Source organism: Amycolatopsis sp. NPDC004772 (genome assembly GCF_053601215.1).
Genome location: NZ_JBSGBK010000005.1, coordinates 1 through 110,849, shown reverse-complemented (window position 1 = coordinate 110,849; position 110,849 = coordinate 1). Strand labels below are relative to the sequence as shown.

Annotated in this window: 110 protein-coding genes, 1 pseudogene and 1 riboswitch (1 of these 112 running past the window's edge); of the genes and pseudogenes, 67 read left to right on the top strand and 44 right to left on the bottom strand. The window is 72.4% G+C overall.

From position 1 onward, the window contains the following. Nucleotides 1–106, bottom strand: the 5' portion of a protein-coding gene (locus ACWEF6_RS05140) for an alpha/beta fold hydrolase (RefSeq protein WP_449681729.1). The gene continues 770 nt to the left of window position 1, outside the view; 106 of the gene's 876 nt are visible here — the first part of the coding sequence; it begins with the start codon at nt 104–106; its stop codon lies off the left edge, out of view. Nucleotides 107–241: 135 nt separating this feature from the next. Here ACWEF6_RS05140 and ACWEF6_RS05135 point away from each other — a divergent pair, with 135 nt between their 5' ends. Next, on the top strand, nt 242–1,084 hold the full coding sequence (locus ACWEF6_RS05135; protein WP_449681728.1) for a crotonase/enoyl-CoA hydratase family protein: 843 nt from the start codon (nt 242–244) through the stop codon (nt 1,082–1,084). Nucleotides 1,085–1,095: 11 nt separating this feature from the next. Next, the gene (locus ACWEF6_RS05130) at nt 1,096–2,790 is read left to right on the top strand and encodes an AMP-binding protein (protein ID WP_449681727.1); all 1,695 of its coding nucleotides are present in this window, start codon (nt 1,096–1,098) and stop codon (nt 2,788–2,790) included. A 4-nt stretch (nt 2,791–2,794) separates the two neighbouring features. On the opposite strand, the gene ACWEF6_RS05125 is transcribed toward ACWEF6_RS05130, so the two are convergent. Both ACWEF6_RS05125 and ACWEF6_RS05120 read right to left on the bottom strand, forming a co-directional pair. Then, the gene (locus ACWEF6_RS05125; RefSeq protein ID WP_449681726.1) at nt 2,795–3,190 is read right to left on the bottom strand and encodes a hypothetical protein; all 396 of its coding nucleotides are present in this window, start codon (nt 3,188–3,190) and stop codon (nt 2,795–2,797) included. A gap of 23 nt (nt 3,191–3,213) precedes the next feature. Continuing rightward, nucleotides 3,214–3,717: a hypothetical protein gene (locus ACWEF6_RS05120; protein WP_449681725.1), complete on the bottom strand. Its 504-nt coding sequence runs from the start codon at nt 3,715–3,717 to the stop codon at nt 3,214–3,216. A gap of 277 nt (nt 3,718–3,994) precedes the next feature. Between ACWEF6_RS05120 and ACWEF6_RS05115 the strand changes: the two genes are divergently transcribed. The 8 genes from ACWEF6_RS05115 (at nt 3,995) to trxA (ending at nt 8,525) form a co-directional block, all read left to right on the top strand. Beyond that, nucleotides 3,995–4,201 carry a hypothetical protein gene (locus ACWEF6_RS05115; RefSeq protein ID WP_310973026.1) on the top strand — a complete coding sequence of 69 codons (207 nt, stop codon included), beginning with the start codon at nt 3,995–3,997 and terminating at the stop codon, nt 4,199–4,201. Nucleotides 4,202–4,637: 436 nt separating this feature from the next. Continuing rightward, the gene (locus ACWEF6_RS05110) at nt 4,638–5,252 is read left to right on the top strand and encodes a CDP-alcohol phosphatidyltransferase family protein (protein ID WP_449681724.1); all 615 of its coding nucleotides are present in this window, start codon (nt 4,638–4,640) and stop codon (nt 5,250–5,252) included. 89 nt (nt 5,253–5,341) lie between these two features. Further along, the gene (gcvH, locus tag ACWEF6_RS05105) at nt 5,342–5,728 is read left to right on the top strand and encodes a glycine cleavage system protein GcvH (protein WP_013226819.1); all 387 of its coding nucleotides are present in this window, start codon (nt 5,342–5,344) and stop codon (nt 5,726–5,728) included. Between the two features lie 114 nt (nt 5,729–5,842). Next, complete coding sequence (gene garA / locus ACWEF6_RS05100) at nt 5,843–6,307, top strand: glycogen accumulation regulator GarA (protein ID WP_004559567.1); 465 nt, start codon at nt 5,843–5,845, stop codon at nt 6,305–6,307. Next, the gene (gene ftsR, locus ACWEF6_RS05095) at nt 6,304–7,050 is read left to right on the top strand and encodes a transcriptional regulator FtsR (protein WP_449681723.1); all 747 of its coding nucleotides are present in this window, start codon (nt 6,304–6,306) and stop codon (nt 7,048–7,050) included. The genes garA and ftsR overlap by 4 nt, the downstream gene beginning before the upstream one ends. Nucleotides 7,051–7,266: 216 nt before the next feature. Next, nucleotides 7,267–7,740: a bifunctional nuclease family protein gene (locus tag ACWEF6_RS05090; protein ID WP_004559569.1), complete on the top strand. Its 474-nt coding sequence runs from the start codon at nt 7,267–7,269 to the stop codon at nt 7,738–7,740. Nucleotides 7,741–7,782: 42 nt separating this feature from the next. Continuing rightward, the gene (locus ACWEF6_RS05085; RefSeq protein ID WP_449681722.1) at nt 7,783–8,178 is read left to right on the top strand and encodes a MerR family transcriptional regulator; all 396 of its coding nucleotides are present in this window, start codon (nt 7,783–7,785) and stop codon (nt 8,176–8,178) included. Nucleotides 8,179–8,189: 11 nt separating this feature from the next. Beyond that, a complete protein-coding gene (gene trxA, locus ACWEF6_RS05080) occupies nt 8,190–8,525 on the top strand; it encodes a thioredoxin (RefSeq protein ID WP_449681721.1) in 336 nt (111 codons plus the stop codon). Here the strand turns inward: trxA and ACWEF6_RS05075 are convergent. Continuing rightward, entirely contained in the window at nt 8,506–9,117 is a 612-nt protein-coding gene (locus tag ACWEF6_RS05075; RefSeq protein WP_449681720.1) for a TetR/AcrR family transcriptional regulator, read from the bottom strand. The two genes, trxA and ACWEF6_RS05075, sit on opposite strands and share 20 nt — an antisense overlap. A gap of 299 nt (nt 9,118–9,416) precedes the next feature. On the opposite strand from ACWEF6_RS05075, the gene ACWEF6_RS05070 reads away from it, so the two are divergent. The 4 genes from ACWEF6_RS05070 to ACWEF6_RS05055 all read left to right on the top strand — a co-directional run bounded on the left by ACWEF6_RS05070 (nt 9,417) and on the right by ACWEF6_RS05055 (nt 16,479). Further along, on the top strand, nt 9,417–9,995 hold the full coding sequence (locus ACWEF6_RS05070; protein ID WP_033260631.1) for a MerR family transcriptional regulator: 579 nt from the start codon (nt 9,417–9,419) through the stop codon (nt 9,993–9,995). 42 nt (nt 9,996–10,037) lie between these two features. After that, nucleotides 10,038–10,136: riboswitch (glycine riboswitch) on the top strand. A gap of 312 nt (nt 10,137–10,448) precedes the next feature. Continuing rightward, the gene (gene gcvP, locus ACWEF6_RS05065; protein ID WP_449681719.1) at nt 10,449–13,325 is read left to right on the top strand and encodes an aminomethyl-transferring glycine dehydrogenase; all 2,877 of its coding nucleotides are present in this window, start codon (nt 10,449–10,451) and stop codon (nt 13,323–13,325) included. Between the two features lie 47 nt (nt 13,326–13,372). Next, nucleotides 13,373–14,308 carry an NAD-dependent epimerase/dehydratase family protein gene (locus ACWEF6_RS05060; protein WP_449681718.1) on the top strand — a complete coding sequence of 312 codons (936 nt, stop codon included), beginning with the start codon at nt 13,373–13,375 and terminating at the stop codon, nt 14,306–14,308. After that, nucleotides 14,305–16,479, top strand: a complete 2,175-nt coding sequence (locus ACWEF6_RS05055; RefSeq protein ID WP_449681717.1) for a glycosyltransferase family 2 protein — start codon at nt 14,305–14,307, stop codon at nt 16,477–16,479. Before ACWEF6_RS05060 ends, ACWEF6_RS05055 begins: the two co-directional genes overlap by 4 nt. Here ACWEF6_RS05055 and ACWEF6_RS05050 read toward each other — a convergent pair. Further along, complete coding sequence (locus tag ACWEF6_RS05050; protein ID WP_310973016.1) at nt 16,409–16,906, bottom strand: GtrA family protein; 498 nt, start codon at nt 16,904–16,906, stop codon at nt 16,409–16,411. The two genes, ACWEF6_RS05055 and ACWEF6_RS05050, sit on opposite strands and share 71 nt — an antisense overlap. Before the next feature lie 139 nt (nt 16,907–17,045). Between ACWEF6_RS05050 and ACWEF6_RS05045 the strand changes: the two genes are divergently transcribed. After that, on the top strand, nt 17,046–18,200 hold the full coding sequence (locus tag ACWEF6_RS05045) for an NAD-dependent epimerase/dehydratase family protein (protein WP_449681716.1): 1,155 nt from the start codon (nt 17,046–17,048) through the stop codon (nt 18,198–18,200). A 40-nt stretch (nt 18,201–18,240) separates the two neighbouring features. On the opposite strand, the gene ACWEF6_RS05040 is transcribed toward ACWEF6_RS05045, so the two are convergent. Further along, complete coding sequence (locus tag ACWEF6_RS05040; protein ID WP_449681715.1) at nt 18,241–18,600, bottom strand: nuclear transport factor 2 family protein; 360 nt, start codon at nt 18,598–18,600, stop codon at nt 18,241–18,243. A 159-nt stretch (nt 18,601–18,759) separates the two neighbouring features. On the opposite strand from ACWEF6_RS05040, the gene ACWEF6_RS05035 reads away from it, so the two are divergent. The 3 genes from ACWEF6_RS05035 to ACWEF6_RS05025 are packed head-to-tail and all read left to right on the top strand — an operon-like array spanning nt 18,760 to nt 20,713. Further along, a complete protein-coding gene (locus tag ACWEF6_RS05035) occupies nt 18,760–19,053 on the top strand; it encodes a hypothetical protein (RefSeq protein WP_449681714.1) in 294 nt (97 codons plus the stop codon). Nucleotides 19,054–19,098: 45 nt separating this feature from the next. Further along, entirely contained in the window at nt 19,099–19,893 is a 795-nt protein-coding gene (locus tag ACWEF6_RS05030) for a helix-turn-helix domain-containing protein (protein WP_449681802.1), read from the top strand. A gap of 40 nt (nt 19,894–19,933) precedes the next feature. After that, nucleotides 19,934–20,713 (top strand): aldo/keto reductase, encoded by a 780-nt coding sequence (locus ACWEF6_RS05025; protein ID WP_449681713.1) that lies wholly within the window; start codon nt 19,934–19,936, stop codon nt 20,711–20,713. A 3-nt stretch (nt 20,714–20,716) separates the two neighbouring features. Here the strand turns inward: ACWEF6_RS05025 and ACWEF6_RS05020 are convergent, their stop codons facing one another. From ACWEF6_RS05020 to ACWEF6_RS05000, 5 genes are all read right to left on the bottom strand, one after another. Next, entirely contained in the window at nt 20,717–22,615 is a 1,899-nt protein-coding gene (locus ACWEF6_RS05020) for a hypothetical protein (RefSeq protein ID WP_449681712.1), read from the bottom strand. A gap of 116 nt (nt 22,616–22,731) precedes the next feature. Further along, nucleotides 22,732–23,607: a 3-methyladenine DNA glycosylase gene (locus ACWEF6_RS05015; protein ID WP_449681711.1), complete on the bottom strand. Its 876-nt coding sequence runs from the start codon at nt 23,605–23,607 to the stop codon at nt 22,732–22,734. Beyond that, nucleotides 23,604–24,647, bottom strand: coding sequence for a hemolysin family protein (locus ACWEF6_RS05010; protein WP_449681710.1), 1,044 nt, complete (start codon nt 24,645–24,647; stop codon nt 23,604–23,606). The genes ACWEF6_RS05015 and ACWEF6_RS05010 overlap by 4 nt, the downstream gene beginning before the upstream one ends. After that, a complete protein-coding gene (locus ACWEF6_RS05005) occupies nt 24,644–25,984 on the bottom strand; it encodes a hemolysin family protein (RefSeq protein WP_449681709.1) in 1,341 nt (446 codons plus the stop codon). Before ACWEF6_RS05005 ends, ACWEF6_RS05010 begins: the two co-directional genes overlap by 4 nt. Nucleotides 25,985–26,183: 199 nt before the next feature. After that, complete coding sequence (locus ACWEF6_RS05000; protein ID WP_043784004.1) at nt 26,184–26,765, bottom strand: TetR/AcrR family transcriptional regulator; 582 nt, start codon at nt 26,763–26,765, stop codon at nt 26,184–26,186. A 183-nt stretch (nt 26,766–26,948) separates the two neighbouring features. Between ACWEF6_RS05000 and ACWEF6_RS04995 the strand changes: the two genes are divergently transcribed. The 5 genes from ACWEF6_RS04995 (at nt 26,949) to pip (ending at nt 31,152) form a co-directional block, all read left to right on the top strand. Continuing rightward, complete coding sequence (locus ACWEF6_RS04995) at nt 26,949–27,344, top strand: hypothetical protein (protein WP_449681708.1); 396 nt, start codon at nt 26,949–26,951, stop codon at nt 27,342–27,344. A gap of 13 nt (nt 27,345–27,357) precedes the next feature. Continuing rightward, a complete protein-coding gene (locus ACWEF6_RS04990; RefSeq protein WP_449681707.1) occupies nt 27,358–27,996 on the top strand; it encodes a DUF3558 domain-containing protein in 639 nt (212 codons plus the stop codon). A gap of 3 nt (nt 27,997–27,999) precedes the next feature. Further along, entirely contained in the window at nt 28,000–29,337 is a 1,338-nt protein-coding gene (locus ACWEF6_RS04985) for a hypothetical protein (RefSeq protein ID WP_449681706.1), read from the top strand. Nucleotides 29,338–29,401: 64 nt separating this feature from the next. Beyond that, nucleotides 29,402–30,130, top strand: coding sequence for an ESX secretion-associated protein EspG (locus ACWEF6_RS04980; RefSeq protein WP_449681801.1), 729 nt, complete (start codon nt 29,402–29,404; stop codon nt 30,128–30,130). 77 nt (nt 30,131–30,207) lie between these two features. Beyond that, entirely contained in the window at nt 30,208–31,152 is a 945-nt protein-coding gene (pip, locus tag ACWEF6_RS04975; RefSeq protein WP_449681705.1) for a prolyl aminopeptidase, read from the top strand. Here pip and ACWEF6_RS04970 read toward each other — a convergent pair. Continuing rightward, nucleotides 31,142–32,335: a Glu/Leu/Phe/Val dehydrogenase dimerization domain-containing protein gene (locus tag ACWEF6_RS04970; protein WP_449681704.1), complete on the bottom strand. Its 1,194-nt coding sequence runs from the start codon at nt 32,333–32,335 to the stop codon at nt 31,142–31,144. The two genes, pip and ACWEF6_RS04970, sit on opposite strands and share 11 nt — an antisense overlap. 119 nt (nt 32,336–32,454) lie before the next feature. Between ACWEF6_RS04970 and ACWEF6_RS04965 the strand changes: the two genes are divergently transcribed. The 8 genes from ACWEF6_RS04965 to ACWEF6_RS04930 all read left to right on the top strand — a co-directional run bounded on the left by ACWEF6_RS04965 (nt 32,455) and on the right by ACWEF6_RS04930 (nt 40,962). Then, a complete protein-coding gene (locus tag ACWEF6_RS04965; protein ID WP_310973003.1) occupies nt 32,455–33,381 on the top strand; it encodes a LysR family transcriptional regulator in 927 nt (308 codons plus the stop codon). Between the two features lie 122 nt (nt 33,382–33,503). Continuing rightward, nucleotides 33,504–34,766, top strand: a complete 1,263-nt coding sequence (locus ACWEF6_RS04960) for a glutamate-cysteine ligase family protein (protein ID WP_449681703.1) — start codon at nt 33,504–33,506, stop codon at nt 34,764–34,766. After that, nucleotides 34,763–36,100, top strand: coding sequence for an ergothioneine biosynthesis protein EgtB (gene egtB, locus ACWEF6_RS04955; RefSeq protein ID WP_449681702.1), 1,338 nt, complete (start codon nt 34,763–34,765; stop codon nt 36,098–36,100). The genes ACWEF6_RS04960 and egtB overlap by 4 nt, the downstream gene beginning before the upstream one ends. Nucleotides 36,101–36,104: 4 nt before the next feature. Further along, nucleotides 36,105–36,860 carry an ergothioneine biosynthesis protein EgtC gene (gene egtC, locus ACWEF6_RS04950; protein WP_449681701.1) on the top strand — a complete coding sequence of 252 codons (756 nt, stop codon included), beginning with the start codon at nt 36,105–36,107 and terminating at the stop codon, nt 36,858–36,860. Further along, nucleotides 36,857–37,834: an L-histidine N(alpha)-methyltransferase gene (gene egtD / locus ACWEF6_RS04945; protein WP_449681700.1), complete on the top strand. Its 978-nt coding sequence runs from the start codon at nt 36,857–36,859 to the stop codon at nt 37,832–37,834. Before egtC ends, egtD begins: the two co-directional genes overlap by 4 nt. A 46-nt stretch (nt 37,835–37,880) precedes the next feature. Continuing rightward, nucleotides 37,881–38,303, top strand: coding sequence for a nitroreductase family deazaflavin-dependent oxidoreductase (locus ACWEF6_RS04940; RefSeq protein ID WP_449681800.1), 423 nt, complete (start codon nt 37,881–37,883; stop codon nt 38,301–38,303). A 142-nt stretch (nt 38,304–38,445) separates the two neighbouring features. Beyond that, nucleotides 38,446–40,050 (top strand): alpha/beta hydrolase, encoded by a 1,605-nt coding sequence (locus ACWEF6_RS04935; RefSeq protein ID WP_449681799.1) that lies wholly within the window; start codon nt 38,446–38,448, stop codon nt 40,048–40,050. 207 nt (nt 40,051–40,257) lie between these two features. Next, complete coding sequence (locus tag ACWEF6_RS04930) at nt 40,258–40,962, top strand: MgtC/SapB family protein (protein WP_449675305.1); 705 nt, start codon at nt 40,258–40,260, stop codon at nt 40,960–40,962. Between the two features lie 51 nt (nt 40,963–41,013). Here the strand turns inward: ACWEF6_RS04930 and ACWEF6_RS04925 are convergent, their stop codons facing one another. Next, nucleotides 41,014–43,827 carry an aconitate hydratase gene (locus tag ACWEF6_RS04925; protein WP_449681699.1) on the bottom strand — a complete coding sequence of 938 codons (2,814 nt, stop codon included), beginning with the start codon at nt 43,825–43,827 and terminating at the stop codon, nt 41,014–41,016. 343 nt (nt 43,828–44,170) lie between these two features. Between ACWEF6_RS04925 and ACWEF6_RS04920 the strand changes: the two genes are divergently transcribed. Further along, nucleotides 44,171–45,484, top strand: coding sequence for an NlpC/P60 family protein (locus ACWEF6_RS04920; protein WP_449681698.1), 1,314 nt, complete (start codon nt 44,171–44,173; stop codon nt 45,482–45,484). A 5-nt stretch (nt 45,485–45,489) separates the two neighbouring features. On the opposite strand, the gene ACWEF6_RS04915 is transcribed toward ACWEF6_RS04920, so the two are convergent. Beyond that, nucleotides 45,490–45,888 (bottom strand): DUF1801 domain-containing protein, encoded by a 399-nt coding sequence (locus tag ACWEF6_RS04915; protein WP_310972995.1) that lies wholly within the window; start codon nt 45,886–45,888, stop codon nt 45,490–45,492. Nucleotides 45,889–45,949: 61 nt separating this feature from the next. Between ACWEF6_RS04915 and ACWEF6_RS04910 the strand changes: the two genes are divergently transcribed. Both ACWEF6_RS04910 and mobA read left to right on the top strand, forming a co-directional pair. After that, entirely contained in the window at nt 45,950–46,663 is a 714-nt protein-coding gene (locus ACWEF6_RS04910; protein WP_449681697.1) for a class I SAM-dependent methyltransferase, read from the top strand. A gap of 9 nt (nt 46,664–46,672) precedes the next feature. Then, nucleotides 46,673–47,224, top strand: a complete 552-nt coding sequence (gene mobA / locus ACWEF6_RS04905; protein WP_449681696.1) for a molybdenum cofactor guanylyltransferase — start codon at nt 46,673–46,675, stop codon at nt 47,222–47,224. Nucleotides 47,225–47,620: 396 nt separating this feature from the next. On the opposite strand, the gene ACWEF6_RS04900 is transcribed toward mobA, so the two are convergent. From ACWEF6_RS04900 to ACWEF6_RS04890, 3 genes are read right to left on the bottom strand one after another with little or no spacing between them, the layout of a single operon-like run. Further along, a complete protein-coding gene (locus ACWEF6_RS04900; protein WP_449681695.1) occupies nt 47,621–47,899 on the bottom strand; it encodes a DUF4242 domain-containing protein in 279 nt (92 codons plus the stop codon). Next, nucleotides 47,851–48,297, bottom strand: coding sequence for a nuclear transport factor 2 family protein (locus tag ACWEF6_RS04895; protein WP_449681694.1), 447 nt, complete (start codon nt 48,295–48,297; stop codon nt 47,851–47,853). The genes ACWEF6_RS04900 and ACWEF6_RS04895 overlap by 49 nt, the downstream gene beginning before the upstream one ends. A 9-nt stretch (nt 48,298–48,306) precedes the next feature. After that, on the bottom strand, nt 48,307–49,875 hold the full coding sequence (locus tag ACWEF6_RS04890) for an HD domain-containing phosphohydrolase (protein ID WP_449681693.1): 1,569 nt from the start codon (nt 49,873–49,875) through the stop codon (nt 48,307–48,309). Between the two features lie 202 nt (nt 49,876–50,077). On the opposite strand from ACWEF6_RS04890, the gene ACWEF6_RS04885 reads away from it, so the two are divergent. From ACWEF6_RS04885 to ACWEF6_RS04875, 3 genes are read left to right on the top strand one after another with little or no spacing between them, the layout of a single operon-like run. Further along, nucleotides 50,078–51,151, top strand: a complete 1,074-nt coding sequence (locus ACWEF6_RS04885; RefSeq protein WP_043784031.1) for an AAA family ATPase — start codon at nt 50,078–50,080, stop codon at nt 51,149–51,151. A gap of 7 nt (nt 51,152–51,158) precedes the next feature. Next, entirely contained in the window at nt 51,159–52,103 is a 945-nt protein-coding gene (locus ACWEF6_RS04880) for a DUF58 domain-containing protein (protein WP_310972988.1), read from the top strand. Then, nucleotides 52,100–53,080, top strand: a complete 981-nt coding sequence (locus tag ACWEF6_RS04875) for a VWA domain-containing protein (RefSeq protein WP_449681692.1) — start codon at nt 52,100–52,102, stop codon at nt 53,078–53,080. The genes ACWEF6_RS04880 and ACWEF6_RS04875 overlap by 4 nt, the downstream gene beginning before the upstream one ends. Nucleotide 53,081: 1 nt before the next feature. On the opposite strand, the gene ACWEF6_RS04870 is transcribed toward ACWEF6_RS04875, so the two are convergent. The 7 genes from ACWEF6_RS04870 to ACWEF6_RS04840 are packed head-to-tail and all read right to left on the bottom strand — an operon-like array spanning nt 53,082 to nt 58,843. Further along, on the bottom strand, nt 53,082–53,591 hold the full coding sequence (locus ACWEF6_RS04870) for a hypothetical protein (protein ID WP_449681691.1): 510 nt from the start codon (nt 53,589–53,591) through the stop codon (nt 53,082–53,084). A 23-nt stretch (nt 53,592–53,614) separates the two neighbouring features. Continuing rightward, a complete protein-coding gene (locus ACWEF6_RS04865) occupies nt 53,615–54,076 on the bottom strand; it encodes a tRNA (cytidine(34)-2'-O)-methyltransferase (protein ID WP_449681690.1) in 462 nt (153 codons plus the stop codon). 3 nt (nt 54,077–54,079) lie between these two features. After that, nucleotides 54,080–54,502, bottom strand: a complete 423-nt coding sequence (locus ACWEF6_RS04860) for an acyl-CoA thioesterase (protein ID WP_449681689.1) — start codon at nt 54,500–54,502, stop codon at nt 54,080–54,082. Between the two features lie 14 nt (nt 54,503–54,516). Further along, nucleotides 54,517–55,461, bottom strand: coding sequence for a TAXI family TRAP transporter solute-binding subunit (locus ACWEF6_RS04855; protein ID WP_449681688.1), 945 nt, complete (start codon nt 55,459–55,461; stop codon nt 54,517–54,519). After that, on the bottom strand, nt 55,458–56,852 hold the full coding sequence (locus ACWEF6_RS04850; protein ID WP_449681687.1) for a sensor histidine kinase: 1,395 nt from the start codon (nt 56,850–56,852) through the stop codon (nt 55,458–55,460). The genes ACWEF6_RS04855 and ACWEF6_RS04850 overlap by 4 nt, the downstream gene beginning before the upstream one ends. A gap of 4 nt (nt 56,853–56,856) precedes the next feature. After that, nucleotides 56,857–57,525, bottom strand: coding sequence for a response regulator transcription factor (locus ACWEF6_RS04845; protein WP_310972981.1), 669 nt, complete (start codon nt 57,523–57,525; stop codon nt 56,857–56,859). A 7-nt stretch (nt 57,526–57,532) separates the two neighbouring features. Further along, nucleotides 57,533–58,843 carry an MFS transporter gene (locus ACWEF6_RS04840; protein ID WP_449681686.1) on the bottom strand — a complete coding sequence of 437 codons (1,311 nt, stop codon included), beginning with the start codon at nt 58,841–58,843 and terminating at the stop codon, nt 57,533–57,535. 182 nt (nt 58,844–59,025) lie between these two features. Here ACWEF6_RS04840 and fabG point away from each other — a divergent pair, with 182 nt between their 5' ends. Together fabG and fabI are read left to right on the top strand one after the other, a co-directional pair. Continuing rightward, nucleotides 59,026–59,730, top strand: a complete 705-nt coding sequence (gene fabG / locus ACWEF6_RS04835) for a 3-oxoacyl-ACP reductase FabG (protein ID WP_449681685.1) — start codon at nt 59,026–59,028, stop codon at nt 59,728–59,730. 34 nt (nt 59,731–59,764) lie between these two features. After that, nucleotides 59,765–60,532, top strand: coding sequence for an enoyl-ACP reductase FabI (gene fabI / locus ACWEF6_RS04830; protein WP_285996419.1), 768 nt, complete (start codon nt 59,765–59,767; stop codon nt 60,530–60,532). A 3-nt stretch (nt 60,533–60,535) separates the two neighbouring features. On the opposite strand, the gene ACWEF6_RS04825 is transcribed toward fabI, so the two are convergent. Continuing rightward, a complete protein-coding gene (locus ACWEF6_RS04825) occupies nt 60,536–61,696 on the bottom strand; it encodes a Cmx/CmrA family chloramphenicol efflux MFS transporter (protein ID WP_449681684.1) in 1,161 nt (386 codons plus the stop codon). 68 nt (nt 61,697–61,764) lie between these two features. Further along, the gene (locus ACWEF6_RS04820) at nt 61,765–62,346 is read right to left on the bottom strand and encodes a TetR/AcrR family transcriptional regulator (protein ID WP_449681683.1); all 582 of its coding nucleotides are present in this window, start codon (nt 62,344–62,346) and stop codon (nt 61,765–61,767) included. 86 nt (nt 62,347–62,432) lie between these two features. Here ACWEF6_RS04820 and ACWEF6_RS04815 point away from each other — a divergent pair, with 86 nt between their 5' ends. Further along, entirely contained in the window at nt 62,433–63,476 is a 1,044-nt protein-coding gene (locus ACWEF6_RS04815; RefSeq protein WP_449681682.1) for a ferrochelatase, read from the top strand. On the opposite strand, the gene ACWEF6_RS04810 is transcribed toward ACWEF6_RS04815, so the two are convergent. Both ACWEF6_RS04810 and ACWEF6_RS04805 read right to left on the bottom strand, forming a co-directional pair. Then, entirely contained in the window at nt 63,473–64,231 is a 759-nt protein-coding gene (locus ACWEF6_RS04810; protein WP_449681681.1) for a methyltransferase domain-containing protein, read from the bottom strand. The two genes, ACWEF6_RS04815 and ACWEF6_RS04810, sit on opposite strands and share 4 nt — an antisense overlap. A gap of 3 nt (nt 64,232–64,234) precedes the next feature. Next, nucleotides 64,235–65,032, bottom strand: a complete 798-nt coding sequence (locus ACWEF6_RS04805) for a hypothetical protein (RefSeq protein WP_310972975.1) — start codon at nt 65,030–65,032, stop codon at nt 64,235–64,237. Nucleotides 65,033–65,145: 113 nt separating this feature from the next. Between ACWEF6_RS04805 and ACWEF6_RS04800 the strand changes: the two genes are divergently transcribed. The 4 genes from ACWEF6_RS04800 to mshC all read left to right on the top strand — a co-directional run bounded on the left by ACWEF6_RS04800 (nt 65,146) and on the right by mshC (nt 71,001). Beyond that, nucleotides 65,146–66,543, top strand: a complete 1,398-nt coding sequence (locus ACWEF6_RS04800) for an ATP-binding protein (RefSeq protein WP_449681680.1) — start codon at nt 65,146–65,148, stop codon at nt 66,541–66,543. After that, nucleotides 66,540–68,501, top strand: a complete 1,962-nt coding sequence (locus tag ACWEF6_RS04795) for a hypothetical protein (protein ID WP_449681679.1) — start codon at nt 66,540–66,542, stop codon at nt 68,499–68,501. The genes ACWEF6_RS04800 and ACWEF6_RS04795 overlap by 4 nt, the downstream gene beginning before the upstream one ends. Nucleotides 68,502–68,962: 461 nt before the next feature. Next, nucleotides 68,963–69,739 (top strand): MerR family transcriptional regulator, encoded by a 777-nt coding sequence (locus ACWEF6_RS04790; protein ID WP_449681678.1) that lies wholly within the window; start codon nt 68,963–68,965, stop codon nt 69,737–69,739. 23 nt (nt 69,740–69,762) lie between these two features. After that, entirely contained in the window at nt 69,763–71,001 is a 1,239-nt protein-coding gene (mshC, locus tag ACWEF6_RS04785; protein WP_449681677.1) for a cysteine--1-D-myo-inosityl 2-amino-2-deoxy-alpha-D-glucopyranoside ligase, read from the top strand. Nucleotides 71,002–71,055: 54 nt separating this feature from the next. Here the strand turns inward: mshC and ACWEF6_RS04780 are convergent, their stop codons facing one another. Continuing rightward, entirely contained in the window at nt 71,056–72,681 is a 1,626-nt protein-coding gene (locus ACWEF6_RS04780; protein WP_449681676.1) for an ABC-F family ATP-binding cassette domain-containing protein, read from the bottom strand. A 156-nt stretch (nt 72,682–72,837) separates the two neighbouring features. Beyond that, on the bottom strand, nt 72,838–73,314 hold the full coding sequence (locus ACWEF6_RS04775) for a MarR family winged helix-turn-helix transcriptional regulator (RefSeq protein ID WP_310972969.1): 477 nt from the start codon (nt 73,312–73,314) through the stop codon (nt 72,838–72,840). Nucleotides 73,315–73,460: 146 nt separating this feature from the next. On the opposite strand from ACWEF6_RS04775, the gene ACWEF6_RS04770 reads away from it, so the two are divergent. From ACWEF6_RS04770 to ACWEF6_RS04760, 3 genes are all read left to right on the top strand, one after another. Continuing rightward, the gene (locus ACWEF6_RS04770) at nt 73,461–74,048 is read left to right on the top strand and encodes an ArsR/SmtB family transcription factor (RefSeq protein WP_449681675.1); all 588 of its coding nucleotides are present in this window, start codon (nt 73,461–73,463) and stop codon (nt 74,046–74,048) included. After that, on the top strand, nt 74,045–75,274 hold the full coding sequence (locus tag ACWEF6_RS04765) for an MFS transporter (protein ID WP_449681674.1): 1,230 nt from the start codon (nt 74,045–74,047) through the stop codon (nt 75,272–75,274). Before ACWEF6_RS04770 ends, ACWEF6_RS04765 begins: the two co-directional genes overlap by 4 nt. Nucleotides 75,275–75,362: 88 nt before the next feature. Next, the gene (locus ACWEF6_RS04760) at nt 75,363–76,196 is read left to right on the top strand and encodes a metallophosphoesterase family protein (protein WP_310972966.1); all 834 of its coding nucleotides are present in this window, start codon (nt 75,363–75,365) and stop codon (nt 76,194–76,196) included. On the opposite strand, the gene ACWEF6_RS04755 is transcribed toward ACWEF6_RS04760, so the two are convergent. Beyond that, the gene (locus ACWEF6_RS04755; RefSeq protein ID WP_449681673.1) at nt 76,191–76,736 is read right to left on the bottom strand and encodes a CGNR zinc finger domain-containing protein; all 546 of its coding nucleotides are present in this window, start codon (nt 76,734–76,736) and stop codon (nt 76,191–76,193) included. The two genes, ACWEF6_RS04760 and ACWEF6_RS04755, sit on opposite strands and share 6 nt — an antisense overlap. A 38-nt stretch (nt 76,737–76,774) precedes the next feature. Between ACWEF6_RS04755 and ACWEF6_RS04750 the strand changes: the two genes are divergently transcribed. Further along, nucleotides 76,775–77,677: a phosphotriesterase family protein gene (locus ACWEF6_RS04750; protein ID WP_449681672.1), complete on the top strand. Its 903-nt coding sequence runs from the start codon at nt 76,775–76,777 to the stop codon at nt 77,675–77,677. 1 nt (nt 77,678) lies between these two features. Here the strand turns inward: ACWEF6_RS04750 and ACWEF6_RS04745 are convergent, their stop codons facing one another. Further along, entirely contained in the window at nt 77,679–78,584 is a 906-nt protein-coding gene (locus tag ACWEF6_RS04745; protein ID WP_086839241.1) for a PAC2 family protein, read from the bottom strand. A 38-nt stretch (nt 78,585–78,622) separates the two neighbouring features. Here ACWEF6_RS04745 and metH point away from each other — a divergent pair, with 38 nt between their 5' ends. The 6 genes from metH (at nt 78,623) to hisG (ending at nt 86,404) form a co-directional block, all read left to right on the top strand. After that, nucleotides 78,623–82,177 (top strand): methionine synthase, encoded by a 3,555-nt coding sequence (gene metH, locus ACWEF6_RS04740; protein WP_449681671.1) that lies wholly within the window; start codon nt 78,623–78,625, stop codon nt 82,175–82,177. Nucleotides 82,178–82,224: 47 nt separating this feature from the next. Next, nucleotides 82,225–82,857, top strand: a complete 633-nt coding sequence (locus ACWEF6_RS04735; protein WP_449681798.1) for an HAD family hydrolase — start codon at nt 82,225–82,227, stop codon at nt 82,855–82,857. 58 nt (nt 82,858–82,915) lie between these two features. Continuing rightward, complete coding sequence (locus ACWEF6_RS04730; RefSeq protein WP_449681670.1) at nt 82,916–84,379, top strand: AlkA N-terminal domain-containing protein; 1,464 nt, start codon at nt 82,916–82,918, stop codon at nt 84,377–84,379. Between the two features lie 17 nt (nt 84,380–84,396). Then, nucleotides 84,397–84,882, top strand: a complete 486-nt coding sequence (locus ACWEF6_RS04725; RefSeq protein ID WP_449681669.1) for a methylated-DNA--[protein]-cysteine S-methyltransferase — start codon at nt 84,397–84,399, stop codon at nt 84,880–84,882. Between the two features lie 369 nt (nt 84,883–85,251). After that, the gene (locus ACWEF6_RS04720) at nt 85,252–85,515 is read left to right on the top strand and encodes a phosphoribosyl-ATP diphosphatase (protein WP_013226745.1); all 264 of its coding nucleotides are present in this window, start codon (nt 85,252–85,254) and stop codon (nt 85,513–85,515) included. A 43-nt stretch (nt 85,516–85,558) separates the two neighbouring features. Then, complete coding sequence (gene hisG, locus ACWEF6_RS04715) at nt 85,559–86,404, top strand: ATP phosphoribosyltransferase (protein ID WP_449681668.1); 846 nt, start codon at nt 85,559–85,561, stop codon at nt 86,402–86,404. A 46-nt stretch (nt 86,405–86,450) separates the two neighbouring features. On the opposite strand, the gene ACWEF6_RS04710 is transcribed toward hisG, so the two are convergent. From ACWEF6_RS04710 to ACWEF6_RS04700, 3 genes are all read right to left on the bottom strand, one after another. Next, nucleotides 86,451–87,389, bottom strand: a complete 939-nt coding sequence (locus ACWEF6_RS04710) for a ParA family protein (protein ID WP_449681667.1) — start codon at nt 87,387–87,389, stop codon at nt 86,451–86,453. Nucleotides 87,390–87,453: 64 nt separating this feature from the next. Beyond that, nucleotides 87,454–88,245 carry a thioesterase family protein gene (locus ACWEF6_RS04705; RefSeq protein ID WP_449681666.1) on the bottom strand — a complete coding sequence of 264 codons (792 nt, stop codon included), beginning with the start codon at nt 88,243–88,245 and terminating at the stop codon, nt 87,454–87,456. After that, entirely contained in the window at nt 88,245–89,144 is a 900-nt protein-coding gene (locus tag ACWEF6_RS04700) for a RecB family exonuclease (RefSeq protein WP_449681665.1), read from the bottom strand. The genes ACWEF6_RS04705 and ACWEF6_RS04700 overlap by 1 nt, the downstream gene beginning before the upstream one ends. 227 nt (nt 89,145–89,371) lie before the next feature. On the opposite strand from ACWEF6_RS04700, the gene ACWEF6_RS04695 reads away from it, so the two are divergent. From ACWEF6_RS04695 to ACWEF6_RS04685, 3 genes are all read left to right on the top strand, one after another. Further along, entirely contained in the window at nt 89,372–90,523 is a 1,152-nt protein-coding gene (locus tag ACWEF6_RS04695; protein WP_449681664.1) for a site-2 protease family protein, read from the top strand. A 62-nt stretch (nt 90,524–90,585) separates the two neighbouring features. After that, nucleotides 90,586–91,416 carry a tRNA (adenine-N1)-methyltransferase gene (locus tag ACWEF6_RS04690; protein WP_449658669.1) on the top strand — a complete coding sequence of 277 codons (831 nt, stop codon included), beginning with the start codon at nt 90,586–90,588 and terminating at the stop codon, nt 91,414–91,416. Nucleotides 91,417–91,420: 4 nt separating this feature from the next. Further along, on the top strand, nt 91,421–92,206 hold the full coding sequence (locus ACWEF6_RS04685; protein WP_449681663.1) for a pentapeptide repeat-containing protein: 786 nt from the start codon (nt 91,421–91,423) through the stop codon (nt 92,204–92,206). Here the strand turns inward: ACWEF6_RS04685 and ACWEF6_RS04680 are convergent. The 3 genes and pseudogenes from ACWEF6_RS04680 to ACWEF6_RS04670 all read right to left on the bottom strand — a co-directional run bounded on the left by ACWEF6_RS04680 (nt 92,203) and on the right by ACWEF6_RS04670 (nt 94,704). Continuing rightward, nucleotides 92,203–93,172 (bottom strand): annotated as a pseudogene (locus tag ACWEF6_RS04680) (IS481 family transposase). The gene ACWEF6_RS04685 and the pseudogene ACWEF6_RS04680 sit on opposite strands and share 4 nt — an antisense overlap. A 115-nt stretch (nt 93,173–93,287) precedes the next feature. After that, nucleotides 93,288–93,743, bottom strand: coding sequence for a hypothetical protein (locus ACWEF6_RS04675; protein WP_449681662.1), 456 nt, complete (start codon nt 93,741–93,743; stop codon nt 93,288–93,290). 13 nt (nt 93,744–93,756) lie between these two features. After that, complete coding sequence (locus tag ACWEF6_RS04670; protein WP_449681661.1) at nt 93,757–94,704, bottom strand: hypothetical protein; 948 nt, start codon at nt 94,702–94,704, stop codon at nt 93,757–93,759. 367 nt (nt 94,705–95,071) lie between these two features. Between ACWEF6_RS04670 and arc the strand changes: the two genes are divergently transcribed. Continuing rightward, nucleotides 95,072–96,874, top strand: coding sequence for a proteasome ATPase (gene arc, locus ACWEF6_RS04665; protein ID WP_176169477.1), 1,803 nt, complete (start codon nt 95,072–95,074; stop codon nt 96,872–96,874). Nucleotides 96,875–96,925: 51 nt separating this feature from the next. Here arc and ACWEF6_RS04660 read toward each other — a convergent pair whose 3' ends face one another. After that, nucleotides 96,926–97,843: a DMT family transporter gene (locus tag ACWEF6_RS04660; protein WP_449681660.1), complete on the bottom strand. Its 918-nt coding sequence runs from the start codon at nt 97,841–97,843 to the stop codon at nt 96,926–96,928. Between the two features lie 76 nt (nt 97,844–97,919). Here ACWEF6_RS04660 and ACWEF6_RS04655 point away from each other — a divergent pair, with 76 nt between their 5' ends. Further along, nucleotides 97,920–98,744 (top strand): DUF3626 domain-containing protein, encoded by an 825-nt coding sequence (locus ACWEF6_RS04655; RefSeq protein ID WP_449681659.1) that lies wholly within the window; start codon nt 97,920–97,922, stop codon nt 98,742–98,744. On the opposite strand, the gene ACWEF6_RS04650 is transcribed toward ACWEF6_RS04655, so the two are convergent. After that, nucleotides 98,733–99,608: a TIGR03620 family F420-dependent LLM class oxidoreductase gene (locus ACWEF6_RS04650; RefSeq protein WP_449681658.1), complete on the bottom strand. Its 876-nt coding sequence runs from the start codon at nt 99,606–99,608 to the stop codon at nt 98,733–98,735. The two genes, ACWEF6_RS04655 and ACWEF6_RS04650, sit on opposite strands and share 12 nt — an antisense overlap. A gap of 67 nt (nt 99,609–99,675) precedes the next feature. Further along, nucleotides 99,676–100,014, bottom strand: a complete 339-nt coding sequence (locus ACWEF6_RS04645; RefSeq protein WP_449681657.1) for an ArsR/SmtB family transcription factor — start codon at nt 100,012–100,014, stop codon at nt 99,676–99,678. Nucleotides 100,015–100,090: 76 nt separating this feature from the next. Here ACWEF6_RS04645 and ACWEF6_RS04640 point away from each other — a divergent pair, with 76 nt between their 5' ends. Genes ACWEF6_RS04640 through ACWEF6_RS04630 form a run of 3 tightly spaced genes read left to right on the top strand, consistent with a single transcriptional unit; the run spans nt 100,091 to nt 102,022 of the window. Next, a complete protein-coding gene (locus ACWEF6_RS04640) occupies nt 100,091–100,426 on the top strand; it encodes a hypothetical protein (RefSeq protein ID WP_449681656.1) in 336 nt (111 codons plus the stop codon). Continuing rightward, complete coding sequence (locus tag ACWEF6_RS04635; RefSeq protein ID WP_449681655.1) at nt 100,423–101,355, top strand: aldo/keto reductase; 933 nt, start codon at nt 100,423–100,425, stop codon at nt 101,353–101,355. Before ACWEF6_RS04640 ends, ACWEF6_RS04635 begins: the two co-directional genes overlap by 4 nt. 52 nt (nt 101,356–101,407) lie before the next feature. Continuing rightward, nucleotides 101,408–102,022 carry a hypothetical protein gene (locus tag ACWEF6_RS04630; RefSeq protein WP_449681654.1) on the top strand — a complete coding sequence of 205 codons (615 nt, stop codon included), beginning with the start codon at nt 101,408–101,410 and terminating at the stop codon, nt 102,020–102,022. Here the strand turns inward: ACWEF6_RS04630 and ACWEF6_RS04625 are convergent. Further along, the gene (locus ACWEF6_RS04625; RefSeq protein WP_449681653.1) at nt 102,013–102,531 is read right to left on the bottom strand and encodes an NUDIX domain-containing protein; all 519 of its coding nucleotides are present in this window, start codon (nt 102,529–102,531) and stop codon (nt 102,013–102,015) included. The two genes, ACWEF6_RS04630 and ACWEF6_RS04625, sit on opposite strands and share 10 nt — an antisense overlap. A gap of 41 nt (nt 102,532–102,572) precedes the next feature. Here ACWEF6_RS04625 and dop point away from each other — a divergent pair, with 41 nt between their 5' ends. The 4 genes from dop (at nt 102,573) to prcA (ending at nt 106,162) form a co-directional block, all read left to right on the top strand. Further along, the gene (gene dop / locus ACWEF6_RS04620; RefSeq protein WP_310972943.1) at nt 102,573–104,075 is read left to right on the top strand and encodes a depupylase/deamidase Dop; all 1,503 of its coding nucleotides are present in this window, start codon (nt 102,573–102,575) and stop codon (nt 104,073–104,075) included. A gap of 86 nt (nt 104,076–104,161) precedes the next feature. After that, entirely contained in the window at nt 104,162–104,356 is a 195-nt protein-coding gene (locus ACWEF6_RS04615) for a ubiquitin-like protein Pup (protein WP_013226725.1), read from the top strand. Between the two features lie 114 nt (nt 104,357–104,470). Next, on the top strand, nt 104,471–105,325 hold the full coding sequence (gene prcB, locus ACWEF6_RS04610; RefSeq protein ID WP_310972942.1) for a proteasome subunit beta: 855 nt from the start codon (nt 104,471–104,473) through the stop codon (nt 105,323–105,325). Between the two features lie 54 nt (nt 105,326–105,379). Next, nucleotides 105,380–106,162: a proteasome subunit alpha gene (gene prcA, locus ACWEF6_RS04605; RefSeq protein WP_449681652.1), complete on the top strand. Its 783-nt coding sequence runs from the start codon at nt 105,380–105,382 to the stop codon at nt 106,160–106,162. A gap of 342 nt (nt 106,163–106,504) precedes the next feature. Here prcA and ACWEF6_RS04600 read toward each other — a convergent pair whose 3' ends face one another. Both ACWEF6_RS04600 and ACWEF6_RS04595 read right to left on the bottom strand, forming a co-directional pair. Beyond that, complete coding sequence (locus ACWEF6_RS04600) at nt 106,505–107,704, bottom strand: alpha/beta hydrolase (RefSeq protein ID WP_449681651.1); 1,200 nt, start codon at nt 107,702–107,704, stop codon at nt 106,505–106,507. A 101-nt stretch (nt 107,705–107,805) separates the two neighbouring features. Then, complete coding sequence (locus tag ACWEF6_RS04595) at nt 107,806–109,230, bottom strand: phosphatase PAP2 family protein (RefSeq protein ID WP_449681797.1); 1,425 nt, start codon at nt 109,228–109,230, stop codon at nt 107,806–107,808. Between the two features lie 201 nt (nt 109,231–109,431). Between ACWEF6_RS04595 and pafA the strand changes: the two genes are divergently transcribed. Then, the gene (pafA, locus tag ACWEF6_RS04590) at nt 109,432–110,790 is read left to right on the top strand and encodes a Pup--protein ligase (protein WP_013226720.1); all 1,359 of its coding nucleotides are present in this window, start codon (nt 109,432–109,434) and stop codon (nt 110,788–110,790) included. Nucleotides 110,791–110,849 lie beyond the last annotated feature (59 nt).

Genomic DNA, 110,849 nt, shown 5'->3' with positions numbered 1-110,849 from the left:
GGCCCTCGTGGTCGAACGAGCCGGTTAGCTCGATCGGGCGGGAGGCCCGCCGGACCGGCGCGGACGGGGGTTCGGACTCGATCGCGGTCGCGCTGGCCGGGCTCATGTCCCACCGTCCTCCCCGTGTCGGTGCCGGTTCTTCCAGGAAAGCATCCCCCGGCCGGGCCGGCACAGTGACCCGGGAGGGCAATTGACAAGGTGCCAATGGCGGGTGCCTGCGGGCATGGGTCAAGATGACCCCATGACCGCTACTGCTGACAGTCTGCCCGACCTGGTGTCCCTCAAGGTCGACGTCGCCGGCCATGTGGCCGAAGTGACGCTTCTCGGCCCCTCCAAGGGCAACGCGATGGGCCCGGACTTCTGGCGCGAGCTGCCCCTGGTCTTCCGCGCGCTGGACGCCGACCCGCAGGTCAGGGCCGTGGTGCTGACCGGCAGCGGCAAGCACTTCTCCTACGGCCTCGACCTGCCCGCGATGATGGGCGACTGGGCGCCGATGCTGGGCGGGGACAACCTGGCCGGCCCGCGGACGGCGTTCCTCGACCAGGTCCGGTCGCTGCAGGCGGCGGTCAGCTCGATCGCGGAATGCCGCAAACCGGTCGTCGCGGCCGTTTCGGGCTGGTGCATCGGCGGCGGGGTCGACGTCGTCGCGGCCGCCGACGTCCGCCTGGCCAGCGCCGACGCCAAGTTCAGCGTCCGCGAGGTGCGCGTCGCCATCGTCGCCGACCTCGGCAGCCTCCAGCGGCTCGCCTCGATCATCGGCGAGGGGCACCTGCGCGAGCTTGCCCTCACCGGCAAGGACATCGACGCCGCCCGCGCCGAGAAGATCGGCCTGGTCAACGACGTCCACCCGGACCAGGAGGCGCTGCTGACGGCCGCCCGCGAACTCGCCGGCGAGATCGCTGCGAACCCGCCGCTGGTGGTGCAGGGTACGAAGCAGGTACTGGCGGCGAATACCGAGCGCCAGGTCGCCGACGGCCTCCGGTACGTCGCGGCGTGGAACTCGGCGTTCCTGCCCAGCAAGGACCTCGGCGAGGCGGTCCAGGCCTTCCTGGAACGCCGCGCGCCGGAGTTCCAGGGCGAGTAGAAGGAGGCAGCGTGAGCGTCCACCACGCGTTCCGCGTCGCGCGGGACTACCTGCAGGCCCACCGCGAGGACTACGACACGGCGTACCGCGACTTCGCGTGGCCGGAGTTCGACGAGTTCAACTGGGCGATCGACTGGTTCGACGTCGTCGCGCACGACCCGGACAACGCCGAGCGGTACGCGCTGTGGATCGTCGAGGAGGACGGCCGCGAGAACCGCTGGACCTACCCCGAGATGTCCGGCCGGTCCAACCAGGTGGCGAACTGGCTGCGCTCGCTCGGCGTCCGCCGCGGCGACCGGCTCATCCTCATGCTGGGCAACCAGGGCGAGCTGTGGGAGACGATCCTCGCCGCGATCAAGCTCGGCGCGGTGATCATCCCGGCCTCGACGCTGCTCGGGCCGGCCGACCTGACCGACCGCGTGGAGCGCGGCGCGGCGAAGCACGTCGTCGTCCGCTCGGTCGACGCGCCGAAGTTCGCCGGCATCGAGGGCGGCTACACGCGGATCGCGGTGGGGGAGCCGGTCGAGGGCTGGCACGCGTACTCGGCCGCGTCCGCCGAGTCCCCGGAGTTCACCCCGGACGGCCCGACCAAGGCCGGCGACCCGCTGCTGCTGTACTTCACCTCCGGCACGACCGCGAAGCCGAAGCTGGTGCAGCACACGCACGTCTCGTACCCGGTGGGCCACCTGTCCACGATGTACTGGATCGGCCTGGAACCCGGCGACGTCCACCTGAACATCTCCTCGCCCGGCTGGGCGAAGCACGCGTGGAGCAACTTCTTCGCGCCCTGGAACGCCGAGGCGACGGTGTTCCTCTACAACTACAGCCGCTTCGACGCGGGCGCGCTGATGGCGCAGATGGACCGCTGCGCCGTCACCAGCTTCTGCGCGCCGCCGACGGTGTGGCGGATGCTCATCCAGGCCGACCTGACCGCGCTGAAGACGCCGCCGCGCAAGGTGGTGGGTGCCGGGGAGCCGCTGAACCCCGAGGTGATCGACCAGGTCGAGAAGGCGTGGGGCGTCACCATCCGCGACGGCTTCGGCCAGACCGAAAGCAGCGTCCAGATCGCGAACACGCCGGGCCAGGACGTCGTGCCCGGCTCGATGGGCCGCCCGCTGCCGGGGTTCGTGGTGGCGCTGGTCGACCCGGTCAGCGGCGAACGCGCCGCCGAGGGCGAGATCTGCCTGGACCTCGCGCACCGGCCGGTGGGCCTGATGACCGGTTACGCCGGCGACGACGAGCGCACGTCGACGGCCTTCGCCGGCGGCTTCTACCACACGGGGGACGTCGGTTCGATCGACGAACGCGGCTACATCACCTACGTCGGGCGCACCGACGACGTGTTCAAGGCGTCGGACTACCGGATCTCGCCGTTCGAGCTGGAGAGCGTCCTGATCGAGCACGAGGCGGTGGCCGAGGCCGCGGTCGTCCCGGCCCCCGACCCGATCCGGCTCGCGGTGCCCAAGGCGTACGTCGTGCTGGCTGCGGGCTTCTCGCCGGACGCCGGGACCGCGCGGTCGATCCTGGCGTACTGCCGCGAGCACCTGGCGCCGTACAAGCGCATCCGGCGGCTGGAGTTCGCGGAGCTGCCGAAGACGATCTCGGGCAAGATCCGCCGGGTCGAGCTGCGGGGCCGCGAGAGCGACCCGGCGCGGGGTGCGGGGACCGAGTTCCGCGAGGAGGACTTCCCGGACCTCAAGTCCTGAGGGCTCAGCCGCGAGTGCCCTCGACCTGGCGGCCGTCCTCGGTCGAGCACGCCGTCACGGGGTCGTTCGCGCCGCTGCCGCACGTCCACTCGTCGAGGACGACCGGGCCCGGGCCGTCGGCGTCGTTCGCCTCGGCCGGGGTCAGCTTCGCGAAGTAGTCCGTGAGCAGCTTCGTCGCCGCAGCGCAGTCGACCTTGCCGTGCGCGACGACGGCCGTCTTCGCGCCACCCGTGCCGGTGACGTCGCCGCAGGGCACGCCGGGGGCCGTCGACCCCGCGGCGGCCGCCGCGGCGGGCACCGGCGCCTCGGAGGAGGGCGCGGCGGGCGCCGGGTCGCTGCCGCAGCCGGCCAGCACGGTGGCCGCGGCGACGAGCAGCAGGGGGTAGGCGAGTGTCTTCATGGCCCCTCGGGATCGGATCGGACTCATTCGGACGGCACGACGGCGGCGAAGACCGTCTGCTCGCCCTTGGTGCAGGTGGTGCCGCCCTGGGCGGCGGGCGGCCCGGAGGTGCACAGCCAGCCGTCCACGGTCTCGTTCACCGCGTCGTTCGAGCCGGCGCCCTGGCGGCCGGCGATCTTGCGGTGGAAGTCGCCGACCAGCTTCGTGGCGGCGACGCAGCTGACCCCGGCGGCGCCGCTGTCGAAGACGTAGAGGGTCAGCCCGCTGGCGGCGGCGACGGTCCCGCACGACCCGGGCACCGACGGAGGCGGCCCGGACGGCCTGGTCACGGCGGGCGGCGCGGACTCGCTGCCGGAGGTACCGGGCGGAGGCGGCGGGGTGCCGGCCGACGTCGTCACGGAGGGTGGCGGCGTCACGGACGGAGGAGCCGGGGGAGCCTGCGCGGCGGGATCCCCGGAGCAGGCGGCGAGGACGGGCAGGGCGAGGCAGGCCGCGAGCCACGTCCTCGTGGTGGTCGGGTGGGGCACCGCGATCCTTCCTCCCCGCTGTGGTCCCGTGGCGTGCCCACGGGTGTGCCGGAGATTACAACAGCGCTCCGGCACCCCGGCCCGGTGGCCACCCAAAGGGTGTCCACAATGGACGATTAACATTCCGTTCACGCTCCGAAACCTCCCACTGCCATCAAGAATCGATCGGTCTAATCCGGGCCGGAACGGTTAACGATCCGGCCTCGCGTGCCGAAGATCTTGGTGGAGGCCGAAGAGCTTCCCCGTCCCGAATCCCCGTCCCGAACCCGTGAGAGCGATGAACGCCGACGCAGTGAGCACCGAAGACCCGTCCAGTCCGCCGACCGTCCCGAGCACCGTGGTCTGGTGCTGCGGCCGCCCGTACGTCCTCGAAGGACGAGCCGGCCGAGCCCGCTGGATGGGCACCGATTTCCGCGGCCGCCCCGAGTCGTTGAGCAGCGCTGAACTGCAGCGGCGCGGGTGGAGCCACCACCGCGCGAGCTGAGCGTGACGCCGGGCCGCGCCGATGGGTGGCCCGGCGGTTCGCTGCCGGGGTGGTCGCCGGATCTGGGTCAGCTGTGCTTCTGCCCGGTAGCTCCGCGCCACAGCGGCCGCATCCCGGCCGAGCTGCGCCGGCGCCCGCTGGTAGGCGCGCTTCGATATTCGCCGGCTCGCCGCCGCGTCGAGCGGCCCGGCCACCGCGCCGGCGAGGCCGCCTTGGTTGCCGTGGCGAGTTCGCAAGCCATCTGCCGCGTCGAGCAGGTCCCTCCGACTGAGCCGCCCGCGCGCCGGCCACGCCAACGAGGCCGCCCCGCATGCCCGCGGCGACCTGCAACCCGGCCGCCGCCCCGCGCAGGCTCCTCCGGTCAACCCCGCAACACACCCCACCCGGCCACCGCACCACCGGGCGCCCCGCCCCGGCCCCGCTGTTTAATGGCCCCGTGAGCACAGCCGCCCCCGAACCCGCCGCTCAGGCTGCCGAACCGTCGTTGCTGCGGCAGGCCCTGAACGTCCCCAACATCCTCTCCCTGCTGCGGCTGGCCGGGGTGCCCGTCTTCCTCTGGCTGCTGCTCGGCCCCCGGGAAGACGGCTGGGCGCTCGCCCTGCTCGTCTTCAGCGCGCTGACCGACTGGCTCGACGGGAAGCTCGCCCGCTGGCTCAACCAGATGTCGCGGCTCGGGCAGCTGCTGGACCCCGCCGCCGACCGGCTCTACATCCTCGCCACCCTGGTCGCCTTCCTCGTGCGCGACATCATCCCGTGGTGGGTCGTCGTTCCGCTCGTCCTGCGGGAGGCCGTGCTCGGCGTCTGCGTCGTCACCCTCCGGCGCCGGGGCTTCGCGCCGCCCGAGGTCACCTACCTCGGGAAGGGGGCCACCTTCGTCCTCATGTACGCCTTCCCCTTCCTGCTGCTCGCTCAGGGTGGCTCGGACGTCGCCGCGATCGCTCGGCCGATCGGGTACGCCTTCACCATCTGGGGCGCCGTCCTCTACGTCTGGTCCGGTGTCCTCTACGTCGTCCAGGCGCGCAACGCCCTGCGCGGCGATGCCGCGGAGTGAGCTTCCGCCGGGCCGTGGCGGGCGGCTGGGCCGTGTGGGTGTAAGACTTCGCCCAACACTTCCAGTGAGGGCATGAAAGGGGACCGGCGGTGTCCGCTCCTGAAGAGCTTCGCTACACCGAGGAACACGAGTGGGTCGCCACCCGCGGCGAGGACACCCTCGTGCGCGTCGGCATCACCGAGTACGCGCAGGACCAGCTCGGCGACGTCGTGTTCGTCGACCTGCCCGACGTCGGCCGGCAGGTGAGCGCGGGCGACGTCTTCGGCGAGGTCGAGTCGACCAAGAGCGTCTCCGAGCTGTTCGCGCCGGTCGACGGGGAGGTCGTCGCGGTCAACGACGCCGTCGCCGACTCGCCGGAACTCATCAACAGCGACCCCTACGGCGAGGGCTGGCTGATCGAGATCCGGCTCGACGACCCGGCAGGCCTGGAAGCCCTGCTCGAAGCCGAGGCGTACGACGCGCTGACCAAGGGCTGAAGCCCGCTCCGCCGGTTCGGGGAGCCGGGGCTCGGAGAATCGATCAGGCACGGTACGTTGGCAGCTACACGTTCTTGAGTACTGGCAACACAGCATGTGTGGAGGAGAGCTCAGGTGAGCACGAACGACGGGCCCGGCGGCGTTCCCCCGGAGCAGTCTCCGGAGCGGACCTCTGTCTTCCGGGCCGATTTCCTGGCCGAAGCCGAAGGTCGCGAGCCCGCCCCGGAAGCCCCGGTCCAGGGTGTCGACGCGCTGCCCCCGGGTTCGGCGCTGCTGGTCGTGAAGCGCGGGCCGAACGCGGGGTCGCGGTTCCTGCTCGACCGCGACACCACCAGCGCCGGGCGGCACCCGGACAGCGACATCTTCCTCGACGACGTCACGGTCTCCCGCCGGCACGCCGAGTTCCGGCGTGAGGGCGGCGAGTTCGTCGTCATCGACGTCGGCAGCCTCAACGGCACCTACGTCAACCGCGAGCCGGTCGACCAGGCCGTGCTCGCCGGCGGCGACGAGGTGCAGATCGGGAAGTTCCGCCTGGTCTTCCTGACCGGCCCGGGGCACGGGGGCCAGGGGGCGCAGTGACGGCGGCCGGACGGCCACAGAACCACGGACTGAGCATCGGGGCGGTCCTCGCGCAGCTGCGCGGGGACTTCCCCGATGTCACCATCTCCAAGATCCGGTTCCTCGAAGCGGAAGGCCTGGTCACGCCGGGCCGGACGCCGTCGGGCTACCGGCAGTTCGCCGCGGCGGACGTGGAGCGACTGAGGTTCGTCCTGGCCGCCCAGCGGGACCACTACCTCCCGTTGAAGGTCATCAAGGAACAGCTGGACGCGGCGGACTCGGGGGCCGGGCCCGCCGCGGCGCTGCCCCGCCCGCCGCGCCGGCTGGTCCCGATCGACGCGCCGGCGGAGAACGTCGGCCTGCCCGTGGCGGCCGACTTCACCCCGGGCAAGGAGCTGCGGCTGACCCAGGAGGAGCTCCTGGACCAGGCGGGCATCGACGCGGCCGCGCTGGCCGAGCTGCAGCAGTACGGCCTGGTCCGGCCCGGTCCCGCCGGGTTCTTCGACCCGGACGCGGTCCTGGTCGCGCGGACGGTGAAGGCGATGACCGAATTCGGCATCGAACCGAGACACCTGCGGGCCTTCCGCGCCGCGGCCGACCGCGAGGTCGGGCTGCTGGAGCAGATCGTGACGCCGGTGTACCGGCACCGCGACCCGGAGGCCAAGTCCCGGGCCGACGAGGTGGTGCGGGAGCTCGCGGCACTGTCGGTGACCCTGCACACGCTGCTCGTGAAGGCGGGAATCCGCGGCGTCGCGGGGTGTTGATCGATAACGGGGGAGTGAGATCCTCTTTGCGGTCCCATGTCAATGACTGAATGTTCGGCACCGCATGCCGTACCGTGAAGGCACGGGTTTGCGGCAGGCGAACCGAGAGAGTCCGGACAGCGAGCACAGCGCACGGATGACGGGTAGCGTCGGGAGTATGGGCGTGAAGCCGGTTCAGCGCTGCAGCCCGTGTGCACGAGAGGGAGGCGAAGCCCGATGAGCGAAATGCGCGTCGTCGGTGTGCGGGTCGAGCTGCCCGCGAATCAGCCGATCTTGTTGCTGCGGGAAACCGAGGGTGAACGGTACCTGCCGATCTGGATCGGCTCGGTCGAGGCCACCGCCATCGCCTTGGAGCAGCAGGGGGTCCGCCCCGCCCGCCCGCTCACGCATGACCTGCTGAAAGAGGTCATCGGAGCGCTCGGCCGGGAGCTCGAGCAGGTCGTCATCACCGACCTGAAGGAGGGCACGTTCTTCGCGGAGCTCGTGTTCGACGGCGACATCCGGGTGTCCGCCCGGCCAAGCGACTCGGTCGCGCTGGCCCTGCGGATCGGCGTCCCCATCCACGCCGTGGATTCGGTGCTGGAGGAAGCCGGCCTGATCATCCCGGACGAGCAGGAAGACGAAGTCGAGAAGTTCCGCGAGTTCCTCGACTCGGTTTCCCCGGAAGACTTCCGCGGAGCAGACACCTGATTCCTTGCCTTGACGCGGACGTCAACGTCTAGCGTCGAGGGCATGCGGATCGGAGAACTGGCGCAGCGCACGGGTGTCACCACCCGTGCGCTGCGGTTTTACGAGAACCAGGGCCTGCTGCGGGCCCGACGCTCGGCCAACGGCTACCGCGACTACGGCGAGGACGACCTCCAGCTGGTCCAGGAGATCCAGACCCTCCGGACGGTCGGCCTGACGCTCGAGGAGACGCGCCCGTTCGTCGAATGCCTGCGCAGCGGCCACGAGACCGGCGACTCCTGCGCGAACTCCATCGAGGTCTACCGGCGCAAGCTCGAAGAAGCCGACGCGCTTCTCGCGCGGCTCGGCGGCATCCGCGGCGAACTGGCCGCGAAACTCGCCGCCGCCCTCGACCGGCAGGCGCCCGATCCGTGTGTCGTGCCCGATTCCCCGCGCCCCTGAAGGAGCCTGCCTTGTCCGAAGTTGCGGTTGTCACCGATGCGACCTTCGCCGAAGTCCTCGGCAGCGACGTCCCCGTGCTCGTCGAGTTCTGGGCCACCTGGTGCGGCCCGTGCCGGATGGTCGGCCCGGTGCTCGCGCAGCTGGCCGCCGAACGGGCCGGGGAGCTCGCCGTCCGGAAGATCAACGCCGACGAGAACCCGGAGACGACCCGCTCCTACCAGGTCATGTCGCTGCCGACGATGATCCTCTTCCGCGGCGGCGAGCCGGTCGAGACGATCGTCGGCGCGTTCCCGAAGGCCCGCATCGAAGAGCGGCTCGACCGGGCCCTCACGGCGCCGTCGCTTTGACGAACGTGTCCGCCAGCTCGCGCCCGTACCGCTCCAGGTCCAGCGCCGGGTCGGCGGCGTAGGCCGCGGCGACGCCGTCGATGGCCTGCGCGATCGACATGGCCATCACCTCGGGCGTGAACTCGCCGAAGGCGCCTTCGGCCTGGCCCTGCTTCAGCTGGCGGGCCAGTCCGTGCACGCGCAGGTCGTCGACCAGCACCTTCGTCATCACCCAGCCGTCGGCGTCGTCGGCGTTGGCCGCCAGCTCCGTCAGCGCCCGGACGCACTCGGGGTAGGCCCGCAGGAACGCCACCGACGTCTCGATGTGCGCCCGCAGGTAGCCAGGGCGGTCGGCCGGGTCGAGGCCCCCGCCGGTGCGCTCGGTCAGGAAGCCGGCCTTCGTCTCGACGACCGTGCTGAGCACGGCCTGCATCAGGCCGGCCTTGTTCGTGAAGTGGTACGAGATCAGCCGGGTGCTGCTGAGCCCGGCCCGCTCCTTGATCTTGGCGAAGGTCGTCCGGCGGTAGCCCAGGTCGGCCAGGACGCCGATGGTGGCGCCGATGATCTGGGCCCGGCGCGCGGCCTCGGTGACGCCGAGGCCCAGTTCGGCCATGAGGTCAGGGTTTACTTGCATGAGTAAAAAGTTACTCGGCTGAGTAAATCCGGTCAAGGGGTTTGGATCACGCCGGAGGGGGTACGGCGAACGGCGCAACGGGTCAGCCGACCGCCTGGGCTTGCCGCGCGTCGCGTTGACCGGCACTGTCCGGGCGCTTACCGTCGAAGAAGAGAAATCGCCACGGTGTGATTCACGGTCTGGGGCCGGACCGTGGTGATTGATCTCCGGCGGGCCCCGCTCCTGGGGCCGTCCGGCTGTCATTCGCCGGCCACCAGGTCGGGCGAGGGGAGGCTTGCGTGGTCGAGGCTGGTTCCGAGAAGCAGCCTGTCGAGGTCGCGACCGGGGAGCAGGGGGAACTGTTCCCCGACAACTCGCTGCCCGACGAGCTGGTGGGGTACCGCGGCCCGGCGGCGTGCCAGATCGCCGGGATCACCTACCGCCAGCTCGACTACTGGGCCCGGACCAAGCTGGTCGCGCCCAGCATCCGCACCGCGCACGGCTCCGGCTCGCAGCGGCTGTACTCGTTCAAGGACATCCTCGTCCTCAAGGTCGTCAAGCGCCTGCTCGACACCGGCGTCTCGCTCCAGAACATCCGCGTCGCCGTCGACCACCTCCGCGTCCGCGGCGTCCGCGACCTCGCCCGGGTGACGCTGTTCTCCGACGGCACCACGGTGTACGAGTGCACCTCACCGGAGGAGATCGTCGACCTGCTCCAGGGCGGTCAAGGCGTCTTCGGCATCGCGGTCAGCGGCGCGATGCAGGAAATCAGCGGCACCATCCACGAGTTCCCGGCCGAACGCGCCGACGGCGGCATCGTCGAGACGCACGAACCGGACGAACTCACCCAGCGCCGCAACGCCCGCAAGACCGGGTGATCACCGCCGCGGCAGACAGAGTAAGGTTCACCGTGCGGTCGACGAATCCGCGCGGGAGAGTCCGAGCCACACCTTGAGCTCGGCGCCGAAGGAGCAAGTCCTCCCCGGAACCTCTCAGGCACCCTGGACCGCGCGGACGAGACGCCTCTGGAAAGCGGGTCGTCAGGACACACCCTGATGGCCCCGCCGACGGTGCAAGCCCGGCTCAACCTGCGGGCGAAACTCTCAGGCGCCCCTCGGGGTCAGACAGAGCGGGGAGGGTTCCTCCGGGTTCGGGAGAGCTGCGCTCGCGGAAAGCGCTCGCCCCGAACCCTCCGGAGTGTTCTGTGGGGGTGCAACCCCCACACCCCGCCCGGCGGGCTCCGCCCCCGGGCCCCCGCCGTGGTCACCTCCCGCTCGTCCGTCCGTTCTAGAGTCGGTCGAGTAATGCTCCGCTGTCCCCAGGAGGCCATCGTGGATCCGTCACTCGCCTCCCTCGAACAGGGCATTCCCTTCGCCGACCGGCACCTCGGGCCCGGGCCGGCCGAGCTGCGCCACATCCTCGACGTCATCGGCGTCGCCTCCCTCGACGAACTCGCCGAACGGGCCGTGCCGGAGTCGCTGCGGGAATCCGCGCAGCCGCTCGAACTGCCGCCGGCCGCCTCCGAAGCCCAAGCCCTCGCCGAACTTCGCGAGCTCGCCGCCCGAAACCGGCCCACCGCCGCGATGATCGGGCTCGGCTACCACGACACCTTCACCCCGCCTGTCATCCGCCGCAACGTCCTCGAAAACCCGGCCTGGTACACCGCCTACACGCCCTACCAGCCCGAAATTTCCCAAGGGCGGCTCGAAGCGCTGCTCAACTTCCAGACGATGGTCGCGGAGCTGACCGCCCTCCCGGTCGCCAACGCCTCCCTGCTCGACGAAGCCACCGCGGCCGCCGAGGCGATGACCCTCGTGCGCCGGGCCGGGAAGACCACGTCGAATCGGTTCGTCGTCGACGAAGACACCCTGCCGCAGACCCTCGCCGTGCTGCGGACGCGGGCCGAACCGCTGGGCATCGAACTCGTCGTCGAGGACCTCTCCCAGGGGCTGACCGGGCTCGGGCTCGGCGGCGACTTCTTCGGCGTCCTCCTGGCCTACCCCGGCGCGTCCGGCGCGGTCCGCGAACCCGACCTCACCATCGCCGAGGCCAAGAAGCACGGCGCGGCCGTGATCGTCGCCGCCGACCCGCTCGCCCTCACCCTGCTGCGGCCCCCGGGCGAGCTCGGCGCCGACGTCGCCGTCGGCTCGACGCAGCGGTTCGGCGTGCCGCTCGGCTTCGGCGGCCCGCACGCCGCCTACCTCGCCGTGCGCAAAGGCCTGGAGCGGCAGCTGCCCGGCCGGCTGGTCGGCGTCGCGAAGGACGCCGACGGCACACCCGCGTACCGGCTCGCCCTGCAGACACGCGAACAGCACATCCGCCGCGAGAAGGCGACGTCGAACATCTGCACCGCGCAGGTCCTCCTCGCCGTGATGGCGTCGATGTATGCGGTCTACCACGGACCCGAGGGCCTGCACGCGATCGCGCTGCGCGCCCACCGGATGGCGACGGTGCTCGCGGCCGGGCTCTGCGAAGGCGGCATCGAGGTCGTCCACGGCGAGTTCTTCGACACCGTCGTCGCGGCGGTGCCGGGCCGGGCGGACGCGGTCGTCGCGGCGGCCCGCGACCTCGGCGTCTCGCTGCGCCGGATCGACGGCGACCACGTCGGCGTCGCCTGCGACGAGACCACGACTCGTGAGCGGCTTTCGTGCGTGTGGAAGGCGTTCGGCGCCTCTGTGTCCGATGTGGACGGCCTCGACGCGGACACCGCCGACGCGCTCCCGGCCCCGCTGCGGCGCACCAGTGCGTACCTCACGCACCCGGTGTTCCACGCCCACCGCTCGGAAACCGCCATGCTGCGCTGCCTGCGGCAGCTGTCGGACAAGGACGTCGCCCTCGACCGCAGCATGATCCCGCTCGGCTCGTGCACCCTGAAGCTCAACGCCACCGCCGAAATGGAGCCGATCACCTGGCCGGAGTTCGCCGGCCTGCACCCGTTCGCGCCGGCCGAGGACGCCGCCGGGCTCCTGGAGGTGGCCGCCGACCTGAGCGCCTGGCTCGCCCGGATCACCGGCTACGACGCGGTTTCCCTGCAACCCAACGCCGGCAGCCAGGGTGAGTTCGCCGGCCTGCTCGCCATCCGTGCCTACCACCGCTCCCGCGGCGAGTACGCCCGTGACGTCTGCCTGATCCCGGCCAGCGCGCACGGCACCAACGCGGCCAGCGCGGTGATGGCGGGCATGCGCGTGGTCGTCGTCGCCTGCGACGCCGGCGGCAACATCGACCTCGCCCACCTGCGGTCCACAGTGGACGAGCACCGGGCCGGCCTCGCGGCGATCATGCTCACCTACCCGTCGACGCACGGCGTGTACGAAGACACCGTGGGCGAGGTCTGCGCGGCGGTGCACGACGCCGGCGGGCAGGTGTACGTCGACGGCGCCAACCTCAACGCGCTGATCGGCGTCGCCCAGTACGGCCGCTTCGGCGCCGACGTCTCCCACCTCAACCTGTACAAGACGTTCTGCATCCCGCACGGCGGCGGCGGGCCCGGTGTCGGCCCGATCGGCGTCCGCGCGCACCTCGCGCCGTTCCTGCCGAACCACCCCCTCCAGCCGGCGGCCGGCCCGGCCACCGGTGTCGGCCCGGTCAGCGCGGCGCCGTGGGGCAGCGCCTCGATCCTGCCGATCTCGTGGGCGTACGTCCGGATGATGGGCGCCGAGGGCCTGCGCCGGGCCACGCTCGTCGCGGTGGCCAACGCCAACTACATCGCCCGCCGCCTCGCCGAGCACTACCCGGTGCTGTACGCCGGCCACGAAGGCCTGGTGGCGCACGAGTGCATCCTCGACCTCCGGCCGCTGACGAAGGCCACCGGTGTCACGGTCGACGACGTCGCGAAACGGCTGGCGGACTACGGGCTGCACGCGCCCACGATGTCGTTCCCGGTCGCGGGCACGCTGATGGTGGAGCCGACCGAGACCGAAGACCTCGCCGAACTCGACCGCTTCTGCGCGGCGATGATCGCGATCCGCGCGGAAATCGACCGGGTCGCGGCGGGGGAGTGGCCCCTCGAGGACTCGCCGCTGCGGCAGGCCCCGCACACCGCCCGGTGCGTCACCGGCGAGTGGGACCGGCCCTACAGCCGGGAGACCGCGGTGTTCCCCGCCGGCCCGGCCGCGGCGAAGATCTGGCCGCCGGTCCGCCGCATCGACGGCGCCGCGGGCGACCGGAACCTGGTCTGCTCCTGCCCGCCGCCGGAGGCGTTCGCCTGAGCGAGCCATCGCGCGGGCACACAGGAACGGCGGGTAGGTTGACGCCCATGGTGAGTGGGCACGGTCCTGATCGGACGTCCGTGGTCGTGACCGGAGGCAGCGGCTTCATCGGCCGGGCCGTCGTGCACGCCCTCCGCGACCGGGGCGTCCCGGTCACCGTCGTGGACCGGGTCCCGTTCCCCGAGGACCTGGCCGGCGTCCGCGTGGTCGCCGGGGACCTCCGCGACGCGGCCGTCCGCGAGCAGGCCGTGACCCGCGAGACCGCGGCGATCGTGCACCTCGCCGCGCTGACGTCGGTGCTGAAGTCGGTCGAGCTGCCCGAGGACACCTTCGCCGACAACGTCCTGGTCACCCAGGAACTCCTCGAACTCGCCCGCCGCCACGAGGTGCCGAACTTCCTGCTCGCTTCGACCAACGCGGTGATCGGCAACGTCGGCGGCGCCACCATCACCCCGGACCTGCCGCTGCGCCCGCTGACGCCCTACGGCGCCACGAAGGCGGCGTGCGAAATGCTGCTGTCGGGCTACGCGGGCGCGTACGGCATGACGACGTGTGCGTTGCGGTTCACCAACGTCTACGGCCCGGGAATGTCCCACAAGGACAGTTTCGTGCCCCGGATGATGCGGGCCGCGCTGGACGGCGGCGGCGTCAAGGTCTACGGCGACGGCCGCCAGCGCCGCGACCTCGTGCACGTCGACGACGTCGTCCGCGCGGTGCTCCTCGCCCTCGGCAGCGGCTACTCCGGCCGCGCGATCGTCGGCGCCGGGCGTTCGGTGTCCGTGCTGGAAATGGTCGAAGCCGTGCGCGAGGTGACCGGCGCCGAACTGCCGGTCGAGCACGTCGAGGCCCCGGCCGGGGAGATGCCCGCGGTCGTCGTCGACGTCTCGGCGAGCGCGGAGACCATCGGCTACCGGCCGGAAGTCTCGCTGACCGACGGCCTCGCGACGGCGTGGAAGTACTTCTCCGGCCTCGCGAACCAGTGAAGGCTTTTCTCCGGCGGCACTGGCTGCTGCTCCTGCTCCTCGTCCCGGCGATCACCCTCCGGGTGCTGACCTGGCTGGCCTACCGCCCGGCGCTGCTGTTCATCGATTCCTTCCGCTACATCGACAACCTGCACGCCCTGCGCGCCGACCAGCTCGACCCGATCGGCTACGACCTGGTCCTGCGGCCGCTGCTCGCCGTCGGCGGGCTGGCCTGGGTCGCCGCGGTGCAGCACGCCGGCGGCGTCCTGATCGCGATCGGCCTGTACGCGCTGGTCCTGCGCCTCGGCGGCCGCCCGTGGGCCGGCGCGCTCGCCGCGGCCCCGGTCCTGCTCGACGCCTACCAGCTGCAGATCGAGCAGAACATCATGTCCGAGGTGACGTTCGAGGCCGTCCTCCTCGGGCTGCTGTGGCTCCTGCTCGGCTGGGGCACCCCCGGCTGGAAGCGCGCCGGCGCGGCGGGCCTGCTGCTCGGCTTCGGCGTGCTGACCCGGCTGATCGGGATCTCCCTCGCCGTTCCGCTGCTGGTCTTCCTCGTCGTCGCCGGGGGAGCCTGGCGGCACTGGGCGGGCTGGCGGCGGGCCGGTGCCGGCCTCCTGGGGCTCCTCGCTGTTTTGGTCCCGTACTCGGCGCGGGTGCACGCGGAGACCGGGAAGTGGGGGCTGACCGGGCCGTCCGGGAACATGCTCTACGGCCGTACCGCCGCCGTGGCCGACTGCGCGAACCTCCACCTCGACCCGGCGCTGATGGTGTTCTGCCCGGCCGAGCCGCGCGAAACCCGGCTCGTCGACAACTACACCCACGCCGACCTCGACCCGAACTGGCCCGGCCCGCTCCCGCCCGGCGCGGACAAGGCCGCGCTGGCGCACGAGTTCGCGATCGACGTCCTGAAGGAGCAGCCCGGCGACGTCGCCGCGGCGATCCTGGACGACTTCGCCAAGAGCTTCGCCTGGACGCGCGAGCAGGACCCCACCGACGTCCCCCTGGACCGCTGGCAGTTCCAGCCGACCTACCCGCAGTGGGCCGACCAGTCCCTGATCGACCTGGTCACGCTGCAGAACGACGGCGTCGTCGCGAGCGTCGACCAGCCCCTCGCCAAGATCCTGCGCGACTACCAGCTCGGCGGCGGGTACGTCCCGGGCGCGGTCCTCGGCATCGGCGCGCTCCTCGGCCTGCTGACGGTGTTCCGGCGCAAGAAACCCCTCGACCGGGCCCGGGCCGGGGCCCTGCTCGCGGCGTCGGCCGGGCTGCTGCTGCTGTTCGCCTCGGCGGTGTTCCAGTTCTCCTGGCGCTACCAGATCCCGGCGCTCGTGCTGCTGCCGGTCGCCGGCGCGCTCGGCTTCACCACGCTCACGTCGGCCAGCCGGAAGCGGCTCGCCGCCTTCCCCGACGACGTCGACTCCGGCGCCCTCGACGACTTCCGCGGCCGCCACCCCGACCTGGAACTGGCGCCGCTGACCGTCGTCATCGCCGCCTACAACGAAGCCGGCGGCATCGGCGAAGTGCTGGAGAAGATGCCGGACGAGTGCCTCGGCATGCCGGTCGACGTCCTCGTCGTCGTCGACGGCGGGACCGACGACACCGCCGCGATCGCCGAAGCGCACGGCGCGTATGTCTGCGTCGCGCCGCGCAACCGCGGTCAGGGTGCCGCGCTGCGGCTCGGCTACCACCTCGCGGCCGAAGGCGGCGCCGAGTACGTCGTCACGACCGACGCCGACGGCCAGTACGACAACAGCGAGCTGGAAGCCCTGGTCAGGCCGGTCGTCGACGGGACCGCGGACTTCGTCACCGGGTCCCGGCGGCTCGGGCACGAGGAAGCCGACAGCCGCGTCCGGTGGCTCGGCGTGCGCGTCTTCGCGGCGCTGGCGTCGGTGCTCACGGCCCGGCGGATCACCGACACGTCGTTCGGCTTCCGCGCGATGCGGGCGGAGCTGGCCTGCTCGGTCCCGCTGAACGAGCCGCAGTACCAGTCGTCCGAGCTGCTGCTCGGCGTCACCGCGCGCGGCGCCCGCGTCACCGAGCTGCCGATGAGCATGCGGCTGCGCAAGGCGGGCAAGAGCAAGAAGGGCGGCAGCCTCGTCTACGGCGCCAACTACGCGCGGGTCATGACCGGGACGTGGTGGCGGGGGTACGTGCTGCGCCGCGGCCGAACACGAACCGGTCGAGCAGCGTGAACTTGACGGCGAACACCAGCGCGTAACTGGCCACGTACGCGCCGTCGACGAGCACGACCCACCAGAAGTGCGGCAGGTCGAGGGGCGTCAGCAGCGAGCCGGCCAGGGTGGTCAGGCCGATCGACGCCAGCCCGCCGAGCCCGATCACCGCGAGGTAGGGCAGCAGTTCGCGGCGGACGCGCGGGCGCCCGGTGCGGCCCCACACCCAGCGGCGGGTGACCAGGAAGTTCAGCACCGCGCCGGCCGCCCAGGCCAGCGTGCTCGCCAGCGAAGCGGCGCCGCCGGTGGCGAGGACGGCGAGCAGCACGACCTGGCTGAGGACCGTGGCCGCGACCGACGTCGTCGCGGCGCGCGCCAGGCGGGCCCAGCCGCGATGGCGGGTTTCGTCCGCCGTGCGGGGCCGCACGCCGTTGGTTACGGTCGTCATGCCCCCATCCTCCCCGCGGGCCGGTCGCGCTGCCGTCCGACCCCCTCATGCATAGGAGATTCACAGGTCATTGCCAGGTCTTCATCAGCACGTGATCTATAGCGTTCGTGTGGCGTAAACGAGCAGGAAAGGCGGCACAATGCGTGTGCTGGTTCTCGGCGGTGACGGATATCTGGGCTGGCCGACCGCGCTGCACTTATCGGACAAAGGCCACGAGGTGGCCGTTCTCGACAATTTCGCGCGGCGCGGGTACGACGCCGAACTCGGCGTGGAAAGCCTGGTCCCGATCGAATCCCTCGCCGACCGCATCGCGACCTGGCGCGAGGTCTCCGGCCGGACGATCACCAGCTACGAAGGCGACCTCCTCGACGCGGAGTTCCTGTTCGCGGCGGTGCGTGACTTCGCGCCGGACGCCGTCGTCCACTACGCCGAGCAGCGGTCGGCGCCGTATTCCATGATCGACCGCGAACACGCGGTGTACACGCAGCACAACAATGTGATCGGGAACCTGAACCTGCTGTACGCGATCGCGGAGATCGACCCGGCGATCCACCTGGTCAAACTGGGCACGATGGGCGAATACGGCACGCCCAACATCGACATCGAAGAGGGCTGGCTGGAGCTGGAGCACAACGGCCGCTCCGACCGCGTGCTGTTCCCGAAGCGGCCGGGCTCGTTCTACCACCTGACCAAGGTCCACGATTCGCACAACATCGAATTCACCTGCCGCGCGTGGGGCCTGCGGGCGACGGACCTCAACCAGGGCGTGGTGTACGGCCAGCAGACCCCGCAGACGGCGCTGGACCCGCGCCTGGCCACCCGCTTCGACTACGACGCGGTGTTCGGCACGGTGCTCAACCGGTTCGTCATCCAGGCCGTGCTGGGCCAGCCGCTGACCGTGTACGGCAAGGGCGCGCAGACCCGTGGCCTGATCGACATCCGCGACACCGTGGAGTGCATCCGCCTGGCCGTCGAGCACCCCGCCGAGCCGGGGGAGTTCCGGGTGTTCAACCAGATGACCGAGAGCATGTCGGTGGCCGAGATCGCCGAGCTGGTCGCCGACCGGTTCCCCGGCCCGGTGCAGATCGAGCACCTGGAGAACCCGCGCACCGAGGCGCCGGAGCACTACTACAACGTGAAGCACACCGGGCTGGTCGGGCTGGGCCTGGAGCCGCACCTGCTGTCGGACACGCTGATCGAGTCGATGTTCGACATCGTGGGCGCGAACAAGCACCGGGTGAACCCGGAGAAGCTGCGCCCGACCGTCCGCTGGCGCGGCGCGCTGAAGAGCTAGGGAGTCCGTGGGGGCTCCCGCGTGGGGAGCCCCCACGGTTTCAGCCGGGCAGCTTGTCGAGGAAGCCGTGCACCCGGGCGATCTTCCCGTCTTCGAGCTCGACGACGTCGAACCCGATGGCGACCGGCTCGGCACCGGGCGTGCCGAGGTACCACTGGAAGCGCGCGAGGTCGTGGTGAGCGTCCGGCTCGGCGGGCAGGCTGAAGGTCAGGCCGCCGAACTGCTCCTGGGCCCCGGCGACGAACCGGTCGATCCCGTCGTGCCCGGTGACGGCGCCGAGCGGATCGGTGTAGCCGGCGGTCTCGGTGAAGACGTCGGCGACGAGCGCCCGGCGCTTGCCGGCGTCGGTCTCGTTCCAGACGGCCAGGTACCGCTCGACGAGGCTGCGGACGTCGGTCATAGTGACTCCTTCGGTTGGGGGACAACGGTTCCGCCGTCATCCGGTGCTGGAACCGACTCTGGCGGACGAGCGGCGGCCCGTCGATTACGCGAGAGGTAATGCCGGTGCGGCCGCGGAATCCGGTGGCGCGCCCCGGCCGCGGCTCGGCACACTCCGGGCATGACGAATGACGCCGAGCCGCCCGCGGCCCCGGCCCTGGTCCGCGACCTGGTCGCCGCGGCCCGCGCCGGGCAGGCGTGGGCCGCGCTCGAAGCCGTGGCGACCGCGGGTTACGCGGCCGGTGTCACCAAGGCCGCCCTGCTGCGAGGGTGCGGGGCGGCGCTGGACTTCATCGCCGACGGCGCCCCGGGCGGGACCGACGATCCGGCCTGCGACGCCGTCCTGGAGCTGATGGACCGCCTGGAGGGCTTTTGCCCGGCCGGCGCGGAGATCGAGCCATTACCCCGGAAGTAATGGCCGCCACGCCGCGCCCGCCGTAGCGTCGCTCGCGTGACGACCATGGTGCAGGGGCGGCAGCGGCCCGTCGGGGAGCTGCTGCGCGAATGGCGCGATCGGCGCCGGATCAGCCAGCTCGATCTGGCGATCTCGGCGGACATCTCGACCCGCCACCTCAGCTTCGTGGAAACCGGCCGCTCCAAGCCGAGCCGGGACATGGTGCTGCGGCTGGGCGAACACCTCGACGTCCCGCTGCGGGAACGCAACCGGCTGCTGCTCGCCGCCGGGTACGCGCCCGCCTACACCGAGACCGCGCTAAGCGACCCGGAGCTGGACGCCGTCCGCCGGGCGGTGCGGCAGCTGCTCGCGGGCCACGAGCCGTACCCGGCCGCCGTCGTCGACCGGAACTGGGACCTCGTCGACGCCAATGCCGCGGTGGGGCTGTTCGTCGCCGGGATCCCGCCCGAGCTGACCACCAACGTCCTGCGCGCGACCCTGCACCCGGACGGCATGGCGCCGCACATCCTCAACCTGGGGGAGTGGCGCGCCCACCTGCTCGGCCGGCTGCGGCGCCAGGTGACCCAGACCGCCGACGCCGGCCTCGCCGAGCTCTTGGACGAGCTGCGCGGGTACCCGTGCGAGCAGGCCGTGCCCGAGGTGGAGGTCCCCGGACCGGGTGACATCTTCGTGCCGCTGAAGTTCCGCCACGACGGCGTCGACCTGACGTTCTTCTCCACCGTGGCCACGTTCGGCACCCCGCTGGACGTCACCGTGGCGGAACTGGTGATCGAGTCGTTTTTCCCGGCCGACAGCGCGACGGCGGCGTACCTGCGCGAGCGGGCCGCCCGGGTGGGATGATGGGGGTCCGCGCAGCATCCGAAGTGAGGATCACCGGTTGATGGCCGTCCCGCCTTCGCTCGCCCTGTCCGTCGGAGTCCGCATCCCCCAGCTGCTGTTCGGCGTCGCCGGCCTGTCGCCGTCCGAAATCGGCCGGGCCGTCCGCATCGCCCTCGACACCGGTTACCGCGGCATCGACACGACGCCGGGCAGCGAGGCGGCGGTGGGCGCGGTGCTCGCCGCGGCCGAAGTGCCCCGCGAGGACCTCTTCGTCAGCGTGCACGTGCCCGCCCAGGGCTACGACAACGCCCGCCGGGCGGCTGACCAGGCGCTGGCGGCGCTGCAGCTCGAGCGGGCCGATCTCTGCCTGCTGGAGGGCACCAAGGGCGCGTTCACCGACACCTGGCGCGCGCTGAGCCGGCTGCGCGCCGACGGCCGGGCCCGCGCGATCGGCGTCGCCGGCTTCGGGGTCGCCGAGCTGCGCCGGCTGATCGACGCGACCGGCGCGGTGCCGTCGGTGAACCAGGTCGAGCTGCACCCGTGGCTGCAGCAGGTGCCGCTGCGCGAGTTCCACGCCGAGCGCGGCATCGTGACGGCCGCGGCCAGCCCGGCCGCGAACGCGGCGCTGCTGTCCGACGAGACGGTCACCGCGCTCGCCGCCAAGTACGGCAAGACCCCGGCCCAGATCGTGCTCCGCTGGCACCTGCAGACCGGCACGGTCGCGGTGGCGGCGTCGGCCACCACGACCCGGACCCGGGAGAACTTCGGCATCTTCGACTTCGAGCTGGCCGACGACGACCTCGCCGTGGTGGCCGAGCTCGACAACGGCACGCGGGTCTAGCGCCTAGGTGGACTTGATGCCCGCCGCGGCGAAGTCGGCCTGCTGGGCCGGCTGCTCCAGGTACTCGCGGAACGTCTGGGCGGCGCGCAGCGCGGTGTCGTCGACACCCGGGCCGGCGAGCCCGATGAAGGGGTAGTCCGCCGAGCGCGCGTTCGCCACCGACTGGGCGGGCGAGCCGATCATCTCGGGCTTCTTGGTGGTGAGCTCGCTGACCCAGTACGACGATTCGGGCAGCCAGGCGGCGGGCAGCCCGCCGATGGAGTCCAGCTTGGCCCGGCCGACCAGCGCGTCGAGCACCTGCGCCGACGGCTTGGCCTCGATCATGACGTGCACGCACTGCCCGTGCACGACGGTGGCGGCCTGGTTCCACCGGTCGGCCGCGGCGGCCACGGGCTTCTGCACGCTCGGCGTGACAACGACCCGCATGTGCGTGGTGCCGCCGTCACAGCTGGCGGCCTGCGCCTCGGCCCGGCTGTTCAGCTCGTTGTCGGCCCAGTTCCAGCCGACGACGCCGAGCCCGATGAGGACGGCGAGCACCAGGCAGGCGATCGGCCAGCCGGCGATCCGGCGGCGCGGAGCCTTCTTCCCGACGATCCGGTGCGACCCGGTGGCATCGCTCTTGCCGACGATCCGGTGCGAGCCGGTGCCTTCGCTGCGCGGAGTCCGGTTCGGCCCGGTGCTGTCCCCGCGGCCGGCGCGCTGGGGCCCGGTGGAGTCGGTGCGCTCGCCGCGGCCCGGGGTCTGCGGCCCGGTGCCGGTGCCGGTGTCTTCGGGCCGGGTGGCGACGTCCTCGTCCGGCGGGGTGATGACCTCGGTCCGCTCGGCGGCGGATTCCGCGGGGGCCTTGCCGCCCCGGCGGCGGGACCGCGGGGAAGTCCCTTCGCCGACGGGGGTGACGGGGTGCGCACCGGTGGCTTCGGCCCGGCGGGACGCGCGGGTGGACCTGCCGGAGCCGGGCGTCTCGACGCGGTCCGGGACCGGGGCGCCGCGGTCCTTGCGGCGGGAGCGCGAGGTGGTTTCGGCGGCTTCGCCTTCGGTGACCGGGTGGGCGCCGGTGGTCTCGCCGCGGCGGGTGCGGGGAGTGGTGCCGGTGGCTTCGCCGTTGGTGACCGGGTGAGCGCCGGTCGTCCCGCCGCGGCGGGAGCGGGCGGTGGCGCCGGTGGCTTCGCCGTTGGTGACCGGGTAGGCGCCGGAGGCTTCACCGCGGCGGGTGCGGGTGGTGTCGGTGACCGGGTGGGCGCCGGTCGCCTCGCCGCGGCGGGGTGCGCGGGTGGCGCTCTCGGCCGCGCCGGTGGCCTCGCCACGGCGCTGCGAACGAGTCGCGCTCTCGGCGGCGGGGTAGGAACCCGAGGCCTCGCCGCGGCGCGTGGTCTCGGGGTGGGCGACCGGGTAAGCGCCGGAGGCTTCACCGCGCCGGGAACGGGTGGCGGTGGCGGCACTGTCGGCGACCGGGTAGGCGCCGGACGCCTCGCCGCGGCGGGTGGCGATGGTCGTCGTGATCTCGCTGCTCGTCACCGGGTGGGCCCCGGAAGCTTCGCTCCGGCGAGGCGCGCGCGTCACGGCGGAATCGCCGCCGGCGACCGGGTACGAGCCCGAAGCCTCACCCCGGCGGGCGACCGGGTGGGACCCCGAAGCGGCCGGGTACGCCCCCGAGGCCTCACCCCGGCGGGTGGCCGGGCCGTCGGGCGCGGGCGGGAAGCCGGGCGCCTGCGCCCCTTCCGTGAAGAACACCGAACCGGACGATTCGCCCGGCACCCGGGCGATGCCGAAGGCGTCCGAGATGGAGCTGCGCCCCGGGGTGCGGAAGGCGCCGGAGGCCTCGCTGCGGCCCTCGGCGGGCACGCGTGGCGTGCGGTCCTGAGGGTGCGGCACCGGCTCCTCGTCCCGGTAGTGTCGCCCCATCCGTCATCCTTTCGGGGTGAGCGCATGCCAAGCACGCGCTGCTATGCAATCAAACCGTTATCACCCTAACAGGTGAGTATCGGTGAGAGAATAATCTGACTCACAGTGGGCCGCGCTCAGGGTGCTGCGCTGACCAGGCGATGGCAATGCGCAATCAGGCGATGACGCAGCGGCGCCGCCCGGCGGGCGAACTCCCCTTGGGCCCGGGCGTACTCCGCCCGGCCCGCGGCCGTCTCGATCCGCACCGGCGGGTAGCCGAACGAACCCAGGTCGTACGGGCTCGCCCGCATGTCGAGCGTCCGGATTTCGACCGCCAGCTCGAAACAATCCGCCACCAGCTCCGCCGGCACGAACGGGTCGAGCTTGTACGCCCATTTGAACAGATCCATGTTCGCGTGCAGGCACCCCGGCTGCTCGAGTGCGATCTGCGTCTCCCGCGACGGCGCCAGCTCGTTCAACGGCCGCGCCGGGCCGGTGAAGAAGCGGAACGCGTCGAAGTGCCCGCACCGGATGTCCAGGGACTCCACGACCGCGTCGGTGCCCGCCGAGCCGAGCCGCAGCGGCACCTGGTTGTGCCGCACCGAATCCGCGGGCTCGCGGTACACCATCGCCCACTCGTGCAGCCCGAAGCAGCTCAGCCGGGGCGCGCGGGACGCCGTCGCGGTCAGCAGGGCGAGGACGAACTCGGCCGTCCGCACCTTGCCCTCGCCGAAGCCCGCCGGGTCGAGCAGGACGCCCTCGGGCGTGGCGACGTACCCCTTGCGGTCCAGGAAGCGCCGCGCCGCGGGCCCGGCGAGCGCGACGCCGGGCCCGGGCTGCCACCGCTCGAGGTGGGACGGCCGGTACGAGTAGTACGTGAAGAGGAAGTCCAGCACCGGGTGCTTCTCGCCGCGCGCCCGCCGCTCCTGGTGCGGGCCGGTCCAGCGGCGCATCCGCGCGACGTGCGCCGCCTCCCGGGCCAGCCAGTCCGCCTCGGCGAGTACTTCGGTCATGCGCTCACGTGGGTGCCGTCGCGCACCGTGCCCACGTACTCCTCGACCAGGTCCTCCAGCGCCACGACGCCGACGGCGTTCCCGTTTTCGTCCAGCGCCCGCGCGAGGTGGCTGCGCTCCTTGCGCATGGCCGACAGCGCGACGTCGAGCCGGGCGTCGGCGCGCAGTTCGGTCAGCGCGCGCGTCTTCGAGGACGGCACCGTCGTGCCCGGGTCCTGCCCGGCCAGGTCGAGGATGTCCTTGACGTGGATGTAGCCGGTCAGGCGCCCGTCGTCGGTGCACACCGGGAACCGCGAGAAGCCGGTGGACGACACCGCCCGCTCGACCTCGCCGACGGTCGGGCCGCAGGGGAGCGTGGTCAGCTCGGCGGTCGGCACCAGCACGTCGGCCACCGTCTTCTGCACCGACGACAGCGTCTGGGCGAGCCGCTGGTGCTCGGACTGGTCGAGCAGGCCTTCGCGGCGCGACTCGCTGAGCAGCTCGGCCAGCTCGTCGGACGTGTAGGCCGTCTCCAGCTCGTCCTTCGGCTCGACGCGGAACGCGCGCAGCAGCGAGTTGGCCACGAAGTTCAGCAGCCAGATGAACGGGTTGGCCAGCTTCACCCACGCGACGTGCGCCGGCACCAGCCACAGCGCGAGCCGCTCGGGCTCGGCGATCGCGAGGTTCTTCGGCACCATCTCGCCGATCAGCACGTGCGCCACGGTGATGAACGCCAGCGCGATCGCGAACGAGATCGGGTGCAGCAGCGCCTCGGGCAGGCCGAGGGCGTCGAAGCCCGCCGCCAGCCGGTGCGCGATCGCGGGCTCGCCGACGCGGCCGAGCAGCAGCGAGCAGATGGTGATGCCCAGCTGCGCGCCGGCGAGCATCAGCGAGACGTGCCTGCTCGCGTTGATGACGATCCGCGCGCGCGTCTTGCCCTGTTCCAGCAAGGCTTCGAGCCGGTCGCGCCGGGAGGAGATCAGCGTGAACTCCGCGCCGACGAAGAAGGCGTTGGCCAGCAGCAGGACGACGACGAGGGCGATGTTCAGCCAGTCGCTCACGACGCCACCTCCGCTTGCGGGGCCGGTGCGCGGACCGGGGCGACCTCGACCTCGGCGATCCGGCGCTTGTCCATCGTGGTCACGGTGAGCAGCCAGCCGTCGACCTCGGTGGCGTCCCCCTCGGCGGGGATCTTGCCCAGCCGCTCGAGGATCAGCCCGGCGATGGTCTCGTAGTCACCGTCCGGCATCCGGAACCCGGTGACACCGGTGACCTCGTCCGCGCGCAGCTGCCCGGAGACCAGCCAGCTGTCCGCGCCGACCTGCTGGGAGGCCGGCGCTTCGCGCTCGTCGTGCTCGTCGCGGACGTCGCCGATGATCTCCTCGACGACGTCCTCCAGGGTCACCAGCCCGGCCGTGCCGCCGTACTCGTCGACGACGATGGCGAGCTGGAAGCGGGAGTCGCGCAGGCGCAGCAGCAGGTCGTCGCCGGGCAGGGACTCCGGCACGGTCGGCACCGGCCGCATGACCGAGCCGATCGGCACGGCGGCCCGGTCCGCCGCGGGCACGGCGAAGGCCTGCTTGACGTGCACGGCGCCGCGGACGTCGTCGAGGTCCTCGGCGTGCACCGGGAACCGGGAGAAGCCGGTGCGGCGGGAGATCTCGATGAGGTCTTCCACGGTGTCGTCGACGGCGAGCGATTCGAGCTGCACGCGCGGGGTCATCAGCTCCTCCGCGGTGCGCTCGCCGAACCGCAGCGAGCGGTCGAGCAGCTCGGCGGTGGAGGTGTCGAGCGTGCCGCTTTCGGCGCTGGAGCGCACGATCGAGCCCAGTTCCTGCGGCGAGCGCGCGGACCTCAGCTCTTCCTGCGGTTCGACGCCGAACTTCCGCACGAGGAAGTTCGCGCTGTTGTTCATCAGCGTGATGAGCCAGCGGAAGAGCGAGGAGAACCGCGAGTGGTAGCCGGCGACCGCGCGGGCGGTCGGCAGCGGCCGGGCGATCGCCAGGTTCTTCGGGAGCATCTCGCCGAGGATCATCGACAGCGACGTGGCGATGATCAGCGCGAGCACGATCGACGCGCCGCCGGCGAACCCGGCGGGCAGCCCGAGGCCGGTCAGCAGCGGCCGGACGAGCTCGCCGATCAGCGGCTCGGCCAGGTACCCGGTGATCAGCGTGGTCAGCGTGATCGCGACCTGGGCGCCGGAGAGCTGGAAGGACAGCGTCCGGTGGGCCTTCTGGACGGTCAGCGCGCGGCGGTCGCCGACCTGGCGGACGTTGGCCTCGACGGTGCTGCGTTCCAGGGCGGTCAGCGAGAACTCGGCCGCGACGGCGAGCCCGGTGCCGATCGTCAGCAGGACGAACAGGAGGACGCCGGAGACGGCGAGAAGGATCTGGATCATTCCGCACCCGCCTCGGTGGCGGGGGATGAACCTATCGGACAGCCGGGTCGGTCACCCGGCCCGGTACTGTCACCGGGTGACTGCGCTGCGCGCACGAAACGGTCACTCCTAGCGGGAAATCGGCGTGTACTGCGGTTATTGCGACAATCTTAACGTGTCTTTCGCGCTCGCCGCTCGCGTACCGGGTGTGTCGGAGCGCTCATCCCCGGCTCGGGCGGTGCCGGCGCACGGTTTCTTCGACGAGGTCCAGCACCGGCCCGAGCCCGGCGGCGGGCAGGCCCATGGCCAGGTGCGAGACGAGTCCTTCGAGGACGAGCTCGAGGAAGGCGGTGAGGACGTCGACGTCGACGTCGTCCCGCAGGTTGCCGGCCTCGCGCTGGCGCAGCAGGCGCAGCCGGGTGGCGGTGGTGAGCTGCTCGGACCGTTCGGCCCACCGGCCGCGGAACTCGGGATCGGTGCGCAGCCGCCGGCTCACCTCCAGGCGCGTCCCGAGCCAGTCGGCGGGGTGGTCGCCCCCGGCGAGCAGGTCCCGCATGACCTGGACGAGGCCCTGTTCGGCGACGACGTCGGCCATCCGCAGGGCGTCGTCCTCGGCGAGGGCGAGGAAGAGCGACTCCTTGTCGCGGAAGTGGTGGAAGATGGCCCCGCGCGAGAGACCGGTGGCTTCCTCCAGGCGCCGGACTGTGGCACCTTCGTAGCCGTAGCGCGCGAAGCAGACGCGCGAGCCGTCGAGGATCTGGCGCCGGCGTGCGTCGAGGTGATCCTGGCTTACGCGTGGCATCCTGAAATCCTGGCACCGCGGACCGGGAGTTCGCAATCCGTACGTACGTACTGTGACCCGGAGTGCAGGGAACCGCCCGGTTGCCCCCACCGTCCGAACGTTGCGGCGATTCGCTGACACGAAGTGAGACGGTTGGCTAAGGTTTGCCCCATCACGGTGGGTGAGCTGAGGGGAAGGTGCGCGGTGATCATCGGTGAGGCGGGCGCGGCGGCAAGAGCGCTGTGGGGCGACGTCTTCGACACCCCGGGCCGCGTCTACGGCGGCGGCGGCAAGGGCGGCCAGTTCAAAATGGACCCCGAGGAGCTCGCCGCGGTGATCGGCCAGTGGGAGGACCTGCTGGACAAGATCGTCGACGACGGCGAAAAGATCAAGGGGCTCCGGTTTGCCGACCGGGTGGCGCCGGGACAGGACCCGGCCAGCGACAGCTACGCGTCGACGACCGGCGACTCGATCTCCGCCCTCCAGCGCCAGAACGACTCGATGCGCAAGTACGCGCAGGCGTACATCAAGAAGCTCAAGGAAGCCCAGTCGAAGACCGTGGTCACCGACCAGGATCTGTCGGACACCTTCAAGGCATAGGCGAACGAACCTCGTGCGAAGCAAAATCTGCGTCCTCGCCGTGTCCGTGGTCGTTTCCGCGGGACTGGCCACTGCCTGCAACCCGACGACGGGGGGTGTCGCGTCCCCGGCCCCGAGCTCTTCGGCGCCGGCGGGCACGTCGCCGGTGGACCCGGAAGTGCCCAAGGTGACCCAGCCGCCGCTCGACGCGGGCAAGTACGCCTCCGACCCGTGCGGACTGGTGCCGAAGGACCTGCTGGCTTCACTGCGGTACACGGATCCGGGCAAGTACACCCCGCAAGGGGACACGCCGACCACCGCGGCGGGGCCGTCCTGCCTGTGGAAGCTCTCCGGCGAAGGGCTCGGGCTCTCGGCCGCGCTCGGCACCGGCAACCGTGAGCAGGGGGCGGGCGGATTGGCCGGGGCCTACGCCGCCTACCGCTCCGGCAAGATCACCAAGTTCCTGGAGCGCGCCCCGGACGTCGACGGCTACCCGGCGATCTACGTCGACGTCCAGGACGAGCGCGCGCTCGGCAGCTGCGGCCTGGACGTCGGCATCGCCGACGACCTCGCGTTCAACGTGTACGCCCAGGGTTACCAGGGCCAGGACGACTCCTGCGCGGTGGCCGGCCAGGTGGCGGCGAGCATCATCAAGACACTCAAGGGGGCCTGACGAGTGGACGGCAAGCAGATCTACGAGAACTTCAGACAGGGCGACACCAACGGCCTGCGCCAGGTGGCCGAGACGGTGCAGCAGCTGTCCGACGCCTACATGGAGCGGGGCGCGAGCATCAAGGCGCTGCAGTCGCGGATGGTGAACTCGTGGACCGGCGACGCCGCGGACGCGGCGAACGCCGGTGCCGGTCCGCTGGAACAGGCCTTCGCCGAAACCGCCGCGCCGCTCGACATCACCAAGGTTTCCGTCGACACCCAGGCCGCCGTCTTCGACTCCTCCAGCAATGCCGTCGTCGAAGTTCCGCCGAAGCCCGACAAACCCAATCCCTGGACCACCGGGCTGAAGGCCGCCATCCCGATCGCCGGGCCGTTCATGGCCAAGGACGACATCGACTCCTACCAGGCCGGGATGGCCAAGTACAACGCCGCGAACGAGACCAACGTCCGCGTGATGGACCAGTACAGCAACGTCACCAGCGGCACGCGGGCCTCGCTCCCGACCGAATACGGCATCCTCGAGTCCGACGGTGCCGCCATCGCCGTGACCACTCCGGACGGCCCCGGCCGGGTCGAGCCGACCGACCGGAGCAAGTGGCTGCCCGGGCACCCCGGAGGCGATCCCGGCAGCGACGACCACACCTCGACCACCGGCTTCGATCCCGGGCAGACCGGCGGCGGGGACAAGCCCGGCGGGAACGGTGGCACGGGTGGCACCGGGGGCACGGGCGGAACCGGAGGGACCGGCGGCACCGGCGGCACCGGAGGAACGGGCGGCACCGGGGGAACCGGCGGCGACGACACCCACACCACCGGCACCGGCCGCCCGAACGTGCCGACGCGGCCGGGGCAGACCACCGACCAGCCCGGGAAGACGCCGCCGAACACCGGTGGGGTGGACTTCTACCCCACCAACACCGGGGGTGGCCAGAACTACGGCCCGAACTTCCCGAACCCCAACGACCCCAATTCCGGCACCGGCGGTGGCCGCGGCCCGAACAGCGGGAACGCCGGCGGCCGGCTCCTCGACTCCACCGGCCGGGGAGGCACCGGATCCGGGGCAGGCGGCGGGAGCGGGGCGGGCGCGGCAGGCGAACGCGCCCTCGGCAGCGGCCGCGGCTCCGGCATGGGCAGTCTCGGCAACGCCGCCGCCGCGGAGGCGGCCGCCGCGCGGTCGGCCGCCGGGCGTGGCGGGCAGATGGGGCCCATGGGGCCCGGTGGGCGCCGGGGCGAAGGCGAAGAAGACGACGAGCACCAGCGGCCGGACTACCTGATCGAGGCCGATCCGGACGCGATCTTCGGGACCGACCAGCGGACCAGCCCGCCGGTCATCGGCGAATAAGGCGAATAAGGCGAATAGGGCGACCAAAGCGAACAAGAGGCAGGTGGACGTGGCAACAGGCCGGGTGGACGTTCCGGTCGAGGCGCTGGCCGCGCTGGCCGACCGGGAACAGGTCGGCCAGCTGCACCTCACCCTGCGTCCGGAGCCTCTGTGGCTCTCGGACGACGAACGTGAGGAAGCCGGCAAGCGGGTCGACGCCGCGCTCGCCGAGGCCGGGCTCGTCGATGCCCGCGGCCGGGCCACCGTCGACTTCCTCGACTGGCTTCCGCTGCTGGTCAGCCCCGCGCGGGAGTGCTACGGCTGGGTCGGCACCGGCGGCCAGACCTACGGCGTCCTCGCCGCCGCGAAGGGGCTGCAGGCCGTCCTCGCCGTCTCCGACGGGACGCACGTCGGCGTGCAGGAAATCGACCGGAACCGGCTGGCCGAGGCGCTCGTCGAGCAGCTGCCGCCGGTCGGGCCCGGCGGGGGACACCCGCGGACCGTGCGGGTGGCCGACCTGACCGAGGCCGCCCGGCGCGGGCAGGCCGCCTATCCGCTGGCTCCGGCGGTCGCCGACGTCGTCAGCCTCGTGCAGCGGCCCGTCTCGGGCAGCGGGGAGCTCTACGTCGGCCGTCGTGACGACATCGGGCGGCACACCTGCCTGCAGCAGCCGCTGCACTACGCCGACACCGACTGGGGCCGCTACCTCAGCTACACGACCGGCTCGGGCGACGACGCCGTCATCCACATCGGCCCGGCGGGCCCGCGGGAGCTGGCCGACACGCTCACCGAGCTGGCCGGCACCCTGGGCTGACCGAAAAACGCGTGCGCGGGAACGCGTCCAGGCGATAATGTGACAGCGCTGTTGTATCCGGGCGGGAGGACGCGCCGATGTACCCCGAGATCGAACCCTACGACCACGGCCGGCTCGACGTCGGCGACGGCCACGAGATGTACTGGGAGACCTGCGGCAACCCGCACGGCAAGCCCGCGCTCGTCGTGCACGGCGGCCCCGGCTCCGGCTGCTCCGCGAACGTCCGCCGGTTCTTCGACCCCGCGCGCTACCGGATCGTCCTGGCCGACCAGCGCGGCTGCGGCCGCAGCACCCCGCACGCCGGTGCCCCGGTCGCCGACCTGTCCGCCAACACCACCGGCCACCTGGTCGCCGACTTCGAGCGCCTGCGCACCCACCTCGGCATCGAAAAGTGGTTGCTGTTCGGCGGTTCCTGGGGTTCCGTGCTCAGCCTGACCTACGCGCTGCGCCACCCCGAGCGCGTCAGCGAGATGGTTCTGATGGGCCTCGCGACCGATCGCTTCGTCGAGATCGAGATGCTCATCCGCGGCCTCGGCGCCTACTTCCCGGAGGGCTTCGCCAAGTTCCGCGAAGGCGTGCCGGAAAGCGAGCGCGACGGCGACCTTTCGGCGGCCTACCACCGGCTCCTGATGGACCCGGACCCCGCCGTCCACCACCGGGCCGCGAAGGACTGGTGCGCCTGGGAGGACGCGATGCTGCCGGGCGTCCCGCCGCCCGACGTCTTCGAGGACCCGGCGTACCGGCTCTGCTTCGCCCGGATCGTCACGCACTACTTCAGCAACCGCGCGTTCCTCGAAGACGGCGAGATCCTGCGCCAGGCCGGGAAGCTCGCGGGCATCCCCGCGGTGCTGGCGCAGGGCGTGCTGGACACGAGCAACCTCGTCGGCACGCCCTGGCTGCTGCACCACGCCTGGCCGGGCAGCGAGCTGGTGATGCTGGACGACGTCGGGCACACCGTGTCGGCCGCGACGATGCAGGACGTCCTGATCGGCGCGACCGACCGGTTCGCGCTCAGGGGATGAGCAGGCCCGGCTCGCCTTCCGGGGCGAGCGCGGCGTCGGCGCGCCGGGCGCGGTTGGCTTCGGCGAGCCGCAGCCCGGTGACGCGCAGCGGCAGCCGGTCCAGGTTCCACTCCGCCAGCAGCAGCGCGATCTTCGCCTGCATTTCGGTGCGCAGCCGCAGGAACGAGTCGGCCGGGTCCGCACCGACCTCGCCCAGCAGCAGCCACCACGCCCAGGCCGCCGCGCCTGCGTTGGCGACGAAGTCCGGCACCACCGCGATCCCGCGGGCCGACAGCGCGGCCTCCGCGTCCGGCGTCGTCGCCGCGTTGGCCGCTTCGACGACCACCTTGGCCTTCACCACGCTCTCGTTGTCCGGCCGCAGCGCGTAGGAGATCGCGGCCGGCACGAGGATGTCCGCGTCGATCCCGACGATCGTCTCGCGCGGCAGCGCACGGACCCCGGCGGGCAGCCGGGAACGGTCCACCTCGCCGAAGCGGTCGCGCAGGTCCAGCAGCGCCGGGACGTCGAGCCCGGTGGGGTCGTACAGCGTGCCCGCGGCGTCGGCCACCGCGACCACCTTCACCCCGGCTTCGTGCAGGTACCAGGCCGCGCCGCCGCCCATCGTGCCGATGCCCTGGATCGCCACCGTCGTCTCGCGCACGTCCCAGTCCCACGCCGCCGCGACGCCCAGGCACGCCTGCGCCACGCCGTAGCCGCCGACGACGTCGCCGAGCAGCAGCCCGCCGGGGACCGGGGCGTTGAGGCCCGCCTGCACCCGGCGCAGGGTACGGGCCGGATCGGCCGAACGGCGGATCGCCGCGTGGTACGACTGCTCCAGCCCGAGCTCGGCGAACACCGAGTCGATCAGGTGCTGCGGGACGCCCAGGTCCTCGGCGGTCACCCAGTGCGCGTCCAGCCACGGCCGCAGGAACGCGCAGAAGCGCTTCAGCACGTCGAAGGCGCGCGGGTCCTTGGGGTCGAAGTCGAGGCCGCCCTTGGCCCCGCCGACCGGCAGGTTGAAGGTCGCGGTCTTGTTCGCCATGCCCCGGGCGAGGTCCTCGACCTCGGACATCGTGCAGCCGGCCCGCATCCGGGTGCCGCCGGTGGCGACACCGGAGACCAGGCTGTGCACGACCAGGTAGCCGTGCGCGCCAGTGACGGGGTCGGTCCACGTGAGCCGCATCAGCGGTTCGGCGGGGGTCATCGGGCCACTCACCTCCAGGGAAGTCCGGGGCGGCCTCGTGACCGCCATCACGAGCGTGCGCCCCCGGTGGCCCGCCCGTCCATTTAACGCTGCTGCACGATCTCGTTTAAGTTTTGTGTATGGAGCTTTCGTTGCACCGCTTGCGGATGCTGCGCGAGCTGCACCGCCGGGGCACGGTCACGGCGGCGGCCGCGGCCCTGCACTACACCGCTTCGGCGGTGTCGCAGCAGCTTGCACAGCTCGAGCGGGACGTGGGGGCGAAGCTGTTCGAACGGCTCGGCCGGCGCGTCCAGCTGACCGAACTCGGCACCCTGCTCACCGAGCACGCCGAGGAGATCCTCGGCTCGGTCGAGCGGGCGACCCTCGCCCTGGAGGAGGCCCAGGACGCCCGCACGGTCCGGCTGACCGCGGGGGTGTGGGCGTCGGTGGCCTCCGGCCTGCTGCCCACGGCCCTGACCGCCTTGGCGGGCGCACACCCCGGCATCGAGGTGCGCACCCGCGAACTGGCCCCGGAGGACACCGCCGAGGCGGTCCGGGACGGCAGCCTTGACCTCTCCTTCGTGATCGACTACTCCGACGCGCCGACGCCGTGGGACGCCGGGCTGGAACGCGCGGTCGTCGCCGTCGAACGGCTGCACGCCGCGGTGCCGCGGGGCGCCGTGCCGTCCGGATCGGCGGCCCTGGACGAGCTGGCCGAACACCCGTGGATCCTGGCCGGCGCCAAGTCGCACTTCGGGCGTGCGATGCGCACCGCCTGCCAGCGGCACGGCTTCTCGCCGAAGATCAACCACGAGGTCGAAGAACAGTCGACGGCGATGGCGATGGTGGGGGCCGGGCTCGGCATCACCCTCGTGTCCGACCTGGGGCTGCGCCTGCTGCGGCCGCCCGGGATCGACGTCGTCACGCTCACCACGCCGCTGCTGCGGACGGTGTCGATCGCCTACCGGCGCACCGCGTTCCGGCGGCCCGCGCTGCACCTCGTGATCGACGCGGTGCGGGCCTCCGCGGCCGAGCTCGGACTCGGCACCGAACCGGCTTTGCCCTGATCAGGGACTTCTTACAGGGTGGTGAACACCTCCCGGCCCGCAGGATCCGCCCTGAATTTGTCGTACCCCGCGTGTAGCGTCCGAAGGCGAGAAGTTCCCCCACCCACGGAACAGGAACGGACATGACAGCGGTGCACGATTTCCCCGAGAAGTCGGGTAGTGCGTCGAACCGCACCGCGCGGGTCCTGGCGGATCGCGCGGCCGGCGAGGCGTACGTCGCATCGGTGTGCTTCAAGCACGGACCACCGCGCCTGACCGGCGTGGAGCTGGAGTTCACCGTGCACCATGCCGACGACCCGGCCAGACCCCTCGATCCCGACGTCCTCGCCGCGGCGCTGGGCCCGCACACCCCGCGGACGCTCCGCCCCGGCAGTCCCGCCGCACCACTCCCGGCCGGCTCGCCCGTGAGCCTCGAACCCGGGTGCCAGGTCGAGATTTCCGCCCTTCCCCAGGCCTCGCTGCGCGAGCTCGACGCAGTCGTCACGGCCGACCTCCACCACCTGCGCGACAGCCTCGCCCGGCACGACCTCGTCCTGGGCGAAACGGGCATCGACGCCCACCGCGCGCCCCGCCGGCTCCTCCACACCCCGCGGTACGCGGCCATGGAGCGCCGGTTCGCGCCGATCGGTCCCGGCGGCCTCACCATGATGTGCAGCACCGCCGGCCTGCAGATCTGCCTCGATGCGGGGGAGCCCGAGCACTACGCGGCGCGGTGGGCGGCCGCGCACGCGATGGGCCCGCCGCTGCTCGCCCTCTTCGCCAACTCCCGCGTCCACGCCGGACGGGACACGGGACACGCCTCCGCCCGCTGGCTGGCGGTGCACGACACGGAAGCGGTGCGCACGCGCACGGCCGCCGTGGCGGGCGACGACCCGGCCGGCGCGTGGGCGGAGCGCCTGATGGACGTCCCCCTGATGGTGCTGCCCCGCGGCGACCGGCCGTGGGACGCGCCCGAGGGGCTGACGTTCGCCGACTGGATCGACGGCCGGGGCGCGGCGGCGCTGCTGCCGCGGCCGACGGTGGCCGATCTCGACTACCACCTCACGACCATGTTCACACCGGTCCGTCCGCAGGGGTACCTGGAGATCCGGTACCTCGACGCGCAACCGCCGGACGAGTGGCTGGCCCCGGTCGCCCTGGTGTCGGCGCTGCTCGCCCGGCCCGCCACCGTCGAGAAGGTGCGCGAAATCTGCGCGCCGGTCGACGGCCGGTGGACCACGGCGGCGCGGCGCGGCTTGGCCGACCCGGACCTGGCGGCCGCCGCGGCGGCGCTGGCCGGCCTCGGCTGCGCCGAGCTGGGCGTGACCGGGCTGGCGGAGGAGTCGATCACCGGGATCAGCGAGAGCGTGCTGGGGCGCGCGGACCGATCGAGGAGCGAAGCATGAGCACGGAAGCACTGGGCGAACTGAGCGCGCAGGACCTGCGCGCGCGGGCGGCGGAGGCGCTGACCCGGGCGCGGGCGCGCAGTGTCGCGCTGACCGACGCGGTCGACGACGAAGACCTCGTCCGCCAGCATTCGAAGCTGATGTCGCCGCTGGTCTGGGACCTGGCGCACATCGGCGTCCAGGAGGAGCTGTGGCTGGTCCGCGACGTCGGCGGCCGGGAACCGCTGCGCCCGGACATCGACGACATCTACGACGCCTTCCAGCACGCCCGCGCCGACCGGCCGGAGCTGCCGCTGCTCGGCCCGGCCGAGGCGCGCGCGTACGTCAAACAGGTCCGCGAGAAGGCCTTCGACGTGCTGGAGCACGCGCCGATGGACGGCCGGCGGCTGACCGAGCAGGCGTTCGCGTTCGGCATGATCACCCAGCACGAGCAGCAGCACGACGAGACGATGCTGGCCACCCACCAGCTCCGCAAGGGCGATCCGGTGCTGCACGCGCCGGAGCCGCCCCCCGCGCGGTCGGGCACGCTGCCGGCCGAGGTGCTGGTCCCGGGCGGGGCCTTCACGATGGGCACGTCGGCCGAGCCGTGGGCCCTGGACAACGAGCGTCCGGCGCACGAGGTCGCCGTCGAGGCGTTCTGGATGGACACGGTGCCGGTGACCTGTGGTGCCTACGCCGACTTCCTCGACGGCGGCGGCTACGACGACCGGCGGTGGTGGAGCGAGGCCGGCTGGGCCTACCGGACCGAAAACTCCATCACCGCGCCGCGGTTCTGGAAGCGGGAGCAGGACGGCTGGTGGCGGACCCGCTTCGGCGTGTACGAGCGGCTGCCGGCCGACGAGCCGGTCGTGCACGTCTCCTACCACGAGGCCGAGGCGTACGCGGCCTGGGCCGGGCGGCGGCTGCCGACCGAGGCGGAGTGGGAGAAGGCGGCGCGGTTCGACCCGGCCACCGGCCGGTCGCGCCGGTTCCCCTGGGGCGACGACGAACCGGCGGCCGAGCACGCCAACCTCGGCCAGCGGCACCTGCGCCCGGCGCCGGCGGGGGCGTACCCGGCCGGCGCGTCGCCGACCGGCGTGCACCAGCTGATCGGCGACGTCTGGGAGTGGACGTCGACCGATTTCCACGGCTACCCGGGGTTCTCCGCCTTCCCGTACCGGGAGTACTCGGAGGTCTTCTTCGGACCCGAGTACAAGGTGCTGCGCGGCGGGTCGTTCGGCACCGACTCGGCGGCCATCCGGGGCACGTTCCGCAACTGGGACTACCCGATCCGGCGGCAGATCTTCGCCGGCTTCCGCACCGCCCGCGACGCGGCCCCCGGCGAGGTGGGGTAGGCGCATGTGCCGCCACATCGGCTACCTCGGCGAGCCGCTTTCGCCCGCCGAGGCGCTCTTCCACGCCCCGCATTCCCTGCTGGTGCAGTCGTACGCGCCGGCGGACATGCGCGGCGGCGGCTCGGTCAACGCCGACGGGTTCGGGCTGGGGTGGTACCCCGGCCCGGGCTCGCCGCCGCTGCGCCACCGGCGTTCGACTCCACTGTGGACGGACGAGACGCTGCCGCCGCTGGCCGCGGCGGTCGCTTCGGGCGCGTTCGTCGCCGCGGTCCGCAACGGCACCACCGGCCTGCCGGTGACCGAGGCGGCCGCGGCGCCGTTCACCGCCGGGCCGTGGCTGTTCAGCCACAACGGCGTCGTGCGCGGCTACCCGGATTCGCTCGCGGAACTGGCGAAGACCCTGCCGGTCACCGAACTGCTGACCCTGGAGGCGCCGACGGACTCGGTGGTGCTCTGGGCGCTGCTGCGCGCCCGGCTCGCCACGGGCGCGGACCCGCTGACCGCGGTGGCGGAACTGACCCTCGCCGTCGAAGCGGCCGCGCCCGGCTCCCGGCTGAACTTCCTGCTCACCGACGGCACCACGCTGATCGGCACGACCTGGACGCACGCGCTGTCCGTGCTGGAGACCCCGGCCGGAGTGTGGCTGGCGTCCGAACCCCTCGACGGCGACCCGCGCTGGCGGGCAGTCCCCGACCACCACGCCGTGCGCGCCACCGCAGCCGGCGTCGACCTGCTTCCCCTGACCCAGGAGCTGTCATGACCGAAGTCGATCTCGACCACCACCGCTCCGGCGACGCCGTCACCGCGGAACTGCGCGCGGACGTCGTCGCCGGGCTCACCGCGGCGCAGAAGTGGCTGCCGCCCAAGTGGTTCTACGACGCCGACGGCAGCGAGCTGTTCGAGAAGATCACCCAGCTGCCGGAGTACTACCCGACCCGCAGCGAGCGCGAGGTGCTGGCCGCGCACGCCGGCGACGTCGCCGAGCTGACCGGCGCGCACACGCTCGTCGAACTCGGCTCGGGATCGAGCGAGAAGACCCGCCTGCTGCTCGACGCGCTCACCGGCCACGGCACCCTGGAGGCGTTCGTCCCCCTGGACGTGTCCGAATCCGCGCTGGCCGAGGCCGCCGAGGCGATCTCGAAGGACTACCCGGAGCTGGCGGTGCGCGGGGTCGTCGGCGACTTCACCCAGCACCTCGACCTGCTGCCGGACGGCCAGCCGCGGGTGGTCGCCTTCCTCGGCGGCACGATCGGCAACTTCCTGCCCGCCGAACGCGCGACCTTCCTCCGGTCGGTCCGGGAGGTCCTGGACGAGGGGGAGTGGCTGCTGCTCGGCACCGACCTCGTCAAGGATCCCCGGATCCTCGAACGCGCCTACGACGACGCGGCCGGCGTCACGGCGGAGTTCGACAAGAACGTGCTGCGGGTGATCAACGCGCGGCTCGGCGCGAACTTCGACGTCGACGAGTTCGAGCACGTCTCCCACTGGGACGCGGAAAACGAGTGGATCGAGATGCGCCTGCGGGCCCGGCGGGCGCTGACCGTTGAGATCCCGGGGGCGGACCTGACGGTGCGCTTCGCCGAGGGTGAGCACGTCCGGACGGAGATCTCGGCGAAGTTCCGCCCGCGCGGCGTCGAGGAGGAGCTGGCCGCGGCCGGGTTCGCCCTCGAGCACTGGTGGACCGACTCCCAGCAGCGGTTCGGGGTGAGCCTGGCAAAATCCGTGCGTGGCTAATCCTCTCCGCGCGCTGGCGCGGGCCGCCGGCACGAAACCGTGGCTGATGCGCATGGCCCGGTTCGTCGTGTGGGCGGACCGGAAACTGCACAAGGCATTCGGCGGCCGGGTGAGCCTCGTGGCGCTCGCCGGGCTGCCGTCCCTGCGCCTGACGACAACGGGCCGCAAGAGCGGGCTGCCCCGCAGCACCAACCTGCTCTACTACCCCCGCGGCGACGGTTTCGTGCTGACGGCCTCGAACTGGGGCCGCCCGCACGACCCGGCCTGGGCGCACAACCTGCGGGCGAACCCGAAGTGCACGGTGGCCCTGGCGGGCAAGCCGGTCGACGTCGTGGCGCGGGAGCTGGCCGGTGACGAGTACGAGCGGATGTGGGCGGAGCTGCTCGCCTTTTGGCCGGGTTATGCGATGGAGCAGCGTGAGGCGGCCCGGACGTTGCCGGTTTTCGTGCTGGCGAGGGTGGCTCGATAGGTTCTGACCATCCGTTCGGCCGGTGCCGGGATTCACCGGTTTGTGCCAGTCTCTCCCGGGTAACGCGCCGTGACGTCGTGACCTCGCGGCGAAGTGTGCGACCCAGGGAGGAACCATCTTGCCGAGATCCACACAGGGCCGGGTGCGGTCGTTCGCGCTGGTGGGGGCGCTCGTGGCCGGCGTGGGGCTGGCCGGGCCGGCCGGGACCGCCGCCGCGGCGGAAGACTCGGTCGTCAAGCCCGCCGCCGTCGGCGCGACCCCGGCCGTCGCCTGGGGCACCTGCGCCGGCGACGTCCTCGCCGGCGTGCCCGCCGACCAGGTCAAGTTCTACAGTTGCGCCCGCTACCGCGTCCCCATCGACCACGACAACGCTTCGCTGGGCACCATCGACATCGCGCTGCTCAAGCGCGCCGCGCGCACTCCCGGCCAGCGCGTCGGGTCGCTGTTCCTCAACCCCGGCGGTCCCGGTGGCCCGGGCCTGACCATGCCGATCGCCGGCCAGGCGATCTTCCGGCCGCAGGTTCTCGACCGGTTCGACCTGATCGGCTTCGACCCGCGCGGGGTCGGCGCGAGCAACCCGCTGCGCTGCTTCACCACCCAGGAAGACGCCGACGAGGTCTTCGCCGCCCAGATCGGCGTGCCGATTTCGCGCGCCGAAATCTCGGGCACCCTGGCCAGTTACCGCGACTACGGCCGGTTCTGCAAGAACAACGCCGGTTCGCTGCTCGACCACATGTCCACCAAGGACGTCGTCCGCGACCTCGACACGCTGCGCGCCGCCGTCGGCGACCGGAAGCTGAACTACGTCGGCTTCTCCTACGGCACGCTGATCGGCTCGACGTACGCGGCGATGTTCCCGAAGCAGTCGCGCGCGATCGTGATCGACGGCAACGTCGATCCGGCCCTGCGCACCAGCGACGGCGTGCAGTACGACCGGGAACGCGCGCAGGGCTTCGAGATCGCGCTGGACGCCTTCCTCAAGCGCTGCGACCAGGTCGGCCCGAAGTGCGCCTTCAGCGACGGCAACCCGCGGGCGAAGTTCGACGAGCTGCGGGAGTACCTCCGCAAGCAGCCGATCACGCTTCCCGGCTCCGACCCGCTCGACATCAGCGAGTTCACCGGCACCGTGGGCGGTGTCCTCTACAGCCCGGGTGCGTTCGCCGCCCTGGCCGACTGGCTGCAGACGCACTACACCGCGATCCACCCGTCCGCGCAGGCGCAGACGCAGTCGCTGCGGCCCCGGCCGCTGACGGCACCCGCCCTCGGGCACCGGGGCCTGGCCGACCTGAGGCCGGACAGCCCCTACACCGGCGACGACTCCTACTTCGCCGTCAACTGCGCCGACAAGCCGTTCCGGATCAGGCAGGAGCAGGTGCCCGACATCGCCGCGAAGTGGGAGCGCGAGTCGCGGACCTTCGGCCGGTCGCAGGCGTTCTCGGACACCGCGGCCTGCCCGGTGTGGCCGGCGAAGAAGCCGGACGCCTACCGGGGTCCGTGGCGCGCCAAGACCGACGTCCCGGTGGTCGTGGTCGGCAACTACTACGACCCGGCCACGCGGTACAAGTTCGCCCAGCGGATGGCGGCCGAGCTCGGCAACTCCCGGCTGCTGTCGGTCGACGCGTTCGGCCACTGCATCCTGGGCGACTCCCTCGGTGTCGACCAGGCCGTGGCCGACTACCTGACCGACCTGAAGGTGCCGGCGAACGGGCAGGTGTTCCAGCCGAACGTCCAGCCCTTCGGAGTGTGAGCCCGGTCCCGCGGCCCTTCCCCGGGCCGCGGGACCGGCTACCCTGGCTGGGTTGATCATCGACGAACACGGGAAGCGAGGTGAGCGGCACATGCCAGCGGACAGTCCCCGGACGGCCGGGCGCGCGCTCACCGGAGGTTTCCGGCGGGGCTAGCTTCCGGCCGCCCCCTGTCCGGCAGTGCGCGCACGCCGGAAAAGAGCCGGATCATGACCATTTTCGACATGCTGCTGCGCGTGGGCGCCGGTGTCGGCCTGGGTGCCGTCATCGGGGTCGAGCGCCAGTTCCGCGCCCGGATGGCCGGGCTGCGCACCAACGCCCTGGTCGCGGTGGGTGCCACCTTGTTCGTGCTGCTGTCCGCCCACGGCTTCGGCGGCCTGGCCTCGAGCGGCGACGCCGACCCGACCCGGGTCGCGGCGCAGATCGTTTCGGGTATCGGGTTCCTCGGCGCCGGAGTGATCCTGCGTGACGGCCTCAACGTCCGCGGCCTCAACACGGCCGCCACGCTCTGGTGCTCCGCGGCGGTGGGCGCGCTGGCCGGAGCCGGGCTGTACGTCGTCGCGGCGGCCGGGACGGCCGTCGTGGTCGGGGTGAACGTGGTGCTGCGCCCGCTGGGCCGCGTCGTCGACCGCCGCCCGGACGCCGGCGACGAGACGCCGACGAGGTACGCGTTCCAGGCCGTCACGCGCGATGCGACGGAAGCGCACGTACGGGCGTTGCTCGTGCAGTCCTTGACGCGCACCGACTTCCGGTTGCTGTCGGTGCTGAGTACGGACCGGGACGACCGCACCGTGGAAGTCCGCGCCGAGCTGGTCGGCGACCAGCGCGACGACGCCCAGATGGAGGCGGCGGTCTCGCGGTTGTCGCTGGAGCCGTCGGTGTCGAGCGTGCGCTGGGAAGCCGTGCCCGCATGAAAAAGGGCCTCCCCGCTCGAGCGAGCGGGGAGGCCCTGAACCGCAAAACCCTTACGCCTGCGTCATCTTCCGCAGCACGTACTGCAGGATGCCGCCGTTGCGGTAGTAGTCCGCCTCACCCGGGGTGTCGATGCGGACGACCGCGTCGAACTCGACCTTGGTGCCGTCCGCCTTGGTGGCCGTGACGTGCACCGTGCGCGGGGTCGAGCCCTCGTTCAGCGCCGTGATGCCCGCGATGTCGAACGTCTCCGTGCCGTCCAGGCCGAGCGACGAAGCCGACTCGCCCGCCGGGAACTGCAGCGGGATGACGCCCATGCCGATCAGGTTGGACCGGTGGATGCGCTCGAACGACTCGGTGATCACCGCGCGGACACCCAGCAGCGACGTGCCCTTGGCCGCCCAGTCGCGCGACGAGCCCGAGCCGTACTCCTTGCCGCCCAGCACGACCAGCGGGGTGCCCGCCGCCGCGTAGTTCTGGGCCGCGTCGTAGATGAACGCCTGCGGGGCGCCTTCCTGCGTGAAGTCGCGGGTGTAGCCGCCCTGGACGTCGTCGAGGAGCTGGTTGCGCAGCCGGATGTTCGCGAACGTGCCGCGGATCATCACCTCGTGGTTGCCGCGCCGCGAGCCGTAGGAGTTGAAGTCCTTCTTCTCCACGCCGTGCTCGGTCAGGTACTGCGCGGCCGGGGTGCCCGGCTTGATCGCGCCGGCGGGGGAGATGTGGTCGGTGGTGACCGAGTCGCCCAGCTTCGCCAGCACGCGCGCGCCGGTGATGTCGGTGACCGGGGCCGGCTCCGGCGTCATGCCCTCGAAGTACGGGGGCTTCCGGACGTAGGTGGACTCGGCGTCCCACTCGAAGGTCTTGCCCTCCGGGGTGGGCAGCGACTTCCAGCGCTCGCCGCCGTCGAAGACGTCCGCGTAGTCCTTGGTGAACATCTCCTGCGTGATCGCGTGGTCGATGGTCTCCTGGATCTCCTTGGCCGTCGGCCAGATGTCCTTGAGGAAGACGTCGTTGCCGTCGGTGTCCTGGCCCAGCGGCTGGTTCGCGAAGTCGAAGTCCATCGTGCCGGCCAGCGCGTAGGCGATGACCAGCGGCGGCGACGCGAGGTAGTTCATCTTCACGTCGGGGTTGATCCGGCCTTCGAAGTTCCGGTTGCCCGAGAGCACCGAGACCGCGGTGAGGTCGTTCTCCTGGATGGCCGCGGAGATCTCGTCCGAGAGCGGGCCGGAGTTGCCGATGCAGGTGGTGCAGCCGTAGCCGACCAGGTGGTAGCCCAGCTTCTCCAGGTACGGCCACAGGTTGGCCTTGGTGTAGTAGTCGGTGACGACCTGCGAGCCCGGCGCCATCGACGTCTTCACCCACGGCTTGACCGCGAGGCCCTTTTCGACGGCGTTGCGGGCGAGCAGCGCGGCGCCGAGCATGACCGACGGGTTCGAGGTGTTGGTGCACGAGGTGATCGAGGCGATCACCACGGCGCCGTGGTCGAGGACGAACTCGCCGCGGTCGGCGGAGCTGACCTTGACCGGCTTGCTCGGGCGGCCGGACGCGCCGTTCGCGGCGGAGCTGGTCACCGGCGCGGCGTCGTCCTCGGCGAACGACAACGACGGGGCGTCACTGGCCGGGAAGGACTCCTCCGAAGCCTCGTCCATCTTGGTGTGCGGCGTGGAGTCCTCGCCGTCCACGTAGTCGTGGATCGACTTGCGGAACGAGGACTTCGCGTCGGACAGCTCGATGCGGTCCTGCGGGCGCTTCGGGCCGGCGATCGACGGGACGACCGTCGACAGGTCCAGCTCCAGGTACTCGGAGTAGGCGGCCTCGCGCGACGGGTCGTGCCAGAGGCCCTGCTCCTTGGCGTAGGCCTCGACCAGCGCGACCTGCTCGGCCGAGCGGCCGGTCAGCTTGAGGTAGCGGACGGTCTCGTCGTCGATCGGGAAGATCGCCGCGGTGGAGCCGAACTCCGGGCTCATGTTGCCGATGGTGGCGCGGTTGGCCAGCGGCACCTCGGCGACGCTCTCGCCGTAGAACTCGACGAACTTGCCGACCACGCCGTGGCGGCGCAGCATCTCGGTGATGGTGAGCACGACGTCGGTGGCGGTGACGCCGGCCGGGATCTCGCCGGTCAGCTTGAAGCCGACGACACGCGGGATGAGCATCGACACCGGCTGGCCCAGCATGGCCGCCTCGGCCTCGATGCCGCCGACGCCCCAGCCCAGCACGCCCAGGCCGTTGACCATGGTGGTGTGCGAGTCGGTGCCGACGCAGGAGTCGGGGTAGGCCTGGCCGTTGCGGCTCATGACCGTGCGGGCGAGGTGTTCGATGTTGACCTGGTGCACGATGCCGGTGCCCGGCGGGACGACCTTGAACTCGTCGAAGGCGCCCTGGCCCCAGCGCAGGAACTGATAGCGCTCGCGGTTGCGCTCGTACTCGATCTCGACGTTGCGCTCGAAGGCGTCGGCGCGGCCGAAGACGTCGATGATGACCGAGTGGTCGATGACCAGCTCGGCCGGGGCGAGCGGGTTGACCTTGTCGGGGTCGCCGCCGAGGTCGGTGACCGCCTCGCGCATGGTCGCCAGGTCGACCACGCAGGGGACGCCGGTGAAGTCCTGCATGATCACGCGGGCCGGCGTGAACTGGATCTCGATCGACGGGTCGGCGTTCGGGTCCCACGAGCCGAGCGCGCGGATGTGGTCGGCGGTGATGTTCGCGCCGTCCTCGGTGCGCAGCAGGTTCTCGAGCAGGATCTTCAGGCTGTAGGGCAGGCGCTCGGCGCCCTCGACCTTGTTCAGGCGGAACACCTCGTACGAGGCGTCGCCGACCTTCAGCGTGTCTTTGGCGCCGAAGCTGTCCTTGCTGGCGGGTGAGGTCACGTCTAACTCCAGTGGCGGGGACACCGCGCCGGTGCGGCGCACGTCCCGGGTCAGTTCGGTCGGTTCGGTGGTGGCGAGTCTTGCGCACCCCCACCGTAGGACCGGATTCGGGATGCCACACCTCGCGGTGCTTCAAACAGTACGCGTGTCCTGTTTAACGGACAAGACGACACGCGGTGTGGGCTGCGCCATCTGATTCGTGGGTCCCTCAATGAGGGGAATTGGTGCCTACGTTGTGTAAGTTTCCGCTGATGCTTGTGATAGTGGTGTGACTGCAGTGACACGCGGTGTGCGCTGGTGAGCGGAGGTGGCGGTCTTGTTTGGACGGTGCCGTGATCCGAGGGTGCCGCGCGGCCGCCGGGGACTCAGCGTGAGCGCGCTCACGCTGGTGATCCTGCTCGGGGCCGGCGGCACGGGCCTCGCGGCGCCCCCGCCACCGCCCAACCCCAGCGACTCCGAGATCCAGGCCGGCAAGGCCGAAGCGAACGCCAAGGCCGGTGAGGTCGGCCGGCTGACCAACCAGCTGGCCCAGGCCGAGCAGAAGCTGACGCAGCTGCAGGACGACGTCGAGCTCAAGCAGGAGCAGGCCAACAAGGCCCTGGTCGACCTGCAGGCCGCGCAGGACGACGCGGCGCGGGCGGAGAACGACGCGAAGGCCGCGCGCACCGAGGCGGACGCGGCCTCGGCGGCGATCGAGCAGGCCCGGGCCGACCTCAGGACGTTCGCCGCGGCGAGCTTCCAGCAGGGCAGCACGGTCGGCTCGCTCTCGGCGTACCTGAGCGCGGACAGCCCCAAGGACATGCTGGCCCGCGCGCAGCTGCTCGACGCCGTCGGCGGCAACCGGCTCAACGCCCTCGACCGGCTCCAGCAGGCGCAGACCGAGAAGGCCAACAAGGACGCCGCCGCCCGCAAGGCCGCCGAGATCGCCCAGCAGAAGCAGGACGCGGCGCGCCGGGCGAAGAGCAGCGCCGACGCGGCGCAGACCACCGCCGAGCAGGCCCAGGACGGTCAGGCCGCGCAAAACGCCCAGCTGGAGAAGAACAAAACCGACGTCGAGCAGCAGCTCTACGCCGCCCAGGCCAAGGTCAGCGGCCTGCAGGGGCAGCGGCAGCGGTACCAGGACTGGCTCGCCCAGAAGCAGCGCGAGGACGAAGAACGCGCTCGTCAGGCCGCGCTCGCCGCGTCCGGGGGCGGCGGCCGTCCCGCGGGCCGCCCGGCGCCGTCGGGCCCGGCCGGCTCGTCGATCGAGGCGGTGATCGCGCGGGCGATGTCGAAGCTCGGCATGCCGTACGCGTGGGGCGGCGGCAACGCGAGCGGCCCGACCCGCGGCATCCGCGACGGCGGGGTGGCCGACCGCTACGGCGACTACAACAAGATCGGCTTCGACTGCTCCGGCCTGATGATCTACGCGTTCGCCGGGGTCCGCGCGCTGCCGCACTACAGCGGCTACCAGTACTCGTCGGGCCGCCAGGTACCGCTGTCCCAGATGCGCCGCGGCGACCTGCTGTTCTGGGGCGGCCCGGGCGGCATCCACCACGTGGCGCTCTACCTCGGCGGCGGGCAGATGGTCGAGGCACCGCAGTCCGGCCTGCGGGTGCGGGTCGCCCCGGTGCGCTACGGCGGGATCATGCCGTACGCGACCCGGCTGATCGGCTAGCTCGGCTAGCCGCCGGCGGCCTTGAGCTTGCGCCAGCCGCCCGCGCGGTTGTTGGCGATGATCTGGCGGAACATCGCCGTCAGAGCCGGGGCGTTGATCCGCTCGCCCTCGCGGAAGGCGACCGTCCGCGCGGTCTTGTTGCCGTGCCCGGCGGTGATGATGCCGTCCGGGTCGGGGACGATGCCGCCGTCGTAGACGAACACGTTGACGTGGTCCTTCGCCGCCAGCAGGGCGCAGATGTTGCCCTCGAGCACGAAGTAGGGCTGCCGGGTGCGCTTGATCGTCTCGACGACCTCGGGGTCGGCGGCGTGCACCAGCTCCCGGACCTCCCGGCAGATCGCCTGCTGCCAGCCGGGCAGGGCGTCGATGTAGGCGTCCACGCGGGGCTCGACGACGTAGGTCATGGGGCGAGTATGCGCGAAAACCCGGTCGACGGGGTCGCCGTCGGGGCTCCAGGATCGCCGGGTGGACGACGAACTGAACGCGCTGCGGCGCACCCGGATGCGCTGGAACACGCCCCTGTCCGAACTGCACGCGGAGCTGCTGCTCGACCGGATGGCCCTGGATGGCGGGCACCTCGTCGACCTCGGCTGCGGCTGGGGCGAGCTGCTGCTGCGGGCGCTCGACCGTGCCCCGGGCCTGCGCGGGACCGGCGTCGACACCGACGAGACGGGGCTGGCGCGGGGCCGGGCGGCGGCCGCGCAGCGGGGTCTGGCGGCGGAGTTCACCGCGTCGGACGCCGCGACCTGGGACGTCCCGGTGGAACGCGCGTTCTGCATCGGCGCGGCCCACATCTTCGGCTCGACGAAGGCCGCCCTGGAAGCGCTCGCCCGGGTGGTGCGGCCGTCGGGCCGGCTGCTATACGGCGACGGCTTCTGGGCGGCTCCGCCCGGCCCGGCGGCCCGCGAGATCTTCGGCCCCGACCTGCTGACCCTGCCGGAACTGCTCGACGCGGCGGACGGCGCCGGCTGGCGCGTGCTGCACTTCAGCACCGCCGACCAGCTGGAATGGGACGACTTCGAGTCGACGTCCCGGGCCGGCTGGGCCGAGTGGCTGGCGGCGCACCCGGCCGACCCGCGTGCTCCGGAGGTGCGGGCGTGGCTCGACCGGCGGTTGCGGGAGTACGTCCGGGAGTACCGCGGCGTGCTGGGCTTCACCTACCTCGTGCTCGGCCGCTAGGGTGCCCCGGTGCGCTACGCGGGGATCGTGGTGGCCGGTGGGGCGGCCCGCCGGCTGTCCGGTGTGGACAAGCCGGCGCTGACGGTGGGCGGCAAACCGTTGCTGGCCCGCGCGATCCACGCCCTCGACGGCGCCGAGAGGGTGATCGCGGTCGGCCCCCGGCGGCCCGGTTTCGACGTGGTGTGGACCCGCGAGCCGGTGCCGGGCACCGGACCGGTGGCCGCGCTGGCGGCGGGCCTGGTCTTCGTCCCGGACGACGTCGAGGCGGTGGTACTGCTGGCCGCCGACCTGCCGGGCGTCCGCCGGTCCACTGTGGACAGGCTGGTGTCGTCGATCGGCGACACCGAAGGAGCGGTCCTGGTGGACGCGGCGGGCCAGCGCCAGTGGCTCCTGGGCGCGTGGCGGCTTGCGGCCCTGCGGGCGGCGGTGCCGGAGCAGGCGGAAAACGCGGCCCTGCGCCGGGTCCTGGGCGGGTTGGCGGTGGCGGAGGTCCCGGCGGAACGGGGCGAAGCGGACGACATCGACACCCCGGAGGACCTCGAGCGGCACGGCGCGGGGTGAGCGGTGCTCTCGGTTGTGAGCGGTGCGCTGCTCCGGTTCGAGAGCGGTGCTCTCGGTGGTGGGCGGTGCGCTGGTCCGGTGTGTGAGCGGTGCTCTCGGTTGTGGGCGGTGCGCTGCTCCGGTTCGAGAGCGGTGCTCTCGGTGGTGGATGGTGCGCTGGTCCGGTGTGTGAGCGGTGCTCTCGGTTGTGAGCAGTGCGCTGCTCCGATTCGAGAGCAGTGCTCTCGGTGGTGGATGGTGCGCTGCTCTGGTGTGTGAGCGGTGCTCTCGGTGGTGGGCAGTGCGCTGCTCCGGTTCGAGAGCAGTGCTCTCGGTGGTGGATGGTGCGCCGCTCTGGTTCGAGAGCGGTGCTCTCGTCAGAGAGCACCGCTCCCCGGCCCGCTCCCGCTCGTTGCGTCAGGCCGACTCGCCGGTGGCCGGGTCGATCACCGACGCCACCTCGCGGATCGTCGTCACCGGGAAGCCTCCGCAGTCCGCGTGCTCCCGGACCGCGTCCTCGTTCTCCGCCAGGTACACGCACGTGATCGCGTTGCCGGTCACGTAGCTGTGCACCCACTGGGCCCGTCCGGCCATCCCGTCCAGGACCTGGTTGGACTTGGCCGAAATCGCCTGCAGCTCGTCCGCCGTCATGCGGCCGGCGCCGGGGATCTCGCGCTCGATGAGGTAGCGGGCCATGGCGTTCTCCTCTCTCGGTGCCCGTCCGGGCAGTAGCCGGAACAGAGCAGGCTCATCCGGGTGATGCGTCCGTCGGCTCCCGTGTCGGCGAACGCCTGCTGCTCGACCACGAACCAGCCGTCGCCGAGGCGCGCCGCGCGGAGCCGGGCGCGCCAGTGCAGGTGCAGGCGCGGGCCGATCTCCGAGGCGCCCGACGAGAGCAGCTCGAAGGCGAGCGTGTCGCCGAACCAGCGCGTGAACGTCGCCCGGATCCCGTCCGCTCCGTGGGCCTCCCGCAGCCCTCGCGGGACCAGTGCGCTCAGCTGGGCGTCACCGGCGAAGGCGGCGGCCAGCCGGGTGAAGTCCTGGGCGGCCAGGCCGTCGAGGAAGGTCCTGGGCGCCGTCTGGGGGGTGGTCATGCCCTCGTTCTACGGGCGACGGCGGCCCGGCGGATCGGGCATCCACCCGATAAGCCCGTTCCGCATCGCGAACAGCGCCGCCTGTGTCCGCGTCGAGACGCCGAGCTTCGCGTAGATGTGTTCCAGGTGCGTCGACACGGTCTTGCGCGAGACGGTCAGCGCCGTCGCGATCTCGGCGTTGGACAGTCCCCGCGCCAGCTGGACCAGGACCTCCGTCTCCCGGGACGTCAGCCCGGACCGGCCCGGCAGCGTCCGGCGCACCCGCCGCCCGGCCGCGGCCAGTACGGCGTCGACCGCCTGGCCGTCGAGACGTCCTGCGCGGGCTTCCCCGGCCAGGACCTCCGCGGCCTCGGCGGGCGGCAGCGCCGCTCGGTGGGGACGGGGCTCACCCAGCGCGTGGTAGACGTCCGCCGCCGCGAGAACCCGCGAAGGCATCGCCAGGCCGTCGCCGGAAAGGGCGTGGGGATAGCCCGAGCCGTCGAGGCGTTCGTGGTGCTGGGCCGCGCACCGGGCCACCGAGGCCAGCGCCGGCACCCGGGCCAGCATGCGTTCGGTGAGGTACGGGTGGGTCCGGGCCCGCTCGCGCTGGGACAGCGACCACGGCTTCGGCGCGTTCCACACCGCGCTCGGCACGCCGATCATCCCGATGTCGTGCACCCAGCCCGCCCGGCGGACCACCAGGACGTCGTCCGGGGCCAGGCCCAGCCGGGTGGCCGCGGCCGCCGCGAGCTCCGCGACGCCGCGGGAGTGCCCGAGCCGGTGCGGCGACTTGAGGTCGGCGAAGTCGGCGAACGCCTGCAGGGCCTGGTCGAGCTCGTCGTCGGGGAGCTGCTCGCCGAGCCGCGGGTCGAGCGCGATCACCTCGTCCCAGGCCCGGATCTCCTCGAGGCCGGCCAGCACCGCGGCGTGGTGTTCGACGAAGCAGTCCACGAGCCGCGGGTCGAACTGCGTGCCCCGGCGTTCGCGAGCGACCGCGAGCGCGCCCTCGACGCCGGCGGTGTGGTGGAACGCCTCGACGTTGTCGGCCAGCTGGACCAGCCGCATGGCCAGGGCGAGCTCGTCGCCGCCGGCCTGCCCGGGCACCCCGCGGCCGTCCCAGCGCTCGAAGGCCTGCAGCAGCGGGCGGCAGACGTCGTCGCCGAGCCGCAGCCGGTCCGCGAGCTCGCTGGCGCCCTGGCAGTGCTCCTGCATCACGCGCTGCACCGACTTCCCGGCCGTGGCCAGGAACCGGCCGACCAGCCCGGCCCGCCGCAGCCGCGAGCTGCCCGCGCCGAGGTGGCGCGCGACGAACATCGCCATCGTGACCCCGGCCAGGTCGCCGTCGTGGCTGTCGGCGTAGAGCTGCGTCTCGTCCCCGAACAGCTCGGCCAGCTCGCTCGTGTCGGCCGCGCAGCCGATCCAGGTCAGCAGCGACGTGTAGTAGGCCGCGGCCCGGATCCCGTGCTCGACGCCGGCCGCGTCGGCCAGCCGCAGCGTGATCACCGTCTGGCGCAGGACGCGCTCCATGGGGCGGCCCATGCCGAGGTCGGCCACCAGCGACAGGGTGGCGACGAGCTCGGCGAGCCGGACACGGGTCACCCCCGCATCCTCGCTCAGCGCGGGGGCGCTGTCAGGTCGGAGGAGTGCTTCACAGGTGCCACACCGCTGACCGTGTTGGCTGATCGTGGGGCCCGGCTGTGGTCGTCCGCGTGCCGGATGCGCCGGCCGACCGGGGGCGCAGTACGGTCGCACCGCGTGATCACCGTCGCGGGGGCGGCGCACGAGAATTCGAGGAGGCAGAGTGACCGAGCCCGGCTACGCCGAGGGCGGGAACGGGCAGCAGCCCGCAACGCCGGCGCGGGACGCCCAGTTGCTGGAGCGGACCGTGTTCGAGGTCAAGCGGATCATCGTCGGCCAGGACCGCCTGGTCGAGCGGATGCTGGTCGGCCTGCTGGCCAAGGGCCACCTGCTGCTCGAAGGCGTGCCCGGTGTGGCGAAGACCCTCGCCGTCGAGACGTTCGCGCGGGTCGTCGGGGGCTCGTTCTCCCGCGTCCAGTTCACGCCCGACCTGGTGCCCGCGGACATCCTCGGCACCCGGATCTACCGCCAGGGCGCCGAGCGCTTCGACGTCGAACTCGGCCCGGTCGTGGCGAACTTCGTGCTCGCCGACGAGATCAACCGCGCGCCCGCCAAGGTGCAGTCGGCGATGCTCGAGGTGATGGCCGAGCGGCACGTGTCGATCGGCGGCCAGACGTTCCCGATGCCCGACCCGTTCCTCGTGCTCGCCACGCAGAACCCGATCGAGAACGAGGGTGTCTACCCGCTGCCGGAAGCCCAGCGCGACCGGTTCCTGTTCAAGATCGTCGTCGAGTACCCCTCCGCCGAGGAGGAGCGCGAGATCATCTACCGGATGGGCGTCACCCCGCCCACCCCGCACGAGGTGCTCAGCCCGGGCGAGCTGGTCCGGCTGCAGGGCGTCGCGTCGCAGGTGTTCGTGCACCACGCCCTCGTCGACTACGTGGTGCGGCTGGTGCTGACCACCCGGACGCCGAACGAACACGGCCTCGCCGACGTCGCCGGCTGGGTCTCCTACGGGGCTTCGCCGCGCGCGAGCCTCGGCATCATCGCCGCCGCCCGCGCGCTCGCTCTGGTCCGCGGCCGCGACTACGTGCTGCCGCAGGACGTCGTCGACGTCGTCCCCGACGTGCTGCGCCACCGGCTCGTGCTGTCCTACGACGCCCTCGCCGACGGCGTGCCCATCGACCACATCATCACGCGCGTGCTGCAGACCGTGCCGCTGCCGCAGGTCTCGGCCCGGCCGCAGGGCGGGGCGGGCCAGGGCGGCCCGGTCCCGGCGGGCGCGCCGGTCAGGTAACCCGGCGATGGCGAAGAACGAGCAGGGCGCGCGCCCGTCCTGGGCGCCGCCGGTCCTGCGCGGCGACCGCCTGGAAGCCGGGCTCCGGACGTTGGAGCTCGACGTCCGCCGCCGGCTCGACGGGCTGCTGCAGGGCAACCACCTCGGCCTGGTGCCGGGGCCGGGGTCCGAACCCGGCGAGGCCCGCCCGTACCAGCCCGGCGACGACGTCCGCCGGATGGACTGGGCGGTCACCGCCCGCACCACGACCCCGCACATCCGCGAGACCGTGGCCGACCGCGAACTCGAGACGTGGGTCGTCGCCGACCTTTCGGCGAGCCTCGACTTCGGCACCGCGCTGTGCGAGAAGCGCGACCTGGTGATCTGCGCCGTCGCCGCGGTCGCGCACCTCACCGGAGGCGGCGGCAACCGGATCGGCGCGCTGGTCTCCACCGGCGCCGACACGACCCGCATCCCGGCACGCGGCGGCCTGGCGCACGCCCGCGGGCTGGTCCGCAAGCTCGCCGAGACACCGCGCGCGGCCGAGGGCACCCGGGGCGACTTCGCCCAGGCCCTGGAGGCGCTGCGCCGTCCGCCGCGCCGGCGTGGCCTGGCCGTGGTGATCTCCGACTTCCTGGGCGACGAATCCTGGGAGCGGCCGCTGCGGGCCCTGGGCGGGCGCCACGAACTGATCGCGATCGAAGTCCTCGACCCGCGCGACGTCGACCTGCCCGAGGTGGGCACCGTCGTGCTGGCCGACCCGGAGACAGGGAAACAGCGCGAAGTGCACGCTTCGGCCTTGCTGCGCAAGGAGTTCGGGGCCGCGGCCCACGCCCACCGCCAGCGCGTGGCGGCCGGTCTGCGGCGCGCGGGGGCGGCCCACCTGACGCTGCGCACCGACGCCGACTGGATCGCCGACATGGTGCGGTTCGTCGTCGCCCGCAAGCGCCGCTGGTCGGGGGGTGTCGCGTGAGCCTGACCGGGTTCGCCGCACCCTGGTGGTTCCTGCTGCTGATCGCGGTCGCCGCGGTCGCCATCGGGTACGTGCTCGCCCAGCGGGCGCGCCGGAAGCGGACCATGCGGTTCGCGAACCTCGACCTGCTGGAGAAGGTCGCCCCGAAGAGCCAGGGCTGGGTGCGGCATGTGCCGGCGGTGCTGATCGTGCTCTCGCTGCTGCTGCTCACCGTGGCGCTGGCCGGGCCGACCGCCGAGCAGAAGGTGCCGCGCAACCGGGCGACCGTGATGCTGGTGATCGACGTTTCGCTGTCGATGGAGGCCACCGACGTCGCCCCGACCCGGCTGCAGGCGGCCCAGGAAGCGGCGACGAGCTTCGCGCGGAACATGACACCGGGCATCAACCTGGGGCTGATCTCCTTCGCGGGCACGGCGACGGTGCTGGTCAACCCGACCACCGACCGCAACGGCGTGATCAAGGCGATCGAAAACCTGAAGCTGGCCCAGTCGACGGCGACCGGTGAGGGCATCTTCGCGGCGCTGCAGTCGGTGGAGAGCTTCTCGAGCGTCGTCGGCGGCGCCGACGGGCCGCCGCCGGCGCGGATCGTGCTGATGTCGGACGGGAAGCAGACGGTCCCGGAGGACCTGTACGCGGCGCGCGGCGGGTACACCGCGGCGCAGGCGGCGAAGCAGGCCGGGGTACCGATCTCGTCGATCTCGTTCGGCACCACCCACGGCTCGGTCACCATCGACGACAAGCAGCAGCCGGTCAGCGTGGACGACGAGTCGCTGCGCGAGATCGCCCGGCTGTCCGGCGGCGACTTCTACAAGGCGGCCAGTGCCGAGGAGCTGAAGAAGGTCTACGCCGACCTCGGGGAGCAGATCGGCTACGAGCTCAAAGACGCCGACGCGAGCAAGCCGTGGGTGGTGGTGGGGACGTTGATCCTCATGCTGGGCGCGGCGGCCAGCCTGTTCTTCGGGCAGAGACTGCCGTGACTCAGGCTCGGCGGACGCCGTAGAGGCTGCCGCCGAGCAGGGTCACCCCGGAGAGCACGCCGCTGATGAACGGCACCCACGCGGCGGCGCTGCCGAGCAGGGCGAGCCCGACGACGCCGAGCGCGGTCAGGACGACGCCGACCACCAGGATCGAGCGGGTCTTCCACGCCGAGGCCAGCGCGACGAAGTGCAACCCGACGACGGTCGCGATCCAGGCGACGTTGGCCTGCACGGGCGCTTCCAGCAGGCGCAGCACGAAGAACCCGGCGAAGAGCAGCACGACCTCGCCGAGCACGATGAACCGGTAGCTCGGCCCGAACATCGGCCGGCCTTCGAGCGTCGGCCGCCCGCCCGCGCGGACACCCAGGACCACCACGGCCGCCAGGGCGAGCACGGCGAGGACGCGCAGGACCCAGCCGAGCGCGGCAGGGAGTGGGTCACCGGCGTTGACCAGGACGAAGACGGTACCGAACGCGGCGCCGATGAGCGCCCCCAGAAACTCCTGTCGCATCCGGCGAACCTACCGGAAGCCGATCAAGCGCCCGCGAAGCCGTTCTGGCGCCAGGCTTCGTAGACCGTGATGGCCGCGGTGTTGGCCACGTTGAGCGACCGGTTCGACGGCCGCATCGGAAGCCGCACGCGGTCGGTCACCTCGGGCGCGTCCAGGACCGCCGCGGGCAGGCCGGCCGACTCCGGCCCGAACATCAGGACGTCGCCCGGTGCGTAGGAAACGTCGGTGTAGAGCCGGGTCGCCGAGGCGGTGAACGCGTAGATCTTGGCCGGCAGCAGCACTTCCCAGGCCGCCGCCAGCGAGGCGTGCACGTGGACCCGCGCGAGGTCGTGGTAGTCGAGCCCGGCGCGGCGCAACTGCTTGTCCTCCAACGTGAAGCCGAGCGGCTCGACCAGGTGCAGCTCGCAGCCGGTGTTGGCGGCCAGGCGGATCGCGTTGCCGGTGTTGGGCGGGATTTCCGGCTGGTAGAAGAGAACGCGGAACACGGCTCAGTCCCCGAGCAGGGTCGCGTAGACCTTGCGGACCGCGTCCGGCGGCGCTTGCGGGCGCAGCGTGGCCGGGTCGATGAAGACGTACCGGAGGGCCGCTTCCGCCACCAGGGTTTCGCCGCGGTGGATCGCGAAGTCGAAGACCAGCGACGTCGTCCCGAGGTGGTTCAGGTACTGCGAGACGACCAGGTCGTCGTCGTAGCGGGCCGGCGCGCGGAACTTGACGTTCGCCTCGGCGACCACGACGTCGGTGCCGTGGGCCAGGAACTCGTCGTGGGAGCCGAAGAGCGCCTTCTCCGCCTCGAACGAGCACATGTCCACATAGGCCAGGTAGTGGGCGTTGAAGACGATGCCCTGCCCGTCGCACTCGTGGTAGCGCACGCGCAGGGGCATCTCGGCGATCGGGCGGCGAGGTGCGGTCACCCGCTCAATCTAGTTCAGCCGTGCAGGGCCCGGTAAGCGGCTGCAGCGCCCGGCTGCAGGGGGACCGGCTGGGTCCCGATCAGCGTCCGGACGTCGAGGAACTGCGTTCCCACGGCCTCGGCGGGCACCAGTGCCGTCGCGCGTTCGACCAGGAGCCGGACCACGGCCGCGGCGACGTCGTCCGGCAGCGAAGGCGCGCACACCAGGAGGTTGGCCACGCCGATCGTGCTCAGCGCGCCGACCCCGCGGTACGCGCCGTCGGGGACCTGGACCTGGTCGTAGACCGGGCCGTAGGCCGCGCGCAGGGCGGGCACCACCGAATCCAGGGGGAGCAGCGCGATCGGGGTGGTGCGGGTGAGCTCGGCCAGTTTCGGCGTCGGGACACCGCCGGACCACAGCATGGCGTCGACGCGGCGGCCGGCCAGCGCGCGGACGGCGTCGTCGAACAGCAGGTGCCGGGCGTCCACCGCGACCCCCGCCTTGGCGAACACGCGCTCGCCGAGCTGCGCCGCCCCGGAGCCGCTCGCGCCCAGGGACACCGGCCGCCCGGCGAGGTCGGCGAGCTCGCGCACCGGTCCGTCCGCCCGCACGACGAGCTGCAGGTAGTTCTCGTAGACGCGGCCGAGCGCGAGCAGCGGTACCGTCCCGGCGAACGGCGGGCCGCCGGACAGGGCGGTCTGGGCGACGTCGGCGAGCACCAGCCCCAGGTCGGCCTGGCCCCGCTGCACCAGGCCGACGTTGGCGACGCTCGCCTCGGTCGGCACCGCGGTGGCGTGCAGCAGCGGTTCCGCGCGGTTCAGCTCGGCCGACAGCAGCTCGGCGAAGGCCAGGTAGAACCCGCCGCGCTCGCCGGCCGCGATGGTGAGCGGGCGGTCCGGGCCGCGGTAGCCGGCGCTCGAGCACCCGGCCAGGGCGAGGCCGAGGCCGCCGAGCAGGGCCGTGCGGCGGGTGAGCGTCATCCCGGCACCTCCCGCAGCGGCAGCGCGACGCGGACTTCGAGGCCGTGCGGGTGCGCCTGCCGCAGTTCGAGGACGCCGCCGCGGGTGCGCACCTGCTGGTGCGCGATGGCCAGGCCGAGGCCGGTGCCGCGCGGTGCCCCTTCGCCGCCCGCGCGCCAGAACCGCTCGGTCGCCCGCGCTCTGTCCTCTTCGGACAGTCCGGGTCCGTCGTCGGTGACGACGAGGGTCGCGGTTTCCCCACCGCGTTCCCAATCGGCCGTGATCTTCGCGCCGCGGCCGGCGTAGTGGACGGCGTTGTCGAGCAGGACGTCGAGGATCTGCGCGAGCTCGCCTTCCGGGCAGCGCACGGTCACCGGCTCGTCGTGTCCCGGCGGCGGCACGAGCGTCGCACCGGCGTCCTCGGCGGCCGGGCGCCAGGCGTCGACGCGTTCGGCGAGCACGGACGCGAGGTCGCAGGCCTCGTCGGCCCCGCCGGCGGCGACGCGGGTCGCGGTGCTCTCGGCCAGGGCGAGGGCGAGCAGGCCGTCGAGGAGCTTCTCCAGGCGTTCGACCTCGGCGACGGTCGCCCGGTAGGTCCGGTCGTCGCCATCGATGCGCCCGGCCAGCGAGTCGACGCGCAGCCGCAGGGCCGCCATCGGGTTCCGCAGCTGGTGCGAGGCGTCGGCGACGAGCCGGTGCTGCTGCTCGGCGGCTTCGAGCACGGCCTCGGACATCCGGTTGACCTCGGCGGCCAGCGACCGCAGCTCCCGCGGCCCGGTGCGTTCCGGGACGTGCGCGCGGTGCCCGCCGGCCACCGCGAGCACCCCGGTTTCGAGCTCGTGCAGGGGCCGTACCATCCACCGGGCCAGCACCACGGCCAGCAGCACGAACACCATCGCGACCAGCACCGCGCCGGCGCCGATGGTGCCCCACCGGGTGGCGACGTCCGCGGCGGCCGCCGTCACCGACGCGCGCAGCACGACCACCCCGGACACGCGCGTGCCGGTGCCGACCGGGCGGGCGAAGTAGGCCGGTTCGGCCGACCACGGGTCGAGCCGGTCCACCCGCGGCGCCGGTTCGTTGCGCATGGTGGCTTCCACGAGCCCGCGCACCGCCGGGTCGCCCGCGGTCAGACCGCCCGCCTGGACCAGGGGGAGCCGCCGGGCGTCGACGATGACGACGCCTTCGCCGTACAGCTGGGCGTAGCGCTCGGCGTCGGCCGCGAGGGCCGCGGGATCGTGGGTGTCGACGGCCTGCTGGGCGAGCACGACGAACCGGTCGACGTCGGCGGTGCGCGAGATGACCAGCTGCTGGGTGCGCTGCTCGGCGGTGGCCGTCAGCAGCGGCACGGCGAACGCGGCGACCACCGCGAGCGCGAGGGCGACCAGGACCACCAGGAGCCGGGTGCGCACGGGGTCAGTCCCGGCCGAGCCGGTAGCCGAAGCCGCGGATGGTGGTGAGCAGGCCCGGCCGGTCGAGCTTGGCGCGCAGCCCGGTGAGGTGGACGTCGAGCGAGCGGGACACCGCGAGGTAGGCGTCGCCCCAGACCTCGTCCATCAGCTGCTGGCGGCTGACCGCGGTGCCGGGGCGCGCGGCGAGCACGGCCAGGATCTCGAACTCCTTGGTGGTCAGCCCGACGTCGTGCCCGGCGACCAGCACCCGCCGGGCGCCGAGGTCGATCTCGACGTCTTCGACGCGCACGACGTCACCGGCCGGGGTGGCCCGGGCGACCGCCCGCCGCACGACGGCGTCCATCCGGGCCAGCAGCTCGGCCAGCCGCACCGGCTTGGTGAGGTAGTCGTCGGCGCCGAGCCGCAGCCCGCGCACGACCGAACGTTCGTCGCCGCGGGCGGTCAGCACGATCACCGGGACCGGCGAGACGGCCCGGATCTTGCGGAGGACGTCGAGGCCGTCGAGGTCGGGCAGGCCCAGGTCCAGCAGGACGAGGTCCGCGCCGCGGTGGTGGTGCAGCGCGTCGGCCCCGCGGGCGACGCTGGTGACGGGATGACCGCGCGCGTGCAGCGACTCGGCAAGCGCGCCGGCGACACCCGCGTCGTCTTCGACGAGGAGCACGCGCACGGCCATCTCCCTGTCAGCGTCGTTCCAGCTCCGAGGTCTTCGAGGTTTCCCGCATTGTGCCGTAGACGATCAGCGAGACCAGGACGGTGCCCGCGACGTACCAGAAGAAGACCTGCTCGTGCCCGGCGCTCTTGAGGGCCAGCGCGATGAACTCCGCGGTACCGCTGAAGATCGCCACGGTCAGCGCGTAGGGCAGGCCGACGCCGATCGCGCGGATCTTCGTCGGGAACAGCTCGGCCTTCACGATCGCGTTGATCGAGGTGTACCCGGCCACCACCACGAGCCCGGCGAGGACCAGGAAGAACGCGCCGACCGGGTTCCGGGTCGAGCCCATCACCGTCATGATCGGCACGGTGAGCAGCGTGCCGCCGATGCCGAAGAACAGCAGCAGCGGCCGGCGGCCGATCCGGTCGGACAGCCGCCCGAACACCGGCTGCAGGATCGCGGCGACCAGGATGGCCAGGAAGAGGACCACGGTGACCGACCGCCGCGGGATGTGCGCGGTGTTCTCCATGAACTTCTGGCTGTAGGTGGCGAAGGTGTAGAAGCTGACGGTGCCGCCGAGGGTCAGCCCGACGACGAGCGCGATCTCCTTGGGGTACTTCGCCAGCTCGCGCAGCGTGCCGCGGCTGCCCTTGGCCTCCCCGGCTTCGCGCCGGTAGCTCTCCGATTCGTCCATTCCGCGGCGCAGCCACATGACGCTGAGCGCGGCGACCGTGCCGACGGCGAACGCGATCCGCCAGCCCCACGCCGTCAGCTGCTGCTCGGTGAGCAGGGCCTGGAGGATCAGCTGGAGGCCGAGGGCGAGCAGCTGGCCGCCGTAGAGCGTCACGTACTGGAAGCTCGAGTAGAAGCCGCGCTTGCCGGGAGTGGCCACTTCGGACAGGTAGGTCGCCGAGGTGGAGTACTCGCCCCCGACCGAGAGACCCTGGACCAGCCGGGCGAGCACGAGCAGGATCGGCGCGGCGATCCCGATGGTCTGGTACCCCGGCGTGACGGCGATGAGCAGCGAGCCCCCGGCCATCATGGTGACCGAAAGGACCAGCGCACCCCGCCGCCCGAACCGGTCGGCGATCCGCCCGAGCAGCCACCCGCCGAGCGGCCGCATGAGGAACCCGACGGCGAACACTGCGGCGGACCCGAGGAAGGCGGCGGTGGTGTCGGTGGTGGGGAAGAAGGATTTGGCGAAGTAGGTGGTGAACGCCGCGTAGGCGTACCAGTCGTACCACTCGACCAAGTTGCCGATCGAGCCGCGCAGCACGTTGCCGATCACGCGCTTTTCGTTCACGGTCCCCGTGCTCGCGGGGCTGATCCGGGTTGTCATCGTCGACCTCCTGTGTTGCGACTCACGGTGACCAACCAGCGGGTAACCAGCAAGGTCGGGAGGCAGTTCCTAACACCCGCTTAGGACGGTCGCGGACACCGCGACGCGGGTGCGCGACCCGGCGGCGCTGCCGATAGCCTCGTGCCCGGCATCAGCGCACGTCGAAGAAGAGGGAGCACACAGTGGGACGGTCGGTTCTGGTCACCGGGGGCAACCGGGGCATCGGTCTGGCGATCGCCCGGGACCTCGCCGAGCAGGGGCACCGGGTCGCCGTCACGCACCGTGGTTCGGGGGCGCCCGAGGGGCTCTTCGGGGTTCAGGCGGACGTCACCGACACCGAGCAGGTCGACGCCGCCTTCAAGCTCGTCGAGGAGCACCAGGGGCCGGTCGAGGTGCTCGTCTCCAACGCCGGGCTGACCGATGACACGCTGCTGATGCGGATGAGCGACGAGCAGTTCGAGCGCGTCGTCAACGCGAACCTCACCGGGGCCTTCCGGGTCGCCAAGCGGGCCTCGCGGGGCATGCTGCGCGGCAAGTGGGGCCGGTTCGTCTTCATCTCCTCCGTCGTCGGCCTCTCCGGCTCGGCCGGGCAGGCCAACTACGCCGCGTCGAAGTCCGGGCTGGTCGGCTTCGCTCGGTCGCTCGCCCGGGAGCTCGGCTCGCGCAACATCACCTCGAACGTCGTCGCGCCCGGGTTCGTGCACACCGACATGACCGACGAGCTGCCCGAGGCGCGCAAGAAGGAAATCCTCGCGCAGGTGCCCTCCGGCCGGTACGCCGAGCCGTCGGAGATCGCCGCCGCCGTGCGGTACCTGGCCTCCGAAGAAGCCGGCTACGTCAACGGGGCCGTGCTGCCCGTCGACGGCGGCCTCGGCCTCGGCCACTGACCGAAAACCGACCCGAACAGAACTTGGAGGACCCGTGCCCGGACTGCTCGAAGGCAAGCGCCTGCTGATCACCGGCATCATCACCGACGCCTCGCTCGCCTTCCACGCGGCCAAGATCGCGCAGCAGGAGGGCGCCAAGGTGGTGCTGACCGGCTTCGGCCGCATGTCGCTCGTCGAGCGCATCGCCAAGCGGCTGCCCGAAGAGGCGCCGGTGATCGAGCTGGACGTCACCAACCAGGAGCACCTCGACGGCCTCGCCGACAAGGTGCGCGAACACGTCGACGGCCTCGACGGCGTGCTGCACTCGATCGGCTTCGCCCCGCAGACCTGCCTCGGCGCGCCCTTCCTGGACGCCCCGGCCGAGGACGTCAAGACCGCGATCGAGATCTCGACGTACTCGTACATGTCACTGGCGAAGGCGTGCCTGCCGCTGCTCGGCCGGGGTGCGTCGTACGTCGGCATGGACTTCGACGCGCGTGTCGCGTGGCCGGTCTACAACTGGATGGGCGTCGCGAAGGCCGGGCTCGAGTCGGTCAACCGGTACCTGGCCAAGGAACTGGGCCCGCAGGGCATCCGCGTCAACCTGGTCAGCGCCGGCCCGATGAAGACCATGGCCGCCAAGTCCATCCCGGGCTTCGTCGACCTGGAGGACGGCTGGGGCGAGCGGGCGCCGCTCGGCTGGGACAGCACGGACCCGGACCCGGTGGCGAAGAGCGTCTGCGCGGTGCTCTCGGACTGGCTCCCGGCCACCACCGGCTCGATGATCATGGTCGACGGCGGGGTCCACTTCCTCGGCGTCTGACCCTCACACGGCCACGAGTTCACGGTCGTCGCCGCGCTGGACGACGGCGGCGACCGTGAGCGCGGCCAGCGTGGCGACGCCGAGCGCGATCCCGGTCCACGCCACGCTCGGGAAGCCCAGCCCCGCGTCGATCGCGACACCGCCCAGCCACGGGCCGGCGGTGTTGCCGACGTTGAACGCCGACGTCGTGCTGGCCCCGACGAGCGTCGGCGCGTCGCCGGCGGCCTGGAAGGCGCGCAGGTTCAGCGCCGGGTTGGCGCCGAACGCGGCCACGCCGAAGACGAGCACGGCCGCGACGGCCACGAGCGCGTCGGTGGTGAGGGCGAGCACGAGCAACGCGGCCAGCGCGAGCGCGAGGCAGCCGTAGAGCGTCGCGAACGGCCGCCGGTCGGCCAGCCGGCCGCCCGCGCTGATCCCGATCAGCGCGCCCACGCCGAACAGCGCGAGCACGCCCGGCACCCACTCGCCGGGCAGGCCGTCGGTCTCGGTCAGCAACGGCGCCAGGTAGCTGAACGCGGCGAAGATCATGGCCTGGCACAGGGCGATCACGCCGAGCGCGAGCCAGACCCGGCCGCGCCGGTACAGCCGCAGCTCGCCGCGCACGCTCAGCGGCCCGCCGGTCGTCTCCGGCACCAGCAGCGCCACCCCGGCGACCGCCACCAGCGTCACCACCGTCACCGCCCAGAACGCCGTCCGCCAGCCCGCGTGCTGGCCGAGGAACGTGCCGGCGGGCACCCCGGCGATGTTCGCCACGGTCAGCCCGCCGACCAGCACCGCCATCCCGCGTCCCCGCCGTTCGGCGGGGACGAGCGCGATCGTCGTCGCCAGCGCGACGGTCCAGAAGCCCGCACAGGCGAGCGCCGCGACCACGCGGGTCGCGAACAGGAGCGCGTACCCCTCGGCGAGGGCGCCGACGACGTGCGCGACGGCGAACACGCCGAGCAGGGCCAGCAGCGTGCGGCGGCGGGGGAGCCGCAGCGTCCCGATCGCCAGCAGCGGCGCGCCGACGACCATGCCGATGGCGAACGCCGAAATCAGCAGCCCGGCGTCGGGGATGCTCACGTGCAGGTCGGCGGCCATGCCGGGGAGCAGGCCGGTGATCATGAACTCGGACGTGCCCAGCGCGAACACGCTGAGCCCGAGGACGAAGACGGCCAGGGGCATGGGTTCTCCTCCGGTTGTGTATTGATCAGTCCAAAATTGGGGTGTGCGTGGACCGGATCGGGCGGTGCTCAGCGCGTGATGGCGGAGAGGGCGATGTCGGCGACCGCGTGCATGCTCTCGCGGCTGGTGCCCCGGCGGGCCATCACCCGCAGGCCCGAGGTGGTGCTGAGCAGGAACTCCGCCACCTCGGCGGGGTCCAGGCCGTCCCGGAGGCTGCCGTCGAGCACGCCCTCGCGGACGCACTCGGTGAACATGGCGAGATTCCGGTCGGTGTCGGCCTGCAGGGCGGCGCCCACCTCGTTCTCGGGCAGGCCCAGCTCGGCCAGCGTGTTGACCACCAGGCAGCCGCGGCGGCGCTCTTCGAGGTCGTCTTCGACGGCGCTGTCGAGCACCGCGGCGATCCGCTCGGCCGCCGTGCCCGGGCCGTCGAGGAGTGCCTGCCGCCGGTCCAGCTGCGTGCTGGTGTAGTGCGTCAGCGAGCGCCGGAACAGGGCCCGCTTGCTGGTGAAAGTGTTGTAGACGCTGCTGCGGCCGAGCCCGGTGGCCTCGCACAGGTCCTGGGTCGAGGTCGCTTCGTAGCCGCGTTCCCAGAAGGCGTGCATCGCCTTCTCGACGGCGGCGGTCTCGTCGAACTCCCGTGGCCTGGCCATGGGAAGACCGTAGCACAGTTTTGGACTGGTCGATTCATAACCGGCCCGAGTCGGCGTGCGGGCGGCCACATCGGCAAGATGACGGGGTGGGATACGACGCGTTGCTGTGGCTCTCGTTCGGCGGCCCGGAAGGGCCCGACGAGGTCATGCCGTTCCTCGAGAACGTGGCCAGGGGCCGGGGGGTGCCGCGCGAGCGGCTCCTGGAGGTCGCCGAGCACTACCAGCACTTCGGCGGGGTCTCGCCGATCAACAAGCTGAACCGCGACGCGATGGCCGCGGTCGAGAAGCAGCTCTCGGCGGCCGGCATGGACCTGCCGGTGCACTTCGGCAACCGCAACTGGCACCCGATGGTCGAGGACACCCTGGCCGCGCTGACGTCGGAAGGCGCGAAGAAGGTCCTCGTGTTCCCCACGAGCGCGTACGGCGGCTACTCGGCGTGCCGCCAGTACGACGAAGACATCGAACGCGCCAGCGCGGCGGTCGGCGAGGGCGCCCCCGAACTGGTGAAGCTGCGCCAGTTCTTCGACCACCCGCTGTTCGTCTCGGCGGTTGCCGACGGCGTGCGCGCGGCCCACGCGTCGCTCGGGAACGAGCCGGGGATCCGCACGGTGTTCACGGCGCACTCGGTGCCGGAGAGCGCCGATCGCGCCTCGGGCCCGCCGTCGGAAGGCGGCCGCCGGTATTCGCGCCAGATCGCGGAGGCGGCTCGCCTGGTCGCGGCCGAGGCGGGCATCGCGGAGTACGACGTCGTCTGGCAGTCGCGGTCCGGGCCGCCGCAGGTGCCGTGGCTGGAGCCGGACGTCGTCGACCACCTCGACGCGCTGCACGCCGCCGGGGTGCCGGGGGTGGTCGTCTCGCCGATCGGGTTCGTGTCCGACCACCTCGAGGTGATCTGGGACCTGGACAACGAGGCGGCGGAGCGCGCGGCCGAGCACGGGATGAAGTTCGCCCGCGCGGCGACGGCGGGCGCGGATCCCCGCTTCGCGGAGCTGGTGGTGGAGCTGATCCGCGAGCACACGCACGGCGTGGCGCCGCGCAAGCTGTCGCCGTTCCCGGCGGCGGGCTGCACGGTCAACGGCGCGCCCTGCGCGATCGGCTGCTGCGAACCGGCGAAGCGCCCGGGCCGCTAGGTCCGGCGCCCCACGAGGTGGACGGCGCGGCTGAGCCGGCGGTACGGATCCCGCCGGCCGGCCTCGAACTCGACGGCCGCGATCCGTTCGGCGTCGGCCGGGTCCGGGCCGGCGCCGCTGAGGTCGAGCCAGTCGACGAACAGCCAGACCCCGTACCACGCAACGGGTTCCACCCCGCGGCTGCGGAGTGCCTCGCTCAGTTCGGCCACCGTGTCGGCGCGCGTCGGCAGGCCCAGTACCCCGATTTCGGTACGGGTGCCGAACGCCTCCAGGGCGTCTTCCCAGCGTCCTTCCAGGGCCGGGCGCACGGCCGCGGCCTCGGCGTTGCCGGTCATGACCGAGACGAGCCCGCCGGGCGCGGCGCAGCGGCACAGCTGGTCGAGCACGGGGTCCGGGTCGGCCAGGTAGCCGAGCACGCCGTGGCACAGGACGGCGTCGAAACGACGGCCGCCGACCGCCTCCGCGGCGTTCGCGGCGTCGGCTTGCACGAGCGTCACCCGCTCCGGCAGCCGCTGCCGGGCTTTGGCGAGCATCGCCGCCGACGAGTCGAGCAGCGTGACGTCGTGGCCCGCGCGGGCCAGCGGGAACGACTGGTGACCGGCGCCGCCGCCGACGTCCAGCACCGAGGCCGGCGGGGCGGGCAGGTGCTCCAGGAGCTGCCGGTGCATCACGGAGGTGCGGACGCGGCCCTTGGCCGTCGCGTAGGCGCCGTCGGCGAAATCGCCGGCGACCGCGGCCCAGGTGTCGTCCGGCACCGCTCAGCCTTCGCGGGCCGTCTGCTCCGCGAACACCCGGACCGCTTCGTTGATCGCCGCGCAGCGGGCCGTCCGGACCGCGTCCGACAACGGCCGCAGCGCCTGGGCGCGCAACGTCGACGCCGACGCCGACAGCGCTCCGCCCGGGTCGTCGGAGGACGCGATCGCCAGGATCGCCGCGATCTCCTCCGCTCGTTGCAGCACCCGCAACGCGCGCCCGGGCGTGCCCGCCGGCCAATCCACGTTCGGGCGGGAGCGCAGGTGGGCCGACAGCTCCGCGCGCACCCCCGGCCGGTCCGAAGCCACGTCGAGGGTCTGCAACGCCCCGGCGCTGGCGCGGATCGCGTCGGTCAGCCCGTGCTCGGCCTCGCCGAGCGGGACGTACTCCGGGGTCGTCGGCGACGGCAGCGCGTAGACCGTCCAGCGCACCAGGCCTTCGGCGATCGGCTCCGGCACCAGGCCGAAGCCGAGGTCCGGCAGCACCAGCGCGTCACCCGCGCGCAACGCCGCTTCGGTGAACGGGCCGCCGCCGCCCAGGCCGCGGACGTCGCCCGGGACCGGCAGGACCAGGTGGAGGGATTTCGCTCCTTGCGAACGCAGCGCCATCAGCAGCTGCACCGGCGTGGCCGCCCGGTTGAACGCCAGCGGGAGCGCGAACGCGTCGGCCGCGGCCGCGTCGGCGGCCACGACGTCATGGGCCTCACCCCACGCGAGCAGGGCATCGAGGACATCGTCGGACGCGGCGGCCCCGTTGAGCCACGCGCTCGACCAGACGGCGAAAGTCGCACTGGGACGGCACACAGTTCGCTATTTTACTGCCCTATTTTACCGGGCGGCTCCGGATGCCGGGAGCGCGCCCACGCTGGAGCCGCTCCACATCGACGCACCGTCGATCCGGCAGTAGCGTCGAGGAGGTGAACGCTGTTCCAGACGCTCTTCCCCGCACCGCCGGGGCCCTGCGCGCGGCCGGGTACGAGCCGCGCCCGATCGCCCGAGAGATCCACGACAACCTGCTGACCGCGCTCAAGAACGGCGAGGACGCCTGGCCCGGCATCGTCGGCTTCTCGCGCACCGTGCTGCCGCAGCTCGAACGCGCGCTGCTGGCCGGCCACGACGTCGTCCTGCTCGGCGAACGCGGCCAGGGCAAGACCCGCCTGCTGCGTACCCTGGCCGGCCTGCTCGACGAGTGGACACCCGTCATCGAGGGCTCCGAGCTGGGCGAACACCCGCTGCAGCCGATCACGCCCGGGTCGATCCGCCGCGCCGCCGAGCTCGGCGACGACCTGCCGGTGGCCTGGCGCCACCGCTCCGAGCGCTACACCGAAAAACTGGCCACCCCGGACACTTCGGTCGGCGACCTGATCGGCGACGTCGACCCGGTGAAGGTCGCCGAAGGCCGCAGCCTCGGCGACCCCGAGACCATCCACTTCGGTCTCGTCCCGCGCGCCCACCGCGGCATCGTGGCCATCAACGAGCTGCCCGACCTCGCCGAGCGCATCCAGGTCGCGCTGCTGAACGTGATGGAGGAGCGCGACATCCAGGTCCGCGGCTACACGCTGCGGCTGCCGCTGGACGTCCTGCTCGTCGCCACCGCGAACCCCGAGGACTACACCAACCGCGGCCGGATCATCACCCCGCTGAAGGACCGCTTCGGCGCCGAGATCCGCACCCACTACCCCCTGGACGTGGCCTCGGAAGTGGCGGTCGTGCGGCAGGAGGCGAACCTCGTCGCCGAAGTCGGCGAGCCGCTGCTGGAAGTGCTCGCCCGGTTCGTCCGGAACCTCCGGGAATCCACGGTGATCGACCAGCGTTCCGGCGTCTCGGCGCGGTTCGCCGTCGCCGCGGCGGAAACCGTGGCGGCCGCGGCCCTGCGGCGCTCGGCGCTGACCGGCGAGGAGCCCGCGGTGGCGCGCCCGGTCGACCTCGACGCCGTCCCGTCGGTGCTGCGCGGCAAGATCGAGTTCGAGCCCGGCGAAGAGGGCCGCGAGATCGAGCACCTCGTGCACCTGCTGCGGATGGCGATCGCCGAGACCGCCCGTGACCGGTTCGCCGGCCTCGACCTGCGGCCCCTGGCGGACGCGGTCGGCGAAGGGCACCTGGTGTCCACCGGCGAGCGCGTGCCGGGCAAGGACGTCCTCGAAGCGCTGCCGGAACTGCCGGTGCTGCACGAGGTCGCCCAGCGTGCCGGGGTCGCCGCCGACGAGCCCGCCGGGCGGATCGCGGCCGCCGTCGAACTCGCCCTCGAATCGCTGTTCCTCTCGCGCAGGCTCGCGAAGGACTCCGACGACGCGACGACCGTCTACGGCCGATGACCGCGGTCCCGCTTCCCGACGGCTACTCCTACGGCCCGTGGCACGACGGGCCGGACCCGCTCGCGCCGCCGGCCGACCTGCGTGACGCGCTGGACGAGATCGGCCAGGACGTCATGGCCGGCGCGTCGCCGCGGGCCGCGCTGGAGGAGATGCTGCGGCGCGGCACCAACCGCACCGCGGGCCTCGACGAGCTGACCCGCCGGCTGTGGCAGCGCCGGTCGCAGATCCAGCGGCGCAACAACCTCGACGGCACCCTGCAGGAGGTCCAGCGCCTGCTGCAGGAGGCCCTCGACGCCGAGCGCCGCGAGCTGTTCCCGGACCCGGACGACGACGCCCGGTTCCGGGAGGCCCAGCTCGACGCGCTGCCGCCGGGGACAGCCGCCGCCGTCAACGAACTGGCGAATTACGACTGGCGCTCGGAACAGGGCCGGGAGAACTACCAGAAGATCCGGGACCTGCTGGGCCAGGAGCTGATGGAGTCGCGGTTCCAGGGCATGAAGCAGGCGCTGCAGAACGCCGGGCCCGAGGACGTCGAGCGGATCAACGAGATGCTCTCCGACCTCAACGACCTGCTCGCCGCCCACGCCCAGGGCGCGGACGACATCCAGCAGCGCTTCGACGACTTCATGGCCAAGCACGGCGAGTTCTTCCCGGAGAACCCGCGGAACGTCGAGGAGCTGATCGACGCGCTGGCCGAGCGGTCAGCGGCCGCTCAGCGGATGCTGAACTCGATGTCCGCGGAGCAGCGGGCGGAACTCGCGGAGCTGACCCAGCAGGCCTTCGGTGACCCCCGGCTGGCCCAGCAACTGTCCCGGTTGGACGGTCAGCTGCGGGCGGCCCGGCCGGGCGAGGACTGGACGGGCTCGGCGCGCTTCCGCGGCAACAACCCGCTGGGCATGGGCGAAGGCGCCCAGGCCATGCAGGACCTCGCCGAGCTGGACGCGCTGGCCGAGCAGCTCGGCCAGTCCTACCCGGGCGCGCGGCTGGAGGACATCGACCTGGAGTCCCTCGAGCGCCAGCTCGGCAAGGACGCGGGTGTCGACGCTCGCCGGCTGGCCGAGCTGGAGCGCGAGCTGCGTCGCCAGGGCCTGTTCGAACGCGCCGCCGACGGCTCGCTCCGGTTGTCGCCCAAGGCGTTGCGGCGCCTGGGTGAGACGGCGCTGTCCGACATCGTGAACGCGTTGCGCGGCAAGACCGGCGAGCGCGAGACCGAGTCGGCGGGTGCGGCGGGCGAGCCCACCGGCGCGTCGCGGCCGTGGCGGTTCGGGGACATGCAGCCCTGGGACGTGCCGCGCACCATCCGCAACGCCGTGCTGCGGTCGGTGTCGGTGGGGGAGCGGCAGGTGCGCCTCGACGTCGAGGACGTCGAGGTGGTCGAGACCGAGCACCGGACGCGCGCGGCGGTGGCGCTGCTGGTCGACACGTCGTGGTCGATGGTGCAGGAGGGGCGCTGGCTGCCGATGAAGCGCACGGCGCTCGCGCTGCACCAGCTGATCAGCACCCGGTTCCGCAACGACGCCCTGCAGCTGATCACGTTCGGCCGCTACGCCCAGTCGATGGAGCTGCCGGAGCTGGTCGGCCTGGAGGGCGCCTGGGAGCAGGGCACGAACGCCCACCACGGGCTGCTGCTGGCGGGTCAGCACCTGCGGCGGCACCCGGACGCCCAGCCGGTGGTCCTGATGGTCACCGACGGCGAGCCGACGGCCCACCTGGAACCCGACGGCGAGGCGGTCTTCGACTACCCGCCCCAGCCCCGGACCCTCCACAAGACACTGTCCGAAGTGGACCGCTTGGCCAAGCTGGGCGCATCGATCTCGGTGTTCCGCTTGGGCGACGACCCGAGGCTGACGGCGTTCGTGGACCTGATCGCCCGCCGCTCGGGAGGCCGCGTGATCGCCCCGGACCTGGACGGCCTGGGCGCAGCAGTGGTCGGCGACTACCTGCGCACCCGGCGGTGACCGGCGCGGGCGCTCACCCGGCTGGGTGAGTGCCCCGGCCGGGGCCCGGTCGCTGCGGCGGCCACTCGCGCCCGGCGGCGATTTCGGCGAGTGCGGGGCCGCCGGTGAGATGCGCTGCCCCCGGGGGTTGGGCGGACGCTCGACTGGCTGAGGGAGCGCCCGCGCTGCCACGCAAGCCGGCGGTGCGGCGGGGCTCGGTCGCTCGTGGCCGCGGCGGGTTCGCGGTGGTCGGCGAGGTGCGGCGGCCCCACCGCGCCGGCGCGGGCGCTCAGCTGCGTGAGTGAGCGCCCGGGCGGCTCACGTGTGCCGGCTGCGCGTCGGGCCTCGGTGGCGGCCACGCGCGCCCGGCGGGTTCGCGCTGGTGGGTGAGGTGCGCTCGCCCCACCGGGCCGCGCTGCCCACACCAGCCGGCGGGCAGCAAAACTTGCCACCGTGTGAAGGTCGCCTCCTAAGCTGGCCTGATGCAGTACTCGATCAGCCAGGTCGCGAAGGCGTCCGGCGTCTCGGCGCGGATGCTGCGCCACTACGACGCGATCGGCCTGCTGACCCCGGCTTCGGTCGCGCCGAACGGGTATCGCTGGTACGGCCGGCTCGAGCTGCTGCGCCTGCAGCGCATCCTGCTGCTGCGGCGGCTCGGGCTCGGGCTGGCCGAGATCGGGGCCGTGCTCGGCGAGCAGGTCGACGAGGCCACCGCCCTGCGCGGGCACCTCGCGCAGCTCGAAGAAGAGCGGCGGCGCCTCGATCGGGTCATCGGGACCGTCGAGGAGACGCTCGGTGACCTCGGCCGGGCTCGGATCGAGGATCCCGAGCGGTTCTTCGCCGGCCTCCGGAAGGACAGCGCCGCCCTGCGGCAGCACTACCGCGAGACATTCGGCGAGGGGGCCGCCGTGGCGTTCGACACCGCCCAGGCCGCCCAGGAGGGACTCACCGCCGCCGACTACGAGCACGCCGCCGCCCGGAGTGCGGCCCTCTTCCGGCGGCTGGCCTCCGTCATGCGGTCCGGGGCGGCGCCGGACGATCCCGCCGCGCTCGACGCCGTCGCCGAGCACCACCGGTCCGTCAGCCACTTCTGGCAGCCGACCGCCGCGGCCTACGCGGCGATGGGCGGGCTCTACGTCACCGATCCGCGGCAGCGGGCGCTGGCCGAGCGGGCCGATCCGGCGCTTCCGGCGTGGCTGGCGCGGGCGATCGAAACCTACGCCCGCGTGAGGCTCGTCCCACCGCTCGGGAAGGCGTGACGCACCAGCCTTACAGTCGAGGTATGCAGACTTGGTCATCGGTCGACGTGCCCCGCATCCCCGGCACCCCCCGCCCGCTGCGGCTCCACGACACGGCCACCGGGCAGATCCGCCCGACCGCGCCCGGCGCCACCGCCCGGATGTACGTCTGCGGCATCACGCCCTACGACGCGACGCATCTGGGGCACGCCGCGACGTACCTCGCCTTCGACCTGGTGAACCGCATCTGGCGGGACAACGGGCACGACGTCCACTACGTGCAGAACGTGACGGACATCGACGAGCCGCTGCTGGAGCGGGCCGAACGCGACCAGGACGACTGGGTCGTGCTGGGCATGCGCGAGACGGCGCTGTTCCGCGAGGACATGGTCGCCCTGCGTGTGTTGCCGCCGAAGCAGTTCGTCGGCGCCGTCGAGAGCATCCCGGAGATCGTCGAGGTCATCGCGAAACTGCTGGCCAACGGCGCCGCCTACCGCGCGGACGACCCGGAGTTCCCCGACGTCTACTTCGACCACACCGCGACCGGGAAGTTCGGCTACGAGTCGAACTACGACGAGCCGACCATGCGGAAGTTCTTCGCCGAGCGCGGCGGCGACCCCGACCGCGCCGGCAAGCGCCACCCGCTGGACGCGCTGCTGTGGCGCGTTGCCCGCGAAGGCGAGCCGTCCTGGGAGTCCGAGCTTGGCGCCGGACGGCCCGGCTGGCACATCGAGTGCAGCGCGATCGCGGTCAACCGGCTGGGCCTGGGCTTCGACCTCCAGGGCGGTGGTTCGGACCTGATCTTCCCGCACCACGAGTACAGCGCGGCGCACGCCGAGGCCGTCGCCAAGGACGGCCCGTTCGCCCGCCACTACGTGCACGCCGGGATGATCGGCCTCGACGGCGAGAAGATGTCGAAGTCGCGCGGGAACCTCGTGTTCGTCTCGCGGCTGCGCGCCGACCAGGTCGACCCGGGTGCGATCCGGCTCGCGCTGTTCGCCGGCCACTACCGCGAAGACCGCCCGTGGACCGATGCGCTCCTCGCCGAAGCCGAAACCCGGCTCGCGCGCTGGCGCGAAGCCGTCTCCCTGGCCACCGGACCGGCGGCGGAGGACACCGTCACGCGGCTGCGCGACCACCTGTCCGACGACCTCGACACGCCGAAGGCCCTGGCGGCGATCGACGCGTGGGCGAACGAAGCCCTGCGTCGCGACGGCACCGACCCGACGGCACCCGGCCTGATCCGCGACGCCGTCGACGCCCTCCTCGGCGTCGCCCTCTGACGAACCCGGGCCCGGCACTCCCGCGAGTGCCGGGCCCGGTCCGGGTATAACGCCCTATACCGGCCGGCCCGCGGCCAGCTCCAGGTGGTCGCCGGCCCAGTCCCGCCGCAGCCACCGGTCGTGGGACGCGATGACGACCGCGCCCGGCGCCGTCTCCAAGGCCGCGAACAGCTCTTCCGCCAAGGTCAGCGATATGTGGTTCGTCGGCTCGTCCAGCAGGAGGACGTCCGGCGGTTCGGCCAGCAGGATCGCCAGCGCCAGCCGCCGCCGCTGGCCGACCGACAGCGCCCCGACGGGCTGCCGCAGATCCCGTGACGCCAGCAGACCGAGCCGGCTCAACGGGGGAGCGTCCTCGCCGAGCGCGTCCCGGTACACCCGGGCCGCGGTCCGCTCCGGTGCGGCGAACACGACGTCCTGCTCCAGCAGCCCGACCCGGACGCCGTGTCCGAAGTGGACCGTCCCGGCCGCCGGGGCGAGCCGGCCGGCCAGCACCGACAGCAGGGTCGACTTCCCGGCGCCGTTCCCGCCGGTGACGAGCAGCCGGGCCGAGCCGTCGACGTCCAGCCGCGGCAGCGACAACCGTCCCAGGACTTCCAGCGAGCGCACCGAGATGGCCGGGCCGTCGCCGGTCGCGCGGCCGGTGAGCTCGGCCCGGAACCGCAGCGGCGCCGGCGGTTTGCGGACCTGGTCGCGTTCCAGGTTCTCCAGCCGCTGCTCGGCGTCGCGCACCCGCCGCGAGATCGTCTTCTGGACGCGGGCGCCCTTGAAGTGGTGGATGAACTTGTCGTTGTCGCGCGGGCCGCGGCCGTAGGCGACGTTCCGCGCGGTGACCGCGACGGTTTCCCGCAGCTCCTTCAGCTCCTCCTGCTCTTCGGCGTACCGCTGCTCCCACCGGGCGCGTTCGGCCTTCTTGTGGCCGAGGTAGTCGGTGTAGCTGCCGCCGTAGCGCACCGCGCCGCCGGCCTGCCGGTCGGCCGCGGCCGGGTCCAGGTCGACGATGTCGGTGCAGACAGCGTCGAGGAACACCCGGTCGTGCGAGGACAGCACCACGATTCCGGTCAGCTCGGTGAGGTGGCGCTCGAGGAACGCCATCGCGCTGTCGTCGAGGTGGTTGGTCGGCTCGTCGAGCAGGAGCGTCTCCGGCTGCCGGATCAGCAGCGCGGCCAGGCCGAGCCGGGACCGCTGCCCGCCGGACAGCGTGCCGAGCCGCCGGTCCGGGGCGACGCCGCCGAGGCCGAGCCCGTCGCAGACGAGCTTGGCGCGGCGGTCGGCGTCCCAGAGGTCGTGGGCCTGGGCCCACTCCAGGACCCGGCCGTACTCCTCGAGCACGCCCGGGTCGTCAGGCCGGTCGGTCATGGCGGCGGTCAGCTCGTCGAGCCGGGCCGCGGCGGCGCGGATCTCGGCGAGCGCGTCGTCGAGCACGTCGGCGAAGGTCGCGTCCAGGGCGAAGGGGAGTTCCTGCAGCAGGAACCCGACGTCCGGGCCGCGGAGCACCTCGCCGGAACGCGGTTCTTCGAGCCCGGCGAGCAGGCGCAGCAGGGTGGACTTGCCGGTGCCGTTCTCGCCGACCAGGCCGAGCCGCTGCCCGGCCGACGCGGTGAGGGAGACGCCGTCGAGGACGACGCGGGTGCCGTAGCCGAAGACGACGTCCTTGGCCTGCAACGGGAAAACGGGAGACATGTGCGATCACCGGGCCCTGGGGGAAGAAAAGCGGGGATCCACGCCGGGCGTCGTGGCACGCGGGAGCGTCGGCTCGACCGGTGCCGCCTCAAGCGGGATGGGCGCGGTTCAGTTCCTCATAGTGGAACCAGGTTAACGCAACAACCGTAGAGTTAGTCAACGGGTTATGGCCTGGGTCACATCCGGCAGGTCCGCCGTCGACCGTTCGGCCGCCGCGGTGCCGTCGGTGAGGAATTCGAGCAGGGCGGTCAGCTGGCGGCGGTCGAAGCGGGCCAGGCGTTCACCGACGAACCGGGCCATCGGCGCGTACAGCTCGGCGAGTTCGGCCATCCGGTCGGGCAGCGGCCGGACGACGAGCCGGCGGCGGTCCGCGGGATCGGGCGCGCGCTCGGCGAGCCGGTGCCGCTCCATCCGGTCGAGCAGCCGGGTGAACGCGCCCGTGCTCATCCCGAGCAGCCGGGCGAGCTCGGACGGCGAATCGCTGACGCCGCCGTGGAGCAGGTGCAGGCAGTGCAGCTCGGTCGGGGTGACGGCCATCCGCTCGGCGACCGCCGCGTGGAAGAGCGCGGTCGACCCGACGAACCGGGGGAGGGCGAGGGCGGCGGCGGTGGCGAGTTCGCGCTGGTCGGGCAACGTCCATCCCAGGTTCGGTGACGACGCAGTCACTGCCCGGTGCAGTCACTGCCCCGCGAACGATAGCGGAGCCGCTTGACAGACCCGCAGGCGGGACGAACTATGAAAGAAGACTTTCGAAATAGTTCTTTCAGATTGGACGACCGATGGCCGGGCTGCCGCCGCGCAAGCGGATCGAAGACGTCGAGCTGCTGCGCGCGCTGGCGCACCCGCTGCGGTCGGCGCTGCTGAACCACCTGACCGCGGTCGGCCCGCGCACCGCGAGCGAGTGCGCCGAAGCGGTCGGCTCGACGGCGTCCAACTGCAGCTGGCACCTCCGGCAGCTCGCGCAGTACGGCCTGGTCGAGCGGGCCGACGCCGAGGACGGCCGGGAGCGGCCGTGGCGCGCCCGGCAGGTCGGTCTGGAGCTGGGGGAGCCCGCCGCCGACCCGGCGCACCGGGCCGCGCAGCTGGGCGTGGTCGGCGCGCAGTTGAGCCACGAGCAGGAGCTGACCCAGCGGTACCTGGACTCCTTCGACGACCTCGACCCGGCCTGGCGCGCCGCGACCGGGCTGGCCACCTACGCGCTGCGCGTCACGCCGGCGGAGCTGACCCGGCTGACCGAGGCGATCGACGCGCTGGTCCGGCCGTACGTCGGCGCCATCCGCGCCGACGCCCCCGCCGACGCGCGCCCGGTGCACGTCGGCTTGCGGGCGTTCCCGCGCATCGAGCACTCGGGGAAGGCGGAGGAATGAAGCAGCTGCTGGGGGTTCCGGCGTTCGCGCGGCTGTGGGTGGCCGCCTTCTTCGGCGAGACGGCCGAGTGGATGCTGCAAGTGGCGTTGCCCGTCTACGTCTTCCAGCGCACCGGCTCCGCCGCGACGACGGCGTTGAGCATCGTGCTCGGGCTGCTGCCCGCGGTGCTGCTGAGCCCGGTCGCCGGGGTCGTCGCCGACCGGTGGAACCGCCGCGCGGTGCTCTTCGGCGTCTGCTGCGGGCTCGCCGTGGTGGCGCTGCCGCTGCTGGCCGAGCCCGGTGTCACGGTGGTCTACGCGGTGATGGCCGCCCAGGCGGCACTGGCGTCGGTGTTCGAACCCGCGCGCAACGCGCTGGTGCCCGAGCTGGTCGGCGTCGCGGAGGTGACCGCGGCCAACGGGCTGATGAGCGTGAACGGCAGTGTCGCCCGGCTGGCCGGCGGCTGGGCCGGGGGTGCCCTGCTGGGCTTCGGCGGGCTGACCGACGTCATCACCGGCTACCTGGCCGTGCTCGTGGTGGCCGCGGCCCTGCTGGCCAAGCCGTTCCGCCGGGTCGCCGCGCCGGCACCGGTGGCGGCGCGGGAACCGGTGGTGCGCGCCTGGCTGACCGGCCTGCGCGAGCTGACGCACGACCCGCGGCTGCGGCGCACCGGGCTCGCGCTGGTGTTCACGTCGCTGGCGCAGGGCATGTTCCTGGTGCTGTTCGTGGTCTACGTCCTGGACGTGCTCGGCGGCAGCGAAGCCGACGCGGGGCTGCTGCGGGGTGTGCAGGCGATCGGCGGGCTGGCCGCCGGGTTCGCCCTGGCCACCGTGGCGCGGCGGGTCGCGCCGACGGCGCTGCTGGGCTGGGGTTCCCTCGCGCTGGGGCTGGTGTCCGCGCTGATCTGGAACCTCTCGCTGGTCACGACGGCGCTGGGGCTGTACGTCGGGTTGTTCGTCGTGGTCGGGGCGCCGGGCGTGGCCGTCGGCGCCGGGGTGTTGTCGGAGATCCAGAGCGTGGTGGCACCCGAGCGGGCCGGCCGGGTGCTGAGCACGACGTTCGCCGCCGTGGCCGCCTGCACGACCGCCGGCGCGCTGCTGGCGGGCGCGCTCGTCGCGACGACCGGGCCCGCCGTGCTCCTGAACGTCCAGGCCGGCGTCTACGTCGTCGCCGGGCTGCTGGTGCTGCTCCCGCGCCGGGGGTGGACCCGGCAGCCGGCCTGCCGGGCGGCGTCGGCGAGGTCGTAGAGCGCCGACGTGCTGCCGTCGGCGCCCGGCGCGAAGGGATCCGCAGGTTTTGCCTAGCTTCCCCGGCGGCGGTGGTTACGGTGGAGGGGTGCCGCACCTGTTCGCCACCAGCGACCTCCACGTGACCCACGAGGGCAACGGCCCCATCCTCGACTCGGTCGTCCCGGAAACCCCCGAAGACTGGCTGCTCGTCGCCGGCGACGTCGCCGAGCTGGCCGAGGCCACCATCGGGACGCTGAAGACCCTGCGCAGCCGGTTCGCCAAGGTCGTCTGGGTGCCGGGCAACCACGAGCTGTGGACGACGAAGAACGACGACTGCCAGCTGCGCGGCCAGGCCCGGTACGAGTACCTGGTGGAGCAGTGCCGCGAGATCGGCGTCCTGACCCCGGAGGACGAGTTCCCGGTCTGGACGCACGGCCCGCGGCCGCTGACGATCGCCCCGCTGTTCCTGCTCTACGACTACAGCTGGCGGACCCCGGAGGCCGAGGGCAAGTCCCTGGAGGAGGCCCTGCGCCAGGCTCGCGAGGCCGGCGTGGTCTGCACCGACGAGTACTTCCTGTACCCGGACCCGTACCCGAGCCGCCAAGCGTGGTGCGCGGACCGGCTGAAGATCAGCACCGAGCGCCTCGACGCGATCCCCGAGGACCACGGCACGATCCTGATGTCGCACTGGCCGCTGCACCGCCACCCGACGGCGCCGCTGTACTGGCCGGAGTTCGCGCTGTGGTGCGGCACGACGAAGACCGAGGACTGGCACGTCCGCTACCGCGCGGAGATCGCGGTGTACGGGCACCTGCACATCCCGCGCAGCACCGAGGCCGACGGCGTCCGGTTCGAAGAGGTCTCGCTGGGTTATCCGCGCGAGTGGCGCAAGCGGGCCCGCGGCGCGGTGCCGATGCGCCGCATCCTGTGGCCGTCATGATCCCTCGCGCCGCCGCTCCCTGAGGGCGCGCACCCGCCCGCGGCTGGCGCATGCCGGGGACGGGCACCACCGCCGCCGGCCGCCCGGGTCGGCGAACACCCCGCGGCAGTCCTGCTCGGGGCAGGCCCGGAGGTCGTGCCGCAGGGGGCCGGTGAGCCAGTCCGTGGCCTGGTGGGCCAGCCGGGCGAAGGCGGCCGCGGCGGTCGGCGGGGCGCTCCGGTGCAGCCTCTCCAGCGCCGCCAGGTGGACCGGCTCCTGGGCAAGTGCCTGCGCCAGGGCCCGGACCTGCTCCGCGGTCGGCGCGAGGCCGTCGACCGCGCCGAGAGCCAGGGGCCGGAGTGTCTCGCGGAGTTCGCGGGCCCGGTCCAGGTCGGTGTCCGTGACCGGGGCGAGCGGGGTCAGCTCGGACAGAGCGAGCCACTCGCGCAGCCGCGCAGCCGTCGGCAGCCGCTCGACCGGCTGCGCGCCGAAGTGCCGGCCGCGGGTGGCCAGGAGGTTCAGCCAGGGGGCGCCCATGTCGAGGCGGAAGTCTTCGGACACCTCGCCAGCGTAACGGGTGAGGCGTTACACTGACGATCGTGACTGGGGAGCCGAAGGTCCGGACGGTGCTGGGTGACATCGATCCGGCCGAACTGGGCGTGACGAACTCGCACGACCACCTCTTCTTCGCCTCGAAACTGCTGCCGGGCCAGGAGCTCGACGGCCGGGAGCCGGCCACGGAGCAGGTGCTCCACTTCAAGGCGGCGGGCGGTGCGGCCCTCGTCCAGTGGACGCCGCACGGGCTCGGCCGCCGGATGCCGGAGCTCGCCCGGATCGCGCGGGAGACGGGCGTGCACCTGGTGGGCGCCACCGGCCTGCACCGCGCCGAGCACTACGCGCCCGCCGCACTGAGCCGGCTCGTCGACGACCTCGCCGGCGTCTTCGTCGACGACCTGACCGGGACCACCGCACCGCGCGCCGGGCTGATCAAGGTCGCCGGCGCCTTCCACACGATCGATGCGCACGCCCGGCTGACGATGACCGCCGCCGCGGTCGCCCACGAGGAGACCGGCGCGCCGATCGCCGTGCACCTCGAACTCGGCACGGCGGGCCTGGAGACGGTCGACCTGCTCTGCGGCAAGCTCGATGTCCCACCCGAGAAGGTGATCCTGGGGCACCTGAACCGGAACCCGGACCCGCCGCTGCAGCGGGAGATCGCCGAGACCGGCGTGTTCCTCGGCTTCGACGGTCCGTCGCGGGCCAACCACGCCACCGACCAGCGGCTCTTCGACGGCCTCGAAGTGCTCGTCGAGGCCGGGCACGGCGGGCGGATCCTGCTGGGCGGCGACACCACGACGGCCGCGGCCCGGTTCCAGCCGGGCGCGGCCTACCTGCTCACCACGCTCGCGCCGCGGCTGGCGCAGCGGCTCGGCGGCGACGTCGTCACGGCCCTGCTGGTGGCGAACCCCGCGCGGGCGTTCGCCACCAACTGGCGCCGGTGACTCAGCGCAGGCCGAAGCCTTCCTGCCCGCCGCCACGGCCGCGGCGGCGCAGGTAGCGCTCGAACTCCGCGGCGATCTTGTCGCCGCTCACGTCCTGCTCCGCGACCTCGCTCTGGGCGTCGCCGCGCTCCTCGAGGCTGCGGACGTACTCGCTGATCTCCTCGTCCTCGTCGGCCATCTCGCTGACCGTGCGCTGCCATTCCTCGGACTGCTCGGGCAGCGCGCCCAGCGGGATTTCGACGTCGAGGATGTCCTCCAGCTTGTGCAGCAGCGCCAGCGTCGCCTTCGGGGACGGCGGGTGCGACACGTAGTGCGGCACCGCGGCCCAGATCGACACCGCCGGGATGCCCGCCTGCACGCAGTAGTCCTGGAGGATGCCGACGATGCCGGTCGGGCCCTGGTAGTTGTTCAGGTCGAGGCCGTAGAGCGAGGCCGTGTCCTTGTCGTAGGCCGTTCCGGTGACCGGGACGGGCCGGGTGTGCGCGGTGTCGGCGAGCAACGCCCCCAGCGTCACCACGGTTGCGACGTCGAGCTGCTGGATGTGCTCCAGCAGCTCCGCGCAGAACGCGCGCCAGCGCATGTTGGGCTCGGGACCCTGGACGAGGACCACGTCGCGGTCGAAGCCGTCGGGGCGGCACACCGACAGCCGCGTCGTCGGCCAGTCCACCCGTCGAGTGACGCCGTCCACCATCCGGACGGTCGGGCGGCTGACCTGGAAGTCGTAGTAGTCGTCGGGCTCCAGTTCCGCCAGCGGGGTGGCGTCCCAGTTCAGCTGCAGGTGCTCGACCGCCCGGCTGGCCGCGTCACCCGCGTCGTTCCATCCTTCGAAGGCGACCACCATCAGCGGCCGGGTGGGTTCGGGGCGGCCGCCGGGCGGCCGCGGGGTCTCGTCGACGGGCTCACTCACCGGACCAGCCTACGACCACCGGCCTTACGCTGTTCAGCATGTCCGACCGCCTGTCGTCCCCGTTCCTCGACGCCCTCCGCTCGCGTGTCCTGGTGGCCGACGGGGCGATGGGCACCGCCCTGCAGGCCCACGACCTCGGCCTGGACGACTTCGGCGGTCTCGAAGGGTGCAACGAGATCCTCAACGTCACCCGGCCGGACGTGGTCCGCTCGGTGCACCGCGGGTACCTCGAAGCGGGCGCGGACGCTGTCGAGACCAACACTTTCGGGGCCAATTTCGCCAACTTCGCCGAGTACGACATCACCGGCCGGATCTTCGAACTGGCCGAGGCCGGCGCCCGGCTGGCCCGCGAAACCGCTGACGAGTTCGCGACGCCCGGCCGCCCGCGGTTCGTGCTCGGCTCGGTCGGGCCCGGCACCAAGCTCCCGACGCTCGGCCACGCGCCGTTCACCACGCTGCGTGACGCCTACCGCGAGGAGGTCCGCGGCCTGCTCGCCGGCGGTGCCGACGCGGTGATCGTCGAAACCACCCAGGACATCCTCCAGACGAAGGCGTCGGTCATCGGCGCCAAGCGGGCGATGGCGGCCGAGGGCCGGTCCGTGCCGGTCCTCGTTTCGATCACCGTCGAAACGACCGGCACCATGCTGCTCGGCACCGAGGTCGGCGCGGCGCTCGCCGCGCTCGAACCGCTCGGCATCGACGTCATCGGGCTCAACTGCGCCACCGGGCCGGCCGAGATGAGCGAGCACCTGCGGCAGCTCGCCAAGCACGCCCGGGTGCCGCTGTCGGTCATGCCGAACGCCGGCCTGCCCGAGCTGGGCCCGGACGGCGCGGTCTACCCGCTCGGCCCGGAAGCCCTGGTCGAGGCGCTGACCGGGTTCGTCCGCGAGTTCGGCGCCGGCCTGGTCGGCGGCTGCTGCGGCACCACCGGCGAGCACATCCGGCAGCTCGCCGCGGCCGTCGCGGACACGGCACCGGTGCCCCGGCGGCCGCGGCCCGAACCCGGCGTGTCGTCGCTCTACCAGGCCGTGCCGTTCAAGCAGGACGCCAGCGTGCTGGTGATCGGCGAGCGGACCAACGCCAACGGTTCGAAAGCCTTCCGCACCGCTATGCTCGACGGCCGCTGGGACGACTGCGTCGAGATCGCCCGCGAACAGACCCGCGACGGCGCCCACCTGCTCGACCTGTGCGTCGACTACGTCGGCCGCGACGGCACCGCGGACATGGCCGAGCTCGCCGGGCGCCTGGCCACCGCCTCCACGCTGCCGATCATGCTCGACTCCACCGAGGTCGCCGTGCTGCGCGCGGGCCTCGAACGCCTCGGCGGCCGGTGCGCGGTCAACTCCGTCAACTACGAGGACGGCGACGGGCCCGAGTCGCGGTTCACCCAGGTCATGGACCTGGTCAGCGAGCACGGCGCCGCGGTCGTCGCGCTCACCATCGACGAAGAAGGCCAGGCGCGCACCGCGGCCAAGAAGGCCGACATCGCGACCCGGCTGATCGGGGACATCACCGGCAAGTGGAGCCTGCGCACCTCCGACGTCATCATCGACGCGCTCACCTTCACCATCGCCACCGGCCAGGAGGAGTCCCGCCGCGACGGCATCGAAACGATCGAAGCCATCCGCGAGATCAAACGCCGCCATCCCGACGTCCAGACCACCCTGGGCCTGTCGAACATCTCCTTCGGGCTCAACCCGGCCGCGCGGCAGGTGCTGAACTCGGTGTTCCTGCACGAGTGCGTCCAGGCCGGCCTCGACACCGCGATCGTGCACGCGTCGAAGATCCTCCCGATGGCCCGGATCCCGGACGACCAGCGCGCGGTCGCCCTCGACCTCGTCCACGACCGCCGCCGCGAGGGGTACGACCCGCTGCAGGAGCTGATGGCCCTGTTCGAGGGCGTCAGCGCGGCGTCGTCGAAGGCGTCGCGGGCCGAGGAGCTGGCCGCGTTGCCGCTCTTCGAACGCCTCGAACGCCGGATCGTCGACGGCGAGCGCAACGGGCTCACCGACGACCTCGACGCCGCGCTGGAGCAGCGGCCCGCCCTGCAGATCATCAACGACACGCTGCTGTCCGGGATGAAGACCGTCGGCGAGCTGTTCGGCTCCGGGCAGATGCAGCTGCCGTTCGTGCTCCAGTCCGCCGAGGTGATGAAGGCCGCCGTCGCCCACCTCGAGCCGCACATGGAGTCCGGCGACGACTCCGGCAAGGGCCGGATCGTGCTGGCCACCGTGCGCGGCGACGTCCACGACATCGGCAAGAACCTCGTCGACATCATCCTGTCCAACAACGGCTACGAGGTCGTCAACCTCGGCATCAAGCAGCCCATCACGACCATCCTCGACGCGGCCGCCGAGCACGGCGCCGACGCGATCGGGATGTCCGGGCTGCTGGTGAAGTCCACGGTGATCATGAAAGAGAACCTCCAGGAGATGAACTCCCGGGGCGTCTCGGCGCGCTGGCCGGTGCTGCTCGGCGGTGCCGCGCTCACCCGGTCCTACGTGGAGAACGACCTGACCGAGCTCTACCTCGGCGACGTCCGGTACGCGCGGGACGCGTTCGAAGGCCTGCGGCTGATGGACGCGATCATGGCCGCCAAGCGCGGGGAGTCGCCGCTCGTGGACGCCGACGCGGAGAAAAAGCGTCAGGAGCGCAAGGAACGCCGCGAACGCTCGCTGCGGATCGCCGAGGCGCGCAAAGCCCGCAAGGCCGAGGAGGCAGCCCTCGACGGGCCGCCGCCCGCGCGCTCGGACGTCGCCACCGACGTCCCGCTGCCGAGCCCGCCGTTCTGGGGTTCGCGGGTGGTCAAGGGCGTCGCGCTCGCCGACTACGCCGCGATGCTCGACGAGCGCGCGACCTTCATGGGCCAGTGGGGGCTCAAGGGCGCCCGCGGCGGCGCCGGGCCGACCTACGACGAACTCGTCGAGTCCGAGGGCCGGCCGCGGCTGCGGTACTGGCTCGACCGGCTGACCGCCGACGGCGTCCTCGCCCACGCCGCCGTCGTCTACGGCTATTTCCCGTGCGTCGCCGAGGGCGACGACCTGGTCGTGCTCACCGAGCCGTCGCTCGACGCGCCCGAGCGGGTGCGGTTCACCTTCCCGCGGCAGTGGCGCGACCGGCGGCTCTGCCTGGCCGACTTCTACCGCCCCCGCGAGGCGGGCGAAGTCGACGTCGTGCCGTTCACCGTCGCCACCATGGGGCAGCCGATCGCGGATTACGCGAACGAGCTGTTCGCCGCCAACGCCTACCGCGACTACCTGGAGGTCCACGGCCTCGGCGTCCAGCTCACCGAAGCGCTGGCCGAATACTGGCACTGCCGCATCCGGGGAGAGCTCACCTTCCCCGGCGGTGTGGCGGTCGCCTCAGAGGACCCCGACGACGTCGAGGACTTCTTCAAGCTCGGCTACCGTGGGGCGAGGTTCTCCCTGGGCTATGGCGCCTGTCCCGACCTCGAAGACCGGGCGAAGATCGTCGCCCTCCTCGAACCGGGCCGGATCGGCGTGAAGCTGTCCGAGGAGTACCAGCTGCACCCCGAGCAGTCGACCGACGCGATCGTCTGCCACCACCCCGAAGCGAAGTACTTCAACACCTGATCCGGAGGGAATCCACTGTGGACGGTCTCGACGCCGTGTTGTGGGACATGGACGGCACGCTCGTCGATTCCGAGAAGCTGTGGGACGTCGCCCTCTACGAGACAGCGGAATTCCTCGGCGGCAAGCTTTCCGAAGAGCAGCGGATGACGCTCGTCGGGTCCAACATGGACGACACCTCGGCCTACCTCCTCGAGGTGGTCGGCCTTCCGGTGACGCCGGAAGCGATCGCGTCGACGGGGGCGGAGATCCGCCGCCGCACGGCCGGGCTCTTCGACGACGAGCTGCCGTGGCGCCCCGGCGCCCGGGAAGCCCTGACGGCGGTGCGCGAGGCGGGCCTGCGCTCGGCGCTGGTCACCTCGACCGAGCGCGAACTGACCGAACTCGCGCTGAACACGATCGGCCGGGACTTCTTCGACGTCACCGTGTGCGGCGACGAAGTCGAAGGCCTGAACAAGCCGCACCCGCGCCCGTACCTCAAGGCGGCCGAACTGCTCGGCGTTTCGCCGGAGCGCTGCGTGGCGGTCGAGGACTCGCCGCCGGGCACGGCTTCGGCGGTCGCGGCGGGCTGCACGGTGCTGGTCGTGCCCAACGACGTCGAGGTCGAAACGGGGGAGCGGCGGGTGTTCCGCGACTCCCTGGTGGGCATCGACGTGCCGGCGCTGGCGGCCCTGCTCGGCTGACCACGACCATGTCGCTTTTCCGCTAGCCCGGGTCGCCGGAGTCCGCGATGCTGGCGTGGTGCATGAGGACTTCGAACGGTGCGTGCGGGCCGTGCAGGCGAAGGACGCCCGGTTCGACGGGTGGTTCTACTGCGCGGTCCTGACGACCCGGATCTACTGCCGGCCCAGCTGCCCGGTCGTGCCGCCCAAGCGGCAGAACATGAGCTTCCACCCGAGTGCCGCGGCCGCGCAGCAGGCCGGGTTCCGGGCGTGCAAACGGTGCCGTCCCGACGCCAGCCCGGGCTCGCCGCTGTGGAACGAACGCGCCGACCTCGTCGCGCGGGCGATGCGGCTGATCGCCGACGGCATCGTCGACACCGAAGGCGTCCGCGGCCTCGCCGCCCGCCTCGGCTACAGCGTCCGGCAGGTCGAACGCCAGGTGTTCGCCGAACTCGGCGCCGGACCCCTGGCGCTGGCCCGGGCCCAGCGCGCGCAGACCGCGCGGACGCTGATCGAGACGACCACGCTGCCGATGACCGAGCTGGCCCTGGCCGCCGGGTTCGGCAGCATCCGGACGTTCAACGACACCGTCCGCGAGGTGTTCGCGCTCTCCCCGACCGAACTGCGGCAGCGCGCGAAGGGCCGGCCCACCGCGGCGCCCGGCGCGCTCGTCCTACGGCTGCCGTACCGGAAGCCGCTGTGCCCGGACAACCTCTTCGGGCACCTGGCCGCGACCGGCGTGCCGGGCGTGGAGGAGTGGCGGGACGGCGCCTACCGCCGGACGCTGCGGCTGCCGCACGGCCACGGCGTCGTCGCGCTGCGGCCCGAGGACGGGCACATCGCCTGCCGGCTCAGCCTGGCCGACCTGCGGGACCTGCCCGCCGCGACCAGCCGGTGCCGGCGGCTGCTGGACCTCGACGCCGACCCGGTCGCCGTCGACGAGCAGCTCGCCACCGACCCGCTGCTCGCCCCGCTGGTCGCGGCCGCTCCCGGCCGCCGGGTCCCGCGCGCCGTCGACGGCGCCGAGTTCGCCGTGCGGGCGGTGCTCGGCCAGCAGGTCTCGACGGCGGCCGCCCGCACCCACGCGGCGCGGCTCGTCGTCGCGCACGGCGAACCGGTCGACGACCCCGAAGGCGGCCTGACGCACCTGTTCCCGTCCCCGGCGGCGCTGGCTTCGCTGGACCCCGAGACGCTGGCCATGCCCCGCAGCCGCCGTCGCACGCTGCTCGGGCTGGTCGAGGCGTTGACGGACGGACTGGACCTCAGCGCGGGCAGCGACTGGGAGGCCGCGCGGGCCGCTTTGAGCGCGTTGCCCGGCTTCGGGCCGTGGACGGTCGAGACCATCGCGATGCGCGCGCTCGGCGACCCGGACGCGTTCCTCCCCACCGACCTCGGCATCAAGTACGCGGCGGAGACCCTCGGCCTCGGCGGCCAGGCGGCCGTCGTCGCCCGCTCCGCGGCGTGGCGCCCTTGGCGCGCTTACGCCACCCAGCACCTGTGGGCCACCGGCGACCACGCGATCAACCGGATGCCCGCGGCATGAAACCGACAGGAGAAAAGATGCGCACCCACGCCGTCGTCGACAGCCCCTGCGGCCCGTTGACGCTGGTCGCCGAGGGCGCCGCGCTCTGCGGCCTCTACATGGTCGACCAGCGCCACCGCCCGGACGAGCTGACCTTCGGCACCCACGACCCCGGCGCCGGGATCTTCGACCGCGCCGAGACCGAGCTGAAGGAGTACTTCGCCGGGCAGCGCCACGAGTTCGACGTCCCGCTGACGTTCGTGGGCACGCCGTTCCAGCAGTCGGTCTGGGCCCAGCTGCGCAAGATCCCGTACGGCACCACGATCTCCTACGGCCAGCTCGCCGACCGGCTCGGCAACCCGGCCGCGTCGCGGGCGGTCGGGCTGGCCAACGGGAAGAACCCGATCGGCATCATCGTCCCGTGCCACCGCGTGGTCGGTTCCACCGGCTCGCTCACCGGCTACGGCGGCGGCCTCGAGCGCAAGCGGTACCTGCTGGACTTCGAGCAGGGCGCGCTCTTCTGAGGCTCGGCCGCGAACCCGGCGGGGCCCCGGCGTGCTCCGGCCCGGGACCGGAGGCCTGCGGCGGCGCGGGCCGCGCCCGGCGGCGGGTGCGGAGGTTCGGCGGTCGCGGGGGAACTCCTGCGGCGGGGAAGCGCGGCAGGCGGGTGCGGAAGTCCCGCGGCGGCGTCGACGCGGCGATCCGGTGCGGTGCGCGGGATTGCTGCCCGGGCGCCCGAGCCCGGCCGAGCCCGCCGCCGGGCCGAGGGTGGCCACCCTTTCGTGAGCTGATCCCAGCCCGTGGGAGCCGGTGTCCACGGCCGTGTGAGATGGGCTGCATCCGCGGCGGGGCGGGGCGGCGCCGCGGGGTGCGGGATGGAAGGATTCCGCATCGTGAAGACCTTCGATGAGCTGTTCGCGGAGCTTGCCGAGCGTGCGCGTACCCGTCCCGACGGGTCCGGCACCGTCGTCGCCCTCGATGCCGGGGTGCACGCCCAGGGCAAGAAGGTGCTCGAGGAAGCCGGCGAGGTGTGGATCGCCGCCGAGCACGAGTCCGACGAGCGGCTCGCCGAGGAGATCTCGCAGCTGCTGTACCGGGTGCAGGTGCTGATGCTCGGCCGCGGGCTGTCGACCGAGGACGTCTACCGCTACCTGTGACGGGTGGTCCCCGAAGAACCCGAAGAACGAGGAGAAGAGCGAAATGCTGCGTGTTGCCGTGCCGAACAAGGGAGCCCTCGCCGCCGCGGCGACGGAGATGCTCGGCGAGGCGGGCTACCGCAAGCGGCATGAGCAGCGCGACCTGACCGTGCTCGACCCGGTCAACGAGGTCGAGTTCTTCTTCCTGCGGCCCAAGGACATCGCCATCTACGTCGGCTCCGGCGAGCTCGACCTCGGCATCACCGGCCGCGACCTCGCGCTCGACTCCGGCGCCCCGGTCGAGGAGATCCAGGCGCTCGGCTTCGGCGGTTCGACGTTCCGCTACGCGGCCCCGGCCGGCCGCGAGTGGAAGCCGGCGGACCTGCACGGCAAGCGGCTGGCCACGTCCTACCCGCGGCTGGTCCGCGACGACCTCGCCCGCCACGGCGTCGAGGCCGAAGTGATCCGCCTCGACGGTGCGGTCGAAATCTCGATCCAGCTCGGCGTGGCGGACGCGATCGCGGACGTCGTCGAGTCCGGGCGCTCGCTGCGGCAGAACAACCTGGTGGCCTTCGGCGACCCGATCTGCGTCTCGGAAGCGGTGCTGCTGCAGCGCCGGGGCACCGGGGAGAGCAAGGCGAAGTCGCAGCTGGCCGCGCGCCTGCGCGGGGTCGTGTTCGCGCAGCAGTACATGATGCTCGACTACGACTGCCCGCGGACGCTGGTCGAGCGCGCGATCGCGATCACGCCGGGCCTGGAGTCGCCGACGGTGGCGCCGCTGGCCGACGAAGACTGGGTGGCCGTGCGGGCGATGGTGTCGCGCAAGAAGGTCAACCTGATCATGGACGAGCTGGCCGAGGTCGGCGCGAAGGCGATCCTGGCCTCCGACATCCGCTCCTGCCGCCTCTGACCCGCCCGTCGTGAGTGGTCAGGCGGGTCAGAACCCGCCTGACCACTCACGACCGGGGACGGTTGGGTTTCTTGGGCAGCAGATCGTAGAGGCCCTTGCGGGCGCCGTTGTCGTTGACGTTGCGCGCCACCGCCACCTCGGAGATGAAGTCCTCGAAGACGAACTCCTCGTCGGCCGGGACCACCGCCGGGGCCGCGTTCTCCTCCAGGTAGCTGTCGAGCGTCTCGGCGATCTCGCGGAAGGACAGCGCCTGCAACGTCTCCGGTGCGTACGTCGTCACCGGGACGCCGTGCGCGGCCGCCTCGTTCATCACCACGCCCAGCGGCAGGTGCGACAGCATCGGGATGCCGAAGTCGTACATCTCCTGCAGCGCCGCGGCCGCGTAGTGCGAGATCGGCCGCCGGTACAGGCTCGGGACCAGGCCGAACCACGACAGCGGCTGCCGCCCGACGGTCTGCTCGACGTAGCGGACCTGGTCGGCCAGCAGCCGCAGCGCGCGGATGCTCGTCTTGTCCGGCTGGACCGGCACCAGGATGCCGTGCGAGGCCGCCAGCGCGTTGTTCGTCAGCACGTCCAGCGCCGGCGGGCAGTCGATGACGCAGTGGTCGTAGTTGGCGAACTGGATGACCCGCGCCAGCTGCCAGCCGGGGACGCGGAACGAGTCGAGCCGCCGGATCAGGTCGAACATCCCCGGTGACGTCGGCACGACGTCGAGCGCGCCGCCGCGGCCGAGGTTGCTGCGCGGGTGCGGCACGACGAGTTCCTCGATCGGGCCCTTCCACGTCTTGGCCAGCGCCTTCGCCAGGCTCGGCTGGTCCGCGGCCACCTCGGACAGCCCGAGCATCTCGGTCGTCGCGTGGCCCTGCGGGTCGAGGTCGACCAGGAGCACCCGGCGGCCCCGCTCGGCCAGTGCGGCCGCGGTGCCGACGCTCAGAGAGGTCTTCCCGACCCCGCCTTTCTGGTTGACCACCGAGGTGATCTGCATGCCGGAGCGCTCCTCAAGTCGGTCGTTCCGCGAAGGTTATTGGATGCGGGCCCGTTGTGGGTGGCTATCCGCCCCCGGCCTGTCGCGGCCGGACCATCAGCGCCTGCGCGCCGGTGGCCACCGGGCCGCCTTCGTCGTGCAGGATGCTCGTCGCCGTGCCGATGCCGTGGTGGCCCACCAGCGTCACCGCGTCGAGGCCGATCCACTCGCCGGACGGTGTCCGCCGCAGGTGCACGGTGAGTTCGGAGTTGATGAACCACCACTTCCGCGGGTCGAGGTAGTTGGACACGCCGTTGCCGGAGTCGGCGACGGCGAACAGCCGCTGCAGGCCGCTCGGCTCCTCGCCGTCGACCAGCGGGACGCGCTGGCGCGCCCACACGGCCGCCGGGCCCGGGACGTCCATGCCGCCCCGCACCGCGCGCCACTCGACCGCGTCGAGGTAGCCGCCCTGCCAGCCGTCCGGCCACGGCGACTCCGCGACGCTGCCGGGCGTGGGCAGCCGCGGGCCGGCGTCGGTGGCGACCTCTGAGGTGTCCGACGTCGCGATGCGCCACGCCGACGCCCGCGCCACGACCCGTTGGGCGCTCGCCAGCTCGGCTTGCAGCAACTCGACCGACCGGCCGGGCCGCTCGATCCGGGCCCGCACGGTGAGCTCGGCGACCGGCGCCGGCCCGAGGATCTCGACGGTCACCCGCGCGAGTTCGGCCGGGTGCGCGGATTCGACGTTTTCGAGGGCGCGGACGAGCAACGCCGACGGCGGGCCGAAGTGCTGGGCGTCCGGCGTCCACGGGCCGGCCGTGTGCCCGGTCGCGGAGAACCGGCCGTCGCCGAGCGGGGCGTAGAAGGCGTCGGCCATCAGTCGGCCCGGTCCAGGGGCGTCTCGTCGCCCGCGTCGGGCTCCGGCCAGCCGGGATATTCGGGTGGGGTGCCGCCGTACTCGGGGCAGTGCGCCTGGTGGTCGCACCAGTGGCACAGCTTGCTCTTGTTCGCCCGGAAGTCGCCGGTCTTGCCCGCCTTCAGGATGGCCTGCCAGATCGCTTCGAGGGTGCGCTCGAAGCGCAGCAGCTCGGCCTCGTCGGGGGTGTAGGCGAGCGATTGGCCGTCGGTGAGGTACATGAGCTTCAGCTGGCGCGGGACGATCCCGCGCAGCCGCCACAGCACCACGGCGTAGAACTTCATCTGGAACATCGCCTTCGCCTCGCCGATCTCGCGCGGCGCGGCCCCGGTCTTGTAGTCGACGACCCGGATCTCGCCGGTGGGCGCGACGTCGAGCCGGTCGATGTAGCCGCGCAGCAGGACACCGGAGCCGAGCTCGATCTCGACGTGCAGCTCGCAGGCCTCCGGTTCGAGGCGGCGCGGGTCTTCGAGTTCGAAGTAGGCGTCGAGGAGCTTTTCGGCCGACTGCAGCCATTCCGCGTGGTCTTCGGGTTTTTCGCCGTCGAACAGCTCGGTCCACTCCGGACGGTCCGCGGACAGGTCCGTCCACGCCGGGCCGAGCAGCTCGCGGGCCTGGGCGGGGACGCGCTCGGCGGCCGGGAGGGCGAACAGCCGCTCCAGGACGGAGTGGACGAGCGTGCCGCGCAGTTGGGCCTTGGTCGGGACCTCCGGCAGCCGGTCGACCGCGCGGAACCGGTAGAGCAGCGGGCACTGCTTGAAGTCGCTGGCCCTCGACGGCGACAGCGCGGGCCGCCGCCGCACCTCGGTGGCGACGGCGGAGGCTGGGGTGTCGGTGGTGACAGTGTCGGCGTCGGGCATGGGCAGAGCGTAACGCCGGGGTCCGACAGTTCCGGCGACCGCAACGCCCGCTGCCCCCGACCGGGCCGCCCCAAGCGCCCCAATGTGGCGTTCGGTGCGTTGAGCGCACCCAATGTGGCGTTCGGTGCGTCAGATGCACCCAACGCCACATTGGGGCGCAGGTCGCCACGCGACACCGGTGGGGCCGGATCACCCGGTACCCACACCCGGGGCTCTAGGCTCTCCGCATGGCCGCGACCAGTGACCAGGGCACCGGGGGTACCCGGCAGGCCGTCCTCTCGGACGGTGGCCTCGTGCTGTTCCGGGTCGCCGGGGTGCCGGTGCTGCTCGCACCCTCGTGGTGGGTCGGCTCGCTGATCGTCGTCGTGCTGTACGCGCCGCTGGTCGGGCGGCTGCTCCCGGAGGCCTCGACCACGACGTCGTGGCTGCTCGCCGGGGCCTTCGCGCTGCTGCTGGGCCTGTCCGTGCTCGCCCACGAACTCGGGCACTGCCTGGTCGCGCTGCGGCTGGGGATCCCGGTGCGGCGGCTGCGCCTGTTCCTGCTCGGCGGCCTGTCCGAAGTGGCCCGCACGCCCAAGCGGCCCGGCGACGAAGGCCTGGTCGCCGCGGCCGGGCCCGCGGTGTCGCTGCTGCTCGGCGGCTTCTGCGGCCTGTTGATGTTCGCCGTCCCGCCGGACGGCGCGGTCTGGCTCCTGGTCGCCGAATGCGCGGTGGCCAACCTCGCCGTCGGCGTGTTCAACCTGCTGCCCGGGCTGCCGCTGGACGGCGGCCGGCTGGTCCGCGCCGGGGTCTGGGCGGCCACCGGGATCCGTGCCAAGGGCACCCGCGCCGCGGTCGCCGGCGGCGCGGTCGTGGCCGCGGGGCTGCTGGTCTGGGCCCTGTGGGGCCTGGCGACCGCGAGCCCGGACCGCTGGCTGCGGCTGGGCGTCTGCGTCGTGACGGCGTGGTTCGTGATCCTCGGCGCGCGCTCGGAGCTGGCCGCCGAAGCGCGCCGCAGCTGGCCGGAGGGCCTGGTCCTCGGCGAGCTGGTCCGGCCGGTGCTGCAGCTGCCGGCCGAGAGCCCGGTTTCGGACGCGCTGGCCGCCTCGGCCGGCCGGGGCGTGGTCCTGGTCCGCGCCGACGGCGTGGCGGCCGGGCTCCTGGACGTCGGCGAGGCGGAGCGGCTCGCGAGCGCCACCCCGCACGCCCCGGCCGAGTTCGCGGCCGAGCCGATCCGGGCCGAGACGGTGCTGCTGGCGTCGGAGCCGGGGGAGGACGTCGTCGAGCGGGTCCGCGAAACGGCGGCGTGGCAGTTCCTCGTCGTCGACGACGAGGGCCGCCCGGCGGGCGTGCTGCGCCGGGACGACCTGCGGGCCGCTCTCAACCGCCGTACCCGCTGAGCCCGGCGCCCGCGCGGCCTGCGAAGATCTGGCGTCGGCCAAACGGGTTACAGGAGGAAGTGTTGTCGGTCAGCGGACCGTTTCGCGCGGGTGATCGGGTGCAGTTGACCGACTCGAAGGGGCGGCACTACACCCTGACGCTGGCCACCGGTGGTGAATACCACACCCACCGCGGCGCCCTGGCCCACGACGACCTGATCGGCCGCCCCGAAGGCTCGGTGGTGACGTCCGCGGGCGGGTCGACCTACCTCGCGCTGCGCCCGCTGCTGCCGGACTACGTCCTCTCGATGCCCCGCGGCGCGCAGGTGATCTACCCGAAGGACGCGGCGCAGATCGTGATGTGGGGCGACATCTTCCCCGGCGCGCGCGTGCTCGAGGCGGGGGCCGGGTCCGGCGCGCTGACGTGCTCGCTGCTGCGCGCGGTCGGCCCGGCCGGTCGCGTGCACTCCTACGAGATCCGCGACGACCACGCCGAACACGCCGAGCGCAACGTGGTGAAGTTCTTCGGCGAGAAGCCGGCCAACTGGTCGCTCACGGTGGCCGACCTGGCCTCGCACGAGGGCGAGGTCGACCGGGTCGTGCTGGACATGCTGGCGCCGTGGGACCAGCTGCCGAACGTGGCCGCCCACCTGGTTCCGGGCGGCGTGCTGACGGTCTACGTGGCGACGGTGACGCAGCTGTCGCGCGTCACGGAATCGCTGCGCGAGCAGCAGTGCTGGACCGAGCCCGAGTCGTGGGAGACGCTGATGCGCCCGTGGCACGTGGTGGGCCTGGCGGTCCGCCCGGACCACCGGATGGTGGCGCACACGGCCTTCCTGCTCACCGCGCGCCGGCTGGCGGACGGGACCGTGTCCCCGCGGGTGTCCCGCCGGCCGTCCAAGGGTAAGGGCTGAGGGAGTGCCGCCGCGCCGGAAGGCCGGCTTCGCGGTCGCCGCGGTGGTCGTCGCCGTCCTGGTCGTGCTGTGCGTGGGCTTCGCGCCGTCGTGGCTGGTCGGCCACGCACCCGGGCTCGGCGCGGCGGACCGGCTGAAGGCCGTGAACGACGTCCGCGCCACGCTGCTGCAGGCGCTGGGCGGGCTCCTGGCGCTGGCCGGGGTCGGGCTGGGCGCCGTCCTGACGTCCCGGCAGCTGCTGCTCAACCGCGAGAGCCGGTCGATCGACCTGTTCACCAAGGCGATCGACCAGCTCGGTGCGGAGCAGGAGCCGACCCGGCAGGGCGCCGTCTACGCGCTGGAACAGCTGGCGGAGCTCGATCCCCGGTACCGCGGGCACGTCCACGCGCTGCTCACCTCGTTCGTCGGCACCCGGGCACCGTGGCGGGGCGAACCGACGCCGCGTCGTGAAGGCGGCGCGGCCAACGACGTGGCGGCCGCGATCGCGGCACTGGGCCGTGGCGGGATGATCGAACCGGACGCGCCGTCCGAGCTGGAACGCGTCGATCTCCGGGGCGCCGATCTGACCGGCCTGGCGATCCCGCGGGTGTGTTTCGCGGGGTCGAACCTCGAGGGCGCGATGCTGCGGAACGCGAACCTGACCGGCGCGACGCTGTCGGGTGCGCTCCTGCGGGGCGCGGACCTGCGCGGGGCGGACCTGACCGCGGCGGTCCTGGAGGGCACGGACCTGACCGGCGTTCGCACGGACGCGGCCACGCGCTGGCCCGAGGGGTTCACCCCGCCCGGCTAGCTGTAGTGCCCTGTGAGGTTGTTGACGCGGGTGATGGGTGGTTTGCCGCCGATTGAGGTGTGGGCTGCGGTGGTGGTTGTAGTGGTGGAGGAATTCGGGTAGCGCTTGGGCGCGGTGGTGTGAGCTGGTGAAGAGCTGGGCGTAGGCCCATTCTTCGGCGAGGGTGCGGTTGAACCGTTCGGCTTTTCCGTTGGTTTGCGGCCGGTAGCGGCGGATGAAGCGGGCCTCGGCGCCGAGTTCGGTGAGGGTGTCGCGCCAGGCGTGGGAGCGGCGGTAGGCCAGGGCGTTGTCGGTCATGACTCGTTCGATCCGGTCGATGCCCAGTTCGGCCAGGGCGGTGGCGGCGCGGCGGAGGAATCCGGCGCAGGTGGTGGCCGTTTCGTCGGGGTGGATTTCGGCGTAGGCGAGGCGGGTGTAGTCGTCGATGGCGCAGTGGACGTACTCGTAGCCCACGCGTGGTGCGGCGCGGGTGGCGGCGTGTTGTGCGCTGTCGCGGCCGTGGGCTCGCCAGCCGCCGCCCTCGCGGAGCCGGCCGAGTTTCTTCACATCGACGTGCAGGAGTTCGCCGGGCCGGTCGCGTTCGTAGCGGCGGATGGGTTCCCCGGTGGGGCGGTCCAGCCAGGCCAGTTTCGGCATGTGGTGGCGGGTCAGGACCCGGTGCACCGTGGAGGCGTGCAGGTCGAGGATCCCGGCGATGCGGGCCGGGCCCAGCCGGCGGTTCCGGCGCAGGTCGATGATCTGCTGCTCGATCTCCTCGGGAACCCGCCGGGGTGAGTGGTGGGGCCTGGAGCAACGGTCGAGCAGGCCGGCTTCGCCGTGTTCGCGGTAGCGGCGGACCCATTTGTGGCCGGTCGCCCGGGAGATTCCCAGCTCGGCGGCGACGTGGGCGACGGGGCGTCCAGCGGTGACACGGTCGATCAGTAACCGGCGTCCGTGCAGGGTCAACCGCGCGTTACGGTGGGACACGAAACCTCCGTTGTGTTCGGTGATGGCGTCAGACACCAGCACCACACACGGAGGTCTTCGTCATGTTCAACCCGACGCGCCGCTCAACCGTCAACAACGTCCATGGTTACTACAGCTAGCCGGGCACGCACCAGCGGCCGTTCTCCTTGTGCAGCGGGAAGGGCGTGTCCTTGATCCCGCCCGACGCTTCCACGTGCACCTTCGCCGTCGCCGACTCGCCGCGCAGCTCCGGGGGTGCCAGCAGCTTCACCGTGACCGGACCGGCCGCGTCCCACATCCGCTGGAGGCCGGCCAAGGCCTCCGCGGTCTGCGGGCGGCAGGTGAGCTTGCCGAACGCCGCCGAGTCGTGGCGGGCGATCGCGTCGACGATCGCCTGGGCCAGCACGGCCACCGCCGCCGTGTCGGCCTCGTCCGGGGCCGGGGCCGGGGCCTGCGTCGGGCGGGCCGGGGGTGACGGCGGCGCCGAGGGCGGGGGCGGGGAGCCGGCCGGGGCGACCAGCAGCAGCCCCAGCACCACGCCCGCGCCGGCCACGCCGAGCAGGACCAGCCCGGCGGCGAGCGGGCGGTTCACCGCCGCCGGGTGCTCACGAGCCGTCCGCCCGGACGTTGGACAGGCACCACAGCCCGGATTCCTTCTGCGCGGACATCGTGCCGACCTTGGTCTTGCTGCCGTCGGTGGCGGAGTAGCGGACGGTCGCCTTGTCGCCGGTCTCCTCCGGCGTGCCGGTCAGCTTCACCGTGACCTTCGGGATGTCGCCCGTGGTGCCCTCGTAGACGCTGCGGCAGATGGTGTCGCCGAGCGCGTCCTCGTCGCTGGCGTTGTAGGCCGAGATGGTCGAGTCGAACAGCTCCTGGGCGCTGGCCTTGCCGCCGGGGGCGGGGCCGCCGGCGGGCTTGCTCTTCGACGTCGGGGCGGTCGGCGACGTGCTCTTGGGCTTCGGGGTGGACGCCTTCGGCGCCGTCGAAGGCGCGGTCGGCGCCGCCGAGCTGCTGCTCGCGGGCGGTGCGGCGGTCTGCTCGTCGTCGCGGTTCAGCAGGACCGCCGCGGTCACGCCGCCGCCGACGAGCACCACCGCGGCCACCGCGATGCCGACGATCAGGCCGGTCTTCTTCTTCGGGGGCGGGGGCGCTTCGCCGAAGCCGCCGTAGGAGTCGTAGCCGCCGAAGGACTGGGGCGGCTGGCCCCACTGGTCCTGCTGGCCGTACTGGGGGTGGCCCTGCTGGGGCTGAGGGCCCGTCTGGGGCTGGTAACCGCCCTGCCCGTACCCGCCCTGGCCGTACTGCTGCGTGCTGTCGTACCCGCCCTGGCCGTACTGCTGGCCGCCGTCGTACCCGCCGGGCTGCCCGTACTGCTGCGTGCCGTCGTACGGGCCGGGCTGGCCGAACTGCTGGGTCCCGCCGTAACCGGGCTGGGGCTGGGGGCCGCTCTGGGGGTATCCGCCCTGCTGGGGCTGGCCGTACGGCCCGGGCTGCTGCCCATGGCCGCCGGGCTGCTGGCCGTAGCCGCCCGGTTGCTGCGGCGGGTAGGTCATGAGTGGTGCCCCCTAGCGTTCCTCCGGTGGCGCCCGGCCGTCCGGGCCGGTACAGCGTCGCCCGATGCTAGCCACCGGGCCGGGCCGCCGCGCGGTTAGGGCGGAACTGGCCGGAATTGCCCGGATCCCGGGGGAGGGTTGGCGGCGTCACAGGCGGGGTACTTCGAGCCTGCTTGCTTCGTCCCGGCCCGGAGGGACCCGCGACACACCGGCGCCACGGCACCGAAATGGCCGCTTGCGCTGCGGGAATGTCCGTGCTGGAGGGGGCCGGCAAACCGCGACGCGCCGATCTTGTGATCCGGAAAGGCCTTTTCTTGTCGGTGATCGCCGGTACCGTGGAATGAAAAGCACTCCGAGGAGGTGCCCGATGCATCATGACCTTCCCGGAGGTCGGCGCGAGGAGGCCGACCCTTCAGCAACATCCGGAGCTGGGACGACGGCGGACGAGCAGGCTCGGCAGATCCGTTTTCTCGAGGAAGAAGTGGCGCTGCTGCGCCGCAAACTGACGGACTCGCCACGGCAGAACCGGGTTCTCGAACAGCGGCTCGCCGAGGCCTCGGAAAGGGTGAGCCAGCTCACCGAACGCAACACCAAACTGGTCGAAACCCTGCGCGAAGCGCGAGGACAGCTCCTCGCTCTCCGTGAAGAGGTCGACAGGCTGGCCCAGCCACCGTCCGGGTACGGCGTCTTCGTCGAGGCCTACGAGGACAACACGGTGGACGTCTTCACGGCCGGCCGGAAGATGCGGGTGTCGGTTTCGCCCGCGGTCGAGATCTCGTCCCTGCGCCGCGGCCAGGCGCTGCGGCTCAACGAGGCGCTCACCGTGGTCGAAGGCGGCGGATTCGAACGCACCGGCGAGGTGTGTGCGCTGCGTGAGGTGCTCGCCCCGGACGTCGAGGGCGGCAGCCCCCGCGCCCTGGTGGTCGGGCACGCGGACGAAGAGCGGGTGGTCCTGCTCTCCGACCTGCTGGCCGAGCAGCCGCTCAAGCCGGGCGACTCGCTGCTGGTCGACTCCAAGGCCGGCTACGCGTACGAGCGCGTGCCGAAGGCGGAGGTCGAGGACCTGGTGCTGGAGGAGGTGCCCGACGTCCGCTACGAGGACATCGGTGGCCTCACCCGGCAGATCGAGCAGATCAGGGACGCGGTCGAGCTGCCGTTCCTGCACGCCGACCTGTACCAGGAGTACCAGCTGCGGCCGCCCAAGGGCGTCCTGCTCTACGGCCCGCCGGGCTGCGGCAAGACGCTCATCGCCAAGGCGGTGGCGAACTCGCTGGCCAAGAAGGTGGCCGAGGCCCGCGGCGACGCGGCGGACGGGAAGTCCTACTTCCTGAACATCAAGGGTCCCGAGCTGCTCAACAAGTTCGTCGGGGAGACCGAGCGGCACATCCGCCTGATCTTCCAGCGGGCGCGGGAGAAGGCCTCCGAGGGCACCCCGGTGATCGTGTTCTTCGACGAGATGGACTCGATCTTCCGGACCCGTGGATCGGGCGTGTCGTCCGACGTGGAGACCACGATCGTGCCGCAGCTGCTGTCGGAGATCGACGGTGTCGAAGGCCTGGAGAACGTCATCGTCATCGGCGCCTCCAACCGCGAGGACATGATCGACCCGGCGATCCTGCGGCCGGGCCGGCTCGACGTCAAGATCAAGATCGAGCGTCCGGACGCCGAAGGCGCGAAGGACATCTTCTCCAAGTACCTGGCCGAAGGCCTGCCGATCCACGCGGACGACCTCGCCGAGTTCGGCGGCGACGCCAAGGCGACGTTCGACGCGATGATCCAGCACACGGTCGAGCGGATGTACGAGGAGAGCGACGAGAACCGGTTCCTCGAGGTGACCTACGCCAACGGGGACAAGGAAGTCCTGTACTTCCGCGACTTCAACTCGGGCGCGATGATCCAGAACATCGTGGACCGGGCGAAGAAGTCGGCGATCAAGTCGGTGCTGGAGACCAAGCAGCCGGGTCTGCGCGTGCAGCACCTGCTCGACGCGATCGTCGACGAGTTCGCGGAGAACGAGGACCTCCCGAACACCACCAACCCGGACGACTGGGCCCGGATCTCCGGCAAGAAGGGCGAGCGGATCGTCTACATCCGCACGCTCGTCACCGGCAAGAACCAGGACTCGGGGCGGGCGATCGACACCGCCACGAACACCGGTCAGTACCTGTAAGGTTCCGAACGCGCGATGGGCGGCTGCCGCGGCAGCCGCCCATCGGCGTGTCTAACGGCGGACGAGTTCGGGCTCGCTCCTGCGCAGGCGCAGCCGTCCGTGGGCGGCCAGGATCCCCAGCACCACGAGCAGGGCCCCGGCCGGCTGGTTCCAGCTCACCGGCTCACCCAGCACGAGCACCCCGAGCAGCACGCCCACGACCGGCGTCAGGTACGTCACCGCGGAGGCGTTGGCCGCGCCCCAGGCCGCGATGATCCGGGTGTTCCAGGCGTAGGCGATGCCGGTGCCGAACACGCCGAGCGCGATCATGCTCGCCACCACCGGCAGGCTCAGGTGCACCGGCGTCGCCGCGATCGCCGGGGTCAGCAGGCCCAGGATCACCGTCGCCGACGCCGTCTGCCCGAACGCGACGACCACCGGGTCCGTCCCACGCGGTGAGACGAACCGGCGCAGGTACACGAAACACGCGCCGTAGCACGTCGTTGCGCCGAGGCAGGCGAGCTGGGCGGTCAGCTGGTGGGACACGTCGATGCCGTGCCACACGCCGACGATGGTCAGCACCCCCAGGAACCCGAGCAGCAAGCCGAGCACCCGCGGCGGCGTGAACCGCTCCTCGGGCAGCGCCGCGGCCGCCAGCAGCATCGTGATCAGCGGCGTCGTCGCGTTGAAGATACTGGCCAAACCGGACGAAATGTACTGCTCCGCCCACGAGAACAGCAGGAACGGCACCACGCACAGCAACACCGACACGGCCGCGAGGTGCCCCCACAGCACGGGATCACGCGGAAGCGGCCGCCGGCGCACCAGCAGGATCCCGCCCAGCGCCAGCGCCCCCAGCGCGACCCGGGCGAGCGCCACCTGACCGGGGGAGAGCCCGCCGAGCCCCACCTTGATGAACAGGAAACTCGCACCCCACACGATCGCCAGCAGCGCGAACCGCACCGTGACCCCGAACTCCGCCCGTCGCATGACCGCAGTCAAACCGCCGGACCCACCGCGAAGCCAGTGGTTTTCCGACGCCGCATTGTGTATAACGTCCTATACCATGGGGCGCGGATGGCAGGCAGCGGTCGAGTACGTGGAAACCCGCGCCGGCGGGCCGCCGCTGCCGGAGGGGCTCGACGTCACGATCCACTTCCACCCGGACCGGCCGGTGGGGGCGATGCCGCTGCTGCGGCACTGGCTGACCGACGGGGTCTACCGCTCGCAGTTCGAGACGGGGACGGGCAACGGCGGCCTGACCGCGCACCCCGGCGGGGCCCGGTGGCGCTGGGAGCACCGGATGTTCGGCGGTGTCTACGACGAGCTGCCGCCGTCGGAGCGCCCGAAGTACGGCTCGCTCGACCACCGCTGCCGTCCGGCGGGCGGTTCGGTGCGGTTCGGGTCGGCGCACTTCCGGCTCCGGCGGGAAGTGCTGGCGCGCACGACGTTCTGCTACCCGGACAGCTTCCACGAGCCGGCGCACTTCGGCACCCGTGCCCGCTTCCCGCTGCTCCCGCTCGTCGAAGCGGACACCCCCGACGAACTCGACGACTACGTCGAAGCCCACGTCCACGGCCCGCTCCGGCTGCCGGACGACGTCGCGGCCCTGGTGCTCGACCCGTCGTTCCGCGGCACCGACGTCGAAGCCGCGGCCGCGGAGTTTCCGTTCCCCACCCGCTGGCACCACGGGTTCCGGCTCGCCGTGACGACGCTCGCCGAGCACGCGGACTACCGCGGCGCGGACGTCGTGCGGGCCGGCGAAGAAATCGCCGAAGACGGGTGGCTGGACGCCCGCGTCATCGGCGACGCCGTCCGCGCCGGCCGGCACGATCCCCAGGTGCTCAAGCGCGTGTGGCATTGCACCGCGCGGTTCGGGCTACGCGGTTAGCAGCGCCTCGGTCAGCCGCCGCCAGTGCGGCATGGCCGAAGTGCCCGGTTCGACGCCGATGACCTGGACGCCGACGTGGTCGGCGCCCGCGTCGAGGTGCTGCCGCAGCTTCGCGGTGATGGTCTCGAGGTCGCCCCAGACCACCAGGTCGTCGACGAGCCGGTCGCTGCCGCCGTCGATGTCTTCCTCGGTGTACCCGAGCCGGAGGAACTTCGCGATGTTGTACGGCGTGGTGAGGTACGGGTGCAGGTGCTCGCGGGCGATCTCGCGCGCCTTGGCCGCGTCGGTCTCGAACAGCACCGCGTGCTCGACGCCGAGGAACGGGGCCGCGCCGAGGATTTCGCGCGCCTGGGCCGTGTGCTCCGGGGTGACGTGGTAGGTGTGCGCGCCCGCCGACCGGTCGCGGGCCAGCTCCAGCATCTTCGGGCCGTACGCGGCGAGGATCCGGCGCATCGGCGCGCGCGGGGCGGGGTTGACCTTCGGGTCGATGTCCAGCGTGTCGAGGTAGTCGTTCATCGCCCGAAGCGGCTTCGTGCCGGGCTTTCCGGCCCCGAAACCCAGGCCCAGCAGGTGGCGGTCGGGGTAGGCGTCGGCCAGCAGCAGGGCCGCGCCGCGGGTCCACTGCGCTTCGCGGGACCAGATCTGCGCGATGCCGTTGACGACGGTGAGGCGTTCGGTGGCGGCGAGGAGGAACCCGGCGTGCGTGAGGGCCTCCCGGCCCTGGCTTTCCGGGATCCAGAGCGCCGGCCAGCCGAGTTCTTCCAGTTCCCGCACCGAATCCCGGATCAGGCCGGCCGGCTGGTCCTCGAAGTCGAACGTCCAGATCCCGTAGCGGCCGAGCCGCATGTTCTCGATCGTACCCATAAATCGAAGTATCGCAGATTTTCGATATGAAGCAACGGACAGGCCGGCGAAGCGGGGGAGGGGCAGGTCAGAGGAGGTGACCGAGGGTGGCGACGAGCTCGGCGATCCGGGCTTCGTCCCGCTTGTAGTGCGTCCACTTGCCGACACGCGTCGCCCGCACCAGCCCGGCGCGCTGCAGCTCGGCCATGTACGCCGAGACGGTCGACTGCGCGAGCCCGGTCTTCTCCTGGATGTGCGTCACGCACACGCCTACCTCGACCGGATCGGCAATGGCTCGCTCCACCGGAAAGTGGCGCACCGGCTCCCGCAACCACCGCAGCACCTGCAACCGCACCGGGTTCGCGAGCGCCTTGAACACGTCGAGCAGCTGCTCGACGTCGGCTTCGGGTTCGGTGTGCGCAGTCATGGGCCTCGAGATCAGCATAACCGCCCCCGGCGTGTACTCCCCGGCGCCGCGCGTATAACGACCTATACTCGCGGGCGTGACCGAAAAATCCCGGCCTCGCGCACCCATCACCGAACCCGACGTCCTGGCCTGGCTGGAGACGACGGCGGCCGCCGTCGAAGCGGGGGAGGTGAGCGCCCAGGAACTCATCGACATGCTCGGCGAGCTGCGCCGCGCGTCCGCGGCCTGCGCCGACGCCTCGGACTGGCTGCTGCTCGCGGCCCGCGAAGGCGGCGCCAGCCTCCGCCAGATCGCGCCGGTGTTCGGCAAGGGCTACGTCCGGGCCCCCGCCGCACGCCTCGAGAAGCTGCACCGCCAAGCGCAGACCGCGGGGCAGTGGCTGGCCATCCTGCGGCACAAGCAGACCGCATGAGGACGCGCATCGCCCTCGGACTGGCGGCGCTGGGCCGCCCCGCGTACATCAACCTGGGCAGCGAAGGGGCGCTGCCGGCGGTGCGGGACGTCGCTTCGATGCGCGCGGCGACGTACGCGGTGCTCGACGACGCCTACGCCGCGGGTATCCGGCACGTCGACGTCGCCCGCTCCTACGGGCGCTCCGAGGAGTTCCTGGCCGGCTGGCTCGCCGAGCGCGGGCACCCGGGGATCGAGGTCTCCAGCAAGTGGGGCTACGCCTACGTGGGTGAGTGGCGCCTCGACGCCGACGTGCACGAGGTGAAGGAGTATTCGGCGGCGCGGTTCGCGGTGCAGTGGGCGGAAACCCTGGCGCTGCTGGGGGATCGGGTCGGGCTCTACCAGGTGCATTCGCTCACTGTGGACAGTCCGCTGTTCACCGACGAGCCGTTGCTGGAAGCGCTCGCGGAGCTGTCCGCGAACGGGGTCGCGGTCGGGTTCTCGACGTCCGGGCCGGCCCAGGCGGCCGCGATCGAGCGGGCGTTCGCGCTGGAAGTGGCCGGGCGCCCGGTGTTCTCGGCGGTGCAGTCGACGTGGAACGTCCTGGAACCGTCCGCGGGGCCGGCCCTGGCCGCGGCGCACGCGGCCGGGAAGCGGGTGCTGGTCAAGGAAACCCTGGCCAACGGCAGGCTGGCGGTCGAGGCGCCGGCCGCGGTCCGCGAGCTCGCGGCCGCACACGGGATCGGGCCGGACGCGATCGCGGTGGCCGCGGTGCTGGCCAACGACTGGGCGGACCGGGCGGTCCTCGGCCCGGCGAGCCCGGCGCAGCTGGCGGCGAACCTGCGGGGCGCCACGCTTTCGCTGAGCACGGAGGAGGAGGCCGTCCTCGCGGGGCTGGCGGAGAATCCGGAGCAGTACTGGCGGCACCGGTCCTCCTTGGCGTGGCGGTGAGCCGCTGCACTACCCTTCGCAGGCACAAGAGCACGTTGGGAGGCCGGATCAGGTGCGTCATCGGCAGGCGATCGCGTTGGCCGCGGTCGCGTTGGTCGGCCTCACGGGCTGCGAAGGGCCCGATCCGGACAACCTCGAGACGTACTACGACGATCCGGTGACCACGTCGGCGCCGGCCCCGGCCCCCGCGGAGGCGCGGGTGAGCCAGGCGCAGGCCGCGCCGGTGAAACCGCCGGCCCCCGACCTCGGCCCGCTCGCGGAGGGGGCGCTGCTGACCGACGCCGACGTCGCGGAAGAAGGGGTGCAGCCGGGGTCCGGGGAAGCTTCGGGGTGCCTGACGGCGGCGGTGTCGGCCGCCAGCCGGACGGCGTCCTGGCGCTACCCCAGCAGCTCGGTGCTGAGCCACCGCGTGGCCGCGTATCCGGAGCCGGCGGCGGCCCGGGCCGTCGCGGGCGCCGAGTGCGCGGGCCGCGAGGTCACCGTGCCCGCCCAGTCCGGGGTCGAGGTCCAGCGGGCGTGGTGCGAGGGCAAGACCTGCACGGTGTTGCTGGCGAAGGGCAGGCTCGTGTCCGGGCTGACCGTCTCGGCGAGCACGGAGGCCCGGGCGGTGGACGCGGCGAAGCGCCTGCTGCCGGCGATGACGGCGAAACTGACCGCTCAGCCGTAGCGGCGGAACCATTCCTGGACGCCTTCGCGGCCGTCGGGGATGAAGGGCAGCTCCGGGGCCGGGTCCTCGATCCAGGCCCGCAGCTCGTCCAGGGTGATCCAGCGGCCTTCGACGATCTCTTCGGCCTGGTGGCGGATCGGGCCGTCCCAGCGGACTTCGAAGGCGAAGTTGTGGCAGCGGTTGCGGCCGTCGTCGTACACCTTGGTGAACAGGGGCACCGGTTCCACTCCCTGGACGCCGAGTTCTTCGGCGAGTTCGCGGCGGGCGCATTCGGCCGGGGTCTCGCCCGCGGCCACCACCCCACCGGCCCAGCAGTCCCAGGTGGAGGGGAACACGTCCTTACCGGGCGTGCGCAGGTGCACGTAAACCGCGGTTCCGTCACCCGAACGGACCAGGACGACGCCTGCGGCGTGCCACAGCGCGCCGGCGCGGACGGCGGCGCGGGTCGTCCGGCCGACCACGGCTCCGGCCTGGTCATAGAGGGCAACGAGTTCGTCACTGCCTGGCATGGGTGCATCGTTCCACTAGGACGACCCCGTAGGGTGGGGACATGCGGCGGATCATGGGAACCGAAGTCGAGTACGGCATCTCCGTGCCGGGCGACGCGACGGCGAATCCGGTACTCACCTCCACCCAGGTCGTGCTGGCGTACGCGGCGGCGGCCGACATCCCGCGCGCCCGCCGGGCGCGGTGGGACTACGAGGTGGAGAGCCCGCTGCGGGACGCGCGCGGGTTCGACCTGACCGGCCCGGGCGGCCCGGGGCACGACCCGGACGTCGAGGACCTGGGCGCGGCGAACGTCATCCTGACCAACGGGGCACGCCTGTACGTCGACCACGCGCACCCGGAGTACTCGGCGCCCGAGGTGACGAACGCGCGTGACGCGGTCATCTGGGACAAGGCGGGCGAGCGGGTGATGGAGGAGGCGGCGATGAAGGCCGCTTCCGTGCCGGGCCAGCCACAGCTGCAGCTGTACAAGAACAACGTCGACGGCAAGGGCGCGAGCTACGGCACGCACGAGAACTACCTGATGGCGCGGTCGACGCCGTTCACCGCGGTGATCGCCGGGCTGACCCCGTTCTTCGTCTCGCGGCAGGTCGTCACCGGCTCGGGCCGGCTCGGGATCGGCCAGCAGAGCGAAGAGGCCGGGTTCCAGCTCTCCCAGCGTGCGGACTACATCGAGGTCGAGGTCGGCCTGGAGACCACGCTCAAGCGCGGGATCATCAACACCCGCGACGAGCCGCACGCGGACGCGGACAAGTACCGGCGGCTGCACGTCATCATCGGCGACGCGAACATGTCGGAGTACTCGACGTACCTGAAGGTCGGCACGACGGCGCTGGTGCTGGACCTGATCGAGTCCGGCATCCGGTTCGACGACCTGAAGCTGGACGAACCGGTCAAGGCCGTCCACCAGATCAGCCACGACCCGACGTTGAAGACGCAGGTCGCGCTGGCGAACGGCAAGAAGTACACCGGGCTGGACCTGCAGTTCGCCTACCACGAGATCGCGTCGCAGAACCTCGAGCGCACCGGCGCCGACCAGGCGTCGAAGGAGGTCCTGCGGGTCTGGGGCGAGATCCTGGACGCGCTGGCCCGCGACCCGCAGGAGTGCGCGGACCGGCTGGACTGGCCGGCCAAGCTGCGGCTGCTCGAGGGCTACCGGCAGCGTGACCAGCTGGCCTGGGGCGCGCCCCGGCTGCGGCTGGTCGACCTGCAGTATTCGGACGTGCGGCTGGCGAAGGGCCTGTACAACCGGCTCGTCACCCGCGGGTCGATGAAGCGCCTGGTCACCGAGGAGGAGGTGCTGGCCGCGGTGACGACGCCGCCGTCGGACACCCGCGCCTACTTCCGCGGCCGGGCGCTGGAGAAGTACGCGACGTCGATCGCGGCGGCTTCGTGGGATTCGGTCATCTTCGACGTGGGCAAGGAGTCGCTGGTGCGGATCCCGACCCTGGAGCCGCTGCGGGGGACGAAGGCGCACGTCGGCAAGCTGCTGGACAACGCGGCGACGGCGGAGGAGCTCGTGGAGGCGCTCACCGGTTCGGACTAGGCGGGACGCACCAGCGATCGCGGCGTGACCCCGAATGTCGGGGCCGCTGGGTAGGCTAGGAAACATCAGCCACACCGGGAGGCGAGATGGCCCAGGAAAAGATCGAAAAGCACGGCGGTGGTGACTCCGACGAGGAGTTCGACGACACCGGCGCGGCGGGTCAGGAGCGGCGCGAGAAGCTCGGCGAGGACGTCGACACGATCCTCGACGAGATCGACGACGTGCTCGAGGAGAACGCCGAGGACTTCGTCCGGGCCTACGTGCAGAAGGGCGGCGAATAGCCGCTGTCGAGGGCACTGCGCCCTTGCCGACCGTTCAGCCGGCGGCCGGGGCTCCGCGCGGCGTCCGCGCCCGCGCGGGGCTCCGGCCCGCACAGATGGGATTTTTGAGCACGTATGGACAACACCAGGGGCATCTCGGGTCCCGCGCTGCCTGCGCCGTACTTCTCCTCGGCGACGTCGTCGTTTTCGGACTTCCTGCGCGTGCAGGCGCCGGAGCTGCTGCCCGAGCGGCGGGTGACGCCGGGCGCGGCCGAGCTGGGCGTGCCGCACGGGACGACGATCGTCGCGTGCACCTTCGCCGGCGGGGTGCTGATCGCGGGTGACCGGCGGGCGACGTCGGGCAACCTGATCGCGAGCCGCGACATCGAGAAGGTGCACGTCACCGACGAGTATTCGGCGGTCGGCATCGCGGGCACGGCGGGGCTGGCCGTGGAGATGGTGCGGTTGTACGCGGTCGAGCTGGCGCACTACGAGAAGATCGAGGGCGTTTCGCTGTCGCTGGACGGCAAGACGAACAAGCTGGCCGGGATGGTCAAGGCGAACCTCGAGATGGCGATGGCCGGGCTGGCGGCGATCCCGCTGTTCGTGGGCTACGACCTGGAGGCCGAGGACGCCAAGCACGCGGGCCGGATCGTGTCGTACGACGCCGCGGGCGGGCGGTACGAGGAGAACGGCGGTTACGCGGGCATCGGCTCGGGTTCGCTGTTCGCGAAATCGGCGTTGAAGAAGCTGCACGACCCGGACGCCGACGCCGAGGGCGCGGTCCGCGTCGCGGTGGAGGCCCTGTACGACGCGGCGGACGACGACACGGCATCGGGCGGCCCGGACCTGGTGCGCAGGATTTTCCCGAGCGTCGTGACGATCACCGCCGAGCACGGCGCGGTCCAGCTGTCGGAGTCGGAGACGGCGGCGGTGGCCGAAGCCGTGGTGGCGGGGCGGATCGAGCGCCAGCAGCGCCGGCTGTCCTGACCCGGGGCCTGAACCAGTGAACGTTGGAACACCGAAAGACCTGGAGCGCACACCGTGACGATGCCGTTGTATGCCTCTCCCGAGCAGCTGATGCGGGAGCGTTCCGAGCTGGCGCGCAAGGGCATCGCGCGCGGCCGGAGCGTGGTGGTCCTGAAGTACTCGGGCGGCGTCCTGTTCGTTGCGGAGAACCCGTCGGCGACGCTGCACAAGGTCTCCGAGATCTACGACCGCATCGGTTTCGCGGCGGTCGGGCGCTACAGCGAGTTCGAGAACCTCCGCGTGGCGGGCATCCGTCACGCGGACCTGAAGGGCTACCAGTACGACAGGCGTGACGTGAGCGCCCGAGCGCTGGCGAACGCCTACGCGGCGACGCTGGGCAGCATCTTCACCGAGCAGCTGAAGCCGTTCGAGGTGGAGATCTGCGTGGCGGAGGTGGGAGCGAGTTCGGCGGAGGACCAGCTGTACCGCCTGACGTACGACGGCTCGATCTTCGACGAGCCGCAGTACGTGGTGATGGGCGGCCAGACGGACAAGATCTCGGCCAAGCTGAAGGAGACGTTCGAGGACGGCCTGGACCTCCAGGCGGCCCTGGGCGTGGCGGTGGCGGCCTTGAGGACGCCGAACCAGCCGACCACGGGATCGTCATCGTCGTCGTCGGCGAACGCATCGGCGAACGGCAACGGCGAGGCGGACCCGATCAAGCTGGAGGTGGCGGTTTTGGACCGCGACCGCCCGAGGCGCATGTTCCGCCGCTTGACGGGAGCAGCACTGGACACGCTACTGCCGGTCCCGGATCCCCAGGGCGAGGAGCCGGAGAGCAAGCCCGAAGGCGAGTAGTTTCCCGAGCAAAGCGGGGCGGGGCCGATGGGCCGCGCCCCGCTTTTGCGTCGCAACACGGCCGGGAACGGCGCCGCGGCCCTTGCCAACGGCCCGAAGGGCCGAAGCACGCCGAGACTGGCCCGTTTCGGCGGCTCGGCAGAGCAAGCTCGCCGAGCACGCGGAACCGCCCCGGCCACACCCCCCTGCCGACCCGATACGCAGCCGAGCCAGCGGCCGACAGGCCGGGTCAAGGCACGCTTTCCCGCCTTGACGCGGCCTGTCGGCCGTTGAACAATCAAGCGTTCGGGCCGGCGGGAACCACCCACGCAGGCTCATAGGGCAGCCCCCGCGCAGCTCACCTCAAGACGTAGCAGGAGAAGTCCGAAACCCCTCATCGGCAAAAGCCAGCAAATACGGCAAGGTCGCCCGAGCGGTATGCCAGGTGTGATTGAACCCCCGCTCGGCATGAACCACAGCCTCCTGCCCCCGTGCATGCAGCGCATCGGCGATCCGCCGAGCCGTCGCAACATCCGTGGGCGCCCCGGTCCCCACCGCAAGCATCACCGAGATCGGCGCCGAAAACCGCATAGTAGGCAGATATCGCCGAGGCGTGTTGGCCGCGATCGCCGCCCGGTTCCCGTCGAGGATGCCCACGGAGTCGTTCAAGTCGTCGTAGGGCAGGGCGATCACCAGCGTCGCGAACTCGTCGACGTGGTGCAGCCCGATGTTCAACGCCCCGAACCCGCCACCCGACATCCCACCCAGCGCCCGATGACTCCGGTCAGCCAACGTCCGGTACCGCTGGTCGATCGCCGGAACCACCGTCCCGGCCAGGTAGCTCTCCAGCTGAGGCCCACCGGGAACGTTCAGGCACTCCCAGTCGGTACTCGGATTCCCGGCGGTCATGTCGACACTGACCACGATCATCGGCGCGATGACATTGGCCTTCTCCAACGCCTGCAGCGTTCCCGGCGCATCCCCGGAGGTGAGCCAGTCCCGAGGACCCCCGAACGGATACCCGTGGATGAGATACACGACCGGATACCGCCGGGCCGGATCACTGTCGTACCCGGGCGGCAGGATGACGTAGTTGCTCCCCGACGGCACCCCGTGCGCCGGATCAGGAAGGTTCACGACGTCGATCCGCTGACCCGCGACCGCAGGACCCGCAGCAGGCCGCGGAGCGGAGGAAGAAGCAGACGGAGCCTCACTCCCGTCGTCGAGCAGCCGCCCGGCGAAGTTGACGACTCCGGGACCTCGCTGCAGGAGCCGCGCCAGGTCGTCGGAGGTCCGGACATACCCCACGTAGCTGTTCAGCGCCGTCACCGCCGCCAGCAGCAGGAGCACGCCGAACGCCGTGAAGCCCCAGCGCCGGACGCGGCGGCGGTACCAGAGCGCCACCACGACAGCAAGCACCGCCACCGCCGCCGAAGCGAAGCCGAGCCAGATCAGCGGGGACTCGAGCGGGCCCAGGTCGCGGGCGCGGGCGGTGACGTCGCCCGGCAGCACCGGGTCGCTCGCCGCCCGGTGGATGACGCTCGCCAGGCCGTGGCCGTCCATCGACTCCCCGCTCGTCCGGCCGCGGGCCGGAGGGCCCGCGGCTCGGTCGCGAAGCTAGCGAGCGGTCGCTGTGCGTACGTTGAGAGACGGTAAAGCAACCTTTAGGGCCGGTAGAGCGTCAGGGCGCTGGGCCGGGACCGGAAGCGGAACCGGTTGCCGAGCGGGCCGACCTCGCCGTCGGTGGCGACGCGGCGGTTGCCGTCGAGGAGCTCGACGTCCAGCTCCGGCAGGTCGAGTTCCTGGTAGACGTGGCTGGCGGCGAGGCTGCGGGTGATCATCGCCAGCAGGAACCGGGCGCGGGAGTAGGGCAGGTCGGCGCGCAGGTAGCGGATGTCGAGCAGGCCGGTGTCCAGCGCGGGCCGCCGGCTCGGGGCGAACCCCTTCGGCGCGTACGTGCCGTTGCCGACGAACAGCAGCCAGACCTGCGTCTTCTTGCCGTTGAGCCGGACGGTCAGCGGCTTGGCGTGCCGCAGCGTCCGGGCCAGCGCGATCGCCGCCGAGGGCCACTTGGGGTGCTTTTCCTGCAGCTTCTCGCGCAGCCGGACCATCTCGGGGTAGCCGCCGAGGCTGGCGGTGTTGACGAACCAGCGGTGGGCCGGCTCGCCGGCGCCGTCGATCTCGACTTCGCCCAGGTCGACGCGGACGGCGTTGCCGACCTCGGTCGCCGCGTCGGCGTCGGGCATCGAGCTGACGCCGACGTCGCGGGCGAAGTGGTTGAGCGTGCCCGCCGGGACCAGGGCGAGCGGCAGGTCGCGCTCGGCGGCCACGGAAGCCACCGCGGCGACCGTGCCGTCGCCGCCCGCGACGCCGAGCGCGCGGATCGTGCCGCGGGCGTCGATCTCGGCTTCGAGCTGGGTGCGCAGGTCCTGCTTCGGGTCCGGGTAGAGCACCGTGGCCTTCGGCCAGGCGAACTTGACGTCCTCGGTCGGGTCCTGGCCGGCGACGCCGGAGTTCGGGTTGACCACCGCGAGCATGTCCTCGCCGTCGACCATCTCGGGGGCGTCCGCGTCGTGGGCCGTGCGGCCCGGGACGTCGTCGTGCAGCGGCCACCAGTGCCGGGTGGCCAGGCCGACGCCGACACCGATGCCCAGGCCGACGCCGACGTCCGAGGGCCAGTGCACGCCGGTGTGGACCCGCGAGTAGGCGACGGCCAGCGCCAGCGGGGCGACGGCCAGCCCGGCCCGCGGCGACTCCATCGCCACCGCCGTGGCGAAGGCCGCCGCGGAGGCTGAGTGCCCGGACGGGAACGACGACGACGTGGGACGTTTCCGCAGGCGGCGGTGCATCGGCGTCTCTTCCTCGGCCGGGCGGCGGCGGGGGAACACCGGCTTGCCGATGAGGTTCGCGGCCGCGCTGGCCCCGGCGATCGCGACGACCCCGCGCAGGGCGGCCCGGCGGGTCTCGCCCGGACGGGCGGCCAGCAGGGCCGCGACGCCCCACCACAGGCGCGACTTGTTCGCCGACCTCGACAGCGTCCTCAGCGCGTCGTCGGCCTTCGAGGCGGGCAGCGAGGCAGTGCGGCGCATCAGGGCGCGGTCGGTCCGGCCGACCTGCCGGAAGGCCCGGATGAGCTGGTGTGACAAGGGAGTCCGCCTTCCGCATGACGTCAAGAGCCGTGCTCCAATCGTGCCGTATTCCGGGTGAATTCACCGTCTGTGGCCTACTGGGGGCGTGTCGACGCCCGAACGGCGCACCGTGGGAGGGGGTCCAGCGCCTACTCTGGTGGAATGCAGCGGCGGATCTTTGGCATCGAGACCGAGTTCGGGGTCACGTGCACCTTCCACGGACAGCGCAGGCTCTCGCCCGACGAGGTGGCGCGTTACCTCTTCCGGCGGGTCGTGTCCTGGGGACGCTCATCGAACGTCTTCCTGTCGAACGGCTCCCGGCTCTACCTGGACGTCGGCTCGCACCCCGAGTACGCGACGGCCGAGTGCGACGACCTCGTCCAGCTGGTCACGCACGACAAGGCCGGCGAGCGGATCCTCGAGGACCTGCTGGTCGACGCCGAGCGGCGGCTCGCCGACGAGGGCATCGGCGGCGACATCTTCCTGTTCAAGAACAACACCGACTCCGCGGGCAACTCCTACGGCTGTCACGAGAACTACCTGGTGACGCGCGCGGGCGAGTTCTCCCGGATCGCGGACGTGCTGCTCCCGTTCCTGGTGACCCGCCAGCTCATCTGCGGGGCCGGCAAGGTGCTGCAGACCCCGCGCGGCGCGGTCTACTGCCTCTCCCAGCGGGCCGAGCACATCTGGGAGGGCGTCTCCAGCGCCACCACCCGCTCGCGGCCGATCATCAACACCCGCGACGAGCCGCACGCCGACGCCGAGCGCTACCGGCGGCTGCACGTCATCGTGGGCGACTCGAACATGGCCGAGCCGACGACCATGCTCAAGGTCGGCTCGGCGAACCTGGTGCTCGAGATGATCGAGGCCGGCGTCCAGTTCCGCGACTTCACCCTGGACAACCCGATCCGGGCGATCCGCGAGATCAGCCACGACCTCACCGGCCGCCGCCAGGTGCGGCTGGCCGGCGGGCGCGAGGCCTCGGCGCTGGACATCCAGCGCGAGTACCACGCCCGCGCGGTCCAGCACATCAAGGACAACGGCACGACCGCGGCGAACGAGCGCGTCGTCGAGCTGTGGGGCCGGGCCCTCGAAGCGGTCGAGCAGCAGGACTTCGGCAAGATCGACACCGAGATCGACTGGGCGATCAAGCACCGGCTGGTCGAGCGCTACCGGCACAAGCACGACCTGGACCTGTCCAGCCCGCGCATCGCCCAGCTCGACCTGGCCTACCACGACATCCGCCGGGGCCGGGGCATCTTCGACCTGCTCCAGCGCAAGGGCCTGGTCCGCCGGGTCACCGACGACGGCGAGATCGAGGCGGCCAAGGACACCCCGCCCCAGACGACCCGGGCCAAGCTGCGCGGCGACTTCATCGCCGCCGCCCAGGCCGCGGGCCGCGACTTCACCGTCGACTGGGTGCACCTCAAGCTGAACGACCAGGCCCAGCGCACGGTCCTGTGCAAGGACCCGTTCCGCTCGGTCGACGAGCGGGTGGAACGCCTGATCAGCTCGCTCTAGTTCCCCCTCTGCCGCGGCCGGTCGTGAGTGGTAAGGCGGGTTCTAACCCGCCTTACCAC

What these genes read in the sequence shown, in the direction of transcription:
- ACWEF6_RS05035 (WP_449681714.1), top strand. Translation starts at nt 18,760, where the DNA reads ATGACGAATGACGCCGAGCCGCCCGCGGCCCCGGCCCTGGTCCGCGAC.
- ACWEF6_RS05020 (WP_449681712.1), bottom strand. Translation starts at nt 22,615, where the DNA reads ATGGGGCGACACTACCGGGACGAGGAGCCGGTGCCGCACCCTCAGGAC.
- ACWEF6_RS04655 (WP_449681659.1), top strand. Translation starts at nt 97,920, where the DNA reads ATGGGGCGCGGATGGCAGGCAGCGGTCGAGTACGTGGAAACCCGCGCC.
- ACWEF6_RS04845 (WP_310972981.1), bottom strand. Translation starts at nt 57,525, where the DNA reads ATGGCCGTGCGCGTGCTCCTCGTCGAAGACGACGCGGGTGTCGCCGGC.
- ACWEF6_RS04960 (WP_449681703.1), top strand. Translation starts at nt 33,504, where the DNA reads ATGACAGCGGTGCACGATTTCCCCGAGAAGTCGGGTAGTGCGTCGAAC.
- ACWEF6_RS04700 (WP_449681665.1), bottom strand. Translation starts at nt 89,144, where the DNA reads ATGCCCGACGCCGACACTGTCACCACCGACACCCCAGCCTCCGCCGTC.
- ACWEF6_RS04900 (WP_449681695.1), bottom strand. Translation starts at nt 47,899, where the DNA reads ATGGCCCGCTACCTCATCGAGCGCGAGATCCCCGGCGCCGGCCGCATG.
- ACWEF6_RS05000 (WP_043784004.1), bottom strand. Translation starts at nt 26,765, where the DNA reads ATGCCACGCGTAAGCCAGGATCACCTCGACGCACGCCGGCGCCAGATC.
- ACWEF6_RS04770 (WP_449681675.1), top strand. Translation starts at nt 73,461, where the DNA reads ATGGCCGGGCTGCCGCCGCGCAAGCGGATCGAAGACGTCGAGCTGCTG.
- ACWEF6_RS04840 (WP_449681686.1), bottom strand. Translation starts at nt 58,843, where the DNA reads ATGACAACCCGGATCAGCCCCGCGAGCACGGGGACCGTGAACGAAAAG.
- prcB (WP_310972942.1), top strand. Translation starts at nt 104,471, where the DNA reads ATGGACAACACCAGGGGCATCTCGGGTCCCGCGCTGCCTGCGCCGTAC.
- ACWEF6_RS04780 (WP_449681676.1), bottom strand. Translation starts at nt 72,681, where the DNA reads ATGTCTCCCGTTTTCCCGTTGCAGGCCAAGGACGTCGTCTTCGGCTAC.
- ACWEF6_RS04725 (WP_449681669.1), top strand. Translation starts at nt 84,397, where the DNA reads ATGCGCACCCACGCCGTCGTCGACAGCCCCTGCGGCCCGTTGACGCTG.
- ACWEF6_RS05135 (WP_449681728.1), top strand. Translation starts at nt 242, where the DNA reads ATGACCGCTACTGCTGACAGTCTGCCCGACCTGGTGTCCCTCAAGGTC.
- ACWEF6_RS04795 (WP_449681679.1), top strand. Translation starts at nt 66,540, where the DNA reads ATGACCGCGGTCCCGCTTCCCGACGGCTACTCCTACGGCCCGTGGCAC.
- dop (WP_310972943.1), top strand. Translation starts at nt 102,573, where the DNA reads ATGCGGCGGATCATGGGAACCGAAGTCGAGTACGGCATCTCCGTGCCG.
- ACWEF6_RS04710 (WP_449681667.1), bottom strand. Translation starts at nt 87,389, where the DNA reads ATGCAGATCACCTCGGTGGTCAACCAGAAAGGCGGGGTCGGGAAGACC.
- ACWEF6_RS04790 (WP_449681678.1), top strand. Translation starts at nt 68,963, where the DNA reads ATGCAGTACTCGATCAGCCAGGTCGCGAAGGCGTCCGGCGTCTCGGCG.
- ACWEF6_RS05115 (WP_310973026.1), top strand. Translation starts at nt 3,995, where the DNA reads ATGAACGCCGACGCAGTGAGCACCGAAGACCCGTCCAGTCCGCCGACC.
- arc (WP_176169477.1), top strand. Translation starts at nt 95,072, where the DNA reads ATGCATCATGACCTTCCCGGAGGTCGGCGCGAGGAGGCCGACCCTTCA.
- ACWEF6_RS05015 (WP_449681711.1), bottom strand. Translation starts at nt 23,607, where the DNA reads ATGACCGAAGTACTCGCCGAGGCGGACTGGCTGGCCCGGGAGGCGGCG.
- ACWEF6_RS04695 (WP_449681664.1), top strand. Translation starts at nt 89,372, where the DNA reads ATGGCCGCGACCAGTGACCAGGGCACCGGGGGTACCCGGCAGGCCGTC.
- pip (WP_449681705.1), top strand. Translation starts at nt 30,208, where the DNA reads ATGTACCCCGAGATCGAACCCTACGACCACGGCCGGCTCGACGTCGGC.
- mshC (WP_449681677.1), top strand. Translation starts at nt 69,763, where the DNA reads ATGCAGACTTGGTCATCGGTCGACGTGCCCCGCATCCCCGGCACCCCC.
- ACWEF6_RS04650 (WP_449681658.1), bottom strand. Translation starts at nt 99,608, where the DNA reads ATGGGTACGATCGAGAACATGCGGCTCGGCCGCTACGGGATCTGGACG.
- egtD (WP_449681700.1), top strand. Translation starts at nt 36,857, where the DNA reads ATGACCGAAGTCGATCTCGACCACCACCGCTCCGGCGACGCCGTCACC.
- ACWEF6_RS04735 (WP_449681798.1), top strand. Translation starts at nt 82,225, where the DNA reads ATGGACGGCACGCTCGTCGATTCCGAGAAGCTGTGGGACGTCGCCCTC.
- ACWEF6_RS05045 (WP_449681716.1), top strand. Translation starts at nt 17,046, where the DNA reads ATGCGTGTGCTGGTTCTCGGCGGTGACGGATATCTGGGCTGGCCGACC.
- ACWEF6_RS04625 (WP_449681653.1), bottom strand. Translation starts at nt 102,531, where the DNA reads ATGCCAGGCAGTGACGAACTCGTTGCCCTCTATGACCAGGCCGGAGCC.
- ACWEF6_RS04705 (WP_449681666.1), bottom strand. Translation starts at nt 88,245, where the DNA reads ATGGCCGACGCCTTCTACGCCCCGCTCGGCGACGGCCGGTTCTCCGCG.
- hisG (WP_449681668.1), top strand. Translation starts at nt 85,559, where the DNA reads ATGCTGCGTGTTGCCGTGCCGAACAAGGGAGCCCTCGCCGCCGCGGCG.
- ACWEF6_RS05030 (WP_449681802.1), top strand. Translation starts at nt 19,099, where the DNA reads ATGGTGCAGGGGCGGCAGCGGCCCGTCGGGGAGCTGCTGCGCGAATGG.
- egtB (WP_449681702.1), top strand. Translation starts at nt 34,763, where the DNA reads ATGAGCACGGAAGCACTGGGCGAACTGAGCGCGCAGGACCTGCGCGCG.
- ACWEF6_RS05005 (WP_449681709.1), bottom strand. Translation starts at nt 25,984, where the DNA reads ATGATCCAGATCCTTCTCGCCGTCTCCGGCGTCCTCCTGTTCGTCCTG.
- ACWEF6_RS04965 (WP_310973003.1), top strand. Translation starts at nt 32,455, where the DNA reads ATGGAGCTTTCGTTGCACCGCTTGCGGATGCTGCGCGAGCTGCACCGC.
- ACWEF6_RS04825 (WP_449681684.1), bottom strand. Translation starts at nt 61,696, where the DNA reads ATGCCCCTGGCCGTCTTCGTCCTCGGGCTCAGCGTGTTCGCGCTGGGC.
- ACWEF6_RS04915 (WP_310972995.1), bottom strand. Translation starts at nt 45,888, where the DNA reads ATGACCTACGTCGTCGAGCCCCGCGTGGACGCCTACATCGACGCCCTG.
- ACWEF6_RS04855 (WP_449681688.1), bottom strand. Translation starts at nt 55,461, where the DNA reads ATGACGCTCACCCGCCGCACGGCCCTGCTCGGCGGCCTCGGCCTCGCC.
- ACWEF6_RS05125 (WP_449681726.1), bottom strand. Translation starts at nt 3,190, where the DNA reads ATGAAGACACTCGCCTACCCCCTGCTGCTCGTCGCCGCGGCCACCGTG.
- ACWEF6_RS04895 (WP_449681694.1), bottom strand. Translation starts at nt 48,297, where the DNA reads ATGACCACCCCCCAGACGGCGCCCAGGACCTTCCTCGACGGCCTGGCC.
- ACWEF6_RS04660 (WP_449681660.1), bottom strand. Translation starts at nt 97,843, where the DNA reads ATGCGACGGGCGGAGTTCGGGGTCACGGTGCGGTTCGCGCTGCTGGCG.
- ACWEF6_RS04600 (WP_449681651.1), bottom strand. Translation starts at nt 107,704, where the DNA reads ATGGACGGCCACGGCCTGGCGAGCGTCATCCACCGGGCGGCGAGCGAC.
- ACWEF6_RS04930 (WP_449675305.1), top strand. Translation starts at nt 40,258, where the DNA reads ATGACCATTTTCGACATGCTGCTGCGCGTGGGCGCCGGTGTCGGCCTG.
- pafA (WP_013226720.1), top strand. Translation starts at nt 109,432, where the DNA reads ATGCAGCGGCGGATCTTTGGCATCGAGACCGAGTTCGGGGTCACGTGC.
- ACWEF6_RS05085 (WP_449681722.1), top strand. Translation starts at nt 7,783, where the DNA reads ATGCGGATCGGAGAACTGGCGCAGCGCACGGGTGTCACCACCCGTGCG.
- ACWEF6_RS04765 (WP_449681674.1), top strand. Translation starts at nt 74,045, where the DNA reads ATGAAGCAGCTGCTGGGGGTTCCGGCGTTCGCGCGGCTGTGGGTGGCC.
- ACWEF6_RS04595 (WP_449681797.1), bottom strand. Translation starts at nt 109,230, where the DNA reads ATGCGCCGCACTGCCTCGCTGCCCGCCTCGAAGGCCGACGACGCGCTG.
- ACWEF6_RS05060 (WP_449681718.1), top strand. Translation starts at nt 13,373, where the DNA reads ATGGTGAGTGGGCACGGTCCTGATCGGACGTCCGTGGTCGTGACCGGA.
- ACWEF6_RS04940 (WP_449681800.1), top strand. Translation starts at nt 37,881, where the DNA reads ATGCGCATGGCCCGGTTCGTCGTGTGGGCGGACCGGAAACTGCACAAG.
- ACWEF6_RS04615 (WP_013226725.1), top strand. Translation starts at nt 104,162, where the DNA reads ATGGCCCAGGAAAAGATCGAAAAGCACGGCGGTGGTGACTCCGACGAG.
- ACWEF6_RS04970 (WP_449681704.1), bottom strand. Translation starts at nt 32,335, where the DNA reads ATGACCCCCGCCGAACCGCTGATGCGGCTCACGTGGACCGACCCCGTC.
- ACWEF6_RS05050 (WP_310973016.1), bottom strand. Translation starts at nt 16,906, where the DNA reads ATGACGACCGTAACCAACGGCGTGCGGCCCCGCACGGCGGACGAAACC.
- egtC (WP_449681701.1), top strand. Translation starts at nt 36,105, where the DNA reads ATGTGCCGCCACATCGGCTACCTCGGCGAGCCGCTTTCGCCCGCCGAG.
- metH (WP_449681671.1), top strand. Translation starts at nt 78,623, where the DNA reads ATGTCCGACCGCCTGTCGTCCCCGTTCCTCGACGCCCTCCGCTCGCGT.
- ACWEF6_RS05040 (WP_449681715.1), bottom strand. Translation starts at nt 18,600, where the DNA reads ATGACCGACGTCCGCAGCCTCGTCGAGCGGTACCTGGCCGTCTGGAAC.
- ACWEF6_RS04670 (WP_449681661.1), bottom strand. Translation starts at nt 94,704, where the DNA reads ATGACCTACCCGCCGCAGCAACCGGGCGGCTACGGCCAGCAGCCCGGC.
- ACWEF6_RS04645 (WP_449681657.1), bottom strand. Translation starts at nt 100,014, where the DNA reads ATGACTGCGCACACCGAACCCGAAGCCGACGTCGAGCAGCTGCTCGAC.
- ACWEF6_RS04880 (WP_310972988.1), top strand. Translation starts at nt 51,159, where the DNA reads ATGGCGAAGAACGAGCAGGGCGCGCGCCCGTCCTGGGCGCCGCCGGTC.
- ACWEF6_RS04870 (WP_449681691.1), bottom strand. Translation starts at nt 53,591, where the DNA reads ATGCGACAGGAGTTTCTGGGGGCGCTCATCGGCGCCGCGTTCGGTACC.
- ACWEF6_RS05025 (WP_449681713.1), top strand. Translation starts at nt 19,934, where the DNA reads ATGGCCGTCCCGCCTTCGCTCGCCCTGTCCGTCGGAGTCCGCATCCCC.
- ACWEF6_RS04635 (WP_449681655.1), top strand. Translation starts at nt 100,423, where the DNA reads ATGAGGACGCGCATCGCCCTCGGACTGGCGGCGCTGGGCCGCCCCGCG.
- ACWEF6_RS05075 (WP_449681720.1), bottom strand. Translation starts at nt 9,117, where the DNA reads ATGGCCGAACTGGGCCTCGGCGTCACCGAGGCCGCGCGCCGGGCCCAG.
- ACWEF6_RS04820 (WP_449681683.1), bottom strand. Translation starts at nt 62,346, where the DNA reads ATGGCCAGGCCACGGGAGTTCGACGAGACCGCCGCCGTCGAGAAGGCG.
- ACWEF6_RS05090 (WP_004559569.1), top strand. Translation starts at nt 7,267, where the DNA reads ATGAGCGAAATGCGCGTCGTCGGTGTGCGGGTCGAGCTGCCCGCGAAT.